This window comes from Streptomyces sp. NPDC110618, from assembly GCF_055657065.1.
On the sequence record NZ_JBVKBN010000005.1, the window covers coordinates 338957 to 452104 of the forward strand.

The following is a 113148-nucleotide window of genomic DNA, read 5'->3' on the forward strand; positions in this document are numbered from 1 at the left end:
CCGAACACTGATCGGCAAGCGCTTCACCGAGAACGGAGAAACAGTCATGGCCCAAGCCGCAGCCGTGGCGAAACCACCCGCGCCACCGAGGCGGCGCCGTGCCTCCGCCACCCCACGCAGGCTGCCGTACCTGCTGATCGCCCCGGCCGCCCTGCTCATGCTGGGCTTCATCGCCTACCCGGTGATCAGCGTCTTCTACTACAGCCTGCAGAACTACAACCCCACCAAACCCTGGCGCAACGGCTTCGCGGGCTTCGACAACTTCGTCCACGCCTTCACCGACGACCCGCTGTTCTGGGACACCCTGGTCTTCAGCGCCAAGTGGGTGGTCGTCGAGGTCGGACTCCAGCTGCTGTTCGGACTCGCGCTGGCCCTCATCGTCAACCAGACCTTCGTCGGGCGGGGGCTCGGCCGGGCGCTGGTGTTCTCACCGTGGGCCGTCTCCGGCGTACTGACCTCCGCGATCTGGGTGCTGCTCTACAACTCCCAGACCGGAATCACCCGTTACCTCGCGGACATGGGCATCGGCTCCTACGGCACCAGCTGGCTGTCGGACACCTCCACCGTCTTCCCGGCGGCCGTCGTCGCCGACCTGTGGCGCGGGGTGCCCTTCTTCGCGATCCTCATCCTCGCCGACCTCCAGTCCGTCTCCAAGGACCTCTACGAGGCCGCCGAGGTCGACGGGGCCAGCCGGTTCAAGCAGTTCTGGCACATCACGCTGCCCCACCTGAAGGACGCCATCATCCTGTCCACGCTGCTGCGCGCGGTGTGGGAGTTCAACAACGTCGACCTGCTCTACACCCTCACCGGCGGCGGACCCGCGGGCGAGACGACGACCCTCCCGCTGTACATCGCCAACACCAGCGTCGACGCCCACAACTTCGGCTACGCGTCGGCCCTGACCACCGTCGCGTTCGTGATCCTGCTCTTCTGCTCGATGGTCTATCTGCGGCTGAGCAAGTTCGGAGGCGAGAGCAAGTGAGCATCAAGGAAGCCGCCCCCGCCGTGCCCACCGTGCGCACGTCCCCGCCACCGCCCCGGCCCGCCAAGGGCCACCGCGCCTGGGACGAGGTCCCGCGCTGGCAGATCTACCTGCCGCTCGGCATCTACCTGCTGTTCACCCTGATCCCCTTCTACTGGATCCTGCTCTTCGCGCTCCGCCCGGCCGGCTCGACCTCGCTGGTGCCCTGGCCGATGACCTTCGAGCACTTCGACAAGGTGTGGAACGAACGGAGCTTCGGCACCTACTTCCAGAACAGCGTCCTGGTCGGCCTGGCCACCCTGGTGATGACCACCGTCGTCGCCCTGGCCGGCGGCTACGCGCTCGCCCGGTTCGACTTCAAGGTCAAGCGGGCCTTCATGCTGGCCCTGCTGTGCTCGCAGTTCGTGCCCGGCGCGCTGCTGCTGGTGCCGCTGTTCGAGATCTTCGCCGAACTGCGGATGATCAACTCGCTGGGCAGCGTCATCCTCGCCGAGACCGTCTTCCAACTGCCGCTGTCGATGATCCTGATCAGCAACTTCATCAAGAACGTGCCGTACTCCCTGGAGGAGGCCGCCTGGGTGGACGGCTGCGGACGGATGCGGGCCTTCCGGGTGGTCGTACTGCCGCTGCTGCGGCCCGGTCTGATCGCCGTCGGCTCCTTCGCCTTCGTGCACTCCTGGAACCACTTCCTGTTCGCCCTGATGTTCCTCAACAACCAGGAGAAGCAGACCGTCCCGGTCGGCCTCAACACCCTGATGAGCGCGGACAGCGTCGACCTCGGCGCCCTCGCGGCGGGCGGCATCATCGCCGCCGTTCCCGTGGTCATCGTGTTCGCCTTCATCCAGAAGTGGCTGATCACCGGGTTCAGCGCGGGGGCGGTGAAGGGATGACCACCTCCACGACGGACACGGCCACCCCGGTGGTGCTGGCCGGTGCGCGCGGGCACGGCCGCTGGCACCTGGACAACATCCGCCGCCTCCAGCGCCTCGGGATCGTCCGGCTGGCCGGCATCTGCGAACTCACGCCGCTCACCCCCAAGGAGATCCCCGACGGGCTCGGCACCCCGGAGCAGTCCGCCGACTTCGGGGCGCTGCTGGACGCCACCGGCGCCCGCATCGCGGTGATCTGCACCCCGATCCCGACCCACACCGACCTCGCCCTCAAAGCCGCCGACCGGGGCGTGCACCTGCTGCTGGAGAAGCCGCCCGCCCCCTCCTACGCCGAGTTCCGGCGCATGGCCGACGGGGTCGCCGCGGCGGGCGTCGCCTGCCAGATCGGCTTCCAGTCGCTCGGCTCGCACGCGGTGCCCGCGATCCGCCGGATGATCGCCGACGGCACCATCGGCGCCCTCGTCGGCATCGGCGGCGCCGGCGCCTGGGCCCGCCCCGAGTCGTACTACCGGCGCGCCCCCTGGGCCGGAAAGCGGCGCCTGCACGGCGTCGACGTGATCGACGGGGCGCTCACCAACCCGCTCGCGCACGCCGTCGCCACCGCCCTCGCGCTCGGCGGCACCGACCGTGCCGACCACGTCACCGGCGTGGAGACCGAGCTGCTGCGCGCCAACGACATCGAGTCCGACGACACCTCCTGCGTCCGGATCTCCACCACCCACGGCCACCCGGTCACCGTCGCCGCCACCCTGTGCGCCGAGCACCCCGACGAGCCGTACGTCGTGGTGCACGGCAGCAGTGGCCGCATCACCTTCTGGTACAAGCAGGACCGGGTCCTGCTCCAGCGCGCCGACCACGGCCCGCAGGAGTTCGAGTACGGCCGCACCGACCTGCTGGAGAACCTGGTCCGGCATCTCACCGACGGCACCGACCTGGTGGTCACGCCCGAGCGGACCGGCGCCTTCATGAAGGTCGTCGAGGCGATCCGGCTCTCCCCCGACCCCGCCCCGCTGCCCGCCGGGTCCTGGCATCTGCGCGCCGACGAGCAGCGCCGGGTCGTGCCCGGCGTCGACGGCCTGGTCGCTGCCGCGGCCGACACCCTCGCCCTCTACTCCGAGCTGGGCGCCCCCTGGGCGCTGCCCCACGCCCTGCGCAAAGAGGTGAGCACATGATGACCACCGGAGACACCCCGGTACTGCGCGTCGCGGGCCGCCCGGTCGCCCGCTACGTCACGCGGCCCGAACTGCCCGCCCGGCTCTGCCCGCGCCCCTATCTGCACCCGGTCACCACCCTGGCCGGCACGCCGGTCACCGAACTCCGGCCCGCCGACCACGCACACCACCTCGGCGTCGGTGTCGCCGTTCCCGACGTCGAGGGGCACAACTTCTGGGGCGGCCGCACCTTCGTCCGCGACCAGGGTCCCACCGAGCTGGACAACCACGGCGCCCAGCACCACCTGGGTTTCCAGCTGCGCGACCCCGACGGGTTCGTGGAGGAGCTGCGCTGGACGGCCGCCGGAACCGAGCTGCTGCGCGAGCGCCGCACTGTCGCCGCCACCGAACTCACCGACTCCGCCTGGGCGCTGGACTTCACCTTCTCCCTCACCAACGTCACCGCGGGCACGCTGTCCATCGGCAGCCCCGCCACCAACGGCCGCCCCGGCGCCGCCTACGGCGGATTCTTCTGGCGGGCGCGGAAGGAGGACACGTCCCCCGACGTGCTCGTCCCGGACGCGGAACCGGGTACCGAAGGCGAGGAGCGGGCGCACGGCAGCCGCGCCGACTGGGTCGCCCTCGTCGGCTCCACCTGGACGCTGGTCTTCGCGGGCGCCACCGAACGCACCCGTGAGGACCCGTGGTTCGTGCGCGCCGGGGAGTACCCGGGCGTCGGCTCCTCGCTCGCCCACACCGAGCGGCTGACCGTACCGCCCGGCGAGACCGTGGTCCGGCGGATCGTCACCGTCGTCGCCGACGGCCGCCTCGACCACGCGGCGGCCGGGGCGCTGGTCCGCAAGGCGGTGAGCGCGTGAACACCTACATCCCCGGCACGTACACCAACCCCGTCCTCAACGCCGACTGGTCCGACCCGGACGTGATACGCGTCGGGGACGACTTCTACCTCACCGCCTCCAGCTTCGGCCGCGTACCGGGCCTGCCGCTGCTGCACTCCCGCGACCTGGTCAACTGGACCCTGGTCGGCCATGCCTTGCAACGCCTGGAACCGGAGGCCGAGTTCCGCGTCCCACGACACGACTGCGGCGTCTGGGCCCCGTCCCTGCGCCACCACGCCGACCGGTTCTGGATCTTCTGGGGCGACCCCGACCAGGGCATCTACCAGGTCAACGCCCCCGAGATCCGCGGCCCCTGGACCCGGCCGCACCTGGTCAAGGCGGGCAAGGGTCTGATCGACCCGTGCCCGCTGTGGGACGAGGAGACCGGCGAGGCGTACCTGGTGCACGCCTGGGCCAAGTCCCGCTCCGGGATCAAGAACCGGCTCACCGGGCACCGGATGCGTCCCGACGGCACCGAACTCCTGGACGCGGGCAAGGTGATCGTCGACGGCGACCGCATCCCCGGCTGGTTCACCTTGGAGGGCCCCAAGCTCTACCGGCACGACGGCTGGTTCTGGATCCTCGCCCCGGCCGGGGGAGTGGAGACCGGCTGGCAGGGCGCCTTCCGCTCGCGCGGCTTCTTCGGCCCGTACGAGGAACGGATCGTGCTCGAACAGGGGGACACCGACATCAACGGCCCCCACCAGGGCGGCTGGGTGCGCACCGGGGTCGGCGAGGACTGGTTCGTCCACTTCCAGCAGCGCGGCGCCTACGGCAGGGTCGTGCACCTCCAGCCGATGCGCTGGGGCGCGGACGGCTGGCCGGTCATCGGCGCCGACGGCGCCCCCGTCGCCGTACACCGCAGGCCCGCCCTGCCGCCGCAGCCGCCCGCCGCGCCCGCCACCGACGACGACTTCCCCGGCGGACGGTACGGCAGGCAGTGGCAGTGGACGGCCAACCCGCGCGACGGCTGGTCCACCCAGCACTCGGCGGACGGCCTGCGGCTCACCTGTGTCCGCACCGACGACCCGCACGACCTGCGGAAACTGCCCAACATCCTCACCCAGCGGCTGCCCGGCACCCCGGCCGCCGTCGAGGTGGGGCTGCGCCTGCACAGCGAGCAGCCGGGAGCACGGGCCGGACTGGCGGTGCTCGGCGACGCGTATGGCTGGATCGGGCTCCAGCGCGAGAGCGACGGCTCGGTCCGCCTGGTCCACCGTTTCGCGGAGACCGTCGCCGAGCGCGAACGCGACGCCGCCCACCCCGTGCCCGCCCCCGACGGCACCGTCCGGCTCCGCATCGACATCGCGGCCGGCGCCCGCTGCCGGTTCCACTACGACACCGGCGACGGCTGGACGCCCTCCGGTCCCGTCCTCGCCGCCACCCCCTGGCGCTGGGTCGGAGCCCTGCTCGGCCTGTTCGCGCTCGCGCCCGCCGGTCAGGGACACGCCGGCGCGGCAACCTTCACGCACTTCACGGTCACCAACTCCTAGCAGCCGTACGCCCGTCGGGAGCCGCAAAGACGCATCTCCGTGGCAAGCGCTTGCCGAAGGTGGGCGAAACATCCCGCCGAGGCAGGTGGAACCACAGCCGAGACGGCGGAAGCACCGCCACCACCGCCCCCCACAACTCCATAACTCGCAGCATCCAGAAGAAGAGAGCCGACCAATGAAGATCAGCATCCGTAGAAGCAGGCGCGCCGCCATCGCCGTCGCCCTGGGTTCCGTCCTCGCCCTCACCGCCACCGCCTGCGGCGACGACGGCAGCGGTGGTGGAGGGGACAAGGGGGCCGAGGGTTCCGGCAAGGGCGAGATCGTCTTCTGGGACAACAACGGCGGTGTCCGCACCGACATCTGGAAGGAGATCATCGCCGACTTCGAGAAGGCGAACCCGGACATCAAGGTCCAGTACGTGCCCATCGCCGCCACCGAGGTGCAGTCCAAGTACGACACCGCCATCCAGGGCGGCGGGCTCCCGGACGTCGGCGGTGTCGGTGCCGCGATGCTCTCCGGGATCGCGGCGCAGGACGCGCTGGAGCCGGTGGAGGACCGCCTCGCCAAGTCCTCCCTGAACGGCAGGCTCAACGAGGACATGGTCACGTCCGTCAAGGTGGCCGGCGGCTCCGACGAGCACATGTACTCGATCCCCACCTCCGCCAACAACGGCGTCCTGTACTACCGCACCGACCTGTTCAAGAAGGCGGGCCTGGAGGAGCCGACGACCTGGGACGCCTTCTACGAGGCGGCCGAGAAGCTCACCAACTCCGGCAAGAACGAGTTCGGTTACACCATCCGCGGCGGCGCGGGCTCCATCGCGCAGGCCCTGGACGCGATGTACGGGCAGAGCGGGATCACCGAGTTCTGGGACGGCGACAAAACCACCCTCAACGACCCGAAGAACGTCGAGGCGCTGGAGAAGTACGCGGCGCTCTACAAGAAGGTCACCCCGGCCGCCGACCTCAACAACGACTTCACCAAGATGGTCGCCCAGTGGGACTCCGGCACCATCGGCATGCTCAACCACAACCTGGGCTCCTACCAGGACCATGTGAAGGCGCTCGGGGTCGAGAAGTTCCGGGGCATCCCGCAGCCCATCGGCCCCTCCGGCAAGCGGGTCCAGGTCTCCAACCCCGTCGACGGGCTCGGCCTGTTCAAGAGCTCCAAGAACAAGGACGCCGCCTGGAAGTTCATCGAGTTCGCCGCCTCGCACGAGTCGAACTCGAAGTGGAACGAGTCGGCGGGCGCCATCCCCTCCAACACCGAGGCGGCGAAGGACGCGTGGATCAATGAGGCCGAGCCCACCAAGCTCGCCGCCGCCGCGCTGAACGACGGCTCCACCACCATCGTCCAGCTCCCGTACTACCTGCCGGACTGGAACACCATCTCCAAGGCCGACAACGAGCCGAACTTCCAGAAGGTCCTGCTCGGGAAGATGAGCGCGAAGGACTTCCTCGACACGGTCGCCGAGCAGCTGAACGAGGCGCAGGCCGAGTGGAACGAGCAGAAGAAGTCCTGACGGCCCGGGGGTTGTCGCTCGTGGGGGACTGCACGCGCAGGCCCCCACACCCCCGGCCCACCATCGAAAGGCAGCCTCATGTCGCTGACCCGCAGACAGGTGGCCGGTGCCGCGCTCACCGCCGCCGCCGTACCCCTGACCTTCGGTACCGCCCACGCCGGTGAGCACCGCCGGCGGACCGTCTTCATCGCCGGTGACTCCACCGCCGCCCAGAAGTACGCCGACGCCGCACCCGAGACCGGGTGGGGCATGGCCCTCCCCTTCTTCCTGCACAGGCAGCTCGACGTCGCCAACCACGCGGTCAACGGCCGCAGTTCGAAGAGCTTCGTCGCCGAGGGGCGGCTGGACGCCCTGCTCGCGGCCGTACGGCCCGGGGACCTGGTGCTGATCCAGTTCGCGCACAACGACGAGAAGGCCGAGGACCCCACCCGCTACACCGAGCCCTGGACCACGTACCAGGACCACCTGCGCCTGTACATCGAGGGCGCCCGTTCCCGCGGTGCCCGGCCGGTGCTGGCCACCGCCGTGGAACGGCGGCGCTTCGACGCCGAGGGCAACGCCCGCCCCAGCCACGGCGAGTACCCGGCGGCGATGCGCGCCCTCGCCGAACAGGAGCGGGTCGCCCTGCTCGACATCCAGGCACTGTCACTAAAGCTGTGGCAGTCGCTCGGCGTCGAGGAGACCAAGAAGTACTTCAACTGGACCGCCACCGAGCAGGACAACACGCACTTCAACCCGCCCGGCGCCATCGAGGTGGCGCGGCTCGTGGCGCGCGAGCTGCTGCGCACCCGCGTGCTGCGCGTGCGGGACGTACGACGGCTGGGCGAGGCGATCCCGGAGTCCTGGATCAGCTGGCCCGACGCCGTGGCCTGAGCACCGACCCAATTCCCACCGCTCAAGAAGAGAGAGCCGCACTCATGCACACACAGATATGGCATGCGCATGCCATAAAGAGAGCCGTCGTAGTCGCCGGCTGTGTCTCGCTCGTCCTCGGGATCACCGGCGCCCAAGCCGCCCAGGCCCGGCCCCACCAGCACGACCTGGCGCGGGGCGTGCTCCCCGCCGGGGACGGCTGGGCGTCCGAGGGCGCCGGGACCACCGGCGGCTCGGCCGCCACCGCGGACCGGATCCACACCGTCTCCACCTGGGCGGAGTTCAAGGCCGCCCTCGCCCAGGAGGGCACCGCGCCCCGCATCATCAAGGTCAAGGGCATGATCGACGCCGTCTCCGAGGGCTGCGACGCGCTGGCCGCCGAGGGCTACGACTTCCAGCGGTACCTCGCCGACTACGACCCCGCCGTCTGGGGCCACGACACCCCGGTCAGCGGTGAGCAGGAGGACCTGCGGGCCGCGTCCGCCGCCAACCAGGACAGGATGATCAAGGCCGAGGTGCCCGCCAACACCACGATCGTGGGCGTGGGCCGTGACTCCGGGATCCGCGGCGGCAGCCTCCAGATCAAGGGCGTCGACAATGTGATCGTCCGGAACCTCACCATCGAGGCCCCCGTCGACTGCTTCCCGCAGTGGGACCCCACCGACGACAACAAGACCGGCGCCTGGAACTCCGAGTACGACGGTGTCGTCGTCTACGGCTCCACCCATGTGTGGATCGACCACAACACGCTCACCGACGGCCGCTATCCCGACAGCTCCCTGCCCGAGTACTTCGGCAAGGTCTACCAGCAGCACGACGGACTGCTGGACGTGGTCCGGGGCGCCGACTACGTGACGGTGTCCTGGAACTCCTTCAACGACCACGACAAGACCATGCTGATCGGCAACAGCGACGGCGCGGGCGCCACCGACACCGGCAAGCTCAAGGTCACCCTCCACCACAACCGCTTCGAGGGCATCGTGGAGCGGGCGCCGCGGGTCCGCTTCGGCCAGGTCGACTCGTACAACAACCACTTCGTCGTCACCAAGAGCCAGAAGTTCGGCTACGTCTTCGGCATCGGCGCCAACTCCCAGCTCCACGCCAGCCACAACGCCCTCACGCTGGCGCCCGGCGTCAGCGTCGGCAAGGTGCTGAAGAAGTGGAGCGAGGCGCCGCTGACCGCCGAGCACAACTACGTCAACGGCAGGCTCACCGACCTGATCGCCGTCCACAACGCGGAGATCCCCGCCGAGACCCTCCAGTCCGGCGCGGGCTGGACGCCCACCCTGCGCACCAAGGTCGACCACCCGAAGGCCGTCCCCGGCATCGTCGACCACCGCGCGGGCGCCGGCCGCGTCCGCTGACCCCCGCCACGGCCGGGGCGCGCCGCCGCCCCGGCCGTACCCGGAAGGAGCGCACCGCATGCACCTCCCCCTGTCCAGACGGGGCTTCCTGCTGGCGAGCACCGGAGCGGCCGCCGCCCTCGCCGCACCGCCCGCCCAGGCCGCCCCGCGCCCCCGCCCGTTCGGCCGCTACGGCTCACCCGCCGCCCGCCTCACCCCGGGCACCCTCTATGTCGACCCGCACGGCCGCGGCGACCACACCACCGTCCAGGCCGCCGTCACCGCCGCCACCGGAACCGGCCGCACCCTGGTCCTGGCCCCCGGCACCTACCGCGAGACGGTCAGTGTCGACGCCACCCGCACCGACATGACCTGGCTCGGCGCCGGGGACGACCCGCGGGACGTCGTCATCGTGTACGACAACGCCGCCGGCACCCCCAAGCCCGACGGCTCCGGCACCTACGGCACCTCCGGCTCGGCCACCACCACCGTGCGCGCCGACGGATTCACCGCCCACCGGATCACCTTCGCCAACGACTGGCTGCGCGCCGACCACCCCGGCGTGACCGGCACCCAGGCCGTCGCGCTCAAGGTCATGGGCGACCGCTCGGCCTTCCACCACTGCCGCTTCCTCGGCCACCAGGACACCCTGTACGCCGACACCACCGCGCTCTCCGTCTTCGCCCGCCAGTACTTCGCGCACTGCTATGCCGAGGGCGACGTCGACTTCGTCTTCGGCCGGGCCACGGCCGTCTTCGAGCACTGCCACTTCCACACCCTGACCCGCACCGACCTCACCTCACCGCCGTACGGTTTCGTCTTCGCGCCCTCCACAGCGGGCGCCAACCCGCGCGGCTACCTGGTGACCAAGGGCCGGGTGACCAGCGAGGCCCCGGACGGCTCCTACAAGCTCGCCCGCCCGTGGGTGCCCAGCTCCGACACCACGGCCCGCCCGATGCTCACCGTCCGGGACACCTGGCTCGGCCCCGGCATCGACGCGGTCGCGCCCTACGCCAACATGTCCAGCTCCTTCCCGTGGCAGGAGCAGCGGTTCGCCGAGTACCGCAACACCGGCCCCGGGGCGCGGATCACCGCCCCGGAGAACCGCCCCCAGCTCACCGCGGACCAGGCCGCGTCGGCGAACCGCGCGGCCTGGCTCGGGGGTTGGGAGCCCTGGAAGGAGGACTGCTAGCGCGCCGGCCGGACCGACTCCAGCGTCGGCACCACCGGGACGATCGTGCCGTCCGGGGCGAACCGCAGCCGGTCGACGGTCGTCTCGCGGTGGGTGCCGTCGCCGCCGGGGCGGCCGGGGCCGTTCAGGGCGAAGCGGTGGTAGACGATGTACCAGTCGTCCGTGCCCGGCCGGTTGACCACCGAGTGGTGGCCGGTGCCCTTGATGCCGTACTCGGGCCGCTTCGCCAGGATCGTGCCCCGCTCGGTCCACGGGCCCAGCGGGGACGGGCCGGTGGCGTAGGCGACGTGGTAGTTCTCGCTGCGGGTGTCGTCCTCGGACCACATGAAGTAGTAGGTGCCCTGCCGCTTCACCACGAAGGAGCCCTCCCGGAAGTCCGTCGGCGTGATGTCGCGGACCTGGGCCGGGTCGAAGGACACCATGTCGTCGGCGAGCGGCACCACATAGCCCCGGCCGTTGCCCCAGTACAGGTACGACGTGCCGTCGTCGTCCGTGAACACCGCCGGGTCGATCATCTGCCCGCTCCAGGCACCCCCCTTGGCCACCAAGGGCTTGCCCAGCGCGTCCTTGAAGGGACCCGCGGGTGAGTCGGCCACGGCCACGCCGATCTGCTGCTCGGCGCAGAAGTAGAAGTAGTACCGGCCGTCCTTCTCGGCGATGGCGGGCGCCCACGCGTACGTGTCCGCCCAGGTGACGTCCGGGCCCAGGTCGAGGACGACCCCGTGGTCCTTCCAGTGGACCAGGTCCTTGGAGGAGTACGCCTTGAACCGGGTGCCGCCCCAGCCGCGGAAGCCGTCGGTGGTCGGGTAGATCCAGTACTCGCCGTTCATGTACCGCACATCGGGGTCGGCGTTGAGGCCGGGCAGGACCGGGCTGCGGGTCGGCACCGCCTCGACGGTCCAGGTACGGGTGGTGCCGTCGGCCGCGGTGACGGTGTACGTCCGGGGCTCGCGGAAGTCCCGGCGAGTGCCGGACCTCGGGCTGAGCGTGGCACCCTCGCCGACCCACAACTCCGGTGCGAGACGCCGCAGATCGGCGCCGGGCTCCATCGGCAGGACGACCTTGTTCGCCGACTCGGTGACGACGGCGTACCCCTTCTGCCCCGGCGCCGTGGCGTCCACGACCGAGGTGGGGCTCTCCGGGTAGGCGGCGAGCAGCCGGTCGTACTCCGCCCGCGTCACCGGGATCACCGTGCCGTGCCGGGGGCTCGCCGGGAGCTGGTAGTCGGTGGACGGGGTCCACCGGCCGGAGTCGAGATCGGTGGTCTCGAAGGGCAGATAGCCCCGCCCGCCGTACTCGTCGATGAACAGGTACCACTTCTCCTCGGTGTTGGACTTGAACACCGTCGGCCCCTCACCCCGGTCCATCGCCCCGCTGCCGATGCAGTCGGCGACGAACTCGTACCGCGTCGAGGTGAGCGAGGCCGCCTTCTCCCCGGTGATGAACTTCGAGCAGGGGCTGGAGGAACTGGGGTCCCGCTCGTCTTTGGTGTAGCGGTAGTAGGTGCCGTCGTGCTCCACGACCGTGGAGTCGATCACCGAATAGCCGGGGTCGTTCCACACCTTGGGCTCGCTGAAGGTGCGGAAGTCCTTCGTCGTCGCGTACAGCATCTTGTTGTACGTCGAGCCGGTGTGCTCCGGGTCGTCCTCGGCGTACAGCTTCGACGCCCAGAAGACGACGTACGCGTCCAGGCTCTCGTCCCAGTACGCCTCCGGGGCCCAGGTGTTGCCCGCGGTGTCGGGGGAGACCCGCACCAGGCGCTGGTCGGTCCAGTGGACCAGGTCGGTGGACTCCCAGACCATGATCGACTTGCTGCCGTGCCGCTGGACCTGGTCCCAACTGCCGCTGGAGTTGCGGTACATGCGCAGATCCGTGGCGATCATGAAGAACCTGTTGCCCTCGGGGGAGCGGATCACGAAGGGGTCGCGCAGGCCCTTCTCGCCGGTCGTGGACGTCAGCACCGGCTTGCCCGCGTTCAGCTCGCGCCAGTGCAGGGGGTCGTTGCCGCGGCTGAGGGCGTAGCGGATCTGCTCGCCGTCGGCGGTGCCCTCGCCGGTGAAGTAGGCGAAGAGATAACCGGCGTACTTCGGGTGCTTCACGGGCGGTGCTCCTGAGTGGGCGGTGCCGGGCGGGGCGGTGAGCAGGGCCAGGAGGAGTGTGAGACAGGCGACGAGCAGCAGACGAGGGCGCATGTCGGTCCAGTCCTGTGTGGGGGTGGTGGATTCTGTTGGAAGGTGCGCGCCTTGGGAGTCTCACCAGCGGGAAACAACACGTCAATCGGGAGTGACGGGATCTCGGGGAGCGAAAGTTTCGGGTGTTTTCGGTGCGGTGCGGCAACCTCCCCGGGGGCCGGTGACCACTGCTGGGCGTCCTCATTCCCCAGGAAAGGAACGCCCCGTGCGGCACAGCACCGGACGCCACCGCAGGACCCGCACGCTCTCCGTCGCCGCCGCCGTGGCCGTCTCCGCCGGGGCGGGCGGCGTCCACCTCGGCCTGAGCGAAGGCGGCGCCCGGGCCGCCGGCGCGACGGTCACCGTCTCCACCACCGCACAGCTGCAGTCGGCCGTCGCACACGCGGTCGCCGGGACGACGATCGAGGTCCGCGGCGGCATCTACACCCCGGCCGCCCCCCTCAGGTCCACGGCGAACGGCACCGCCTCGGCCCGCATCACCCTGAGGGCCGCGCCCGGTGAGAAGGTGCGCATCGACGGCTCCCGGCTGCCCGCCGGGTCCTGGCTGGCGGACATCCGGGGCGACTACTGGACGGTGCAGAACCTCACCTTCCGGAACTCCCCGGCCCAGGGCTTCGTCGCGACCTCGTCGGCCGGCGGGATCTTCGAGAATCTCGTCACCGCGAACAACGGCGGCACCGGCTTCACCCTGCGCGGCGACGGCACCACGGACAACCTCGTGCGGAACCTGCGCAGTCACGGCAACAACAAGGGCCGCCCCGCCGAGCTGGGGCCGTCGACGGTGTCGGAGGCGAACAGCTGGGACTGAAGGGACCGGGGACAGAAGGGCGCCCCCGCCGGTCGTCACCGGCGGGGGCGCTTCATCTGCTGACCGAGGGGGGCTCTGGCCAGCAGGTCCGGGAAACTCAGTCGTACGTCAGATCAGACGCTGAGAAAAGGCACGACGTTGCGTCCGGACCCACACCGATCTGCTTGGGCTCGGCACCGGTGTTGTTGCCCTGGAAACGGACGCAGGTCTTGATCTTCTTGCCGCTGTCGCCGTGGATACGGACCTTGCGCAGCGCGGCGGTGTCCCCGTAGTTGGAGTTGATGCCGACGATCGAGTTCATCGGCGCGGTGACATCCACGTCGTTGATGATGATCGTGCGCTTGTACTGCGTGGAGCAGTTGCCGCAGGAGCGCACCAGCTTGCCCGAGTTGGCCACCTGGAACTTGCTCACGACCAGCTTGCCCGCGCCGTTGAACTGCAGGACCTTGTCCGAGCCGTTCTTCGCGCCGCCGCCGTAGACGGTGTACACGGACGAGGCGGACTTGCCCTTGAAGGTCGCCGCGTCCTCGCCGACGTCCAGCCACCACACGTTCTGCAGCGTGCACGAGCCCGTGCAGTGCACCCCGTCGGCGGCCGGGGTACCGATGATCACGTTCTTCAGGACCGCGCCGTCGGCCAGCTTGAACACCGGGTCCTGGCCCTCGTCCTGGCTGTCGCCGCCGAGCGCGCCGGTGCCGTAGAACTTCTTGTAGCCGCCGTCGAAGGTGCCCGAGACATTGATCGTGCTGCTCACGGCCTGGCTGCCCTTGGCGGTGGGCCAGGAGGACGCGGCGCCCGCGGAGGACAGCATCGTCGTGGTGACGAGCGCCGCGCCGGTGAGACCGAGCGCCGAGGCCCCGGCGATCACGGCCCGCCGCCGGGTGGTCCTGCGGCGGTGACGGACGCGCTGTTCGGCTGGTGCAGTCATGCCCATTCCTTGCGTGGGGAGGTGTTCCTTGCGCTACCTGGTTGCCGCAGGCGCGGAATGGGTTGCCGCGTTCCGGAAAATTTCTGAGCCGGTCACGAGTTGTCGTCGGATTCCTCGCCGTCGTTCTCGTGCCGGGCGAAGTCGCCCGCCACGGACAGCACTTCGTCACCGGCGCGGGCGGTCGCCGTGTACCCGTCGGCGCCCGCGTCCCGGCCGCCGCGCTCGTGGTCGTACTGCCCCGCGAACACCCACTCGCCTGCCGGGACCGTACGGCCCTTCTTCAGGGTCCAGGTGTAGACGAGGAAGCCGTCCCGCTCGCCGACCGTCAGCTCAAAGTCGTCCTCGGGCAGCGAGCGCCAGGCGCCGGTGGAGGTCACCCCGCCGGTCTGCGCCACCTTCAGCTCGACGGTCAGCCCGGTCAGTTTCTCCCCGGTCTTCAGGGTCACATTGCTCTGCGCCCAGAAGTCGTTGCTGTGCGGGTCGACCGAGCCGTCCGACCACAGCGGCCCGTCCTCCTCGCCCGCGGCCGGCGGCTTCGCGGTGTGCGTCGGGGGCGCCGTGGTGGCGGGCGGAGTCGGCTCGCCGGACTCCTTCGAGGACTGCCGCGTCGGATCGGGCGTGGGGTCCGGCGGGAGGGGCGCGCGGCTGGTGGCGTCCGGGGACGGGGTGGGCGTGGGGGAGGTGGCCACTGTCGGCGGGGGCTCTTCCCGCACGACCGACGCCACGGCGTAGCCGCCCACCGCGAGGACTCCGGCGACCGCGGCCGTGGCCCCGGCCACCCGCAGCCAGCCGAGCGCCGGGGGCCTGGTCGCCCGGTGGTCGGGGCGGGCCTCCTCGGACATGCCGCGCTCGATGCGGGCCAGCATCCGCTCGCGGTTCGGCTCGTGCGCCGCGGCCGCCTCCTGCAGCCGGGCGCGCAGTTCGTCGTGCACGTCCCGCCGCATCGTCATCGGTCCCTTCCCGCGGTGTCGCCGGAGCGCGCCATCGCCGCCTGCATCCTGAGCGGCGCGGCCTGCGGGCCGAGCAGTCGCTGCAGTTCCGCCATTCCCTTCGAGGTCTGGCTCTTCACCGTACCCACCGAGACGCCGAGGGCCAGCGCGGTGTCCTTCTCGGAGAGGTCGAAGGCGTGCCGCAGCACCACACAGGCGCGTTTGCGGAACGGCAGTCTACGCAGCGCGTCCTGCACATCGACGACGCCCGCGACATCGGGGTTCTCGGTCCGCTCCTCGCGGTGCGACCAGAACAGGGCGATCCGGCGCCGCTCGCGCACCGCGCTGCGGATCCGGGTGCGGGCCAGGTTGGCGACCACGCCGCGGGCGTAGGCGACGGGGTGGTCGGCCGCGCGGACCCGGTCCCAGCGGTGCCACAGCGCCAGCAGGGCGTCCGCCGCCAGATCGTCGGCGGCGTCCGCCTCCCCGGTCAACAGGTGGGCCAGGCGGGAGAGTTCGGCGTAGTGCCGTTCGAAGAAGGCATGGAACTCCGCGGAGGCTGCGTCGTCGACGACTGTGCCCACGGGCGACACTCCTGCCTGTGAGTCGGTGCCAAGGACCGGCGTGTGGAGGACCTGTGACCGTCCGGCGATCTTCCGGTCGAGATTGCGGAAGCGTAGCAGTAAGCGCGTACTTCGTTCGTACGGGGCTTCGAACGGCGGCTGGTTCGGCCTTGCTTGAACTGCGCTGATTCCGTAACACGGGGAAAACCTGAACCCGGTTCCACAGGGGAACAATCCAGCCAGCATCCGCGCACCGATCATTCCGCTACGGGAGCCACAGCCATGTCCGAGAGCCAGCAGACCGCCGACAAGCCAAGTGGTCCAACCCCGGCCACCAGTGGCCTCGACCGCTACTTCAGGATCTCCGAACGAGGGTCCACCTACGGCCGTGAGATACGCGGCGGCTTCGCCACGTTCTTCACCATGGCCTACATCCTCGTCCTGAACCCCATCATCCTGGGCAGCGCGAAGGACAAGTTCGGCGACACCCTCGATCCGGTCCAACTCACCACGGTCACCGCCTTGGTGGCCGCGGTGATGACGGTCATCATGGGCGTCGGCGGCAACCTGCCGCTCGCGCTGGCCGCGGGCCTCGGCATCAACGCCGTCGTCGCCTTCCAGATCGCCCCGCTGATGAGCTGGGACGACGCGATGGGCCTGGTCGTCCTCGAAGGCCTGCTGATCTGCGTCCTGGTGGTCACCGGGCTGCGCGAGGCCGTCATGCACGCCATTCCGCAGCAGCTCAAGCAGGCCATCAGCGTCGGCATCGGTCTGTTCATCGCCTTCATCGGCTTCGTCGACGCCGGATTCGTCACCCGCATCCCGGACGCGGCGAACACCACCGTCCCGGTGCAGCTCGGCGGCACCGGCAGCCTCTCGGGCTGGCCGATCCTCGTGTTCTGCCTCGGAGTTCTGCTGACCATCGGGCTGCTCGCCCGCAAGGTCAAGGGCGCCATCCTGATCAGCATCGTCGTGATGACCGTCGTCGCCCTGATCATCAACGCGATCGCCGACATCAAGAGCTGGGGCCTGACCACCCCGGAGTGGCCCGACAAGATCGTCGACACCCCCGACTTCGGACTGCTCGGCGAGTTCAGCCTGTTCGGCGCGTTCGGCGAGACCACGGTCATCACCGTCGTCCTGCTGGTCTTCACCCTGGTGCTCTCCGACTTCTTCGACACCATGGGCACGGTCGTCGGCGTCAGCGCCGAGGCCGGACTCCTGGACGAGCAGGGCAAGGTCCCGCACCTGGGCCGGGTGCTGCTCATCGACGGCGCCGCGGCCGTCGCGGGCGGCGCCGCCTCCTCGTCCTCGGCGACCTCCTACATCGAGTCGGCGGCCGGCGTCGGCGAGGGCGCCCGCACCGGCTTCGCCAACCTGGTCACCGGCGGCCTGTTCGCCCTCGCGCTGTTCTTCACCCCGCTGCTCACCATCGTCCCGCTGCAGGCCGCCGCGCCCGCCCTGGTCGCCGTCGGCTTCCTGATGATGACCCAGGTCAAGTACATCGACTGGGACAAGTACGAGATCGCCATCCCGGCCTTCCTGACGATCGCCGTGATGCCGTTCACGTACTCCATCACCAACGGCATCGGCGCGGGCTTCGTCGCCTACGTCCTGATCAAGACGGTGCTGGGCAAGGCCAAGGAGGTCCACTGGCTGCTGTGGGGGGCCTCGGCGCTGTTCCTGGTCTACTTCGCCATCGACCCCATCGAGCAGATCCTCGGCGTCAAGTAGCCCGCGGGGGGCGGCCCCTCACTTGTCGAGGGCCGCCTCCATCATCGCCTTCGCCACCGGCGCCGCCAGACCGTTGCCGCTGACCTCGGAGCGGGCGGCGTCGGACTCCTCCACGATCACCGCGACGGCGACCTGCTGGTCCCCGGACTGCGCGTAGGAGGTGAACCAGGCGTACGGCGTCTTGCTGTTGTTCTCGCCGTGCTGGGCCGTACCCGTCTTGCCGCCCACCGTCGCCCCGTCGATCCGCGCGTTGGTGCCGGTGCCCTCGGAGACCACCGTCTCCATCGCGGACCGCAGCTCCTCGGCCGTGTCCGAGCTGACGATGCGCTCCGTGTCCGCGTCGTCGTAGTCCCGCAGCACATCGCCGCCGCCGTCGGTCACCTGCGACACCATGTGCGGCGACACCAGCTCACCGCCGTTGGCGATCGCCGCCGACACCATCGCCATCTGCAACGGCGTCGCCGTCACGTCGAACTGCCCGATCCCGGTCAGCGCGGTCTGCGCGTCGTCCATGCCGGACGGGTACACGCTTGCGTACGCGCGCACCGGCACGTCCTGCTCGTCGTCGTTGAAGCCGAACTTCTCGGCCATCGCCTTCACCTTGTCCTGGCCCAGGTCGTAGGCGATCTTCGCGAAGACGTTGTTGCAGGAGTACTGCAGCGCCACCCGGATCGAGGCGTTCTCGCAGGGGGCGGACTTGTTCTCGTTCTCCAGGACCGTGGTCGTGCCCGGCAGGGTGTACGGGTCGGGGCTCTCGGTCTTCTCGTCCACCGAGTCGTACAGCCCGTCTTCCAGCGCCGCCGCGGCGACGACCAGCTTGAACGTGGAGCCCGGCGCGACCGGCTGCCGCAGCGCGCGGTTGACCAGCGGCTTGTCGGGGTCGGCGTTCAGCTCCTTCCAGGCGGTCCCGGCCGTATTGGCGTCCGTCAGCGCGGACGGGTCGTACGACGGGGTCGACGCGACCGCCAGGATCTTCCCGGTCTTCGGGTCGATGGCGACGGCGGCGCCCTTCTTGTCGCCGAGCGCCTTGTACGCGGCCTTCTGCACGGCCGGGTCGATCGTGGTGATCACATTGCCCGGGTCGGCCCGCTTGTCGGTCACCGTGTCCATCACGGTCTTCAGCTGAGAGTCCGTGCCGTTGAGGAGGTCCCGGTAGATGCCCTCCAGCTGGGTCGGCGCGTACGCCTGCGAGGCGTAGCCCGTCACCGCCGCGTACAGCTCGCCGTCGGTGTAGGTGCGCTTGTATGCGAGATCGCTGCCCTTCGTCCGTGCCGAGCCGGTGATCGCCTCACCGGCCACGACGATGTTCCCCAGCGGTGCCGCGTACGTCTCGATCGCGTTGCGCCGGTTGTTGTTGTCGTCCGCCAGCGCCCCGGCTTCGTAGAACTGCACCCAGGTGACCCTGACCAGCAGGGCCAACACCATGAGCAGCGTGAAGACGGAAGCGCGCCTGATCGTCTTGTTCATCCCATGGGAGGGACGGGCTGCCGGGGAGAAACGTTCCGCTTGGGTGGCTTTCTCATCGAGTGTTCATGAACCCCGCCTCGTACGCGGCGATCACCGCCTGGGTGCGGTCCCGGCTGCCGGTCTTCGCCAGGACGGCCGCCACGTGGGACTTCACGGTGGTCGGACCGACCTCCATGCGCTCGGCGATCTCCGCGTTGGTCAGCCCGGCGGCCATCAGCCGCAGCACCTCGCTCTCCCGCCCGGTGAGCCGGGCCACCCAGGCCGGCGGCGCGGGGTGCGCCCGCGCGTGCTCGGCCGCGAGGGCGCGCACGGCCGCCGGGAACAGCAGGGTGTCGCTGCGCGCGACCAGCCGCACGGCCTGCACGAGGGCGTCGGCGTCGGCGCGCTTCAGCAGGAACCCGGCGGCTCCCACGCGCAGGGCGTCGTAGACGTAGGAGTCGTTCTCGAACGTGGTCACGACCACGATCCGGGGCGGCTCGTCGAGCGTGCCGAGGATCTGCTCGGTGGCCCGGATGCCGTCGATCTCCGGCATCCGCACGTCCATGAGCACGACGTCCGGCGCCCGCTCCCTGACCACGGCCACCGCCTCGGCCCCGGTGGCCGCCTCCCCGACGACCTCCATGTCCGCCTCGGCGGAGAGGATGGCGCGCAGCGCGGTGCGGACCATGAGCTCGTCGTCGGCCAGGACGACCCGGATGGGCGGGCGGGGGGTCATAACGGTCCTTTCGCGGGGTCTACGGGGTTCGGTGCAGCGGCAGGCGCACCCGCAGCCGCCAGATGCCGTCGGCGGCGCCCGCCTCGGCCCTACCGCCCAGCAGCCGGGCCCGGTCCGTGATGCCACGCAGGCCGTGGCCACCGCCCGGGCGGCACGGGGAGGCGGAGCCGAGGGGGTTCTCCAGGGTGATGCCCAGGCACCCGTCCGCGACCTCGATCCGCAGGTCCACGGTGACCCGGTCGCCCCCGTGCCTGAGCGCGTTGCTCAGGCCCTCCTGGACGATGCGGTAGGCCTCCCGGGACACCACCGGGGGCAGTGCTTCCGTGTCGGTGTCCACCCGGGCCGTCACACGCAGGCCGCCCGCCCGCGTACGGCGCAGGAGTCCGTCCAGGTCGGCCGCCAGGGTCGGCGCGGGCGCCTTGCCGGGGGCGTCGTCCTCCCGCAACACCCCCAGTACGGCGTCCAGTTCACCGACCGTGCGCCGCGTGGTCTCCTCGATCGCGGCCAGCGCCTCCCGGACGAACTCCGGGTCGCTGTCCAGGAGCCGGCGGGCCGCGCTCGCCTGGAGGGTCACCGCGCTCAGGGCGTGGCCCACGGAGTCGTGCAGCTCGCGTGCCAGGCGGTTGCGTACGGCCAGGTCGGCGGCGCGTTCCTCGGCCGCCGCGAGCCGGTCCGCCGGGGTGGGCCCGAGCAGCGCCGGGGCCCAGCGGGCGAGCAGGGTCCCCGCGACGGCCGCACAGGCGGCCAGGGCCACCAGGCACGCCGCGCCGCCCACCGGCGCCAGCGCCAGCAGCCACGCCGGATCGTCCGGGCCGCCGATCATGTACGGTCCGAACAGCGCGACCACGGGCAGCAGGATCAGCACGACCGCGAACGGCGGCACCGCCAGCGTCATCCCCGCGATGATCCCGCCGAGCCCGAGATGCAGGGTGAACCAGGCCGCTGTACGCCCCCTCGCCGTCCGGCCGCGCGCGGGGTCGTGGGCGAGCCGGTCCGCCGCCACCCCGCACAGTGCCCGTACCGCCCCGGCTTCCAGCGAGCGGGTCAGCGGGAACAGCGCCGCGGTGAGGGTGGCGAGCGGCAGCCCCACCGCGAACGACAGGAGCTGGGCGCGGATGTCGTAGAAGAGGTACCGGGCGTCCAGGGCGGGTCCGACGATCACCTGGCCGACCAGCACGTACGGCATGGCGAGCGCGCCGCCGAGGATCAGATGGATCCAGCGCCGGCGCGTCGTCCGTCCGAACAGGAACCGGACGGCCCGTCTCACGCGGACCGCCGCCCGAGGAAGTGGACTCCTACGGCGGCCACCAGACTTCCGGTGATCATCTGGCCAGCGTAGGCGAGGTACCGCGACCCCGTGGCGTCATCGGCGGTGACGACCGAGGCCACCGTCAGCCACGCCCCCCAACAGGCCGCCGCACCCGACCCGACCCAGGCGAGCGCCAGCGGCACCCGCACGGGCAGCACCGGGACCCGCCGGAAGGCGAGCACCACGGCGCCGGCCACGCCCGCGAGGAGGAAGAGCACGTCCAGGGCGCGCAGCCACTCACCGTCGTAGGCGGAGCGCAGATGGACGGCGAGGGGGACCACCGAGACCGCGGCGGCGGACAGAGCGGCTGTGCGCGGCCAGGTGCCGAGGCACGCGCCCGGCACCTCCCACATCCGGCCCCGCCACAGATGGCTCCAGCGGTCCCGCGCGTACAGCACGAACAGCGTGCCGAGCGCCAGCCCCTGCACGATGAAACCGCCGTACACCACGCCGAACACCCAGTCGTGGAGGAAGGGTTCGGGGTCGCTGTCCTCGCCCGAGCCGAGGAGGAGCTGGAGCGGGTACCCGGTCATGATCGGCGCGAGCAGCCCCGTGGCGACCCAGACCGGCCCCGCCGGCAGCCACGCCGGCACCCGCAGCCCCCACGGCCGGGTCAGCAGCAGCGCGAGCACGATGACGCAGGCGTCCATCAGCAGCGTGACGGCATTGGCGACGGCCACCGCGCCCCGGTGCTCCAGCAGCACGCTCCCCTCGGGGATCCCGATCCGGCTGCCCGCCAGCCAGGCGGTCTTCAGCCCGAGATACGGCAGACAGGAGACGATCGCGACGGCGCGCAGCGGCACCCGCGGCGGGGTGAGAAGCGGCGAGGTCATGCCCCTACGCTCCCGCGCGGTCCGCCCCCGGCACGTCCCGCCCGCCGACGATCCCCCTCCGCCGCACGGGGGAGAGGAAGATCGCCCTCAGAGACGGCGCGTGGCCAGCGTCAGCCGGTCCCGCGCGTCGAACAGGGCGTCCTTCACGAGCTGTTCGTGCGCCGGGGTCAGCCGCGCCACCGGGATCGAGCAGCTGATCGCGTCACGGGCCGGGGTGCGGTACGGGATCGCCACGCCGAAGCAGCGCAGGCCCAGCGTGTTCTCCTCGCGGTCCACGGCGAAGCCCTGCTCGCGGACCTGGTGCAGCTCCTCGATCAGCTTCTCGCGGTCGGTGATGGTGTTCTCGGTCAGTGCCGCAAGCGTCTCCGGGAGCAGCTTGCGGACCTGCTCGTCGGTGTACGTGCTCAGCAGCGCCTTGCCGAGGGACGTCGAGTGCGCGGGCAGCCGGCGGCCGACCCGGGTGAAGGGGCGCAGGTAGTGCTGGGACTGGCGGGTGGCCAGGTAGACCACGTTGGTGCCGTCCAGGCGGGCCAGGTGGATGGTCTCGGTGGTGTCGTCCGACAGCCGGTCCAGCGTGGGCCGCGCCGCCGCCACCACCTCGTCGCCGTCGATGTAGGAGGTGCCGACCAGCAGCGCCCGCACCCCGATGCCGTACCGCGTGCCGGTCGCGTCGGTCTCCACCCAGCCCAGCTCCACCAGCGTGCGCAGCAGCATGTACAGGCTGGACTTGGGGTAGCCGACGGCCTCCTGGACCGCCGCGAGGGAGTGCATACCGGGGCGGCCGGCGAAGTATTCGAGCAGTTCGACCGTCCGTACCGCGGACTTGACCTGCGCGCCGCCCCCCGTCTCGCCTGCCGACATCGCGCTTGACCCCTTCGTTCGACGGGAAATAGTCTCACCAGCGTATTCACCATGAAAGACAGCGTTCAGTATATCGAACAACCCTGGTGAATGACCCAGTACTGCGGCAATACAGTGTGGAGGGACCCGCGGTGGCAGCAGCACCAGTCTGGAGTGTCGACCCCCGAACCGGGAAGCAGCGCGAACAGGTTGCGGTGGAGGCCACAGCCCAGGAGGTGGACGCCGCCGTCCGCGCCGCCGACCAGGCACGCGGCGCCCTCACCGACCGCGCCGTCCGGGCCGCCTTCCTGCGCACCGCGGCCGAGCGCCTGGAGGCCGCCAGGGACCAGCTCGTCGAGGCCGCCGACGCCGAGACCGCGCTCGGCCCGGTCCGGCTGACCGGGGAACTCGCCCGCACCTGCTACCAGCTGCGCGCCTTCGCGGACATCGTTGACGAGGGCGCCTTCCTCGACGTCGTCATCAACCACCCCGACGACACCGCCACCCCGCCCGTCCCCGACCTGCGCCGCTACAAGGTGCCGCTCGGCGTGGTCGCCGTCTACTCCGCCTCCAACTTCCCCTTCGCCTTCTCCGTCGCGGGCGGCGACACCGCGAGCGCGCTCGCCGCGGGCTGCCCCGTGGTCGTCAAGGCCCACCCCGACCACCCGGCCCTGTCCGAACTGGTCGCCAAGGTGCTGCGCACCGCCGCCGAGGCGCACGGCGTCCCGGCCGGTGTCGTCGGCCTGGTCCACGGCTTCCAGGCGGGCATCGCCCTCATCGAGCACCCGCTGGTCTCCGCGGCCGGCTTCACCGGCTCGGTACGCGGCGGCCGTGCCCTCTTCGACGCGGCGGCGGCCCGGCCGGTCCCGATCCCCTTCCACGGCGAGCTGGGCTCCCTGAACCCCGTGCTGATCACCGAGGCCGCCGCCGCCGAGCGCGCCGAGGCCATCGGCGCCGGACTCGCGGGCTCCATGACGCTCGGCGTCGGACAGTTCTGTGTGAAGCCCGGCCTGGTCCTGGCGCCCGCCGGAGCCTCCGGGGACCGCCTGGTCAAGTCCCTCACCGACGCCGTCAGCGACACCGACCCCGGAGTCCTGCTCGACCACCGGATGCGCGACAACTTCCTCGCCGGGGTCGCCGAGCGCACCGAACTGCCCGAGGTCGACTCCCCGGTCACCCCGGGCGCCGGCGGCGAGCACACGGTCAGCGCGGGCTTCCTGACCGTCCCGGCGGAGAAGCTGACCCAGGACGGCGCGTACGACCTGCTGCTGGAGGAGTGCTTCGGCCCGGTCACCGTCGTCGCCCGCTACGAGGACGAGACCGAGGCCAAGGCAGTGCTCTCCCGGCTCCCCGGCAACCTCACCGCGACCGTCCACCTGTCCACCGAGGAGGCCGCGGGCCAGGGACGCGGCCCCGAACTGCTCGCCGAGCTGACCCCGCTGGCCGGACGCGTCCTGGTCAACGGCTGGCCGACCGGTGTCGCCGTGGCCCCCGCCCAGCACCACGGCGGCCCGTACCCGGCGACCACCTCCACCTCCACCTCCGTCGGCGGCACCGCCATCGAGCGCTGGCTGCGGCCCGTGGTCTACCAGGGCGCCCCCGAGGCGCTGCTGCCGCCGGAACTGAGGGACGACAATCCGCTCGGACTTCCGCGCAGGTACAACGGCCGTCTGGAACGCTGACCGGATGGACCTGGAACTCCCCGAACTCCCCTTCCTCCTGCGCACCTACGGCCCCGACGGCCACTGGTCCTACGAGGACGGCGTACTCACCGGATGGGCGGGCGCCCGGACCGACCGGTTCGTCCCGCCCACCGGCGAGGCCCTGGACCCCGCCACTGACGCGCCCCGGCTGCTCGGCTCGCCCGAGGGCGACTTCCAGCTGATCGCCCGGGTCACCGTCGGCTTCGCCGGGGCCTTCGACGCCGGGGTGCTCTACGTGCATGTCGCCGAGCGGGCCTGGGCCAAGCTGTGCCTGGAGTACTCCCCGGACGTGCCCACCGTCTGCACGGTGGTCACCCGGGGACACTCCGACGACGCCAACTCCTTCACCGTCGAGGGCAGTTCGGTGTGGCTGCGGGTCAGCCGCACCGGGCGGGCGTTCGCCTTCCACGCCTCCCGGGACGGCAAGGGGTGGACGTTCATCCGGCTGTTCACGCTCGGTGACGAGAAGGCGACGGGTGCGGCGCTGGTCGGCTTCATGACGCAGTCACCGCTGGGGGAGGGGTGTGTCGTGACCTACGACCACCTGGAGTTCCGGGACAGCTGGCCGAGTGAGCTGCGGGACGGGAGCTGACGGTTTTGGGGCTGACGGTTCCGGGGTTGCCGGTTCCGGGCCGCCGGTTCCGGGCTGCCGGTTCCGGGGCCGCGGGAATGAACCCGGCCGCTTGAATGTTCACCTACCTTTGCGGAGGGAGTCTCCGTATACGGACGTTCGAGCGGAGAGCCGAGAAGAATGCGCGTCGAGATCTGGACGGACATCGCCTGTCCCTGGTGCTACGTGGGAAAGGCCCGCTTCGAGAAGGCGCTCGCGGCCTTCCCGCACCAGGAGCAGGTCGAGGTCGTGCACCGCTCCTTCGAGCTGGATCCGGGCCGGGCCAAGGACGACACCGCCCCGGTGATCGCGATGCTCGCCAAGAAGTACGGCATGAGCGAGGCGCAGGCCCAGGCCGCCGAGGACAACGTCGGCGCCCAGGCCGCCGCCGAGGGCCTCACCTACCGCACCCGGGGCCGTGACCACGGCAACACCTTCGACATGCACCGGCTGCTGCACTTCGCCAAGGAGCACGGCCGCCAGGGCGAGCTGATCCAGGCCCTGTACGAGGCGAACTTCGCCGAGGAGGAGTCCGTCTTCGGCGACGACGAGCGGCTGGTGAAGCTGGCCGTGGGCGCGGGCCTGGACGAGACCGCCGCCCGTGCGGTGCTCGCCGACCCCACCGCCTACGCCGACGACGTCCGCGCCGACGAGCGCGAGGCGGCCCAGCTCGGCGCGAACGGCGTGCCGTTCTTCGTCGTCGACCGCAAGTACGGCGTCTCCGGCGCCCAGCCCTCGAACGTGTTCACGCAGGTACTCACCAAGGCGTGGGACGAGCGGTCCCCGCTCACGCTCATCGACCCGAGCCAGGGCGAGGCGTGCGGTCCCGACGGGTGCGCCGTGCCGCAGAAGTGACGGCGGCGGGCCGGGGCGGCTCCGGAAAGCCGCAGGTCGGGGCGTATCTATAAGAAGCGCTTAGCGAAACCCCGTAAAAATTCGCAATGGACGGGGAGTTCTCCGGCCTCCAGAGTGGTCCCATGGAGACCTTCGAGAGCCTCGTCCGTGCCGAGTTCGCCCCGGAGAACACCTTCCTCAACACCGCGAGCAACGGCCTCCTGCCGGCCCGCACCGTCGACGCCGTACAGGCCGCCGTGCGGTTGCGGGCCGAGGGACGGCCGCTCGGGTCCCTCTACGAGGACGTGGAGGAGGTCCGCGCCGCCTTCGCCCGGCTCTCCGGTGTGCCCACCGAGCGGGTGGCGCTCGGGACCTCGGTCGCCGAGTACGGCGCGCTGATCGCCGCCGCACTGCCCGCCGGGGCCGAAGTCCTCACCGCCGAGGCCGACTTCGCCTCCCTGGTGAACCCCTTCCACATGCGCGGCGACCTGAAGGTGCGGGCCGTGCCGCTGGAGCGGCTCGCCGAGTCGGTGCGCCCGGAGACCGCGCTGGTCGCGGTCAGCGCCGTGCAGTCCGCCGACGGGCGGCTCGCGGATCTGGCGGCGGTGCGCGAGGCGGCCCGCGCCCACGGGGCCCGTACCTACGTCGACGCCTCCCAGTCGGTGGGCTGGCTGCCGCTGGACGCCGGCGCGCACGACTTCGTCGCCGCCGTCGGCTTCAAGTGGGTCCTGGGACCGCACGGCAGCTCCTTCTTCGTCGCGCCCGAGGACTTCGGCGAGCTGACGCCGCTGCTGGCGGGCTGGGTCGCGGGCGAGGTCCCGTGGGACAGCTGCTACGGCCCGGTCCAGGAACTCGCCCACTCGGTGCGGCGGTTCGACGTCAGCCCCGCCCTGTTCACCTACGCGGGCCTGCGCGCGTCGCTCTCTCTGATCGAGGAGCTGGGCATCGACGCGATCCACACCCACGACGTGGGCCTCGCCGACCGCTTCCGCACCGGCCTGGCCTCCCTCGGCCACACCCCCGTCCCGTCCCCCGGCTCGGCCGTCGTCTCCGTCCCGGGTCTGGGCCACCGCCAGCCCGAGCTGAGCGAGGCGGGCATCGAGGTGTCCAACCGGGCGGGCAACCTGCGTGCCGCGTTCCACCTGTACAACACGGCCGCCGACGTGGACCGGCTGCTGGACGCCCTGTCCTCCTGAGCCCTGGGCGGGGACGTTCCGCCTGCGACACACGGGCACCGACGTGACCGGCCCCTGACCGCCTGTCGTCCTGAACCACTGGCGCGGCCCCGGCCGGGACGCTAGGAAAGGGGAGTGGAGTCCACGGGCGAAATGCCGTCGAACCCGGCCGCCGACGAGGAGCTGCACCGGCGGCTGGTGTACGGCGACGAGTCCGCGCTGGCCGAGGTGTACGCGGCGTACGTACCGCTGGTGCGCCGGATCGCGGTGCGGGTGACCCGTACCCCGGGCGCCGCCGAGGACGTGGCGCAGGAGGTCTTCGCCCACCTGTGGAGCAGGCCGTACGCCTTCGACCCGCGCCGTGGCTCGCTGCGCACCTGGCTGTCTCTGCTCGCGCACCGGCGGGCCGTGGACTGGGTGCGCGGCGAGGCCCGGCACCGCAAGCACGCCCACGCCGACGACGACGCCCTGCGCGCGGTCCCGGAACCCGGGCCCGGACCGGACGAGACGGTCGTGGACCGGGAGCGCACCCTGCTCCTGCACAGCGCGCTCGCCGAACTTCCCGAGCCGCAGCGTCAGGTGGTGCACCTCGCCTATTTCGCGGGCCGCACCTACCGGCAGGCCGCCGTGGAGCTGGGCATTCCCGAGGGCACCGCCAAGTCCAGGCTGCGCACCGCACTGCGCTCGCTGGCCGAAACGCTGGCCGACCCACCCGACCCCGCGCGGGCAAGAGGCGCATGATGGCAGTAGGTGTCCGTGCTCCACGGGAAGGAGGCGTTCGGTGACCGAGCACGAGGACGTACGCGAACTGCTGGCCGCCTGGGCCTTCGGCGCCCTGGACGCGGCCGACGCCGACCGGGTCCGGCCGCACCTGGCGGGCTGCGAGAGCTGCGCGGCGGAGGCGGAACGGCTGCGTGAGACGGTACGACTGCTGGACGGCCCGCCCATCGGCGGACTGCCCGCCCGCCCCGCCACCGGACTCCCGCCCGCGTTGCTCGCCCGCCGCCCCACCGCGCCTCGCACCGCCGCCCACGCCGCGCCCTACGCCGCCGCCGTCCAGGCGCTACGGGCACTGCTCCCCGAGGCGGAGGGCCGCTGGACCACGCCGGTCGTGCACGACTGGGACGTCCACGCCACCGTCGCCCACCTGATGGCCGCCGACGAGGCACTGGCCGGCCGCCTCGGCATCCCCGCGCGGGTCCCGGAGACCGTGCTCCCGCAGGACATGCGCTGGGAGGACGCCTGGGACCGCCGCACCGCCGACGTAATCGCCCACGAGCACGCCCGTACGCCCGGGGAGACGGTCGCGTCCTGGTCCGGGCAGGCGGACGCGCTCCTTGCCACCCCCGAGGCCCGCGACCCCGAACTGGCCGCGCGCGCCGAGCTGTTGATGGGCCTGCGCCTCCCGGTCGCCGACCACTTCGCGGTCCGGGCCTTCGAGACGTGGATCCACACGGACGACATCGGCCGCGCCCTGGGCCTGGTGGTTCCCCCGCCCCCCGAGCCCCACCTGGACCAGCTGGTCCGCCTGGCGGTTCGGGTCCTGGGCCTCGCCCTCGGCCCCGAAGCACCCCCGGTGCTCTTCTCCGTCACCGGCGGCGAGGAGTGGGTCCTGGGCTCGTCGGCCGAGCCCGTCGCCGCCGAACTCACCCTGGACCCGGTCGACTTCTGCCTCCTCATGGGCGGCCGAACGGCCCCCGAGGAGGTCCCGCGCGGCGCCACGGGCGACGCGACCGCCGTCCGGAACGTACTGGAGACGGCCGCGTCGCTGGCGTGGCTGTAGCGGGCCAGTGGACCGGTGTGAAGTCCCCGGACCCCGGCTGTGGGGTGCTCACCGCACCGGAGTGAAGTCCCTCGCCCCGATGAACTCCGGACGCCGGACCGGGGCCGCGAACGGCTCGACCGCCTTGTTCTCCACGCTGTTGAAGACGATGAAGACGTTGCTGCGCGGGAACGGGGTGATGTTGTCGCCCGAGCCGTGCATGCAGTTGCAGTCGAACCAGGTGGCCGAGCCGGCCCGGCCGGTGAAGAGGCGGATGCCGTGCTCGGAGGCCATCCTGGTGAGGGCCTCGTCGGACGGGGTGCCCGCGTCCTGCATCTGGAGGGACTTCTTGTAGTTGTCCTTCGGAGTGGCACCCGCGCAGCCCAGGAACGTCCGGTGCGAGCCCGGCATGATCATCAGGCCGCCGTTGGTGTCGTAGTTCTCGGTCAGCGCGATCGAGACGGACACCGTGCGCATGTTCGGCAGGCCGTCCTCGGCGTGCCAGGTCTCGAAGTCCGAGTGCCAGTAGAAGCCGCTGGCGCCGAACCCGGGCTTGACGTTGATCCGGGACTGGTGGACGTACACGTCGGAGCCGAGGAGCTGCCGGGCGCGCCCGACGACCCGCTCGTCGCGCACCAGCCGCGCGAACACCTCACTGATCCGGTGCACTTCGAACACCGACCGGATCTCCTTGGACTTCGGCTCGATGATCGAGCGCTCGTCGGCGCGGATCTCCGGGTCGGTGACCAGCCGCTCCAACTCGCCGCGGTACACGGCCACTTCGTCGTCGGTGATCAGCTGCTCCACAGGGAGGAAGCCGTCACGCTCGTACGCCTGGAGCTCCGGGCCGGAGATCGGGCCCGGCGTGCCGGGCGCGGACCACACCACCGGGTCCTGGCGCGGGAGCGTCACCTCGGTGGCGCCTCGGCTGGGGTACAGATCGGTCATCGTCATGATGCGTCACACCTCCTCGGGTTCGGTGAGCAGCGGATACACGCCGTTCTCGTCGTGGTCCTCCCGGCCGGTCACCGGCGGGTTGAAGACACAGATGCAGCGGAAGTCCTCCTTCACCCGCAGCGTGTGCCTCTCGTGGCCGTCCAGCAGGTACATGGTCCCGGGCGTGATCGAGTGGGTCAGCCCGGACTCGTGATCGGTCAGTTCGGCCTCGCCCTCGACACAGACGACCGCCTCGATGTGGTTCGCGTACCACATCGACGTCTCCGTACCCGCGTACAGAATCGTCTCGTGCAGGGAGAACCCGACCCGCTCCTTGGCGAGGACGATGCGTTTGCTCTCCCAGGTGCCGGACGCCGCCTTCACATGCCGGTCGGTGCCTTCGATGTCCTTGAACGAACGGACGATCACAGTTTCGGACGCCTCCTGATCAGATGGTTTCTCGGACGGCACGGGCGAGCACGCTCAGGCCCGCGTCGAGTTCCTCGGGGGTGATGGTCAGCGCGGGCAGCAGCTTCACGACCTCGCCCTCCGGGCCGGACGTCTCGATCAGCAGCCCGAGTTCGAAGGCGCGCCGCGCGATCCGGTCGGCCCGGTCCTTGGCGTGGAACTCCAGCCCCCACACCAGCCCGCGGCCCCGGTACTCCTTCACATCGGCGAGGTTCTCCTCCGTGATGGAGATCAGCGCCTGCTCGACCTGCTCACCGCGGGCCCGGGTCTGCTTCTCCATCGCGCTGCCGTCGGCCCAGTACGTCTGCAGCGCGGCGGTCGCGGTGACGAAGGCGGGGTTGTTGCCGCGGAACGTGCCGTTGTGCTCGCCCGGCTCCCAGATGTCCAGCTCCGGCCGGAACAGGCACAGGGACATGGGCAGCCCGTAGCCGCTGATGGACTTGGACACGGTGACGATGTCCGGGGTGATGCCCGCCTCCTCGAAGGAGAAGAAGGCGCCGGTACGGCCGCAGCCCATCTGGATGTCGTCGACGATCAGCAGCATGTCCTGCCGCTCGCACAACTCCTTGAGCGCGCGCAGCCATTCGGGCCGGGCGACGTTGATGCCGCCCTCGCCCTGCACGGTCTCCACGATCACCGCGGCGGGCTTGTTCAGCCCGGACCCCTGGTCCTCCAGCAGCCGCTCGAACCACAGGAAGTCCGGGACGGTGCCGTCGAAGTAGTTGTCGAACGGCATGGGCGTGCCGTGAACCAGCGGAATCCCGGCCCCGGCCCGCTTGAAGGCGTTGCCGGTGACGGCGAGGGAACCCAGCGACATCCCGTGAAAGGCATTGGTGAACGAGACAATGGCCTCGCGCCCCTTGACCTTCCGGGCGAGCTTCAGCGCGGACTCGACGGCATTCGTTCCCGTCGGCCCCGGGAACATGACCTTGTACGGCAGGTCCCGCGGCCGCAGCACCAGGTCCTGGAAGGTCTGCAGGAACGCCCGCTTCGCACTGGTCGACATGTCGAGCCCGTGCGTGACGCCGTCCCGCTCCAGATAGTCGATCAACGCCCGTTTCAGGACCGGGTTGTTGTGCCCGTAGTTCAGTGAGCCGGCCCCGGCGAAGAAGTCCAGGTACTCGTGGCCGTCCTCGTCGTACATGCGGCTGCCCCGCGCACGGTCGAAGACGGTGGGCCAGCCTCGGCAGTAGCTGCGCACCTCGGACTCCAGGGTCTGGAAGACGCTGAGGTCGGGCTGGGTGATGGTCACGACGAATCGCTCCTCGTTGCGTGGGGAGGTCAGTGGGGGAGGGGACCGATGCGGTAGAGGACCTCGGGGTCGTGCGGCCCGTCGGGGAACAGGCCCGCCTCGAACAGCACCTCGCGCTCCAGAGCGGCGCCGTGCCGCTCGGCGAAGGAGGTGAACAGCCGCTCGGAGGCGGTGTTTCCGGGCGTGATGGTGGTCTCCACGCCGGTGACGCCGTACGCGCTGCCGACCCGTGCGACGAGCCCGTCGAGCAGCGCGGCGGCGATGCCGCGGCCGCGATGGGCGTCGTCCACCGCGACCTGCCAGACCAGCAGGGTCCGGGGCCGGGCGGGCCGGATGTATCCGGTGACGAAGCCGACCGGCCGCCCGTCCTCGTCGCGGGCGACCGCCGAGGTGCCGGCGAAGTCCCGGCACCACAGCAGATAGCTGTAGGACGAGTTCAGATCGAGCGTCCTGGAGTCCTTGGCGATACGCCACAGCGCGGCGCCGTCGGTCACCGTCGGCCGGTCGATTTGCAGGTCTGCTTGTGCGGCAGTCATGCGAATTGAACTTACCGAGCAGAATTCAAAATTGCATGGCGGGGAGGGGTTACGCGAGCAGGGCGGATGTGTTATCCGCGCGAGGGTCGTACTGTCCCGATATGCACCGTGCGATTGGTGCGAACCGGACGTGATGTTGAACGCGTCACAGTCATGTAATCTCGCCGAATCGTGCCCGAATTAGGCCCGCTTCGGCGCGCACAAAATCTGTGCGTTTACGCTCGCGGAAACCGGGAAGAAGAGAACAGGAAGCTGCTCTGATAAAGAATTCAAGAATTATCGCGGAGCGTAAATTCAGGTACCGGTCGTGCCGTCGATGCGCTCGCGCAGGATGTCGGCGTGCCCGGCATGGCGGGCGTACTCCTCGATCATGTGCAGATACACCCACCGCAGACTGACCTCGGCCCCACCGAAGGGCCCGCCCCCGGGGATGCGCCCGACCTCGTCGAGCCCCCGCCCACCGCACACGGCCCGCCCCAACTCGATCTCCCGCCGCCACACGGCGAGCGCCTCCTCCAGCCCCCGCTCCTCGCTCAGCGCATACCCGGTCTCGTCCCCGAATACGGTCTCCGCCCCGACGTCCCCGAACGCCCGCCGGAACCAGTTCCGTTCCACCTCGGCCATGTGCTGCACAAGCCCAGCAGCGTCAGCGCGGACGGCTCCGCGGAGGCTTCCCGAACCTGCGCGTCATCCAACCCGGCGCACTTGACCTCAAGGGTGCCCCGATGAAAGTCCAACCACCCTTCGAGCATGGCCCGTTCGTCCCCGAGACGAGGAGGCACGACACGTCCGTCGGGGAGGGTGGCGGGGGTGCGTTCGTCAGTGGTCATGGTCCCACCATGGCCGATACGGCAGCGCTCCGGTACGCCAACACCGGACACATCCGCCCGCTACCGCCCCCGCACCGCCCGCCGAGCCCCCTCCAAGTCAACCCGCACCCCGAACTCCCCAAGAGCCGCGCCAAGGGCGGCCAGGCAGGACTCCACCACGTCCAGGCGGGCGGCCGGGCCGTAGTGGTTCACGCGGATCATCTCGCCGGACAGGGCGCCTCCGCCCGCCGCGAGCGGCAACTCGGGGTTCAGGCTCAGGGCCTTGGCCACCACCGCCGAGGCGTCGACGCCGGACGGGGTGCGCAGGGTCGTCGCGACCGGGGCTGCCTCCGTCGCCTCGTACACGTACGGCTCCAGACCGCCGCCCAGGGCGACCGCTCCCGCCCGCGTCGCCGCCGCGGCCGAGGCGTGGCGGGTCATCAGCGACTCCAGGCCCTCCTCCTCGATGCGGGCCAGGCAGGCCTCCAGGGCGAGCATCTCCAGCTGTGCCGGAGCGTGCAGCAGGGCGCGGCGGCCGCTGTCGATCCAGCGTTCCTTCCAGTCCAGGAGGGAGAGGTAGGAGCGGCGCGGTGCCCTCGGGTTGGCGGTCATACGGGCCCACGCCCGTTCGCTCACCGATACCGCCGACACCCCGGCTGGGCCGCCCATCGCCTTCTGGGCGCCGATCACGCACAGGTCCACGCCCCACGCGTCCGGCAGCACAGGCTCCGCGCCGATCGAGGCCACCGCGTCCAGGTAGAACAGCGCCCCGTGCCGCCGTACCACCTCGCCGATCTCCGCCACCGGGTTGGTGTTGCCCGTCGCCGCCTCCGCGTGGACCAGGGAGACGAAGTCGATCTCCGGGTGCTCGGCGAAGGCGTCGGCGATCTGGGCGGCCGTGACCGCCGTGTGGAAGGGCACCGCCAGGTCGATCACCTCGGCGCCGCAGTCCCGCAGCCAGTCGCCGAAGGTCTGGCCGTAGGGGCCGGTGATCACGTTCAGGGCTGTCGTGCCGGGGGCCGCCGTGCCGCGGATCGCGCCCTCCAGGGGCAGGAGTGCCTCGCCCTGCATGATCACGACGTCCTGTCGTGTGTCCAGCAGCCGGGCCACCCGCTCCTCGATCGACGCGAACCGCTCCGCGCTCAGGGGGGCGAGGTCCAGGAAGGGGTGGGTCACGGCGGTGCTCTCTCTGCTCGGCCTGCGATCGACGACGTCGTCGAGCGTAATGCCCGCCCGCGCCCCCTACGACTGCCGCTCGCCGGCCCCTCCGGTTGCGAGTTCTTAGGCCAAACGCCTCCCTAACCATCGGTTTGATTTGAGAGACTCAAACTTCTCCTTATAATCGGAACGCACAGTTCCCCCACAGGAGGCTCCTCCGTGAAGACGACCCTCGGGCGCCGGACCCGCATTCTGGCCGCAACCACCGCGACGGCCGGGCTGGTGTTCGTGGTCGGCTGTTCCTCGGACGACGACGGGGGCAGCGGCTCCAAGACCGCCGCCGGTGGCGTCGAACTCGTCAAGGCGGGGCAGCTCACCACCTGCACGCACCTGCCCTACCCGCCCTTCCAGTCGGAGATCGACGGCAAGGTGCAGGGCTTCGACGTCTCCCTCATCGACCTCGTCGCCGAGGACCTGGGCGTCAAGCAGGCCATCCTCGACACCCCCTTCGAGAACTTCAAGACGGGCGCGTTCCTCAACTCCGGTGAGTGCGACCTCGCCGCCGCCGGTATGACCATCACCGAGGAGCGGAAGAAGAACGTCGACTTCTCCGACCCGTACTTCGAGGCCACGCAGGCCGTGCTGGCCGACAAGGACGCCGGGATCACGTCCTTCGCCGACCTGAAGGGCAAGAAGGTCGGCGCCCAGGCGCAGACCACCGGTGAGGACTACGCCAAGAGCCAGGGCCTCGACCCCGTCTCCTTCGAGTCATCCGACGCCGTCCTCAACGGACTGCGCACCGGCCAGGTCGACGCCGTCGTCATCGACTACCCGGTCGTCCAGGGCTGGCTGAAGGACAAGGCCAACGCCGACGCCTTCGTGGTCGCCGAGCAGATCAACACCGGTGAGCAGTACGGCTTCACGGTGAAGAAGGGCAACGCCAAGCTCCTCGCCGCCATCAACAAGGCGATCGCCGGCGCCAAGGCCGACGGCACCTACAAGGAGATCTACGAGAAGTGGATCGGCCCGTACGACGAGTCCGCCGCCTCGCCGTCCGCGTCGGCATCCTGACCCCATGGCCGACACCGACGTACCGATCCAGCCGAAGAAGAAGGGACTGACCCGGCGCCAGAAGCGCCGGCTGTCCCGCGGCATCCAGTACACGGTCTTCGTCGCGGCCCTGATCGCGCTCGCGGTCACGGCCGACTGGGACCGCCTCCAGAACCAGTTCGCCCAGGCGGACATCGCCGAGCAGATGTTCCCGGACATCATCACGCTCGCGCTGAAGAACACCGTGCTGTACACCGTGTCCGGCTTTGTCTTCGGGCTGGTCCTCGGCATGGTGATCGCGCTGATGCGGCTGTCCTCCGTGGGCCCGTACCGCTGGTTCGCCGGGATCTACATCGAGATCTTCCGCGGTCTGCCCGCCCTGCTGATCTTCATCTTCATCGGCGTGGCCATCCCGCTCGCCTTCCCCGGCACGGAGATCCCCGGCGGAACCTACGGAAAGGTCGCCCTCGCGCTCGGCCTGGTCGCCGCCGCGTACATGGCCGAGACCATCCGCGCGGGCATCCAGGCCGTACCCAAGGGACAGCTGGAGGCGGCGCGCTCGCTGGGCTTCTCGCCCGCCCGCGCGATGGTGTCGATCATCATCCCGCAGGCGTTCCGGATCATCCTCCCGCCGCTGACCAACGAACTCGTCCTGCTCTTCAAGGACTCCTCGCTGGTCCTCTTCCTCGGTGTCACCCTGGAGGAGCGCGAACTGTCCAAGTACGGCCGTGACCTGGCCAGCACCACCGCCAACTCCACGCCGATCCTCGTCGCCGGCCTGTGCTACCTGCTGGTCACGATCCCGCTCGGCTTCGTCGTGCGCCGTATGGAGGCCAAGGCCCAGGAGGCCGTGAAGTGACGACCCGACCCGAGATCCGCGTCAAGGACCTGCACAAGTCCTTCGGCGCCAACGAGGTCCTCAAGGGCATCGACCTGGAGATCCGGCAGGGCGAGGTGGTCTGTGTCATCGGCCCCTCCGGCTCCGGCAAGTCGACCCTGCTGCGCTGTGTGAACCTGCTGGAGGAGCCCACCCGGGGCCAGGTCTTCGTCGGCGGTACGGAACTGACCGACCCGGACGTCGACATCGACGCCGTGCGCCGCCGCATCGGCATGGTGTTCCAGCAGTTCAACCTCTTCCCGCACCTGACGGTGACCGAGAACCTCACCCTGCCGCAGCGCCGGGTCCTCAAGCGGGGCAAGGCCGAGGCGGCGAAGGTGGCCGCCGAGAACCTGGAGCGGGTCGGCCTCGCCGAGAAGGCCGCCGCCTACCCCGCCTCCCTGTCCGGCGGTCAGCAGCAGCGCGTCGCCATCGCCCGCGCCCTCGCCATGGGCCCCGAGGTGATGCTCTTCGACGAGCCGACCTCCGCGCTCGACCCCGAGCTGGTCGGCGACGTCCTCGCGGTCATGCGCATGCTGGCCGACGAGGGCATGACGATGATGGTCGTCACCCACGAGATGACCTTCGCCCGCGAGGTCGCCGACCGGGTCGTCTTCATGGACGGCGGCGTCATCGTCGAGGACGGCAGCCCCGAACAGGTCATCGGCAGCCCCGGCCACGAGCGCACCCGCCACTTCCTCTCCCGCCTCCTCGACCCCGCGATGGCCGAGGTGGAGGAGGGGACCGGCGACCAGGTGGGGAAGTCCGACTGACGGCTGGCTAAGGTGCCGTGCATGAGCGATCGCGCGGTGCTGCACGTGAAGGGCAGGGTCCTGGTCGGGCCCGACGACGTCCGGGACGAGCTGTGGGTCGTCGGCGGCCGGATCACCTACGACCGGCCCACGGCCGCCCAGGACGTCCGTACCGTCGAGGGCTGGGCCCTGCCCGGCCTGGTCGACGCGCACTGCCACGTCGGGCTCGGCGCCCACGGCCCCGTCGACCGGGACACGGCCGAGAAGCAGGCCCTCACCGACCGCGAGGCCGGCACCCTGCTGATCCGTGACGCGGGCTCGCCCTCCGACACCCGCTGGGCCGACGACCGCGACGACCTGCCGAAGATCATCCGCGCGGGCCGCCACATCGCCCGCACCCGCCGCTACATCCGCGGCTACGCCCACGAGATCGAGCCGGCCGACCTCGTCACCTACGTCGCCCAGGAGGCCCGCCGCGGCGACGGCTGGGTGAAGCTGGTCGGCGACTGGATCGACCGCGACCTAGGCGATCTCGCCCCGAGCTGGCCGCGCGCCGAGGTCGAGGCCGCCATCGCCGAAGCGCACCGCCTGGGCGCCCGCGTCACCGCGCACTGCTTCGCCGAGAACTCCCTCCGCGACCTGGTGGAGGCGGGCATCGACTGCATCGAGCACGCCACCGGCCTCACCGACGACCTCGTCCCGCTCTTCGCCGAACGCGGCGTCGCCATCGTGCCCACCCTGGTCAACATCGCCACCTTCCCCAAGCTCGCCAAGGGCGGCGAGGAGAAGTTCCCGCGCTGGTCGGCGCACATGCGCCGGCTGTACGAACGCCGCTACGACACCGTCCGCAACGCCTACGACGCCGGCATCCCCGTCTTCGTCGGCACCGACGCGGGCGGCACCCTCCCGCACGGTCTGGTCGCCGCCGAGGTCGAGGAACTCGTCACCGCCGGACTCCCGGCCGATCAGGCGCTCTCGGCCACCACATGGGGCGCACGGCGCTGGCTCGGGCGCCCCGGACTCGACGAGGGCGCGCCGGCGGACCTGGTGGTCTACGAGACGGACCCGAGGGCCGACGTACGTGTACTGGCGGCGCCGCGCAGGGTCGTACTGAACGGCCGTGTCATGAGTTGACCGGGTGGCTGTGGAGAACGTGCGTGCCCAGGGATTCGAAGACCTGCACGGAAGAGTCACGTTGGAGTGAACCCTCGTCAGTTCGCTGACGGCCCCCTGTTCGCGCGACATTCTTACGGGGTCCCGAGCACTCTCTCTGGGGGTCCCCACCTTGAACGGCAACAACTTCCGCCTGCCCGCACGCCGTTTCGCGACCGTCGCGGCGGCCACGGCCCTCGCCGCCGGACCAGCAGCACTGGCCGGAGCGGGCACCGCGCACGCGACCGGCGAGCAGGGCCGCGCGAGCGCGGTGGTGCTGCGCACCGGGCTCGACGTCTCCCTGCTCAACAAGACCGTGAACGCGCCGCTCGCGGTCTCCCTCAACGAGGTCCAGGCACCGCAGAGCGCCGAGAAGACCGCGCTGACGGCCCAGTTGGACGGCGTGGACGGCGGCAAGCCGTTCACCGTGCTGGGCGCCGAGGTCGCCTCGGCGAAGGCGACGGTGACCGACACCAAGGCCGAGGGCAGCACCAACCTGACGCACGCCAAGGTCCACGTCCCGGGCCTGCCCCTGCTGTCCCTGATCGAACTGCAGGCGGTCACCTCCAAGGCGACCTGCGAGGCGGGCAAGGCCCCGACCGCCAACTCCGACCTGGTCGGCCCGGTGACGGTCCTCGGCAAGAAGGTCACCGTCACGGCCGGCGGCCCGACCGACGTCAAGGTGCCCGGCGTCGGCGAGGTCCGCCTGGACCTGTCCAAGACGGAGACCACAAGCCGTACGGCCGCCGCCACCGCGCTCGAACTGACCGTCTCGGTCAACCCGTTGAAGCTGAACGTGGCCGAGGTCACCGGCACCGTCACGCTGGCGAAGGCGACCTGCGAGGCCCCGCCCGAGGTGGTCACGGAGGCCGAGCCGGCCCCCGCCGTCGAACCCCAGGGCAGCAGCGAACCCGTCCAGGAGGCGGGCCTCGCCGAGACCGGCGGCAGCTCCCTGACCCCGTACCTCGCGGGCGGCGCGGCCGTGCTGCTCGCGGCGGGCGGGGGAGCGGTGGCCATGGCCCGCCGCGGCAAGAGCTGACCGGCGCCCTCCGGTCGGCGGTGACTCCACCACCGCCGACCGGATCAGCCGGTCAGCGCCCGTTCCAGTGCCCCGAGGAACGCGTCCGCTGTCCCCCGGTCCCGCACCGCCAGCCGCAGCCACCGTTCGTCGAGGCCGGGGAAGGTGTCCCCGCGCCGCACGGCGAAGCCCAGCTCGCGCAGCCGCCGCCGTACCGCGGCAGCCTCCGGCAGGCGTACGAGGACGAAGGGGCCCTCCGCAGGTTCCGTCACCCGCACCCCGCGTGACGCGAACTCCCGGAGCCCGGCGACGAGATGGGCCCGGTCGGCGGCGATGCGGTGGGCCGCGTGCCCGGCCTCGGCCAGCGCCCGCGGTTCCACGCACGCCTCGGCCGCGGCCAGCGCCGGCGTGGACACCGGCCACAGCGGCTGGGCCCGCTCCAGTTCCGCGACGGTCTCCGGGTCGGCCAGGACGTACCCGATGCGCAGTCCCGCGAGCCCCCACGTCTTGGTGAGGCTGCGCAGAACGACCAGGCCGGGCACATCCGTACGCCCCGCGAGGGCCTCCCGCTCACCCGGCACCGCGTCCATGAACGCCTCGTCCACCACCAACGTCCGCCCGGGACGCGCGAGTCGGACAAGGGAAGCGGCCGGGTGCAGGACCGAGGTCGGGTTCGTCGGGTTTCCGACGACCACCAGGTCCGCCTCCTCCGGCACCGCCGCCGGATCGAGCCGGAAGCCGTCCTCCTCCCGCAGCAGCACCCGGTCCACGGTGTGTCCCGCGTCCCGCAGCGCCGCCTCCGGCTCCGTGAACTGCGGGTGCACGACCACCGGTTGACGCACCTTCAGCGCCCGCGCCAGCAGCACGAACGCCTCCGCCGCGCCCGCCGTGAGCAGCACCCGCTCCACCGGCAGCCCGTGCCGCGCCGCCACCGCCGCCCGCGCCGCCCGCCCGTCCGGGTAGACGGCCAGCGAGCCGAGCGAGGCCGCGATCCGCTCCCGCAGCCACGGCGGCGGGGTGTCCGCGCGGACGTTCACGGCCAGATCCACCAGCGCCGAACCGTCGTCACGGACCTCCGCGTCCCCGTGGTGCCGCAGATCATGCCCCTCAGTGCGCATGCGAGTGCGCCCCATGCGCCCCGTGGTGGTGGCCGTGGTGGTGATGGTGGCCGTCGTCGTCCGGGTGGAAGTGCGGCTGCTGCGGCAGCCCCACCTTGTCCTCGAACCCGGGCAGCGCGATCCGGTACACGCACGAGTCGCAGTTCATCCGCAGATCGCCCTTGACGGCCTCCTCGTACCGCTCCATCACCAGATCCAGCAGCTCCGGCTCCGGACCGATCACCTCGGCCGAGGCGACCTCGACCTCCGGATGCGCGGACGCCCACTCCTCGGTCTGCGCCTTGACCCGGTCCGGCAGGATCCCCGTGAACAGGAAGTACGGCAGCACCACGACCTTCCGCGCGCCCAGCTTCGCGCACCGGTCCAGGCCGCTCGGCACGTCCGGCGCGGCCAGCGACACGAACGCCGTCTCCACACCCGCGTACCCGCGCCCCTCCCACAGCAGCCGGGCCGCCTTGTGCACCTCGGCGTTGGCGTCCGGGTCCGTCGACCCGCGCCCCACCAGCAGCACGGTCACGTCGGCGCGGTCCCAGTCGCCGAGCACCGCCTCAAGCCGCCGCTCCAGCACGTTCAGCAGCGACGGGTGCGGGCCCAGCGGGCGGCCGTAGGTGTACGAGATACCGGGGTGGCGCTCCTTCTCGCGGGCCAGCGCCGCCGGAATGTCGCCCTTGGCGTGCCCGGCGGAGACCAGCATCAGCGGCACCGCCGCGAACCGGCGCACCCCCCGCTGAACCAGCTCGGTGACCGCGTCGCCGAGCGGCGGCGGGGACAGCTCGATGAAACCGCCCGCCACCGGCAGGTCGGGGTGGCGGCGGCCCAGTTCCCGGACGAAGTCGCGGAACGCCTCGGCTCCGGCGTCGTCCCGGGTGCCATGGCCGGCGATGAGCAGCGCGGGCGGGGTGGTCACGATGTCTCCTCAAGGGAAGTGGGGTGGTACAGCAGGGCGTTGAGGGCGGCCGAGGCGACCGCCGAACCGCCCTTCTCGGACACGTTGCTCACGGCGGGCAGCCCGCTCTCGCGCAGCGCGGCCTTGGACTCGACGGCGCCGACGAAACCGACCGGCAGCCCGATCACCAGGGCCGGTTCGGCGTCCAGGGTCAGCAGTTCCTCCAGCGCGGTCGGCGCGTTGCCGATCACCCACAGGGCGCCGGGCCCCACCTGCTCGTAGGCGAGCCGGATCGCGTGCGCGGAGCGGGTGAGCCCGGGTCCGGCGACCGCGTCGCGCAGTCGGCAGACGGTCTCGCGCCGGGTGATCCCGGCCGCGACCATCTCCACGTCCACGACGACCGGCGCCCCGGCGTGCAGCGCGGCGTGCGCCTTCTCCAGCTTGCCCTCGTCCATGACGAGGTCGTCGGCGTAGTCCAGGTCGGCGGCGGAGTGGATGACCCGCTCCACGACCGCGCGGGTCAGCGGCGGGAAGTGCGAGGTGTCCAGACGGGCGCGCAGCCGCCGGTAGGACTCCTCTTCGATGGGGTGGACGACTCGTTTCACTTCGCCTCCTCCTGCGAGGCCTGCCAGCGGTAGCCGCGCGGTGTGACCATGCGCCCGGCGATGGCGCGGGTCGCGGTGTTGCCGACGGTCACGACGGTCATCATGTCCACCCACGCCGGGTCGAGTTCACCGAGCGTGGTGAGTCGGCTGGATTCGTCCGGCCGGGAGGCGTTGCGGACGACACCGACCGGCGTCGAGGGCTCCCGGTGCTCGGACAGCACGGCGAGCGCCTTCGGCAACTGCCAGTCCCGGCCCCGCGAACGGGGGTTGTAGAAGGTCACCACCAGGTCCGACTCGGCCGCCGCCCGCACCCGCCGCTCGATGACCTCCCACGGCGTGTGCAGATCGGACAGGCTGATGGAGACGTGGTCGTGGCCCAGCGGCGCCCCGAGGATCGCCCCGGCCGCGAGCGCCGCGGTCACCCCGGGCACCCCGACCACCTCGATGTCGTCGCTCGCCTCCGCCAGCGCGGGCGAGGCCATCGCGTACACCCCGGCGTCCCCGCTGCCGATCAGCGCCACGGCATGCCCCGCGCGGGCCTCGGCCACCGCGGTACGGGCCCGCTCCTCCTCGGCTCCGAGCCCGGACTCCAGCACCCGGGTGCCGGGGCGCAGCAGATCGCGGATCTGGTCGACGTACTGGTCCAGGCCCACCAGCACCGAGGCGCGCCGCAGTTCGGCCTTCGCACGCGGGGTGAGCAGATCGCGGGCGCCCGGACCGAGGCCGACCACGGCGAGCCGACCGCGCGCGGGACGCCGTACGACCGCACACGTGGCCATCGCCGACTTCCGCTTGGGGACAAGGAGTTCACCGCCCCCGTACAGCGCCGAGGCCTCCGCGACCGACGGGGTGCCGACGGCGGTGAGGGGGTGCTCGGAGGGGTTGGGCACGTCGATCCGGGCCAGCTCCTCGGCCGGATACGTCACCAGCGGCACCCCGAGCCGTTCGGCCGCCGCGACGATGCCGGGCTCCTCGGCCTTGGCGTCCACGGTGGCCAGATACGCCACCGAGAGCACGGAAAGCCCGTCCAGCGACGCGTGGATCAGCTCCAGGATCTCCTCGACCGGAGCCCCCTTCGAGGCGCCGACCCCCACCACCAGCGACGGCGGACGCAGGACGGCCTCCCGCTCGGCGGGCTCCACGGCACGGTCGGTCACCCGCAGCGTGTACGCGCCCTCCCCGCCGGTCCGCAGCGCGGGCAGCGGCCACGCCAACTCGGCGCGCAGGGCCACCTGTTCGCCGTCCAGCAGGGCCCGCGACACGGCGGCGACATCGCCCTCCACCGGGAGGCCGAGGGTGTCCAGACCGGGCAGCCCGACGGCGTCCGTCGCCGTCGTCACCACCGGCTGCGCCCCCAGCACCTCGGCGACCTCACCGGCCAGCTCATTGGCGCCCCCACCGTGCCCGCCGACCAGCGACACGGCGAACCGCCCGCCCTCGTCGACGCAGACCACACCCGGGTCGGTCCGCTTGTCCCCGAGCAGCGGCGCCACCAGGCGCACCACCGCCCCGGTCGCCAGGAAGCACACGAGCTGCTCGCACTCCGCGAAGGCGGCCCGTACGGCGTCCGCCACCGGACCCTCGTACACGCGCGTCCGCTCCGGCCAGGCCGCGGCCAGCCGGTCCCGGGCAGCCGCCCCCGCCGCGGTGGCGGAAATCAGGCCGATCACTGAGCAACTCCTTCGTCGACAAGGGGAGTTCGCACACCCCAGAGCAGGAAAACGGGATTGGTCGCCGCCAGCCGGGACACATCCCCCGGCAGCGGCGAGAGCCGCGAGGACTGCAACAGCACGCCGTCGCAGTCGAACCCGGCCCAGGCGAGCGCGTCCCGCGCGGCCGGAACCCGGTCCAGCGCCGCCATCGCCACGACCACCGTCCGCCGGGTGCGCCGCGCGCACGCCGACACGATCTCCGGCAGCTCGGCACCACCACCGCCGACGAACACGGCGTCCGGGTCGTCCAGTTCGGCGAGCGCGGCGGGGGCGGCACCGTGCACGGTGTGCACGTCGACCCCGTGCGCGGCGGCGTTGGCGCGGATCCGCCCGACACCGTCCAAGGTCTTCTCCACGGCGACGACGGCGGCGCCGAGCCGCGCGCACTCCACCGCCACCGAGCCCGAGCCCGCGCCCACGTCCCACACCAGGTCGCCGAGCCGGGGCCCGAGCCGGGCCAGCGCCAGCGCCCGCACCTCGAACTTGGTGATCATCGAGTCCCGGTGCGCGAACTCCGCCTCGGCCAGCGCCCATCCGTCAGGCCCGGCCGGCGGCCCCGCGACCGTGCGCACCGGCCCCAGCAGCCGCGCCTCGTCCAGACACAGCACCACACTCACCGCCGCACCCCAGTCCCGGTCCGCCGCCTCGGCGGGCGTGACCCGCTCCACGCGCTCCTCGGCCGTACCGAGCGCGGACGCGACCAGCAGCACCCGACCCGAGTCCCGCAGCGCCGCGCCCAGTTCCGCCGGACCGGCCCCCGGCCCGGTCAGCACCGCCACCTTCGGCCGCGCCCGGCACACGTTCACGGCCGTACGAGGGTCCCGCCCGTGCGCGCTGACCACGACCGCGTCGTCCCACGGCACCCCGGCCCGCGCGAACGCGGCGGCCACGGAGGACACCCCCGGCCGCACGTCCAGCGCACCGGACCCGAACCGCTCCGCCAGCACCCGCACGATCCCGAAGAACCCCGGGTCACCGGAGGCCAGCACGACCACCCTGTGCGCCTTGTCCAGATGCCGCTCGATCACGTCCAGGGCCGGGGCGAGCGGACCGAGCACGACCCGCTCGGCGTCCGCCGGAACCGGCGCCGCGTCCAGGTGCCGCCGCCCGCCCACGACGAGCCGCGCCCCGGCCAGCGTCCCGGCGTCGAGCGGCGCCCCCGTCCCGGTACCGACGACCGTGATCATGTTCCCGCCCCGCTCGCCCCGCGCTCGCGCAGCGCCCGCCGGGCCTCGGGGTCGGCCTTGCGGAACCCGTGGAAGTGACCGGGGTGGTACAGGTGCGAACGGGTCCCGTGCGCGGACAGCGCCGGACCGACCAGGAACAGTGTGTGCTTCCAGAGCTTGTGCTCCTTGACCGTCTCCTCCAGCGTGCCGACCGTGCACCGCACGATCAGCTCCTCCGGCCAGGTCGCCTGATACGCCACCACGACCGGCGTGTCCGTGGGATAGCCGCCCTCCAGCAGCTCCCGCACCAGCTGCCCGCTCCGGGCCGCCGACAGGAAGATCGCCATCGTGGTCCCGTGCCGGGCGAACTCCCGCACCTCCTCACCCGGCGGCATCGGCGTCTTGCCCCCGCCCAGCCGGGTCAGCACCACCGACTGCGCGACCTCGGGAATCGTCAGCTCCCGCTGCGCGAGCGCCGCCACCGCCGAGAACGCCGACACCCCGGGTACCACCTCGGTCGCGATCCCGATCTCCGCACACCGGTCGAGCTGCTCCTGCGTACCGCCCCACAGGGCCGGGTCACCGGAGTGAATACGGGCCACGCGCAGCCCCTCCACCCGCGCCCGCTCGTACACGGCCACGACGTCCTCCAGGGACATGGCCGCCGAGTCCAGGATCTCGGCGTCCTCCCGCGCGTGCTGGAGGACCTCCGCCTGCACCAGGCTGGCCGCCCAGATCACCACATCGGCCTCGGCGATGGCACGCGCGGCCCGGAACGTCAGCAGATCGGCGGCGCCGGGACCGGCACCGACGAAGGTCACCTTGCCGGTGGGGGCATCGGCCATGGGGAGGGTCCTCTCGTACGGGTGGTGCTTCGTAGGGGGGTGCGAACAACTTCAGTGGATGCGCGGGCGTCGGATTCGCCCCCGAGTGCCCGAATCCGATAGCAAAGCCCTATGGCGGTCTTCGTCGCGCTCGGCGCGTTCCTGATGACGCTGGCCGGCGGCTGGACGGCGCAACGCGTGACGGACCGCCGCCACCTCGTGCTGGGCCTGGCCGGCGGACTGATGCTCGGCGTGGTCGGCCTCGACCTGCTGCCCGAGGCGCTTCGGGCGGCGGGGGAGGAGATCCACGGCGTGCCCGCCGCGCTGCTGCTGTTCGTGGCCGGGTTCCTCCTGGCCCACCTGGTGGAACGCCTGCTGGCCGTCCGCCAGGCCGCGCACGGCGGCGAGGAACACAACGGCCGCACCCCCGAGGTGGGCCTCACGGCCGCCGCCGCGATGGTCGGCCACAGCGCCATGGACGGCGTTGCCATCGGCGCCGCCTTCCAGGTCGGCGGCGGCATGGGCGCGGCCGTCGCGCTCGCTGTCATCGCCCATGACTTCGCGGACGGCTTCAACACGTACACGATCACCAGCCTGTACGGGAACGCCCGCCGCCGGGCCCAGCTCATGCTGTTCGCCGACGCGCTGGCCCCCGTGGTGGGCGCGGCCTGTACAACGTTCGTGACGATCCCCGAGGCCGTACTCGGCGGCTACCTCGGCCTCTTCGGCGGCGCGCTGCTCTACCTCGCCGCGGCGGAGATCCTCCCCGAGGCCCACCACGAACACCCCGCCCGCTCCACCGTCCTGTGCACGATCGCCGGGGCGGCGTTCATCTGGCTGGTGGTGGGCGTGGCCGAGTGAGGACGGACGCGGGCGGCTCACAACTTCCCACCCCGCCCGCCGTCGCGCCGCGCGGGCGCGATCAGCGTCGAGAGATACGGCAAGGGGGACCCGTCCAGCTCGTCGGCGGGCCGGATCGACTCCTCCGGCAGCCCCAGCGCGGCACCCCACACCGCGTCCCTGATCCGCCCGGTCTCCCGCAGGGCCTCGGCCACCTCGGCGGCCTGCCGCCCGAACTTGTACGCCACCACGGTCCCGGGCCCCGCCAGGGCGTCCTTCAGCACGGCGGCTCCGGCGGTCACCGGCACCAGCGTCAACGGCTCTGTCCCCTCGGTGAGCACGGCACCGGACCGGGCGGCGAGATCCTGCATCGCGGTGATCCCGGGCACGGTCTCCACGACGGTCTCCGGCACCAGCTCCCCGATGGTGTGGGCGAGGTAGGTGAACGTGGAGTACACGTTCGGGTCACCGATGGTGGCGAAGGCGACGACGGAATGCTCCCGCAGCAACGCGGCGACCCGAGCCCCGGCGGCGTCCCAGGCATCCTCCCGCCGCCGCCGATCGGTCCGCTCGTTCAGCGCGAACACCACCCGTACGACCTTGTCCTCGCCGACATAGTGCAGAACGGTGGCCTCGGCCCGCCCCCGCTCCCCGGTGTCCATCACCGGTACGACGACCACGTCCGCGTCCTGGAGCGCGCGGACACCCTTGACGGTCACCAGCTCCGGATCGCCGGGACCGACCCCGACTCCGATCAACCTGCTGCTGCTCATGACGTCCGGCACCTCTCCACGAACCGACGGGCGACACCGGGCGCCGCGGCCCAGTGCGTGTGCAGATAACTCGCGTGCACACCACGCTGAACAAAACCCTCGACCCGCCGCGCCGGCGAGAGCACACCCCAGGCGGGCGCATCCCCGGCCCCCGGCTCCACGACGGTCCGATGAAACTCGTGCCCCCGCATCCGCGTCCCCGCGACAGCAAGCGAACTGTCCCCCACGGCAACGGCCTCCCGATACCCCAGCGTCAGCCGCTCGCTCATCCGCGCCTCTGCCTCCAGCACCCCGCACATGGGCAGCCCGTCCAGCTCCCGGCACAGATACAGCAACCCGGCACACTCGGCGGCAACGGGAGCCCCGGAGCACGCCAGCTCGGCAACGGCCTTGCGCAGCGGCTCATTGGCGGACAGCTCGGAGGCATAGACCTCGGGGAAACCGCCGCCGATGACGAGACCCCGGGTGCCTTCGGGCAGTTGCTCATCGCGGAGGGGATCGAACGTCACCACTTCGGCCCCGGCAGCGGCGAGCAACTCGGCGTGCTCGGCGTAGGAGAAGGTGAAGGCGGGCCCACCGGCGACGGCGACTATGGGAGATCGTCCAGCGCTTTCAGCCCGTCCAGCGCTTTCAGCCCGTCCGGCGCTTGAGGACGAGGCCCGTTCAGGGCCGACAGGCGGGGGCCCGGGGGCGGCAGCCCCCGGGGACGGGACGGGAAGGGGCGGCGGGGGCGAAGAACCCAAGGCATCAGCCGCAGCCCAAGCCGCACCCGCAACCGCCCCCGCACTACGCGCCAGCGAAAGCAACCCCTCCAGATCACACCCCGCCGCGACCTGCGCCCCCATCGCAGCCACAGCCGAAACCGCCGCAGCCCGCCGCTCCGCAACCGGCACCAACCCCAGATGCCGAGAAGGCGTATCCACCTGAACCGCCCGCCGCAGCACCCCGAGCACCGGCACCCCGACCGACTCCAACGCCTCCCGCAACAACTCCTCATGCCGATCGGAGCCGACCTTGTTCAGGATCACCCCACCGACCCGAACCTCCGGATCGAACGAGACGAACCCATGCACAAGCGCGGCCACCGACCGAGCCTGCGAAGACGCGTCGACGACAAGAACCACCGGCGCCCGCAGCAACTTCGCGACATGAGCCGTGGACGCCAGCTCCCCGCCGCCCGCGACCCCGTCGTACAGCCCCATCACACCCTCGACGACGGCCACGTCACACCGCCGCGCCCCGTGCAGGAACAACGGCCCCACCAACTCGGGCCCGCACAGATACGCGTCGAGGTTCCGACCCACACGCCCGCAGGCGAGCGCGTGATACCCGGGATCGATGTAGTCCGGCCCCACCTTGTGCGGGGACACGGCGAGCCCCCGCGCGGCGAGCGCGGCCATCAACCCCGTGGCAACCGTGGTCTTGCCACTGCCGGAGGCCGGCGCGGCGATGACCAGCCGGGGAACGGACGAGGACATCACCACTCGATGCCCCTCTGCCCCTTCTGACCGGCGTCCATCGGATGCTTCACCTTGGACATGTCGGTCACAAGATCGGCGAAGTCGACAAGCTTCTCGGGCGCGTTACGCCCGGTGATCACGACATGCTGCGTGCCCGGCCGCTCCCGCAGCACGGAGATCACCTCATCGGTGTCCACCCACCCCCAGTGCATGGGGTACGCGAACTCGTCGAGCACGTACAGCTTGTACGTCTCGGCCGCCAGGTCCCGCTTGACCTGCTCCCAGCCCTCGCGGGCCTTCTCCTCGTTGTCCATCTGCTGATCGCGCTGCACCCACGACCAGCCCTCACCCATCTTGTGCCAGTCGACGGACCCGCCCTCCCCGGACGCCCCCAGCACCCGCAGCGCGTTCTCCTCGCCGACCTTCCACTTCGCCGACTTGACGAACTGGAACACCCCGATCGGCCACCCCTGGTTCCAGGCCCGCAGCGCGAGCCCGAACGCGGCGGTGGACTTGCCCTTGCCGATCCCGGTGTGCACCACGACCAGCGGCCGGTTGCGCCGCTGTCGTGTGGTCAGTCCGTCGTCCGGCACCACACTCGGCTGTCCCTTGGGCATTACGCGGCCCTCCTGCTTGTCCCCTGCACGTCCCTGACCAGCCCGGCGATCGAGTCGGCCCGCAACTCGTCCAGCGTCACCGCAGTACCGCCCAGCTCCCCGGCCAACTGGCCCGCGAGCCCCAGCCGCACCGGCCCCGACTCACAGTCGACGACCACCGAGGCAACCCCCTCGGCCGCGAACAGCCGAGCCGCCCGCCCCGCGAGCGCGACCGGCTCCGGACCACCCGTGGCCCGCCCGTCGGTCACCACGACCACGAGCGCCCGCCGCGCGGGGTCCCGCAACCGCTCGACCCGCAGCACCTCATGGGCGCGCAGCAGTCCGGCGGCGAGCGGCGTACGCCCACCGGTGGGCAGCGACTCCAGCCGGACGGCGGCCGCGTCGACGGACGACGTCGGCGGCAGAGCGACCTCCGCCGCAGCCCCCCGGAACGTCACCAACCCCACCTTGTCCCGCCGCTGGTAGGCATCCAGCAGCAGCGACAGCACAGCCCCCTTCACGGCACTCATCCGCTGCCGCGCCGCCATCGACCCGGAGGCGTCCACGACGAACAGCACGAGGTTGCCCTCACGCCCCTCCTTCGTCGCCTGCCGCAGATCGTCCCGCCGTACGACAAGACCCGGCCCGGACCGGCCCCGAGCCCGCTGATGCGGTGCCGCCGCCTGCACGGTGGCGGCCAGATGCAGCTTGGTCAGCGCCCCCCGGGGCCGACGCGCCCCGGTCGTCCGCCCGTGCTCGGTCCGTGCCCGCGAACGCCGCCCGGCGGCACCCTCCCCGATGCCCGGCACACTCAGCACCTTCGTACGGAACGGCTCGGCGGCCCGTACGGCCGACTGCTCACCGGCACCGGACGGCTGCGGCTGCCCGCCCTCGCCCTCCTCGGGGCGCGCCCCGGTGTCCCCGCCCTGCGGCCCGGCATCGGGTGCGGGCTGACCACCGCTACCGGGACCACCGCCGTCACCGTCCGGGTCCGGGTCGGGGTCCTCGTCGGTGAACTGCTCCAGCGTCTCGTCCAGCTTGTCCTCGTCAAGCCCCGGCGCGTCGAAGGGATTACGCCGCCGCCGATGCGGCAGCGCGAGCAGCGCCGCCTGCCGCACGTCCTCCGCGAGTACGTCGGTACGCCCGGCCCAGGCCGCCAGTGCGGTCGCCGTACGCGCCATCACGATGTCGGCACGCATCCCGTCCACCTCGAAGGCGGCACAGGTCGCCGCGATCTGCCGCAGCGCCCCGTCCCCGAGCCGGACCTGCGGCAACAACTCCCGCGCCACGACGATCCGTTGCCGTACGGCGGCTTCCTCGTCGGCCCAACGCGCCGCGAACCCCGCCGGATCGTCGTCGTACGCCAGCCGCCGCCGCACGACCTCCACCCGCTGGTCGGGCTCCCGGGAAGCGGCCACCTCGACGGTCAGCCCGAACCGGTCCAGCAACTGCGGCCGCAGCTCACCCTCTTCGGGATTCATGGTCCCGACCAGCAGGAACCGCGCGGCATGCCGTACGGAGACGCCTTCGCGCTCGACGTAGGAGGCGCCCATCGCGGCGGCGTCCAGCAAGAGGTCGACCAGATGGTCGTGGAGGAGGTTCACCTCGTCGACGTAGAGGATGCCCCGGTGCGCGTCGGCCAGCAGACCCGGCTCGAAGGCCTTCACGCCCTCGGCGAGCGCCCGCTCGATGTCCAGCGCGCCGACCAGCCGGTCCTCGGAGGCGCCGACGGGCAGCTCGACCATGCGCGAGGGCCGCGAGGTCCCGGCACCCGCCTCGTGCGGCCCGTCCGGGCAGGCCGGGTCGGGGGAGGCGGGGTCGCAGGAGAACCGGCACCCGGGAACGACGTCCACCTCGGGCAGCAGCGCCGAGAGCGCGCGTACGGCCGTCGACTTGGCGGTGCCTTTCTCACCGCGCACCAGCACACCGCCGACCGCGGGCGAGACCGCGTTCAGCAGCAGAGCGAGCCGCAGGTCGTCCTGACCGACGACGGCCGTGAACGGAAACGGGGTGGTCACTTGTCGTCGCCCTCCAGATCGCCTTCCAGCTCCAGATAGGTGGCCCGCAGCCGCTCCAGCGTCTCCGCGTCCGGCTCCGCCCACAGTCCGCGGTCCGCCGCCTCCAGCAGCCGTTCCGTGATGCCCCTCAGTGCCCACGGGTTGGACTTCCGCATGAACTCCTGGTTCTCAGGCGAGAACACGTACTCGGACGCCAACTTCTCGTACATCCAGTCGTCGACCACGCCCGCCGTGGCGTCGTACCCGAACAGGTAGTCCACGGTCGCGGCCATCTCGAAGGCGCCCTTGTAGCCGTGCCTGCGCATGGCGGCCATCCACCTGGGATTCACCACCCGCGCCCGGAACACCCGGTGCGTCTCCTCGCCCAGCGTCCGCGTCTTCACCTGATCCGGCGTCGCCGAATCCCCCACGTACGCCTCGGGGGAGGCCCCCGTCAGGTGCCGCACCATGGCGACCATGCCGCCGTGGTACTGGAAGTAGTCGTCGGCGTCGACGAGATCGTGCTCCCTGGTGTCCACATTCTTCGCCGCCACCGCGATCCGCTTGAACGCCGTCTCCATGTCCCCGCGCGCCGCCCGCCCGTCGAGCCCGCGCCCGTAGGCGTAGCCGCCCCACACCGCGTACACCTCGGCGAGGTCCGCGTCGGAACGCCAGTTGCGAGCGTCGATCAGCGGCAGCAGACCGGCACCGTACGCCCCCGGCTTGGACCCGAAGACACGGGCCGTGGCCCGCCGCCGGTCGCCGTGCTCGGCCACGTCCTCCTCGACATGGGCCCGCACGAAATTGGACGACACGGGCTCGTCCAGTTCCGCCACCGCCCGTACCGCGTCGTCGATCAGGCCGACCACATGCGGGAACGCGTCCCGGAAGAACCCGGAGATACGGACCGTGACGTCGATGCGCGGGCGCCCCAGTTCCTCCAGAGCTACCACCTCGAACCCGGTGACCCGGCGCGAGGCGTCGTCCCACACCGGACGGCATCCGAGCAGCGCCAGGATCTCGGCGATGTCGTCGCCCTGGGTGCGCATGGCAGAGGTGCCCCACACCGTCAGGCCGACGGACTTGGGGTACTCACCCGTGTCCTGCAGGTACCGCTGCACCAGCGAGTCGGCCAGCGACTGCCCGACCTCCCAGCTCAGCCGGGACGGGATTGCCTTGGGGTCGACGGAGTAGAAGTTCCGGCCGGTCGGCAGGACGTTGACCAGACCGCGCGTCGGCGAGCCGGACGGACCGGCGGGCACGTAACCGCCGTTCAGCGCGCGCAGGATGTGCCCGATCTCGTCCGTCGTACGGGCCAGACGCGGCACGACCTCCGTGCAGGCGAACTCCAACACCGCGACCGCGTCCGGCAGTTCGACGCCGAGCACGTCCCGGACCAGCGCCGGCACCTCGGCGGACCGCCACTCCCGCTCCTCCATGCCCTCCGCGACCCGGCGGCACAGCTGCTCCAGCAGGTCGATGGCGTCGGCGGCGGTCCGGGACGGCCCGTCGACCAGGTCCGTCAGCTCCACCGGCACCTTCACGGGTGCGCCCGGCTCGGCCAGCAACTCCTTCTCGACCAGCCCGAAGTGGGCGGCGAGGGCGGACCGCAGCCCCGGCAGGGCGTTCGCCTGGCCGCCCCACACCTGTGAGGCCCGCAGTACCGCCAGCACGAGGTTGACCCGTGCCTCGCCCACCGGACCACCGCCCAGGATGTGCAGGCCGTCGCGGATCTGCACGTCCTTGATCTCGCACAGGTAGCCGTCGATGTGCATGACGAACTCGTCGAACTCGGCGTCGTCCGGCTGCTCGTCGACATGCAGGTCGTGGTGCAGCTCGGCGGCCTTCACGAGCGTCCAGATCTGCGCCCGCACGGCCGGTGCCTTGGTCGGGTCGAGGTCGGAGACCAGGGCGTACTCGTCGAGGAGCTGCTCCAGCTTGGCCAGGTCGCCGTAGGTGTCGGCGCGGGCCATCGGCGGGACCAGGTGGTCGACGACCGTGGCGTGGCCGCGCCGCTTGGCCTGGGTGCCCTCGCCGGGGTCGTTGACGATGAACGGGTAGATCAGCGGGAGTTCACCGAGCACCGCGTCCGGCGCGCAGCCCCGGCTGAGACCGAGGCCCTTGCCGGGCAGCCACTCCATGGTGCCGTGCTTGCCCATGTGCACGATGGCGTCGGCGCCGAAACTGTTCTCCAGCCAGCGGTAGGCGGCCATGTAGTGGTGCGAGGGCGGCATGTCGGGGTCGTGGTAGATGGCGATGGGGTTCTCGCCGAAGCCGCGCGGCGGCTGGATCATCACGACGACGTTCCCGAACTGGAGGGAGGCGAGCACGATGTCGTCGCCGTCCACGTACAGCGAGCCCGGCGGCTCGCCCCACGCCTCCAGCATGGCGTCGCGCAGCTCCTCGTCGAGCTTGTCGAACCACGCCCGGTAGTCCGCGAGCGGCACCCGCGCGGGCGCGGCGGCGAGCTGTTCCTCGGTCAGCCACTCCACGTCGTGGCCGCCGGCCTCGATGAGCCGGTGGATCAACTCGTCGCCGCCGGAGGGGTATTCGGTCAGCTCGTACCCGGCGTCCTTGAGCGCGTCGAGCACACGGACCGCCGAGGCGGGGGTGTCGAGGCCGACCGCGTTGCCTACGCGGGAGTGCTTGGTCGGGTAGGCGGTGAAGACGAGGGCCAGCTTCTTCTCCGCGTTCGGCTTGTGCTTCAGCCGCGCGTGCCGTACGGCGATTCCGGCGACGCGCGCGGCGCGCTCGGGGTCGGCGACGTACACCGGGACCTCGTCCGGTCCCTGCTCCTTGAAGGAGAACGGCACGGTGATCAGCCGTCCGTCGAACTCCGGGATGGCGACCTGCATCGCCGCGTCCATGGGGGAGAGTGCGGCGTCGGACTCGTCCCAGGCCGCGCGGGAGGAGGTGAGGCAGAGCCCTTGCAGCACGGGGATGTCGAGGTCGGCGAGGGCGCCGATGTCCCAGGCCTCCTCGTCGCCGCCCGCCGACGCCTGCGAGGCGTGGGTGCCGCCCGCTGCGAGGACGGTGGCGACGAGTGCGTCCGCCTTGCCGAGGATCTCGTACAGCCCCGCGTCCGCGCCGCGCAGCGAACCGCAGTACACGGGAAGGGCGTTGGCGCCGCGCGCCTCGATGGCATCGCAGAGGGTGTCGACGAAGGCGGTGTTGCCGCTGAGTTCGTGGGCCCGGTAGAAGAGCACGCCGACCGTGGGGCGGCCGTCCTCCCATGCCGGGGTGCCGTGGACGCCGTACTCGGGCATCTTCTGCGGCTCGACGAAGCCCTCGCCGGTGAGCAGCACGGTGTCGGAGAGGAACCGGGCGAGTTCGGTGAGGTTGGCGGGGCCGCCCTCGACCAGGTACTTCAGTGCCTCGGCGACGACTCCGGCGGGCACCGAGGACTCGGCCATCAGCTCGGCGTCCGGGACGCTCTCCCCGCCCAGCAGCACGGTCGGAATGCCGGACGCCTTGAGCTCGGCGAGCCCGTCCTCCCAGGCCCGCTTCCCGCCGAGCAGGCGTACGACGGCGATGTCCGCGCCCTCGATGAGAGCGGGCAGGTCCTGCTCGACGTCCACGCGGGTCGGGTTGCCGATCCGGTAGGAGGCGCCGGTCGCGGCCCTGGCCGCCAGCAGGTCCGTGTCGGCGGTCGACAACAACAACACTGTGCTCATGCGGGCGCTCCCGGTGGAATGAAAGGCAGTCCTGTCGGCGCGCCCGACTCGATGAGCCGCCAGAGCGCGTCGGTGTCCGCGTGCTGTTCGATCAGGTCGCCGAGCCGGTCGAGCTGCTCCTCGCGCAGCGCGGCGAAGGAGGTGTCGGCGGCCGGGACGAAACGCCGGCCGGCGGCGGCCGCCACCTCGCGCAGGAAGGCGCGCCGGAAGCCGTCCGACTCCAGCGAGCCGTGCCAGTGGGTGCCCCAGGTCTGCCCGACCCGGCAGCCGTCCAGGAAGGGCTCGCCGCCGGCGACTTCGGCGACCCCGTGGTGGATCTCGTACCCCTCGACGGTCTCCCCGAGGGCTTCGCCGACGGGCCGGGTGAGGGTCTTCTCGCGGGCGAACCGCACCCGTACGGGCAGGATGCCGAGCCCGTCGACCTGTCCCCGGCGGCTCTCCACGTCGTCCTCGATGTGCTCGCCGAGCACCTGGAAGCCACCGCAGATGCCGAGGACGGGCCGTTGTTCGGCGGCCCGGCGCACCAGGGCGTCGGCCAGCCCCCGCGCGCGCAGCCACTCCAGCGCCTTGACGGTGCCGCGGGTGCCGGGGACGACGACGAGGTCGGCGTCGGCCAGCTCCTCGGGCCGGTCCACGAACCGCACCACGACGCCGGGTTCGGCGGCGAGCGCGTCCACGTCGGTGAAGTTGGACATCAGCGGCACGGCGCACACGGCCACGCGCAGCACGTCCTCGCCGACGGGGGAGGAGACCTCGGACTCGCGCACGGCACCGCGCAGGGAGACCCGCAGCCCGTCCTCCTCGTCGATGCCGAGCCCGTGCTGGAAGGGCAGTACGCCGTAGGTGTGCCGTCCGGTCAGGCCGTGCAGCATGTCCAGGCCGGGCTCCAGCAGCGAGACGTCGCCGCGGAACTTGTTGACCAGGAACCCGGCGATCAGCCGCTGGTCCTCGGGCGACAGTAGCGCCACCGTCCCGAAGAAGGAGGCGAAGACACCGCCCCGGTCGATGTCACCGACCACCACCACCGGCAGATCGGCATTGCGGGCGATGCCCATGTTGACGATGTCGGTGCGCCGCAGATTGATCTCGGCCGGGCTGCCCGCCCCCTCACAGATCACCGCGTCATACGTGCCCCGCAACTCGGCGAGGCAGTCGAGCACCGTCCCCAGCAACTGCTGCTGCCGTCCGCCGTGGTAGCCACGCGCGCTCAGCTCGCCCACCGGCTTGCCCATGAGCACGACCTGGCTGCTCTGATCGCCGCCCGGCTTGAGCAGCACGGGGTTCATCAGCGCGGTCGGCTCCACCCGGCAGGCCTGCGCCTGCATGGCCTGCGCCCGCCCGATCTCGGCGCCCTCGCGGGTGACGAAGGAGTTCAGCGACATGTTCTGCGCCTTGAACGGCGCGACCTTGACGCCCTGCCGGACCAGCCAGCGGCAGATCCCGGCGGTCACCACGCTCTTGCCCGCGTCGGAGGTCGTCCCGGCGACGAGCAGCCCCCCGCCGCTCATGACCGCCTCCCCCGCACCACGCGGCGCGCGGCGGCACTGACCCCCAGCGTCAGCCAGCTCACCCGCCGCGACAGCCGTACGGCACGCTCGATGTCGGCGACTTCCACGGCCCGTCCCTCCGGGTTCAGCACCGGCCGGTGCTCCACACGCCCGCCGTACGACAGGGTCCCGCCGAGCCGCACTCCGAGCGCCCCGGCGAACGACGCCTCCACCGGCCCGGCGTTGGGGCTCGGGTGCCTGTCCGCGTCGGCACGCCAGGCCCGTACCGCACCCCGCGGATCGCCCCCGGCGACGGCGGCGAGTACGGCGGTCAGCCGCGCCCCCGGCCAGCCGGCGACGTCGTCGAGGCGGGCCGAGGCCCAGCCGTAGCGCAGGTAGCGGGGCGACTTGTGGCCGACCATGGCGTCGAGCGTGTTCACGGCCCGGAAGCCGAGCAGCCCCGGCACCCCGCCCACGGCGCCCCACACGAGCGCGCCCACAACGGCGTCGGAGGTGTTCTCGGCGACGGACTCCACCACGGCCCGCGCGATGCCGTCGGCGTCCAGCGCCTGCGGGTCCCGCCCGCACAGATGCGGCAGCCGGGATCGCGCCGCCTCGATGTCCCCCGCCTCAAGGGCCCGCCCGACGGTCCGGGCCTCGCGGGAGAGCGAAGTCCCGCCGACAACAGCCCAAGTGGCGACCCCGGTCAACGCGACGGACGCGATCGGGGACCGGCGCACGGCACGCGACGCAAGCACCCCCAGCGCCACGGCGCCACCGGCGCACACGCCCGCGTGCACCACGCCCCGGCCGCGGTCGTCCCGCCACAACAGCCGTTCCACGGCGCCCGCGGCCCGCCCGAACACGGCGACCGGATGCCCCCGGCGCGGATCGCCGAGCAGCAGGTCGCCCAGGAGGCCGGCGGCGGTGCCGTACGCGAAGACGCGATCGGCCCGCATCGGCTCAGCCGATCGTGGAGTCAGAAAGGGTTCTGGTGCTGGATGTCGATCGGCATGCGGGCATCGCGATATGTCCTCACTCAGGGTGTCCACGCCCTGGCTCGACGAGACCGGCGGTGAGAGTTCCTGGCTCCCGGGGGTTACTACCCCGGTGACAGTGGCGGGACCGCGCCGGATTCGCACCGGCTTCCTCTCCTGCCGCCGTAATTGGCTCGGGCAGTCCACCACGCCCCCGAATGAGCCGTCAACTTGCCGTTGACCTGCGAGGGGAGAGTGTGCTGAGGCCCACACCGGGTCTGTGGGGGCGACGATGCCTCAGGTGTTTCACCCACATGAGCTGACTACGGGGAATCACCTTGCGGCTGCGTGAGGTGACGAACTGGAATACCTGAACCGACCGAGCACAGCCGAGGGGGAGGCCGGGTCCGTGGCGTACGTGGGCGAAATGGTGCTGGACGACGGGCAGATCGTGCTGCTGGAGGTGGCGGGCGACGGACCGGCCGGGGTGCAGCGCGTCTCGCGCGGCGGCCAGGTCGCGGGCGCGGCGGAAACCCTCCAACAGGCGCTCGCCCGGGTCCGCCCGGCGCTGGGAGCGGTCCTGGACAACGCCCGCGCCCTGCCCAGATCGCCCGACTCGGTCACGGTCGAATTCGGCATCACGCTGAGCGCGGAGGCGGGCGTGGTCGTCGCCCGGGGCTCCACCGAGGCGCACTTCACGGTCACCATGAACTGGGCGAACGCCCCCGAACTGCCCACCCAGCGCGACACCGATGCCGGCCCCTGACGACGAACTCCCCCTCGGCATCGCCCGCTTCTGGAGAACGGACGGCCAGGTCACCGGCACGGGTTTCCTGATCGCCGAGAACACGCTGTGCACGTGCGCGCATGTGGTGGCGAACGCGCTGGGGGTGCCCGACACGGAGCCGGTGCCGCCTGGCGAGCCGGTGGCGGTCGACTTCCCCTTGCTGACCGTCCCCTCCGCCCGCGTACCGGCGCGGGTCACGCACTGGCGCCCCGTGGCGTCGGACGGCGGCGGCGACATCGCGCTGCTGAGCCTGGACCCGGTGCCGGGGACGAGGGCCGTACGCCTGGCGGGCGGTACGTCGGTCTGGGACCACCCGTTCCGAGTCCTGGGCTTCCCCCTGCGCACCGACGACCACGGAGTCTGGGTGGACGGCCGCCTCCGAGCCCCGGTGGGCAAGGGCTGGACGTCGATGGAGCCGAGGGAACGAACGATCGGCCGGGGCTTCTCGGGCGGCCCGGTCTGGGACACGGAACAGGGCGGGGTCGTCGGCATGACGGTGGCCGCGGACACGGGGGCGGGCGCGAGCACGGCGTACCTCATCCCGGCCGCGTACCTGTTGGGCCTGGACCCTGCCCTGTGCCCGTCCCCCTTCCGGGGCCTGGAGGCCTTCCGGGAACAGGACGCGGCGGTGTTCTTCGCCCGCCAGGCGGACAGCCGGCGCATCGCGCAGGCGCTGCGCGAGCACCCGTTCGTGCCGGTGGCGGGGGCGTCGGGGGTGGGGAAGTCCTCGCTGGTACGAGCCGGGGTACTGCCCCTGCTCCGCGCGGCGGGCTATTCGGTGACGGACTTCGCGGGCCAGCCGGACGTGGACCCGGTACGGACGCTGGGGGAGGCGCTGAGGGGTCAGTTCCCGTCGGTACGGGACCTGGCGCGTGACCTGGGCCGGGACCGCGAGACGGCGACGCTGCTGGGCGCGGCCGTGCTGAGGGAGTCGGGCCCGGCCGGACACGTGGTGTTGCTGGACCAGTTCGAGGAGACGGTAGGGGCGCGCCCGGCGGACGCGCGTGCGCTGCTCGACGTACTGCTGCCCATGGCCCGGGCCACGCACCCGGAGCGCCGCCGCCTGCGCGTGCTGGCGACGCTGCGCTCGGCGTCTCTGGAGGAACTGGTCACGGGCGGCCGCGCGGAGGCGTTGAGCGGCACGGTCCAGATGGTGGCCCCCATGACCCCGGCCCAGCTGGACGAGGTGGTCCGCCGCCCGGTCGACGCGATTCCGGGGGTGGAATTCGAACCGGGCCTGCCGGAACTGCTGGTGGCGGAGGCGGGGGGCGAGCCGGGGGCGCTCCCGCTGGTCGAGTTCGCGTTGGCGGAGCTGTGGGACCGCAGGGAGCACGGCCGCCTGACGCACGCCGCGTACCGGGGAATCGGAGGCGTGGAGGGAGCGCTGTCCCGGTACGCGGACCATCAACTCACCCAGGTCTGCAAGTCCTCGGACGGTCCCGACGAGGCGACGGCACGCCGTCTCTTCGAGCGGCTGGCGCGTCCGGTGCGGGGCAAGGAGTACGCCCGGGTCGCGCGGTCCTTCGACCAACTGCCGGCTGAATTGCGCGTGGCCGCACAGGCGTTGGCGGGGACTCGGCTGCTGGTCATCTCACGGGACAGCTCGGGGCGGGAGACGGTGGCGCTGGCGCACGAGGCACTGGTCCGGCAATGGCCCACCCTGCGGGGGTGGCTGGACGAGTCCCGTGACTTCCTGGCCTGGCACGAGAAGCTCCGGGGGCGGGTCCGGGAGTGGGAGGAGAGCGGGCGGCACGAGGATCTGCTGCTGCGGGGGCAGGAGTTGGGGGCGGCTCGGGGGCGGGCGGGGGTGCGGGCCGGGGAACTGTCGTCCGTGGAAACCGAGTTCATTCGCCTGAGCAGGCAGTACCAGCGTCGGTCGGTGCGGCGGGGGCGGACCGCGGTGGCCCTGGTGGCGGTGCTGGCTGTGGTTGCGGCGAGCTTGACGTACTTCATCACGCAGGCGGGGCGGGACGCGGAGCACAAGGACCGGGTGGCGGCGGCGAATGAGCTGGCGACGCTGTCGATGGAGCGGCTCGACGAGGATCCCGTCGAGGGAGCCGCACTGGCGGTGCTCGCTCATCGGACGGAGCCGACCGAGGAGTCGTACAAGGCGCTCCTCAATGCCTACCCCGGCATGTCGATGGCTCGGAGCGTCCGTGAGGGGTTCCTGGAGGGGCGGGTCATGGCACTGGCTTCCTCGGCGGACGGGAGCAGGGTGGCTGTGCTGGAGGAGGGCGTCCGAGGTGGGGTGCGGGGGTGGGTCATCACCGGGCTGCCTTCCGGCATGCCGCGCAAGCACCGCCTGCCCGGTGTGCCCGAGGGCGTCGACTCGGTCGCGGTGAGCGATGACGGTGCGCGGGTGGCGGCAGCGGGACCTGAGGGGCAGGGGAGAGTGTGGCGGTCCCGCGATGGCGGGGTCGTGGACGAGTGGGAGGCACGTCCGGGGTGGATGGGGGCGACGGGCGTCGCGCTGGACTTCTCGGGGGACGGCAGGGTGGTGTTGTACATGGCAGCTGAGGCGGAGGAGGAGTACGAGGGGGCAGGCACGTGCCTCAGCGGCTGGGCTCGGGACCGGTTGCGGGTGTATCTGCGCGACACGGACCGCAGGCGTAGGAGCGAGGCGCCGCCCGGCGTGCCGGCGGCGAACACATGCCTGATGGATGCCGCCCTGGTCGATGGCCAGGACAAGGAGGAGACACTGGTTGTCCTCCGTGAGGAGGCACCCACGGGGGATGCCAGGGAGCCCGAGACCGTGCGTGCGCACGTGCTGGGTTCCGGTTCGCGGCGGTGGACGGACGGGCCGTTCGACGCGGCACTGATCGGAGCGGGCGGCCGGACGCTGGGGGCCGCTGGGGTGCGGGAGCTCGACGGGAGCTATCGGAACCCGGCCACCGGCAACCGGATCCGGGTGGCGGGGAGGTATCGGGCACAGACGGTCTCGGATGCGACGGGCCGTTTCGTCGGCGGTGACGTGACACGTGATGCCGTCTGGCACGACACCGCGACCGGTGCGGACTACCTGACCTCGCGGCCCATCGCCTACGTGCAGCCCCGGGAGCGATGCCGCGACGGCACGCGCGACGTCATCACCTCGCGGCGCGGAGGCGACCCGATCCTGTACGTCCTGTGCGACCGGGATCTCGTGTCCTTCCGGCTGACTCCGGTTCACCGCCTGCCGAAGCAGGACTGGAAGGAGTCGGCCGCCTTCGCTCGGCACGGCAGGCAGTGGGCCATGGTCGGCACCGCCCGGGCCTCGGCGCTGCCGGAGGCCCGCTTGCTGATCTCGGTACGCGCAGGCAAGCACCAGCGGGAACTTCACGTCACGGGAACCGACTTCAGTGAGGGCGCCGACAGCGTCGTCTTCAGCAGGAGCGGACGCTTCCTGGTGATCTTCGGGGACACGGGATGGGCGCTCTACGAGCGCAGGCCCACAGAACTGCGTCTGGTCAGGGAAGCGAAGGGCGCGCCCTCGGTACGGGACATTCGCTCGCTGGGCGACGACGACTTCCTTGTGCTCGGCACGGACCGCGTCCAGCGGCTGGACAGCCGGGGTGATCTCACCTCGGCCCACGCGCCCGACTGCGACGACGGGGGGAGGCGGGCGCCTTGTCTGGCGATCGAGGTCTCGCCCAAGGACGGGACGGCCTGGGTGCTCCGGCAGGACGGGACGGTCACCTTCTGGGATCCCGAGGACGCCGAGGGACGCAGGACCACATGGCGTGTGGGGCCGCTCATGGACGCGTCTCACCGGCTGGGCCTGCGTTTCCGGGACGACGGAGAACGTTTGGCGGTGATGCTCCGCGACGGGTTGGCCCTGCTGGATCCCGGCACGGGGCAGGAGCGTCGGCGGCTTCCCGTCAGACAGAAGCCCGTGATTGCTGCTTACGGGTCCGACGGGCGCATCGTGCTGGCATCCGGCTACAACTCGGGATCTGGGGTCGAACTGTGGTCCGAGGACCGCGAGAAGCCGGAGGGCCTTCTGGACGGCCTGGCGGAAGAGGGCGCCTGGCGCATCCACAACAACGTCCTGCACTACGGCACGGAGTGGGGCACCTGGCAGATCCCCCTGAACCCAGACGCCCTCGTCAAGGCCCTCTGCGTCCCCCTCACCGGCTACGACCCACCCACCCTCCGCAAGGACCTCCCCCCGGCGTCCTACGAAAAAGCGCCCTGCCCCGCCAAGCCCCGCTAAGGGGCAGCGCGGAACAGGGCGCGTCAGAGCCGGTCAGGCCACGATCAAATAGATCCCGTACCCCACAGCCGCCGCACAAGCCGCGAAGCACGCGTACGCACCGGTCACAGCCCCCGCCGCGGACCCGCCCTGCTCCGTCGCCCGCTCGCGGCGCGCGAGGCCCGCGATGCCGAGGGTGAACAGGGCCACGAGGGCCACGGTGACCACGAGGCTGACGCCGAAGACGGAGCCGAGAGCCGCCCAGTCGATCTTCATGGTGGTGTTTCCTTCGCCGGGTGGGGGGTCAGACGGTGGTGGCCGGCGACGGGGCCGGGGCCGGGGACGGAGCCGGTTCGGTCACCGGGGCCGCGATCGTGGCCGTGAGGTCCTCGGTCACCGCGGCCGCCGTGGGAGGCGGAGCGACCGCCGCGACCGCCGTGGTCACGACACCCGCGGGCTCCTCGGGCTCGGGCTCGTTGACGTTGGTGTGGTCGACGACCTCGCGCCGCGAGATCTTCCAGATCGCCGCGCTGGAGGCGACCAGGAACGCCGCGACCAGACCGGTGCCCCAGCTGCCGAAGCCGGTGACCCACTCCGCGATCGCGCCGACCAGGGCGGCGGCCGGCAGGGTCAGACCCCAGGCGACGAACATCCGCGTGGCCGTCGACCAGCGGACGACACCGCCCTTGCGGCCGAGACCCGCGCCCATCACCGAGCCGGAGACGGAGTGCGTGGTGGAGAGGGAGAAGCCGAGGTGGGAGGAGGCCAGGATGACCGTCGCCGCGCTGGTCTGGGCGGCGAAGCCCTGCTGCGGCTGGAGGTCGGTCAGGCCCTTGCCCATGGTGCGGATGATGCGCCAGCCGCCGAGGTAGGTGCCGAGCGCGATGGCGAGGCCCGCCGAGAGGATGACCCAGACGGGCGGGTCGGAGTCGGGGGCGACGGCGCCGCCCGCGACCAGGGCGAGGGTGATGATGCCCATGGTCTTCTGGGCGTCGTTGGTGCCGTGGGCGAGGGAGACCAGGCCGGCCGAGGCGATCTGCCCGGCGCGGTAGCCCTTCTCGGAGGCCTTGGACCCTTCGGCCTTCTTGCCGAAGGAGTACGTCAGCCGGGTGGCGAACATCGCCGCGACGCCCGCGACGATCGGGGCCGCGACGGCCGGGAGCAGGACCTTGGTGACGAGCACGTCGCCGTGGACCGCGCCGACGCCCGCCGAGGCGATGGTGGCGCCGATCAGGCCGCCCATGAGGGCGTGCGAGGAACTGGAGGGCAGGCCCACCAGCCACGTCAGGAGGTTCCAGAGGATCGCGCCGACCAACGCGGCGAAGATGACCTCGGGGCGGATGCCGGTCTCGTCGACGAGACCTTTGGAGATCGTGTTGGCGACCTCGACGGAGAGGAAGGCGCCGACAAGGTTGAGCGCGGCGGACATGGCCACCGCGACCTTGGGCTTGAGCGCGCCGGTCGAGATGGTGGTGGCCATCGCGTTGGCGGTGTCGTGGAAACCGTTCGTGAAATCGAACGCGAGTGCGGTTACCACCACAATCGCGAGGATCAGCGAGAAGCTTTCCATTTACCCAGGCAATCGTTCGAAGTCATCGGTCGGCTGACCGTAGGAAACCTGAGTGAACGGAAGGTGAACTGGGGCGGGCCGCGCGGTGTCGGAACACGGGGTCTTGGCATTCCGCTTTCACCGTGCGGCTCCGCTTGGTGACGTACGGCAGGATCAGGCGCCCCGGGCGAGCTTTTTGAGCTGATTCAGGGAGCCGTTGAAGAGATTCTGATCACCCGGAAGGGTGCCGCCGTTGTCGTACTGCCAGAAGGTCCATATCGACCACCCGGCGGGCAGCGTGCCTGCGCCGGAGGAGTTGTAGCGGGCCACCCACAGCGCGTGATCGGCGGCGAGATCGCGGTTACCGCCGGTGCAGGTGTTCCACCAGTGAGTGGTCGTGTAGATCACCGGGCGGCGCCCGGTGAGCCGCTTCACCTCACCGCTGAACGCCTTGATCCAACCGACCATCCGGGACCGGGTCAGGCCGTAGCACTTGTGGTCCTTGTCGTACGGGTTGTATTCGATGTCCAGCGCGGGCGGCAGGGTCCAGCCGTCCGCCGTCCAGCCGCCGCCGTTGCGCACGAAATGGGCGGCCTGCTTCTTGCCGGAGGACTTGTCCGGGAGTGCGAAATGGTAGGCGCCGCGGATGAGGCCGGCGCCGCGGGAGCCGGTGTACTGCTGGTTGAAGTAGGGGTTGCGGTAGGTGTGGGACTCGGTCGCCTTGACGTAGACGAACCGGGCGCCCTTCACCCGCGCCCGCTGCCAGTCGACGTTCTTCTGGTGCGACGAGACGTCGTGTCCCTTGGGTCTGCTCGCCGCGGCGGCCGGAGACTCGGCCAGCGCGGTTCCCCCCACGGCCAGTGCGGCCACGGACGCCGCGAGGACGCGGGCGCGGTGCCGGGACGGTGTGCGATCACGAGCCATGTTTCCCCCCGGAATGGCGACGTGCACAACAAATCAGCCAGAGAGTAGGAGAAGGGGCAAGAATGCCCGGTGCTCCCCGGCCAAGTACGGATAGCGACTGCTTTATTCGCCTATGCCCTCTTCCGGAGGTTGGGCTTCCGGCCTAAAGTGCCCCGGCTCCACGGTGTCCGGGGACCGGACTGGCAGGATCGCGGCATGGCTGAGCGGCGAGGTGAGCAGCGGGACGTGGGGGAGCGGTGGCCGGAACGTGTGGGTCCCGAGGAGGCGCGGGCCTGGGGGGAGTTGGTCACGACGGCCCGGCGGACGGTGACCGAAGGGCTCGTCGTCGGGACTTCGGGCAATGTCTCGGTGCGCGTCGGCGACACGGTGCTGGTCACGCCGACGGGAGTGCCGTACGACAGGCTCGGACCGGCCGACGTGACGGGCGTGGACCTCTCCGGCCGCCAGGTGCTCGGCACGCTCCGCCCGACCAGTGAGCTACCGATGCACCTCTCGGTGTACGCCGCGACCGACGCGCGCGCCGTCGTGCACACCCACGCGGTCCACGCCACGGCCGTCTCGACGCTGGTCCGGGAGGTCCCGGCGATCCACTACATCACCGCGGACCTCGGCGGCCCCGTCCGGGTTGCCCCGTATGCGACGTACGGCAGCGAGGAGTTGGCCGAGAACATGCTCCGGGCGCTGACCGACCGCACGGCCTGCCTCCTGCAGAACCACGGCACGCTGGCCTACGGCACGACCCTGGCCCAGGCCTACGACCGCACCTCCCAACTGGAGTGGATGTGCCGGGTCTGGCTCACCGCGTCGTCGGTACCGGGCCTGACCCCGTCGCTGCTGACCCCCGGCCAACTGTCGGAGGTGGCGGAAAAGCTGAAGGGCTACGGGCAGCAGGGCTGACGCCGAAATCAGCACCACGGCCTTCCCGACCGCCGCCCCGCCCATCACCCCCACGGCTTCCCGGCCGCCGCCTTGCCTCACCCGCTCTGGCCTTTCCGGCTGGCGCCCCCGCTCCACACCCCTACGGCCTTCCCGACCGCCGCCCCGCCCATCACCCCCACGGCTTCCCGGCCGCCGCCTTGCCCCACCGGCTAGTGGCCTGTCCGTCCGGCGCCTTGCCTCACCTGCTACGGCCTTCCGGCCGCCGCCTTGCCTCACCCGCTCTGGCCTTTCCGTCCGGCGCCCCGCGCCACCCCTTACGGCCTTTCCAGTCGGCGCCCCGCCCCGTCACCCCCACGCCCCTCCCACTGGCCCCCCGAGCCGTCCGCCAGGACACTGGTGGGGTGCGCACTGTCACAGCGACGGCCGCTGCCGTCACCATGGCCCTGGCCGCCGGGGCGGCGAGCGTGGCCGCCGGCCGGCTGGCCAGCGATGCCGCGCTGAAGGCGCCCTCGGGCAGGCCACTGCCCACCGAACCCCGGCTCACGGTGCACGGCACGGCGGCCGGGCAGATCACGCTCACCCGGGATCTGGCCTCGCTGCGGCCCGGTACGTACGGGCTCGCCGGTGACGGCTCGCACGCCGTCGTCGGCGATGTGCTCGGCGCCGCGAGCCAGACCGCCGACACCGTCGTCCGCAGGCTGGAGCGGGTCACCCACGGCAGCCTCGCCCCCGGCGACAAGGTCTGGCTGACCCCGAACCTCCACGTCGGCGACCCGGCCTCCGCCCTCGGCCTCGACCACGCCGACGTCGAGATCCCCGGCGAACTCGGCATCCTGCCCGCCTGGTTCGTCCCCGCCAGCCGCGGCACCTGGGTCATCGCGGTGCACGGACTGGGCACCACCCGCGAAGTCGCCATGAACGTCATGGAGTTCCTGCACGCCCGCCACTTCCCGGTCCTCGCCCTCGCCTACCGCGGCGACCTCGGCGCACCCCGCGCCCCGGACGGCCTGAACCACCTCGGCGAGACCGAGTGGCGCGACCTGGACGCGGCGATCCGCTACGCCGTGAGCCACGGCGCCGAACAGGTCGTCCTGCTCGGCTGGTCCACCGGCGCCACCATGGCCCTGCGCGCCGCCGCCCGCTCCGGGCTGCGCGACCGCGTCTCCGGCCTCGTCCTGGACTCCCCGGTGCTCGACTGGGAGGCCACCCTGCGCGCCCTCGCCTCCGCCCGCCGCACCCCGGGCGCCCTGCTCCCGCTCGCCGTCCGCGCCGCCCAGGGCCGTACGGGCCTGTACGGCGACCACGCCGGCCCCGAGCACACCCCGGACACGCTCACCGTGCCGACCCTGATCTTCCACGGCCCCGACGACCAGGTCGCCCCCTGGAACCGCTCCCGGCGCCTCGCGGACGCCCGCCCGAACCTGGTGGCGCTCCAGACGGTCAGGCAGGCGCCCCACGGCGCCATGTGGAACGCCGACCCCACGGCGTACGAGGAATCCCTGCGCCGCTTCCTGACCCCGCTGATGTAGCACCTCCGCGGGGCCCGGTCGCACTCGTTCCGTTTAACCCTGTACGGGTGGCCGGATCGCGGCGCCCCACCGCCCGCCGGACCCCGTGCGTTGGCCATCCCCGTCGCCCCTCGTGACATTCCGTTTGGGTTTTCGGACCGTCAACCGGAAGACTGCCCCCGTGACGTCCCGTATCCCGCGCGACTCCAGGCTTCGACTCGTCCGCCCGCGACCCCTGGCCGCCGCCCCCAGAGCCGTGAACCAGCGGCGCCCACGCCGCGCCGCACCGCGCCCGCCGGAAGGCACCCCGGCCCCCGCGGAACTGGCCGGAATGGCGCGTTCCCTCCTGGCCCCGGCGGCCCGTGTCGCCCGCTGGGCGGACGCCGCCCTGCGCCCCGGCCGCGACGGCGCCCCCTCCGACGGCAAGGGCACCCTCTCCGACGCGACCGCCGAAAGGGCCGCCGCCGATCTGGGGCTGACCGTCGCTCAGGTCCGCGCCGACTGGGACACCGCCCGCCTCGCCGGTCTGGTCGAGGTGCACGGCGACAGCGCCCGCCCCGGCTGGCGGCTGCGTGCCTGGAATCGCGACGACAGCGCCGTACTGCGCGGCTGGGTCGCCCTCTTCGACGCCTGGTCGCTCGCCTACCCGGAGCCCGTCGACCACGCGCCCGCCGCCGTCGCCGAGGTCGTCTCGGCCATGCCGCAGGTGCTCTCCTTCCTCCAGCTCTCCGCCGGGCCCGTGCCGGTCGCCCAGCTGCTGGACCTCCTGGAGCAGCGCGTCACCGAACTGCGCACCGAGCGCTGCGAGATCCCCTACGGCCCGCAGCCGCTGCCCGACCCCGAGGCCCTAGGCGACTCCGTCGCCGACACCCCGCTCGACCCCCTCCTCGACTGGGCCCTCACCGCTCTCGCCTCCGTCGACGCCCTCACCTACGGCGACGGCCAGGCCACCCTGACCCCGCTGGGCAGCTGGGCGGTCTGGGTCAAGCTGGAGCAGATCTGCGTCGCCGCGCAGAGCCCCGCCGGGAACATCGAGCAGTCCGCCGAGGACATGCTCCGCGGCTGCGCCCAGCTCCGCCCCAACGCCGCCCGCGCCGAGTACCGCGCCTGGCTCGCCGCCCGCCCCGTCGGCAGCGCCGTCACCGAGCTGATCCACGCCGCCCGCGGCGAGGACGCCCTGACGCGCGGCCTCGCCTTCGAGGCGCTGCGCGTGGTCGGCGCTCCCGCCGAGCCCGACGTACGGGCCGTGGTCGACGAGCCCGCGCTGCGCCCGTACGCCCTGCTGTGGCTGGCCGAGCACGACGGGGTCGACCCCGAGGACGCCCACGAGGTCCTCACCCGGGAAGAGGCCACGTGGCTCTGGGTCGACACCGCCGCGGCGGTCGCCGACCACGGTGAGGCCCCCATGCTGGTGCGCCATCTGGAGTCGGCGGTCCAGCCCACGGTCCCCGCCCTCCTGGAGGAGGTCCGCGCCGTCGGCCACCCCCGCACGGTCCAGGTCCTCGTGGCCCTCGCCGCCGCCCACCCCGACCCGGCCCTGGCCAAGGCGGTCCGCCGCGCGGCCTTCCAGGTCCACACGGGCGGCAACTAGCCCACACCGCCCGGCCGGGACGGCCCGACGGCACACGGCTGCCCCTCCCGAACGGCCGGAGCCGACCCGGGCACTCGGGCAACCGCCACCGCCCGGCCGGTCCAGCCCACGGGCCGGTGACACACCGCGGCCCCGGGCCGTCCGGCCGGGTCGGCCCACGGGCCGGTGGCAAACGGCTGTCCCTCCCGAACGGCCGGAGCCGACCCGGGCACTCGGGCGACCGCCACGGCCCGGCCGGTCCTGCCCGCCGTCCGGCCGGTCCTGCCCACGGGCCGGTGGCAATCCGCAGCCCCGGGACGGTTCACACGGGCGTCCGCCAGGACCTGCCGCCCGCCTCGGGCCCGGCCCAGCCTCCGGTCCGATGGCGCGGCGCGTGGATACAGGGGGCGATGGCGGTGTCTCCCGCGCGGGCGGGGCTGAGTCCGGGCAGCCGTGGACCGTCACATCGCCCGGTCGGCGCCCGCCGAGCCCCGGCCCACCCGGCCCACGGGCCGACGGCACACCGCGGCCCTTCCGAACGGGGGCCGAGTCCGCCCGCCCGGCGACTGTCACCGCTCGGCCGGGCCCGACGCCCCTACCCCCGCCCGCCGACCGCCGGAGCGTACGTGCCGAAGCTCCACACGTTGCCCTCCGTGTCCCGGGCCAGGTAGTCGCGGGAGCCGTAGTCCTGGTCCGTCGGGGGGAGCAGGATCTCCACGCCGTGTTCCACCGCGTGCCGGTGGTGGGCGTCGACGTCGTCGACCACGACGTACACCCCCACCGGCCCCGCGCCCCGCAGCGCCGAGTCGAAGACGCCGCCGCGGCCCTTCGAGCCGATCATGACCGCGCCGTTGCCCTGGGCCAGCTCGGCGTGGATCACCGAGCCGTCCTCGCCCTCGTACACCGTCAGCTCGGTGAAGCCGAGGCCCTCGGTGAGCTGGCGGATCGCGGCGCGGGCGTCCGCGTAGAGGACCGTCGGGAAGATGCTCGGACGCATGAGAGCCGTCACTCCTCAGCGGAAGGTGTCGCAGCGGGCCATGTCCCCGCTCTCGTACCCCCGGTAGAACCACTCCTGCCGCTGCTGGGCCGAGCCGTGCGTCCAGGTCTCCGGGGTCACCCGGCCCTGGAACCGCTCCTGGATCCGGTCGTCGCCCACGGCCGCCGCCGCGTCGAGCCCGTCCCGGATGTCCGCGTCGGTCAGCTCGGTGATCAGCGGGCGCCCGGTCGACTCGTCCGGGGTCGTCGTGGCGTGGTGCGCCCACACCCCCGCGTAGCAGTCGGCCTGGAGTTCCGTTCGTACCGCGTTGCTGCCCGCCCCGGTCCGCCCGTCCTGGGACCGGCCCAGCGTGCCGGTCAAGTTCTGCACATGGTGCCCGTACTCGTGGGCCACCACGTACGCCTGCCCGAACGGCCCGCCCTGGGCGCCGAACGTCGTGCGCAGGTCCTCGAAGAAGCCCAGGTCCAGATAGACCTTGCGGTCGCCCGGACAGTAGAACGGCCCCACCGCGCTGGTCGCCGACCCGCACGCCGTACCGACTCGTTCGCTGAAGAACACCGTCGGCGAGCGCCGGTACGTGCCGCCCCGGCGGGCGAACTCCCCGTCCCAGAAGTCCTGCACGCTGTTGACGACGGCCACCATGCGGCAGTCGTCCCGGGCGTTGGCGTCCTGCCCTGTCAGACACGCCTGCTGGACCTGCGCGAGACCCGACGCCGAGGCCGCGGGCTGCTCGCTGCCCTCGGTCAGCCCCAACTGGTCCGTCCCGACCCCGAACAGCAGCGCGAGCACCAGCGCCAGCAGCCCGGCCAGACCGCCGCCGACGGTGGCCCGGCCACCGGGGATCCGGCTGCCGCGCACGTCCTGCACCTCGGAGGTGTCCAGCCTCGCGTCGTCGTCGAACTGCATGGGGCCTCCGCGCGCTCCGTGCCCCCCGCGGCCATCCTCACCCCCCGCCCCGCCCCGGTCGCGGACAGGCCGCCGAACGGGGGACCGGGCCGGAAGCCGGGCGTGCCGTACGTCACGTGCGGGCCCGAGGCCGGAAAACCGCTTGCACGTCCCCGTTAGACTGGCCGCATGGCCATTCTCCTCGCGCATTAGACGGCGGGAAACGTCCTCAGCCACCCACCCCGCCAATCCAAACCGCCCTGGAGTCTGACCGTGATCTCCGCCACCGGCATCGAGCTGCGCGCCGGCGCCCGCGTTCTCATCGAATCCGCAACCTTCCGTGTCGCCAAGGGCGACCGCATCGGTCTGGTCGGCCGCAACGGCGCCGGCAAGACCACCCTCACCAAGTGCCTGGCCGGACAGAGCATCCCGGCCGCCGGCACCATCACCCGTTCCGGGGAGGTGGGCTACCTCCCGCAGGACCCGCGTACCGGCGACCTCGACGTACTCGCTCGCGACCGCATCCTGTCCGCGCGCGGCCTGGACGTCCTGATCCGCAAGATGCGCGAGAACGAGGAGCGCATCGCCAACGGCAAGGGCGCCACCCGCGAGAAGGCGCTCAAGCAGTACGAGCGCCAGGAGACGGAGTTCCTCACCAAGGGCGGGTACTCCGCCGAGGCCGAGGCCGCCACCATCGCCGCCGCGCTGAACCTGCCCGACCGGGTGCTCGGCCAGCCGCTGCACACCCTCTCCGGTGGTCAGCGCCGCCGTATCGAGCTGGCCCGGATCCTGTTCTCGGACGCCGACACCCTGCTGCTCGACGAGCCGACCAACCACCTCGACGCCGACTCGATCATCTGGCTGCGCGACTACCTCAAGACCTACCGCGGCGGCTTCATCGTGATCTCCCACGACGTCGACCTGGTCGACACGGTGGTCAACAAGGTGTTCTACCTGGACGCCAACCGCGCCACGATCGACATCTACAACATGGGCTGGAAGCTGTACCAGCAGCAGCGCGAGGCCGACGAGAAGCGCCGCAAGCGCGAGCGGCAGAACGCCGAGAAGAAGGCCGCCGCGCTCAACGCCCAGGCCGACAAGATGCGCGCCAAGGCCACCAAGACGGTCGCCGCGCAGAACATGGCCCGCCGCGCGGAGCGGCTGCTGTCCGGCCTCGAAGAGGTCCGCCAGTCCGACAAGGTCGCCAAGCTGCGCTTCCCCGAGCCCGCGCCCTGCGGCAAGACCCCGCTGACGGCCGAGGGCCTGTCGAAGTCGTACGGCTCGCTGGAGATCTTCACCGATGTCGACCTGGCCATCGACAAGGGCTCCAGGGTGGTCATCCTCGGGCTGAACGGCGCGGGCAAGACGACCCTGCTGCGGCTCCTCGCGGGCGTGGAGCAGCCGGACACCGGCGCCGTCATCCCCGGTCACGGCCTCAAGATCGGCTACTACGCCCAGGAGCACGAGACCCTGGACGCGGACCGCACGGTGCTGGAGAACATGCGCTCGGCCGCGCCCGACATGGACCTCGTCGAGGTCCGCAAGGTGCTCGGCTCGTTCCTGTTCTCCGGCGACGACGTCGACAAGCCGGCCGGGGTGCTCTCCGGCGGGGAGAAGACCCGGCTGGCGCTGGCCACCCTGGTGGTCAGCTCGGCCAACGTGCTGCTGCTCGACGAGCCCACCAACAACCTCGACCCGGCCAGCCGCGAGGAGATCCTCGGCGCGCTGCGCACCTACAAGGGCGCGGTCGTGCTGGTCACCCACGACGAGGGCGCCGTCGAGGCGCTCCAGCCGGAGCGGATCATCCTGCTGCCGGACGGCGTGGAAGACCTGTGGGGCGCCGACTACGCGGATCTCGTCGCCCTCGCTTGATCGAAAGCGTGATCCACAGCGTATGGATCATTCGGCCGATCCGTGATCCATCATCTGTGTGAGATCTCCTCGTACCGAGGTGTGTCCTCCATTCCTTGCGCGGCCGGGCCCTTTGTTCCCAAGGGCCCGGCCGCGGTGCGTCCGTGACCTGGCACTTTCCGGAACAACCCATTCGGCGGTACGGAGACAGCTTCTCGGAATTGTCGATTCCACTTGTGTGGACCCACTCCTGTCGTCAAATCCGTGTCTCACGGACCTTGCCGAATGGGTGGCCATCAGGCCCGGGAGGGGTGATCATGAGGAGACCAGAGCGCACTTCCCATGAGGAGGCACGGGTGGCCGAGACTCTGAAGAAGGGCAGCCGGGTGACCGGCGCCGCGCGCGACAAGCTCGCGGCAGACCTGAAGAAGAAGTACGACTCCGGTGCGAGCATCCGAGCGCTGGCCGAAGAGACCGGTCGCTCGTATGGCTTCGTACACCGGATGCTCAGTGAGTCGGGCGTCACGCTGCGTGGGCGTGGCGGGGCGACGCGCGGCAAGAAAGCCGCCGGCTGACCTCGGGCGGCCCCTGCGGCTTCGATGGTGGCCACCCGGTCGTTCGGCTGACCGGCCGGGTGGTTACTGTGCAGTCACTTAGCTGACCGCACCCCATCGGAGGCGCCCCATGGCTTCGCTCGACCCGGTTCTCGACAAGGACGGCGTACGACTCACCGTCGACGACGCAGTCGCCACGGTGACGCTGGCCAACCCCGCGAAGCGCAACGCGCAGAGCCCCGCTCTGTGGCGGGCGCTCACCGAGGCCGGTCGGCTGCTGCCCGGATCCGTCCGGGTCGTCGTGCTGCGGGCCGAGGGCAAGTCGTTCTCGGCCGGCCTCGACCGGCAGGCGTTCACGCCGGAGGGCTTCGACGGCGAGCCGTCGTTCATCGATCTCGCACGCGGCAGCGATGCCGAGCTCGACGCGACCATCGCCGAGTACCAGGAGGCTTTCACCTGGTGGCGCCGGAGCGACATCGTCTCCATCGCCGCTGTCCAGGGACATGCCATCGGGGCGGGCTTCCAGCTCGCTCTCGCCTGCGATCTGCGCGTCGTCGCCGACGACGTGCAGTTCGCCATGCGCGAGACCAGCCTCGGCCTGGTCCCCGACCTGACGGGCACCCACCCCCTGGTGGGCCTCGTCGGCTACGCCCGCGCGCTGGAGATCTGCGCCACGGGCCGCTTCGTCACGGCCGAGGAGTCCGTCAGCACGGGCCTGGCCAACGTCGCCGTGCCCCTGGACCAGCTCGACGGCGCCGTACGCGACCTCACCGCCGCCCTGCTCGCGGCCCCCCGCGACGCGGTCATCGAGACCAAGGCCCTGCTGCGCGGCGCCACGGAGCGCACGTACGAGGACCAGCGCAAGGCGGAGCGGGCCGCTCAGGCGCGCCGACTGCGGGACCTGGCCGGGATCGGCGAGTAGGCGGTCACCAGGTCACCACGCCACCAAGTCGCCAGGTCACCCGGTGATGTCCGTGACCAGCACGGCCACCGTCGGATGATCAGTGAGCGCCGCCGAGACCGCGGCACGCACCTCGCGGGCCACGTCCACGGCCCGGTAGGCCCGGAACACCGCGATCTCCACACGGACGTGGCGGGCCGGGAGGGCCGTGTCGGCGGGGCGTTCCTCGATGTGCACCGGGCGGCCGAGGGCGGCCAGGGTCGCGGTCAGGGCCGTGACGCCCGGTACCGCGAGCGCGGCCTCGGCGGCCCGGGTCTCGTCGCCGGGGGCCGGGTCCCTGGTGGGCGGTGGGTCCTGCCGGGGTTGCTCGTCGTGCGCCGGGGCCTCCTCCAGCAGCGCCGTCACCCGTAGGTCCACCTCGGTGACCCTCAGGCCCAGGCGCCGGTCCGCCGCCTCGGCGAGCGTGGCGCGCAGGGCGTCCGCCACCGTGGGCAGCGGCTCGGCCGCCGTCGTCGCGAACTCCGCCGACACCCGCAGGGCGCCCGGCCACAGCGCGCTCGGCGGGGGCGGTACGGCCGGCTCCGCCGCATGCTCCGGATCCACCGGCGCGATCCGCAGCGCGCCGAGGCGTACCCCCGGCATGTCGCGCGCCGCGCGCTCCAGCACCGCCACGGCCGCCTGTTCCACGATCCACGCGCCGTCCCGCGCTCCGCCGAGCGGCAGCAGCCTGCCCAGTCCCAGTTGCCGCCGCACCGCTCGCGTCCATCCGTCCGCCGTCATTACTCCAGCCTGCCCCATCCCCGGGGCGCGACGGCGCAACCGCACTTACGGTGGTCGAAGGAGGACGAACCGGAAGGGACGTACTGCCATGAGCGAGACGACACCAAAGCCACAGGCCGAGCAGGAGTCGCCCGTACAGACCCGCAAGACCGTCAGGCGCGGCGGCGGAGACCCGTCCACCCGGGGACGCACCACCATCGCCGACGGCGTCGTCGAGAAGATCGCGGGGCTCGCCGCGCGTGACGTCGTCGGCGTGCACGCGATGGGCAGCGGGCTCAGCCGTACTTTCGGCGCGGTGCGCGACCGTGTGCCCGGAGGCGGCTCCAAGTCCGTCACCCGCGGAGTGAAGGCCGAGGTCGGCGAGGTGCAGACCGCGCTCGACCTGGAGATCGTCGTCGACTACGGCGTGTCCATCGCCGATGTCGCCCGCGCGGTGCGGGAGAACGTGGTCGCCGCGGTGGAGCGCATGACCGGCCTGGAAGTCGTCGAGGTCAACATCGCGGTGAGCGATGTGAAGCTGCCCGACGAAGAGGAAGAGGAGCTGGAGCCCAGGATCCAGTGACCCGGACCGGACGCAGCACCGCTGAGGGGAGCGCACCATGAGCATGGCCGTGGTCGGCATGATCGCCGGCATGGCGCTGGGTTTCGCCGGGTACTTCGGCGGGTTCGGTGCCTTCCTGCTGGTGGCCGCCCTGGGCGCCATCGGTTTCGTCGCCGGGCGGTTCCTCGAAGGGGACCTGGAACTCGGTGACTTCTTCCGCAGCCGCGACGACCGACGCGACCGGCGGTGACGGCCGGCCCCGGTGAGGTCCGCGTCCCGCGGGCCGCCGTGCCGCCCGGTGAGCGCGGCGCCACCCGGATCGCCGACCGGGTCGTGGCCAAGGTCGCCTCCCAGGCCGCCCGCGAGGCGCTCGGCGCGCTGCCCAAGGACGCGTCCCCGCCGTACGCCGGGGTCACCGTGCACCACGACATCGCCCATGTCCGGATCCACCTCGAACTCGACTACCCCACCGACATCGGCGCCCGCTGCGCCGCCGTGCGTCGCCATGTCGCCGAGCGGGTAGGCGCGTTGGTGGGCATGGAGGTGCCGGAGGTCGCCGTCCAGGTGGAGCGGCTGCACGCGGCACACGGCGCGGAGGTGAGGACGCGATGAGCGATTCCCAGGGCTCCGAGGGCACCACCCGACCTCTTCCGGTCGTCGAGAAGGACACCGGCGCCCTCGACGCCGGCACCCTCGACCAGAACGCCTCCGCCGCCGGCTACGACGCCCCGCCGCCGGTCCTCGACGACGACGGCGCGAACGGCCGCTTCTGGTCCGCCCGCCGGGTCCCGGCCGCCGTGGTCGCGGTGCTCCTGCTGCTCCTGACCGGCGTGTTCCTGTACGACATCGCCGCCGTGCGCGCCGACCGGAACGCCATGGCCTGGCGCCGCGAACTGGCCGATCAGCTCGCCGAACGGCCGCTGGACGACACCTGGGTCCTGGTCGGCGCGGGCGTGGCCGCGGCGCTCGGCCTGTGGCTGCTCCTGCTGGCCACGACCCCCGGCCTGCGCGCCCTGCTGCCGATGCGCCGCACCCACCCCGACATCCGCGCCGGACTCGACCGCGACGCCGCCGCACTGGTCCTGCGCGACCGGGCGATGGAGGTCGCGGGCGTGCAGTCGGTACGGGTCCGGGTGCGTCGCAAGCACGCCGACGTACGCGCGCTCTCCCACTTCCGCGACCTGGACGACGTACGCGGCGACCTGGACCAGATCCTCGCCGAGGCGCTCCGGGGCCTCGGCCTGTCCCGGCCGCCCGCGCTGTCGGTGCACGTACGACGGCCCGGACGGAAGGGGTGAGCGCCGTGCTCAAGACCGTCAACCGCGTCGTACTCGCGGTCCTGGGAGTCCTCCTGATCCTGCTCGGCGGCTCCGTGCTGGCCGTCGGCCTGGGCCTGGACCCGCCGTCCTGGTGGATCCACGGCAGCGAGCACGACGTCCTGCTCAGCGACTCCGAGCGCACCCGCTGGCGGGACGAGGGCTGGTGGTGGCCGGTCGTCATCGCGGTGCTCGCGGTCCTGCTGCTGCTCGTCCTGTGGTGGCTGACCGCCAACCTGCGGCGCCGCCGCCTCACCGAGGTCCTGGTCGACACCGGCGACGGCGAGGGCGCCCTGCTGCGTGGCCGCGCCCTGGAACACGTACTGACCGAGGAGGCGGGCCTGATGGAGGGCGTCCACCGGGCCCACACCCACCTGACGGGCCGCAGAAACGCCCCCGAGGCCCGCGTACGCCTCCTCCTGGAACCCCACGTGGACCCCGGCACGGCCCTCACCGACCTCACGGCCGGCGCCCTGACCCACGCCCGCGACTCCGCCGGCCTGGAGTCGCTGCCGACGGAGCTAAGACTGCGGGCGGCCAAGCACCGCGCGGAACGCGTGAACTGACACCTCGGAACCCGCACCCCCACGCCGACCGGGTGCCGGCACGATCGGGGTCCTGCCCGCGCGCAGTCCGTGCCGCCTCCCGGCGGACCGGGCACTGGGCTGGGCGGGCCGGAGTCATGCCGTACCGCGGACTCCGCGCGGGCCGGCAGGGGCTCGGCGCACGCAGAACGTGCCGCCGAGCCACCGGGCGGTGCCGGTCGGGGGCGCCGGGTCTCAGAAGCCGCGTCGTGCCCCGCCGTCCACCGGGAGCATTACGCCCGTGAGGTAGGACGCCGCCGGGGAGAGCAGGAAGGCTCCGGCGCGGCCGAACTCCTCCGGGGTGCCGTAGCGGCGCAGCGGGATGCGGGATTCCGCCGCCGCCCTCGTGGACTCCGGGTCCGCCGAGAGGGCGTCCAGTTCGCGTACCCGGTCGGTGTCGATGCGGCCCGGGAGGAGGCCGACCACACGGATGCCGCGCGGGCCCAGCTCGTCCGCCAGGGACTTGGCGAACCCGGCGAGGCCGGGGCGCAGGCCGTTGGAGATGGTCAGGCCCGGGATCGGTTCGTGGACCGAGCCGGAGAGCACGAAGCCGATGACGCCGCCCGTTTCCAGTTCCGCCGCCGCCGCGCGGGCGAGGCGTACCGCGCCGAGGAACACCGACTCGAACGCCGCCTGCCACTGTTCGTCGGTGTTGTCGGCGACGAAGCCGGGCGCCGGGCCGCCGACGCTGACCAGCACGCCGTCGAAGCCGCCGAAGTGCTCGCGCGCGGCGGCGATCAGCCGCGCGGGTGTCTCCGGGTCGGCGTTGCCCGCGGCCACCCCGACCGCGTTCGGGCCCAGCGCCGCCGCGGCCTCGGTGACGGTCTTCTCCTCCCGCCCCGAAATGATCACTTTGGCGCCCTCGGCGACCAGCTCACGCGCGGTGGCGTTGCCCAGCCCGCGCGTGGCGCCCGTGACGACGAACACCCGGTCCTTCAGTCCAAGATCCATGGCCCCTATCCTGCATCGTCCGCCCCGAACAGGGCGAGAGCGGTGTTCACCAGACCGATGTGACTGAACGCCTGCGGGAAGTTGCCGAGCTGCTGCCCTGCCACCGGGTCGTACTCCTCCGCCAGCAGCCCGACGTCGTTGGCGAGCCCCACCAGCCGTTCGAACAGCTCCCGCGCCTCCTTCTCCCGGCCCGTCATGTACAGCGCGTCCGCGAGCCAGAACGAGCACACCAGGAAGGTGCCCTCCCCGCCCGGCAGCCCGTCCACGGCCGTCTTCTCGGCGCTGTAGCGGCGCAGGAAGCCGTCGTGGCCCAGCTCCTCGCGGACGGCGTCCACGGTGCCGATCACCCGCGGGTCGTCCGGCGACAGGAAGCCCACGCGCGGGATCAGCAGCAGCGAGGCGTCCAGCTCGCGCGAGCCGTAGTACTGCGTGAAGGTGTTCCGCCCGGGGTCGTAGCCCCGCTCGCACACCTCCCGGTGCACCTCGTCGCGCATCGCGCGCCAGGCGTCCACGTCGCCCTCCAGCTCCGGGTACTTCTCCACCGCCCGCACCGCGCGGTCCGCGGCCACCCACACCATCACCTTGGAGTGCACGAACTGCCTGCGCCCGCCGCGCACCTCCCACAGCCCCTCGTCCGGCTGCCGCCACGCCGTGCACAAGAAGTCCATCAGCGCGACCTGCAGCGCCCACATGTTCGGATCGGACGGCAGATCCGAACCGCGGGCCAGCGACAGCGAGTCCATGACCTCGCCGTACACATCGAGCTGGAGCTGGTTGACCGCCTCGTTCCCGATCCGGACCGGACTGCTGCCGGCGAAGCCGGACAGCCAGGGCAGGGTCATCTCGGGCAGCCGCCGCTCGCCCGCCACCCCGTACATGATCTGCAGGTCCGCCGGGTCGCCCGCGACCGCGCGCAGCAGCCAGTTCCGCCACGCCTCGGCCTCCTCGTGGTACCCGACGGCCAGCAGCGCGTTCAGGGTGAGCGTGGAGTCGCGCAGCCAGCAGTAGCGGTAGTCCCAGTTGCGCACCCCGCCCAGCTCCTCGGGCAGCGAGGTCGTGGCGGCGGCGACGATGCCGCCGGTGGGTGCGTAGGTGAGCGCCTTGAGCGTGATCAGGGAGCGGACCACGGCGTCCCGGTAGGGGCCGGTGTAGCGGCAGCGGGCCGACCACGCCTGCCAGTCGGCGACGCTGGAGCGCAGCGAGAGCTCGGGGTGGACCAGCGGCGGGCGGGGTTCGTGGGAGGGGTGCCAGGTCAGGACGAACGCCACCGACTCGCCCTCGGCGACGGTGAACTCCGAGACGGTGCGGTGGTCCTCGCCCCAGGTGCGCACCTCCGGCTCGCTGCGCAGCCACACCGAGTCCGGGCCCGCCACCGCGACCCGGTGGCCGTCGGCGCGGCGCATCCACGGGGTGATGGAGCCGTAGTCGAAGCGCAGCCGGAGCGTGCTGCGCACGGTCACCTCGCCGCGCAGGCCCTCGACGATCCGGACGACGTCCGGGGCGCGGTCCCGCTGCGGCATCAGATCGGTGACCCGGACCGCCCCTTCGTCGGTCTCCCACTCGGTGTCCAGGACGAGGGTGTCCGGCCGGTAGGCGCGCCGGGCGCACCGCTCGGCGCCGACGGGGGCGATTCTCCAGTGGCCGTTGTTCTCGTCCCCGAGCAGCCGGGCGAAACAGGCGGCGGAGTCGAAGCGGGGCAGGCACAGCCAGTCGATGGAGCCGTCCGTGCCGATCAGTGCGGCGGTCTGCTCGTCGCCGATGAGCGCGTAGTCCTCGATTCGGGGGTGCACGGGGTGCGGGTTCCCTGGAGGGGGCCACGACAATCCGGCCGCCGCGGCAATCCGGCCGTACGGCTCACATACCGACCGGAGTCGCGGGTGCCGTCGCTCACACCGCCGCGGGTGCCGCCTCCGCCGCGGACTCCTCGGCCGCCTGCTCGCGCCGGTCGCGCACCTCGCGGCGGACCAGGATCACCCAGCCGACCGGGACACCGAGGGCGAACAGCCACCACTGGACGGCGTACGCGTAGTTCAGTGCGGCGTTCTCGTCGCCGGGCTCGCCGAGCTGCTCCGGGGTGTCGCCCTTCGGCGCGGGCGCGGTCTGCGCGATGTAGCCGCCGAGTACCTCGGCGCCCAGGCGCTCGGCCTCCAGCTCGCTGTTGATCAGCATGATCTGCCGGTCGGGCAGGCCTTCGAGGTTCTTGATGCCGCTGGCCTCGGTCGTCTCGTCCGGCATCAGCCGGCCCTTGACCGTGACCTCGCCGCGCGGCGGGGCCGGGACCTTCGGGAACTCCGTCTGGCTGACACCGTCGGCCGGGATCCAGCCCCGGTTGACCAGCAGCACCCTGCCGTCCTTCAGCACGAACGGGGTCAGGACGTGGTAGCCGACCTTGTCGTCGGAGTTGGTGCGGCGGCGGACGACGACTTCGTCGTCGGTGTCGAAGCGGCCCTCGGCGGTGACCGTGCGGTACCGCTCCTTGGTGGTCACGGTGTGCCCGGGGGCGGTGAGCTCCTGCACGGGAACCGGCTTCGCGGACAGCGCGTCGGCGACCAGCTGATTGCGGGCCGAGCGCTCGTCGTAGCGGTGCATCTGCCAGATGCCCAGCCTGATCATCGTGGGGATGAGCAGCAGGGCGACCAGCGTCAGGATCACCCACTGCCGGGACAACAGGAAGCGGTACACCCCACGACCGTACAACTCGGTCGTGGGGTGCCTTCACGCGGGTACCGGGTCACACCTTGTCGACGATTCCCACCTTTCCCTCCGCGCGGGCGCAGTGGCCGCCGCAGTACCAGTGGCCCTCGACCTCCACGCCCTGCCCGATGATCTGGACGCGGCAGTGCTCGCAGATGGGGGCCATGCGGTGGATCGCGCAGGAGAAGCAGTCAAAGACATGTACGGCGCCCTGGGCGTGCACCTCGAAGGACATCCCGTAGTCATTTCCGCAGACTTCGCATCTCGCCATGCGCCACAGGGTGAGCCGTCGGTGCGGTACGGGCGAGCGGGTGACGGGCGAGTCGCCCGGCAATCACCCGTACGGTCACCCTTCGGACGCGGGTTCCACATCGGCGAGGAGCTGCCCGAACGCGGCCTCGTCGACGACCGGGGTGCCGTACTGCTTGGCCTTGACCACCTTGGAGGTGCCCGAGTCCGGGTCGTTGGTGACCAGCAGGCTGGTCAGCCGGGAGATGCTGGTCGCCACATGCAGCCCGGCCTCGATCGCCCGGTCCTCCAGCAGGTCCCGCTCCACGGAGGTGTCACCGGAGAAGGCGATCCGCATGCCCTGCTTGAGCCTTTTGCCTGCTTCGTACCGGCCCGGGTTGGGATACGGGCACGCGGGCCGCTTGCGGGAGGGGCGCCAACTGGTCGGCCGGTAGCCGCCGTACCCCGACGACTGGCGGGGCACCGCCCGGTCCGTCCACTCCGTCAGCGGACGGCACTCGTGCAGCGGCAGGCGTACGCCGCCCTCGGCCGCGGCGCGCAGGCTCGGCCGGAACGCCTCCGCCAGCACGCGCGCGTCGTCCAGCGCGTGGTGCGCCCGCTGCTGGACCACCCCGAAGTGCGCGGCCAGTGACTCCAGCTTGTGGTTGGGCAGCGGCAGGCCCAGCTCCTTGGAGAGCGCGATGGTGCACAGCCGCTGGCGCACCGGCGCCTCGCGCTGGGCGCGCGCGTACTCGCGGGCGATCATCTGCCAGTCGAAGACGGCGTTGTGCGCGACCAGCACCCGGTCGGCCAGCCGCGCCGAGAACTCCTCGGCGATGTCCGGGAAGAGGGGCGCGCCCTTCAGCATCTCGCTCGTCAGACCGTGGATCCACACCGGGCCCGGATCGCGCTCCGGATTGACCAGCGTGTACCAGTGGTCCTCGACCTCGCCGCGCGCGTCCAGCCGGTAGACGGCCGCTGAGATTATCCGGTCGTCCCGGGCCAGTCCGGTGGTCTCCACGTCAACGACCGCGTATCCCTTCGGATACGCGGTCGGCCACTCCGGGCGCGAGGACGCTGCGGTCGTACGGTCTTCGAGCATGGTCATTGAGAATACGGGCCGGGACTGACAGCGACGGCCCGAGCCCCCGGATCGGCACCCCGTCAGGTGGCCTGCCACGCCCGCCCGTTCGAGTGTCGGTCCGGGATGCGGGTCAAGTCCCCTCTCGCGCGGGGCTGTCCGGAATGTCATCCTCCGGGGTGTGACGGAAGCAGCGCGCGACGAGGCCGACGAGGGCTCGCTCGGAGTACGGCTGAACTGGCTGCGGGCCGCGGTGCTCGGCGCCAACGACGGCATCGTGTCCACCGCCGGGCTCGTGATGGGCGTCGCGGGCGCCACCGAGGACCGCTCGGCCCTGCTGACGGCGGGTCTGGCGGGGCTGCTGGCCGGGTCGCTGTCGATGGCGGCGGGGGAGTACGTCTCGGTCTCCACCCAGCGCGACTCCGAACGGGCCGCACTCGCCGCGGAGAGACGGCAGTTGCGCGAACGCCCCGAGGAGGAGCTGGCGGAGCTCGCGGACCTGCTGCGCCGGCGCGGACTGTCGGAGGACGTCGCCGAGGAGGCGGCCGAACAGCTCACCGAGCGGGACGCGCTGCGGGCGCACGCGCGCGTGGAGCTCGGTATCAACCCCGACGAGCTGGCCAACCCCTGGCACGCGGCCTGGGCGAGCTTCCTGGCCTTCACCGTGGGCGCCCTGCTCCCGCTGCTCGCCATCGTCCTGCCCCCGTCCGGCGCCCGCGTCCCGGTCACCGTCGCCTCGGTCCTGGCCGCCCTGGTCCTCACCGGCTGGACCAGTGCCCGCCTGGGCGCGGCACCCCCCGGCCGGGCGGTGGCGCGCAACGTCACGGGCGGTGCCCTCGCCATGGGCGTCACCTACGCGGTGGGCAGTCTGCTGGGCGCGGCCGGGGTCTAGGCGTGCCGGCCGGCCGATCCGCACGAAAGGCCCCAGTCGGACATTCCTCCACCACCGGGGGGCCAGTTGGAAGAGATCGCCAACAAGTAAGCGCGTACCCCCGGTAATACTTGTGAGTAACAACCCCTAGCCGTGGCCGACCGGCGGTTCTACGGTGCCCCCATGCCGAACCTGCCCGATGTCGTGCTGTGGTCGATACCCGCCTTCGTCCTGCTCACCGTGATCGAGATGATCAGCGTCCGCATCCATCCGGACGAGGACGCCGCCGGCTACGAGACGAAGGACGCCGCGACCAGCCTGAGCATGGGGCTCGGCAGCCTGTTCTTCGACTTCCTGTGGAAGATCCCGATCGTCGCGATCTACACCGCGATCTACGAGCTGACCCCGCTGCGCGTCCCCGTCCTGTGGTGGACGGTGCTGCTGATGCTGCTCGCCCAGGACTTCTTCTACTACTGGTCCCACCGCGGCCACCACGTCATCCGCATCCTGTGGGCCTGCCACGTCGTGCACCACTCCAGCCGCAGGTTCAACCTCACCACCGCGCTGCGCCAGCCCTGGACCTCGCTGACCGTCTGGCCGTTCTACGTCCCCCTCATCGCCTGCGGTGTGCACCCGGCCGCGCTCGCCTTCTGCTCCTCGGCGAACCTCGTCTACCAGTTCTGGATCCACACCGAGCGCATCGACAAGATGCCCCGCTGGTTCGAGTTCGTCTTCAACACGCCCTCCCACCACCGCGTCCACCACGCCTCCCAGGGCGGCTACCTGGACCGCAACTTCGGCGGCATCCTCATCGTCTGGGACCGCCTCTTCGGCTCCTTCGTCGCCGAGACCGAGCGCCCCGTGTTCGGGCTGACCAAGAACATCGACACCTACAACCCGGTCAAGGTCGCCACCCACGAGTACGTCTCCATCGCCAAGGACCTGAAGGCGGCGCGCAGTTGGCGCGACCGGGCCGGGCACCTCTTCCGCGGCCCCGGCTGGCAGCCCGCCGCGCGGCAGACCCCGGCGCCGGAGAGCGTGTCGACGTGACCCGCAAGCACCTGCTGCTGTCCGCCTTCGCCCTCGCCGCCGCCGTCGACCTCGGCTCCCTCGCGGCCGGGTTCGACCCCGGGCACACCCTCGCCAAGCCCCTGCTGATGCCGCTGCTCGCCGGGTACGCCGCCCTGTCCGGGGCGCCCCGGCTGCTGGTGGCCGCCCTGCTGTTCGGCTGGGGCGGCGATGTGTTCCTGCTGTCGGACGCCGATGCCGCCTTCCTCGCCGGGATGGGCTCCTTCGCCGCCGGGCACGTCTGCTACCTGCTGCTGTTCCGCGGCGGTACCCAGCGCCCGCTCCTGCTCGCCGGGTACGGCCTGGCCCTGACCGCCACGGTCGTCGCCCTCTGGCCCGACCTGCCCGCCGAACTGCGCATCCCGGTCGCCGGGTACAGCCTGCTGCTCACCGCCATGGCCTACCGGGCCGGCAGTCGGTTCGGACTGCTCGCCGGGCTCGGCGGGGCGCTGTTCATGCTCTCCGACACCCTCATCGCCACCGGCGTCGCCGAATGGCCGCAGCCGCTCCGCCCCGACCTGTGGATCATGCTCACCTACATCGCGGCCCAGTACCTGCTGACCACCGGCACCCTGCGCGCCCTCGAAGCGCGCCCGGGCCCGGCGGCGACGTACGGTGAGGTGCGCTCAACCACCCCCTGAGCGCACCTCACCACCTCGCGGCCCTCACCATCTGATCGGGATCGGAAGCGCCGTCAGCAGTCCCGACACCGCCATCACCACGCCCAGCCCGACGACCTCCGCGCGCGCGGGGACACAGGCGCTGAGCGGGTCGGCCGCCCGGCTCAGCCGGATCCGCGCCCACAGGGCCAGCGCGGCGACGGCCGCCACCAGCAGCACCTTGGCGAGCAGCACCCGCCCGTACGCCGTCTCCGTCAGCTGGTCGAGGATCGTCTCCGACGGCATGCGCCGCAGCGAGGAGCACACCCCGGTCGCCGTGACGGCGGCGAGCGCGACGGCCGCCACGCGCGCGTAGAGCCCGAGCAGCGCCGCGCCCGCCGCCGTGCGGTCGCCGCGCAGCGTGCGCAGGGCGTGCAGCAGACCGCCCGTCCACAGCGCCGCGGCCGTCAGGTGCACCAGCGTCAGCCCGGTGCCGATCATCGGGGAGTGCTCGGTCGTCGGGTGGGCGCGCAGCGCCTCCGCCACGACGATCGCGGCCAGCGGCCAGACCTGGATGCCCGGACGCCGGGACAGCGCGCACATCCAGGCCACGGCGAAGGCGTTCACCTCCAGCAGCGCCAGCTTGCCGTCGCGGGTCGCGTACAGGCCGCCCAGGTCCAGGTCGGAGGGGCTGCTCGGGACCAGGTTGCCGGAGGAGACGACCGAGGCGAGCCCCAGCGCGGCGACGAAACCGGCGGCCGCCGCGTACACCGCCCAACTGCGCGGCGGGGCCGGGGGAGTGCCGGGCACCGCCCGGGCCAGCCGGTTGATCAGCAGCTCGCCCACCGGGACGGACAGCGCCAGGAACAGCACCGTCCGCAGCAGCGCGATGCCGCCGTCGCCGGGGGCGTCGGCCTCGCCGGTGCCGTGCAGCGCCACATTCGGCCCGAGCAGCGGGATCAGCGCCCCGAGCAGCACCAGGGCCAGGACGGCGACGGCCCGGCCGGTACCGGGACGCCGCACGGGCTCGTTCGCGTCGGCCCTCTCCGACGTGGGTCTTATCAAGGTCACCTCATGATCTTCACCAGTCGTCCCAGAACCGGGCAAGCGCGGGGAAACAACTGGCGGTACGAATTCCGTCCATGGGTACGTATCGGGCGCCCGGCCGTTCAGACAGGGTGCCACCGCGCGGGGTCACTGCCCCAGACCCCGGGCGGCCGGGACCAGTCCACCGGCCCGCCGGCGAAGGACACCGGCGACCGCGCGTACCGCAGCCGCCCGAGCGCGCTGTCCGTCTCGGCAAGCCACGGCCCGGGCCCCTCGTACGCCGGTCCGTCCGCCGCCCCCGCCTCGATCTCGTGCGTCAGCCAGCGCGCGGTCCGCGCCAGCGCCAGCCGTACGACCCGGCCGTACCCCTCCGTGAGCCGCCCGGTCAGCGCCCGCAGGATCTCCGCGGCCAGCAGGTACCCGGTGCCGTGGTCGAGGGCCTGCGCGGGAAGTGCCCCCGGCTGCTCGGGCGACCCCTCCAGCAGGGAGACGCCGGTGGCCGCCTGCACCAGGCTGTCGAAGCCGCGCCGCCCGCCCCAGGGCCCGTACGCGCCCCACGCCGACAACTGGCCCACGATCAGCCCCGGCCGCCGCTCCACCAGCGCCTCGGGGCCGAGCCCGAACCGGTCCAGGGCGCCCGGCCGGTAGCCGGTGACGACCACGTCGGCCTCGCGCAGCAGCTCCTCGAAGGCCGCGCGGTCCCGGGTCAGGTCCAGGGTCGCCGAGCGTTTCCCGAAGCCTGTGTCGGCGTGCTGGTCGGGGAGTTCGGGGATGCCCGGCGGGTCGACACGCAGGACGTCGGCGCCCAGCAGGGCGAGGGTGCGGGTGGCGACCGGTCCGGCGAGGACCCGGGTCAGGTCCAGGACCCGTACTCCGGCCGCGGGCAGCAGGGGAGCGGGCGGTGGGGGCAGGGGCGGCAGGGCACGCGCGCGTGCCGTGTCCAGGCGCTCGCGCTCGACCAGGGGCCGCCGCGCCACCTCGGCCGCCTGGGGATGCGCCGCCCACTCCTCGGGCGTGCGTACGGCCACGGCGAGCCCTCCGGCCGCGTACACGGCCTCCTCGACCTCATGTGCCGACCGCTCGGCCAGCGCGCGTTCCACGCCCTCCGCGGGCACGCCCAGGGCGCTCAGCAGCCGCTCACGGTGGTGGGGGTAGTTGGCGTGGGTGCGCACCCAGCCGTCCGCCGTGCGCCAGAACCGCGACAGCGGGGCGAAGGTGACCGGGGCCCGGCCATTGATCAACAGATGCCGTTCGCTCACGAACGCCGTGGCGACGGCACCGTCGTCCACCAGGACCTCCGGCACCTCCCGCAACCCGGCCCGCACCGCCCCCAGTTCGGCGCCGGCCAGCGCACACGCGCGCACGCACGCGCGTGCCAGCTCCCGCGCGGGAAGGCGCGCCGGGAGAGCGCCTTCCCGCATCACCATCTTGATGTCGGTCATGACTGCACTATGCATGATTGACCGAATCAATATATGGCGGGAGCCCGTGCTTCCTACTTGGTGCTCTTTACTTGGTTGCCTTTTACTTGGTCACCGCGTCCAGAGCGTCCGCGACTCCCCAGCCGTAGAACCCGTTCCGGTTCTTCGACCCCTCGCACACGGCGTCGATCTCACCGTCGCCGTCGATGTCGTAGGGGTCCCCGCACGCCTTGGCGTCGGCCTGCGCGTACAGCAGGGCCTTCACCGCAGTCGGCGGGAGATACGGACGCGTGGACTTGATCAGCGCGGCGACACCCGCGACATGCGGCGACGCCATCGACGTACCGGCCATGTAGCCCCAGCGGCCGCCGGGCAGAGTGCCCAGGATCAGTCCGCTGGTGGCCGGCGGTTCCGGGGTCTGGAAGCGGGTCGAGTCACCGCCGGGCGCGGCGATGTCGACCACTCCCAGGCCGTGGTTGGAGAAGGACGACTTCAGGCCCTTCGCCCCGGTCGCGGCGACCGTCACGACACCCGGCAACTGGGTCGGGATGTCCAGGCACTTCGACGGGTCCACGACCCGCTCGACGGGCGTGCCGTCGTTCGGCGAGACCGGGTCGGTGATCTCGTCGGCCGCGAGGTCGTAGTTCTCGTTGCCCGCCGCCGCGACGTTGACCGTGCCCCTCTTCTCCGCGTAGCGAGCGGCCCGGGAGACGGCCTCGACGAGGGCCGTCTGGTCCGGGTCGTTCTTGCAGTTGAAGTACCAGGGGTCGGTGTAATAGCTGTTGTTCGTCACGTCGACGCCGTGCTCGGCCGCCCACACGAAGCCGCAGACCACGGCCTCCGTGTAGAAGTAGCCCTCGGTCGTCGACACCTTGATGCCGGAGACCTTCACGCCCGGCGCCACACCGGTCATGCCGATGCCGTTCTTGGCCGCCGCGATCTCACCGGCCACATGGGTGCCGTGCGGGCTCTCCGTCGGCCCCGGACGCCAGGCGCCCTCGGTGGTGTCCGGCTTGCCCGTCACACAGTTGACCGAAGCGTCCCGGTCGAAGTTGGGCGCGAGGTCGGGGTGGGTGTCGTCGACGCCGGTGTCGATCACCGCGACCGTCACCTTGGAGCTGCCCAGCGACTTCTCATGGGCCCGGTCCGCCTTGATGGCGGGCAGGTCCCACTGGAGCGGCTGCAGGGGGTCCTGCCCCTCGGCCTCCGCCACGGCCGCGACCTCGGCGGCGCTGAGCACCTTCGGGGTGCCGACGTCCGTGGTCGACTGCGCGGGCAGCGGGGCGTTGCGGGTGTTGCCCGCCGAGGACACCCCGGGCACCTTGCGCAGCACCTTGGCGAAGTCCGGGTTCGCCGAGTGGACCACGATCACGCCGATCCGGTCGTACGACGTCACGACGGTGCCGCCGGCCTTGGCGATGGCCCGCTCCACCCGGGCCGAAGGGCCGTGTCCGGGCTGGACGTTGACGACATAGCTGAGCTGGATCGCCTCCGCCTCGGCCGCCGTCGACACGCCCGGCAGCAGGGCGATGGCGGTCGCCAGGGCCGTTCCGGCGCCGACGGCCAGAGCGCGACGGGAGCGCGGGAAGTGCGCTGTCATGGTGTCAGTCTCTCCCGTCCGCCGGTCACTTGACCGCGCGCAGCGCGTTGACGATGCCGAAGCCGTAGAAGCCGTTCACGCGCTTGCCGCCCTCGCACACCGCGTCCTGCGTGCCGTCACCGTTCTGGTCGTAGGACTCCGGGCAGCCCGGGTTGTCCGCCTGCGCCTTGAGCAGCGCCTGGAGCTGCGCCGGGGACGCCCACGGGTGCTTCGACTTCAGCAGCGCGGCCACACCGGCGGCGTGCGGCGAGGCCATCGAGGTGCCCTGCAGCCAGGCGTACTCCCCGTTCGGCATGGTGGACAGGATGCGGCCGTTCTTGGAGGGCGTGTCGGGTATCTGGTACAGCCGGTCGCCGCCCGGCGCGGCGATGTCCACGACGCGGTAACCGTAGGTGGAGTAGTACGACTTGAGGTTCTGCACGCCCGTCGCGCTGACCGTGACGATGCCGGGCAGCTGGGTCGGGACGTCGAAGCACTCGTGCGGGTCGATGGTCCGCTCGACCGGGGTGGTGTCGTTCGGGCTGCTGGCGTCGACGATGGCGTCCGAGGCCAGGTCGTGGTTGGAGTTGCCCGCCGAGGAGACGTGCAGGGTGCCCTTCTTCTGGGCGTACAGCTGGGCCCGGTTGACCGCGTCGACGATCGCCCGCTGGTCGGGGTCGTCCATGCAGTTGTACAGCCACGGGTCCACGTAGTAGCTGTTGTTGGTGATCTCCACGCTGTGCTCGGCGGCGAACATGAACGCGCAGACGACGTTCTCCGGGTAGAAGAGGCCGTTGGTCGGGTCGCTCACCTTGATGCCGGCGACCTTCACCCCGGGGGCCACACCCGCGACACCGATGCCGTTGCGGGCGGCGGCGATCTCACCGGCCACGTGCGTGCCGTGGTAGTCGTCCGCGGTGTAGGGCCGCCAGGCGCCGTCGCTGGTGTCCGCGACACCGCCGACGCAGTTGGCGGACTGGGACTTGGAGAAGTTCGGCGCGAGGTCCGGGTGGGTGTCGTCGACGCCGGTGTCGATGACGGCGACGGTCACCTTCTTGGAGCCCGGGTTGATCTTCGCGGCCTTGTCGGCGCCGATCGCGCGCAGGTCCCACTGGTCGGCTTCGAGGGGCTCGCTGCCGGGGGCGGCGGCCTTCGCGGCCTGGGCCGCCTGAGCCGCCGTCAGGTACTCGGCGGCGCCCTGGTCGGTGGTGCCGGCGGCGGTCAGCGGCGCGGTGCGCGTGGCGCCCGCCGACTGGACCCCGCGCACCTTGCGCATGGTCTTGCCGAAGTCCGGGTTGTCCGAGTGAGCGACGATCACGCCGATCTTCTCGTACGTCGTCACGACGGACCCGCCCGCCGCGACAACGGCCTTCTCCACCGACCTGATGGTGCGCCGGTCCGTCTTGGTGTTGACGACGTACGCCAGCTTCGTGGCGTCCGCGGACTGCGCCACGGTCTCCGCGGGGGGAGCGGCCGTGGCGGCGGTCGGCAGGAAGCCGAGCGAGGCGGTCAGCGACAGCACGACGGGAACGGCCAGCGCGAGCCGGCGTCTGGAAGGCAGATGAGCCATGGGATCTCCACATCATCCGGTAAACGAGACCTGCCCGAGACACAGGTGGTGCTCGGGCAGGTACATGACGGGTGTGCAGGGTGAAGCTATCTCCCCGCGTAGCGCCCAGCAATGACCTTCCGGAAGTCAGTGGGGAAAGAACCAAGCCACGTTGAACCGGTTCTCGCGTGGCGCCGTGGACGTTGAACAGGGGGCGTGAGCACGATCGATCCCCCCATCAATGCGAGGTCTGCCCCGATATGTCCGCCGTGCCGAACCCATCTCCGAACCCCGAACCGTCCCCGTCCACTGTCGTCACCACACCCGCAACGCGAGGAGAGTCCGTGGCCACCGATGCACCGCCCCCCGCGACAGAACAACACCGGCTTCCCACCACCGAGGAGTTCACCGAGGTGCAGGACAGCGCGGAGTTCGGTGAACTGCGCCGCTCCTACCGCTCCTTCGCCTTCCCGCTCACCGTCGGCTTCATCGTCTGGTACCTGCTCTACGTGATGCTGTCGATCTACGCCGGCGGCTTCATGGGCATCGAGCTGTTCGGCAACATCAACATGGCCCTCGCCCTGGGCATCGCCCAGTTCCTCACCACGTTCCTCATCGCCTGGTGGTACGCGCGGCACGCCGCCGCCAAGCTCGACCCCAAGGCCGAGGCGATCAAGTCCCGGATGGAGGGCGGCGCATGAGCCCCGCACACACGATCCTCGCGGCCGACGCGGCGAGCGAGCACCGCACGCTGATCATCAGCCTCTTCGCCGTCTTCGTCCTCGCGACCCTGGTCATCACCGTGTGGGCGGGCCGCCAGACCAAGAACGCGGCCGACTTCTACGCGGGCGGCCGCCAGTTCACCGGCTTCCAGAACGGTCTCGCCGTCTCCGGCGACTACATGTCCGCCGCGTCCTTCCTCGGCATCGCGGGCGCCATCGCCCTGTTCGGCTACGACGGTTTCCTCTACTCCATCGGCTTCCTGGTCGCCTGGCTCGTCGCCCTGCTGCTGGTCGCCGAGCCGCTGCGCAACTCCGGCCGCTACACGATGGGCGACGTCCTCGCCTACCGGATGCGCCAGCGCCCGGTCCGCACGGCGGCCGGTACCTCCACGATCGTCGTGTCGATCTTCTACCTGCTGGCCCAGATGGCGGGCGCCGGTGTCCTGGTCTCGCTGCTGCTCGGCATCTCCAGCGACGCCGGGAAGGTCGGCATCGTCGCCCTGGTCGGCGTCCTGATGATCATGTACGTCAGCATCGGCGGCATGAAGGGCACGACCTGGGTGCAGATGGTCAAGGCCGTGCTGCTGATGACCGGCGCCCTGCTGCTGACCTTCCTGGTCCTGCTGAAGTTCGACTTCAACATCTCCGACCTGCTCGGCTCCGCTGCCGACCAGAGTGGCAAGGGCGCCGCCTTCCTGGAGCCCGGTCTGAAGTACGGCGTCAGCGGCACCACCAAGCTGGACTTCATCTCGCTCGGCATCGCCCTGATCCTGGGCACCGCCGGTCTGCCGCACATCCTGATCCGCTTCTACACCGTGCCCACCGCCAAGGCCGCCCGTAAGTCCGTGATCTGGGCGATCGGCCTGATCGGCGCCTTCTACCTGATGACGCTGGCCCTCGGCTTCGGCGCCGCCGCGCTCATCACCCCGGAGGAGATCACCGGCTCCAACAAGGCCGGAAACACCGCGGCCCCGCTGCTCGCACTGCATCTGGGCGGCGTGGAATCCAGCTGGGGCGCCATCCTGCTGGCCACCATCTCAGCGGTCGCCTTCGCGACGATCCTCGCCGTGGTCGCCGGTCTGACCCTGGCGTCCTCCTCGTCCTTCGCGCACGACATCTACGCCAACGTCATCAAGAAGGGCCAGGCCAGCGAGCAGGAGGAGGTCCGCGCCGCCCGCTGGGCGACCGTCGGCATCGGCATCGTCTCCATCGCGCTCGGCGCCCTGGCCCGCGACCTGAACGTGGCCGGTCTGGTCGCGCTCGCCTTCGCGGTCGCCGCCTCCGCCAACCTGCCGACGATCCTCTACAGCCTCTTCTGGAAGCGCTTCACCACCCAGGGAGCCCTGTGGTCGATCTACGGCGGTCTGACCGCCGCCGTCGGCCTGGTGCTGTTCTCGCCGGTCGTCTCCGGCAAGCCCAGCTCGATGTTCCCCGACGTCGACTTCCACTGGTTCCCGCTGGAGAACCCCGGCATCATCTCGATCCCGGTCGGCTTCCTGCTGGGCATCATCGGCACCTACCTCTCCAAGGAGGAGCCGGACAAGGGCAAGTACGCCGAGCTGGAGGTCCGGTCCCTGACCGGCACCGGTGCCCACTGAGCCTGAGCGCACCCCCGAGCGGCCGCGTCGTAGGTCCCTACGACGCGGCCGTGCCGTTCCTGGTGGGATCGGGCACTGTCGTTGTCAGTGCGGTCACGTAGGCTCGCAGGTGACGGAAGACGAGTGCTCCACCACGAGGGAGGGGGCCACGTGCTCATCGACACCTACGGCCGGGTGGCCACCGACCTGCGCGTCTCGCTCACGGACCGGTGCAACCTGCGGTGCACGTACTGCATGCCCGAGGAGGGCCTGCAGTGGCTGGCCAAGCCCGACCTCCTCACGGACGACGAGATCGTCCGCCTGATAGACATCGCGGTCACCACCCTCGGGATCACCGAAGTCCGCTTCACCGGCGGCGAGCCCCTGCTCCGTCCCGGCCTGGTCGGCATCGTCGAGCGCGTCGCCGCCCTCACTCCCCGCCCCCAGATGTCCCTGACCACTAACGGCATCGGTCTCAAACGCACCGCGCCCGCCCTGAAGGCCGCGGGCCTGGACCGGGTCAACGTCTCCCTGGACACCCTGCGCCCGGACGTCTTCAAGGCCCTCACCCGCCGTGACCGCCACAAGGACGTCATCGAGGGCCTGGAAGCGGCCCGCGACGCCGGCCTCACCCCGGTCAAGGTCAACTCCGTGCTGATGCCGGGCCTCAACGAGGACGAGGCCCCCGACCTGCTCTCCTGGGCCGTCGAGCACGACTACGAACTGCGCTTCATCGAGCAGATGCCGCTCGACGCCCAGCACGGCTGGAAGCGCGACGGCATGATCACGGCCGGGGACATCCTGGCCTCCCTGCGCACCCGCTTCGAGCTGACCCCCGAGGGCTCCGAGGAGCGCGGCTCGGCACCCGCCGAGCGCTGGCTGGTGGACGGCGGACCGCACCGCGTCGGCGTCATCGCCTCCGTCACCCGGCCGTTCTGCTCCGCCTGCGACCGCACCCGGCTCACCGCCGACGGCCAGGTCCGCACCTGTCTGTTCGCCCGCGAGGAGACCGACCTGCGGGCCGCCCTGCGCTCTGGCGCCCCCGACGAGGAGATCGCCCGCATCTGGCGGCTGGCCATGTGGGGCAAGAAGGCCGGAGCGGGCCTGGACGACCCGAGCTTCGTCCAGCCGGACCGCCCGATGTCCGCGATCGGCGGCTGAAAACCTACGGTCCAACCTCCCGGCTACGATGCGGTCGGTTCCTCCCAGTCCGCGAATTTCACGACGTCCTTGAGGAACCCCCGTACGCCCAGGAACTGGGAGAGATGCTCCCGGTGCTCCTCGCAGGCGAGCCAGGTCTTGCGCCGCTCCGGCGTATGGATTTTGGGGTTGTTCCAGGCCAGCACCCACTCGGCGGCGGCCCGGCAGCCCTTGGCGGAACAGATCGGCGTCTCGTCACTCACGGATTCGTCTCACTAAGGTCCACAAAAGGCGACGCCGAGCAGCCACGGGGGGAGCTGCCCGGCGTCGGTCCGTCGCTCCGACGGGGGATGCGGAGCGCCTACGAAGTATGTCATGGGTCACCCGCCGCCCGGCACCGGAACAACACTATTGATCTGAGCTTTTCTTGAGCTTGGTTGCGGAGGATGATTCCGCTTCCGGGTCACCGCTCGCCCGACGCCAAGGTCATTTCCGGTCATGTGTTTCGCCGCCCGCATCCGGTGCCGGACCGGGGGCGACGTCTTCCGGGACGGATTCCGCGAAGGGCCCGTCCACCGTCGGTCCGGAGAGCATCGGAGGGGCCGGCGCGGTGACGAACGTGGAGGGGAGCGACGGGGCGTTCTCCCGCCCGGCGTTGGCGATCACCACCGCGATGTACGGCAGGATCGCGCCGAGCACCAACGCCACCACGGCCACGTGCCGTTCGACGTTCCACAGGGTCGCGGCGAGGATCACCGACAGCGTACGGACCGACATGGAGATGATGTAGCGGCGCTGCCGCCCGCGCACGTCCTCCTGGAGGCCCGCCCGGGCTCCGGTGATCCGGAACACCTGGGCATTGCCGCCGTGCAGCTTCCGCATCAGATTCCACCATCCGCCCGCATCGGACTCTCCCCTGCCCGCACCCGATCCGTCCCGGCCCGGGGGAGCCGGTCACGGACACCCTCCACGTTACGCCCGGCCTGCGCCCCCTACGAGACCGGGGCACCTCCCACCGGGGTGACCGTGCTCGGCCGTCCCGCGTACGGCCGCCCCCGACATGCGACGTAGGGAAACCGCGTCGAGACTGGGCGTAATGCTCACGTCGAGCCGTACAAGGAGGCAGCCATGGGCTGGTTGTGGGCGATCATCGTGGGATTCGTGCTCGGTCTCATCGCCAAGGCGATCCTGCCGGGCAAGCAGCACAGTCCCCTCTGGCTGACCACCATCTTCGGCATGCTCGGCGCCATCGTCGGCAACGCCATCGCACGCGCCGCCGGTGTCGAGGAGACCTCCGGCATCGACTGGAGCCGGCACATCTTCCAGCTCATCGCGGCGATCATCATCGTGGCCGTAGGCGACATGGCCTACATGGCCACCCTGGGCAAGCGGAAACAGCAGACCTGAGCGCCCGTACGACGAAGGGGGCGGCCCTCCGGGTGGAGAGCCGCCCCCTTCGGCGCGCTTGCCCGTGTCAGCCGGTGACCTCGACCGCCGCCAGGTTCTTCTTGCCCCGGCGCAGCACCAGCCAGCGGCCGTGCAGCAGATCCTCCGCGGACGGGACGTGGTCCTCGGCGGTCACCTTCACGTTGTTCACGTAGGCCCCGCCCTCCTTCACCGTCCGCCGCGCCGCCGACTTGCTCGGCACCAGCTCGACCTCGGCGAACAGATCCACGACCGGCGCCAGCTCGGCGACCTTGGCGTGCGGCACCTCGGACAGCGCCGCGGCCAGGGTGTCCGCGTCCAGCTCGGCCAGCTCGCCCTGACCGAACAGCGCCTTGGACGCGGCGATCACGGCGGCCGTCTGGTCGGCACCGTGCACCAGCGTCGTCAGCTCCTCGGCCAGCGCCCGCTGCGCGGCCCGCGCCTGCGGCCGCTCCTGGGTCTGCTTCTCCAGCTCCTCAAGCTCCTCGCGGGACTTGAAGGACAGGATCCGCATGTAGGTCGAGATGTCCCGGTCGTCCGCGTTCAGCCAGAACTGGTAGAACGCGTACGGCGTCGTCATCTCCGGGTCCAGCCAGACGGCGCCGCCCTCGGTCTTGCCGAACTTGGTGCCGTCCGCCTTGGTCATCAGCGGGGTGGCCAGCGCGTGCACCTGGGCGTGCGGCTCCAGCCGGTGGATCAGGTCCAGACCCGCCGTGAGGTTGCCCCACTGGTCGCTGCCGCCCTGCTGGAGCGTGCAGCCGTGCCGCCGGTACAGCTCCAGGAAGTCCATGCCCTGCAGCAGCTGGTAGCTGAACTCCGTGTAGCTGATGCCCTCTTCGGACTGCAGGCGGCGGGCGACCGAGTCCTTGGTGAGCATCTTGTTGACGCGGAAGTGCTTGCCGATGTCCCGCAGGAACTCGATGGCCGACATGCCGGCCGTCCAGTCCAGGTTGTTCACCATCACCGCGGCGTTCGGGCCCTCGAAGGACAGGAACGGCTCGATCTGCGCGCGCAGCCGGTTCACCCAGTTCGCGACCGTCTCCGGGTCGTTCAGCGTGCGCTCGGCGGTCGGGCGGGGGTCACCGATCTGGCCGGTGGCCCCGCCGACCAGGGCGATCGGGCGCAGCCCGGCCTGCTGGAGCCGGCGCATGGTGAGGACCTGCACCAGGTGACCGACGTGCAGGCTGGCCGCGGTCGGGTCGAAACCGCAATAGAACGTGACGGGACCGTCCGCGAGCGCCTTGCGCAAAGCGTCCTCGTCAGTGGACAGGGCGATCACGCCACGCCACTTCAGCTCGTCGACGATGTCCGTCACGATTCTCGTATCTCCTTGGGAGTGCTCCGGGTCAGGTACGAGGTTATACGCCCTGACTGACCGAGCTCATATTGAAGTCCGGCACCCTCAGCGCCGGCATGGCAGCCCTAGTGAACCAGTCGCTCCACTCCCTCGGCAGCGTCTTTTCCGTGCGCCCGGCCTCGGTGGCCCGGCCCAGCAGGTCCACCGGCGACTCGTTGAACCGGAAGTTGTTCACCTCGCCGGTCACCTCGCCGTTCTCCACCAGGTACACCCCGTCCCGGGTCAGACCGGTCAGCAGCAGCGTCGCCGGGTCCACCTCGCGGATGTACCACAGGCAGGTCAGCAGCAGCCCGCGCTCGGTGTCCGCGACCATCTCGTCCAGCGAGCGGTCGCCGCCGCCGTCCAGCACCAGGTTGTCGATGCCGGGCGCCACCGGCAGGCCGGTCAGACCGGCGCTGTGCCTGCTGGTCAGCAGGTGCCGCAGCTCGCCCTCGCGGATCCACTCGGTGGCCGTCAGCGGCAGACCGTTGTCGAAGACGGAGGCGTCGCCCCCCGAGGAGTGCGCCAGCACGAACGGCGCCGACTCCAGACCCGGCTCGTTCGGATCGCTGCGCAGGGTCAGCGGCAGCTCGGACAGCCGGTCGCCGATCCGGGTGCCGCCGCCCGGCTTGGAGAACACCGTGCGGCCCTCGGCCGCGTCCCGGCCCGAGGCCGACCACATCTGGTAGATCAGCAGGTCCGCCACGGCGGTCGGCGGCAGCAGCGTCTCGTACCGTCCGGCGGGCAGCGCCACCTTCCGCTCGGCCCAGCCGAGGCGCACGGCCAGTTCGGCGTCCAGGGCCGCCGGGTCGACGTCCTTGAAGTCCCGCGTGGAACGCCCGGCCCAGGCCGAGCGCGTACGGTCCGGGGACTTGGCGTTCAGCTCCAGCGTTCCGTTCGGCTGGTCGTGGCGCAGCCGCAGACCCGTGGACGTACCGACGTAGGACGAGACCAGCTCGTGGTTGGCGAACCCGTACAGCTCCCGTCCGCCCGCACGCGCGCGTGCGAACGCCTCGCCCAGCGCCGGGGCGAAGTCGGCGAACACCGCGGAGGACGTCTCGGCCGGGGCGTCGGTGAAGTCCGGCGACGCCGGTACGCCCGTCACCAGCGGCTGCGCGTCCTCGGCGGGCCCGGCACCGCGCGCGGCCGCCTCGGCGGCCCGCACCAGGGGCTCCAGCTCGTCCTCGGTCACCGCGGAACGCGACACCACACCGGAGGCGGTGCCCTCCTTGCCGTCCACGGTGGCGATGACGGTGAGCGTGCGCCCGCGCGTGACGCCGTTCGTGGTCAGGGCGTTGCCCGCCCAGCGCAGGTTGGCGGTGGACCGCTCGTCGGCGATGACGACACAGCCGTCCGCACGGGACAGCTCAAGGGCCCGCTCGACGATCTCGTACGGCTTGCTCATCGACCGGCCTCCTGGGTCGTGTTAAGGATGTTGACGCTGCGGAACAGGGCGGACGGGCAGCCGTGCGAGACCGCCGCGACCTGGCCCGGCTGGGCCTTGCCGCAGTTGAAGGCGCCGCCCAGGACGTACGTCTGCGGGCCGCCGACGGCCGCCATGGAGCCCCAGAAGTCGGTGGTGGTCGCCTGGTAGGCGACGTCCCGCAGCTGCCCGGCGAGCCGGCCGTTCTCGATCCGGAAGAACCGCTGACCGGTGAACTGGAAGTTGTAGCGCTGCATGTCGATCGACCAGGAGCGGTCCCCGACGACATAGATCCCGCGCTCGACGCCCCCGATGAGGTCCTCCGTGGACATCCCGGCCGGGTCCGGCTGGAGGGAGACGTTCGCCATCCGCTGCACCGGCACGTGCTCGGGGGAGTCGGCGAACGCGCAGCCGTTGGAGCGCTCGAAGCCGGTCAGGCGGGCGATCCGCCGGTCCAGCTGGTAGCCCACCAGCGTGCCGTCCTTCACCAGGTCCCAGGTCTGCGCCTCGACGCCCTCGTCGTCGTAGCCGATGGTCGCCAGGCCGTGCTCGGCGGTGCGGTCACCGGTGACGTTCATCAGCTCGGAGCCGTACCTGAGCTTGCCGAGCTGGTCGAAGGTGGCGAAGGAGGTGCCCGCGTAGGCGGCCTCGTAGCCGAGCGCCCGGTCCAGTTCGGTGGCGTGCCCGATGGACTCGTGGATCGTCAGCCACAGGTTGGAGGGGTCGACGACCAGGTCGTACACGCCCGCCTCGACGCTCGGCGCGCGCATCTTCTCGGCGAGCAGTTCCGGGATCTGCGCAAGCTCCTCGTCCCAGTCCCAGCCGGTGCCCGTCAGGTACTCCCAGCCCCGGCCGACCGGCGGCGCGATGGTGCGCATGGAGTCGAACTCACCCGTGGACTCGTCCACCGACACCGCCGTCAGCTGCGGGTGCAGCCGGACGCGCTGCTGGGTGGTGACGGTGCCCGCGGTGTCCGCGTAGAACTTGTTCTCGTGGACGGTGAGCAGCGAGGCGTCCACATGGTTCACCCCGTCCGCCGCCAGCAGCCGCGCGCTCCAGTCCGCCAGCAGCGCCGACTTCTCCTCGTCGGGCACGGTGAACGGATCGATCTCGTACGAGGACACCCAGGTCTTCTCCGCGTGCACCGGCTCGTCGGCCAGCTCCACCCGTTCGTCGGACCCCGCAGCCCGGATGACCTGCGCGGACAGCTTCGCCATCGCCACGGCCTGCGAGGCGACCCTGGCCGCCGCGTCCATGGTCAGATCGACGCCCGAGGCGAAACCCCAGGTGCCGCCGTGCACGACCCGCACCGCGTACCCGAGGTCGGTGGTGTCCGACGAACCGGACGGCTTGGCGTCACGCAGCCGCCAGGAGGCGCTGCGCACCCGCTCGAACCGGAAATCCGCGTGCTCCGCGCCGAGGGCACGCGCGCGTGCCAGGGCGGCGTCGGCCAGCGCGCGCAGTGGGAGTGCCGTGAAGGACTCGTCGATGGTATGAGGCACCTGGATCTCTTCCTGTCGCCGTTACCGTGGTCGCTCCGATCATGTCGCGGGGGGCGGGCCGGGGACCACACGTTTGCGCGCCGTGCCCGGAGCTGTTCTGTAGGGACCCGACAGTGACTCCCGCGAGCCACTGTCGGTGCCCGCTTCTCCGCGGGCACGCCCGGCCCGATAGGTTTTCGGTGAAGCCGCCTGTCATCCAGGTGTTCGGGCGGGTGTTCAGACCGCTATCGAAAGGGTGATCCGTTGAGCCGCTCGGTTCTCGTCACCGGAGGCAACCGGGGCATCGGCCTCGCCATCGCCCGCGCATTCGCCGACGCCGGCGACAAGGTCGCCATCACATACCGCTCGGGAGAGCCGCCGGCCGGTTTCCTCGCCGTCAAGTGCGACATCACCGACACCGAACAGGTGGAGCAGGCATACAAAGAGATCGAGGCCCAGCACGGCCCGGTCGAGGTCCTCGTCGCCAACGCCGGCGTCACCAAGGACCAGCTCCTGATGCGCATGACCGAGGAGGACTTCACCTCAGTCGTCGACACCAACCTCACCGGCACCTTCCGGGTGGTCAAGCGCGCCAACCGCGGCATGCTGCGCGCCAAGAAGGGCCGCGTCGTGCTGATCTCCTCGGTGGTCGGGCTCGCGGGCTCCGCGGGGCAGGCCAACTACGCCGCCTCCAAGGCCGCCATGGTCGGCTTCGCGCGCTCCCTCGCCCGTGAGCTGGGGTCGCGCAACATCACCTTCAACGTCGTCGCGCCCGGCTTCGTCGACACCGACATGACCAAGGTGCTCACCGACGAGCAGCGCGCGGCCATCGTGTCGCAGGTCCCGCTCGGCCGTTACGCGCAGCCGGAGGAGATCGCCGCGACGGTGCGGTTCCTCGCCTCGGACGACGCCTCGTACATCACTGGAGCCGTCATTCCCGTTGACGGCGGACTGGGAATGGGTCACTGATCACATGAGCGGAATTCTTGAGGGCAAGCGCGTCCTGATCACCGGTGTGCTGATGGAGTCCTCCATCGCCTTCCACACCGCCAAGCTGGCCCAGGAGCAGGGCGCGGAGATCATCCTCACCGCCTTCCCGCGGCCCACGCTGACCGAGCGCATCGCCAAGAAGCTCCCCAAGCCCACCAAGGTCATCGAGCTGGACGTCACCAACGACGAGCACCTCGGCCGCCTCGCCGACATCGTCGGCGAGGAGCTGGGCGGCCTGGACGGCGTCGTGCACTCCATCGGCTTCGCGCCCCAGGACGCCCTCGGCGGCAACTTCCTGAACACCCCGTTCGAGTCGGTCGCCACCGCCATGCACGTCTCGGCGTACTCCCTGAAGTCGCTGACCATGGCCTGCCTGCCGCTGATGCAGAACGGCGGCGCGGTCGTCGGCCTCACCTTCGACGCCCAGTTCGCCTGGCCGCAGTACGACTGGATGGGCCCGGCCAAGGCGGCCCTGGAGGCCACCAACCGCTACCTGGCGCGTGACCTGGGCAAGCAGAACATCCGCTGCAACCTCATCTCCGCCGGTCCGATCGGCTCGATGGCCGCCAAGTCCATCCCGGGCTTCGCCGAGCTGGCCTCCGTGTGGGACAGCCGCTCCCCGCTGGAGTGGGACCTGAAGGACCCGGAGCCGGCCGGCCGCGGTGTCGTCGCCCTGCTGAGCGACTGGTTCCCGAAGACCACCGGCGAGATCGTCCACGTCGACGGCGGTCTGCACGCCATCGGCGCCTGACCTCGCATCACCCGAAAGGGCCCGTGTCCGCCGACGGACGCGGGCCCTTCGCGCGTCCCGCGCGCGTGTCCCCCGTTCGGCGTAACCGGCCGGGCGCGGAGCGGGCCGGTCCGGGCACCCTGGACACAGGCGTTCACCACGCCTTTTCCCTCCCCAGCACGGCCGAGGAGGTCCCCTTGTGCGTCTGCCCCGCAGCCTCGCCCCAGTGACCGTCGCCGTCGCTCTCACCCTGTGTCTGCCGTACGAGGCGACACCGCACGCGCGCGTGGCGGAGCCGTTCGGCTCCGAGTGCCGTACGCGCGTGCAGGGCTCCCACGTGGTCGCCCACTGCCACAACCCCTATGCCGACATGGACCGCGTCCGCCTGCACATCGAGTGCGCCCGGTGGTGGGACCTCGACACCGACAGCGCCCCCGTGGACACCGGACCGGCGGTGACCGTACGGCTCACCGGGCGGTGCTGGAAGGAGGTCCGCTCGGTGTGGGTGAGCCATCAGCGGGCGTGACCTTGTGCGTCGGCCGTCAGCCGTCAGCCGTCAGCCGTTGGCCGTCAGCGGGCGTGAACCGTCCCGTCAGCCCTTGAAGCTCCCCGGGCGGCACTGGAAGGGATAGCTCGCGGCCTCCTCGGCGGCCGTCGCCGCGTCGCCCGCGCGGATGGCGTCGACCAGCCGGGCGTGGTCCATGTACGTCTCCGGCGTCAGCTCCTCGCCCACGTCCTCGCGCAGCCAGTCCCGCAGCACCTCGCCCAGGTCCGCGTACATCGCCGTCATGGCCTGGTTGTGGGAGGCGGCCACCACCGCCATGTGGAAGGTGGCGTCGGCCGTCACGAACGCCTCCTTGTCGCCGGAGGCCCATGCCTCCTCCCGGCGGACCAGGAGCGCGTCGAGCTGTTTGAGGTCCTTCTCGGTGCGCCGTTCGGCGGCCAGCTTCGCGGCGCCCGACTCCAGCGTGGAGCGCAGTTCGGCGATGTGCCGGGGGTCGGCGTCGGCGAAGCGGCGGTGCATCACTCCGGCCAGCTCACTCGTGGCCACGACGTACGTGCCCGAGCCCTGGCGGATGTCCAGCAGGCCGTTGTGGGCGAGCGCGCGGACGGCCTCGCGGATCGTGTTGCGGGCCACGCCCAGCTGCTCGACCAGCTCCGGCTCGGTGGGGATGCGCGAGCCGACCGGCCACTCGCCGGAGGTGATCTGGTTCCGTAGCGCGGCGATGACCTGCTCGGACAGTGCCGCACGGCGTTGCGGGCTCAGGGGCATGGCACACCTTCGCACGGGACGGGCCGCCCGGCGAAGCCGGGGCATGGACAAGCATTCATCCCATGATTCTATGATGGGGTCCATGGCATGCGAAGAGACCACGACGGAGGCGACCCGGACGGCCGACGACACCCGCCCCGCGGCGGCACCCGCCCGGGCCACGACGGCCGACGGATCCCGCACGTCCGGCACGCGCGCGTGGCGGACGCGGCTGCTCGTCCTCGGCATCGTGCTGGCGGCGCTGAACCTGCGCCCCGCCATCACCAGCCTCGGCGCCCTCCTGGAAGAGGTCCGCACCGGCCTCGGCATGAGCGGCAGCGTCGCCGGGGTGCTCACCTCCGTGCCGCCGCTGTGCTTCGCCGTCTTCGGCGTCATGGCACCCCGGCTCGCCCGCCGCTTCGGCCCCGGCGCGGTCGTCTGCGCGGGCATGGCCGCCATCACCGCCGGGCTGCTGATCCGCCCCTACGCGGGCAGTACGCCCGCCTTCCTGGCCGCCACCGCCCTCGCCCTGATGGGCATCGCGGTCAGCAACGTGCTGATGCCGGTCATCGTCAAGCGCTGGTTCCCCGACCGCGTCGGCTCCATGACCGGCCTGTACTCGATGGCCCTGGCCCTCGGCACCTCGACCGCGGCGGCGGTCACCGTGCCGGTCACGGACGCGCTCGGCGGGAACTGGCAGACCGGGCTCGCGGTGTGGGCGGCCCTGGCCGCGGCGGCCGTACTGCCGTGGCTGCCCTTCGTACGGGACCGGCGGGCGGAGCCCTCCGAGCGGCCCGCGCGGGAGCGGGGGGAGCCGCGGGAGACGGGGCACGCGCGTGAGGCGGCGCCCGCGCTGCGGATCACCCGGAGCCGTACCGCCTGGGCGCTCGCCGTGTTCTTCGGGCTCCAGGCCACCGGCGCCTACATCGCCATGGGCTGGATGGCGCAGATCTTCCGGGACGCGGGCGTGCCCGCGGGCACCGCCGGAGTGCTGCTGGCCGTGACCATGGTGATGGGAGTGCCGCTCGCCTTCGTCATCCCGCGCGTGGCCACCCGCCTGCCCCGGCAGGGCCCCATCGTCCTCGTGCTCGGCGCCTGCGGCCTGATCGGCTACGCGGGCCTGTACTTCGCGCCCGCCGCCGGAGCCTGGGCCTGGGCGGTCCTGCTCGGCGTCTCCAACTGCGCCTTCCCGCTGGCCCTGACCATGGTCGGAATGCGGGCCAGGACCGGCGCCGGGGTCGCCCAGCTGTCCGCGTTCGCGCAGAGCACCGGGTATCTGATCTCCATCCCCGGCCCGCTCCTGGTGGGCGTGCTCTACCAGCACAGCGGCGGCTGGGGGCTGCCGATCGCCCTGATGACGGCGCTGATGATCCCGCAGATGGCGGTGGGGGTGCTGGCGGGGCGCGACCGGACGGTGGAGGAAGAGGCGGCGCGGTAGACGGCGCCTTCGGCGGGGCACGGGCAGCCGTCACCCCGGCGGGCCGCCCGGCGGCGCGGGGTGCGAGACTGGCTCCATGCCCGTGCTCGACCCGAACCCCCAGAACGGCCAGAAGAAGCTGCTGCTCGTCTTCGGCGCGTTCCTCACCATCTTCGTGATCATCGGCGTCATCGCGACGATCGCGTCGCCCTGACCGCCGTCTGCCGTTCACTGACAGCCGTCTGCCGTTCACTGACAGCCGTCTGCCGTTCACTGACAGCCGTCTGCCATCTGCCGACAGCGGCCTCCTGTCTGCCCACGTCCGGCCGATGGTGGGGCTAGCACCACCATCCCCTAGGGGGTGAGGCTCAGGGTCAACTGGGTGGATCACCGGATGGGTTGGGGCTCGCCGAGTCCGTACCTTCGAGTCATGGCCGCGATCGCGGACCACCGGCCCACTCGAAGACGCGGAGGCACCCATGTCGGCCCCTACGCACACCCCGCCTTCCTCGGCACCCCGGGGCGGCGTCGACATCCGGCTGCCGTGGTGGGCGTTCGCCCTGCCGGTGCTCGCCTTCGTCACCCTCCTGGTGCTGATACTGGAGCCGGGTGAGGCCCATGCCGCCGGGGCCGACCCGGCGATCACCGAGGTGCTGGAGCGCGTACAGCGGCTGATGGCGCGCTGAGCAGCCGTGCGGCCGCTGGTCAACTACCTGCGCCCCGTGGCCTGTTTCATGCGAAGCTGGGAGGCATGAGCGTCGCAGAACCCCGCAGGATTGTCCTCTTCCGGCATGCGAAAGCCGACTGGCCCCAGGTGTCCGACCATGAGCGGCCGCTCGCCGAACGGGGGCGCATGGACGCCGCTGTCGCCGGCCGCAGGATCGCCGACACCGGAATCTCCTTCGACCTGGCACTGTGTTCCACCGCGACCCGAACCCGAGAGACCTGGAAGCTCGCCGTCCACGAGTTTCCGCACCGGCCGAAAACCGTCTACGAGGAGCGGATCTACGAGGCCTCGCCCGGCGAGCTGATCGCCGTGCTCAACGAGACCCCCGACGACGTCCACGACCTCGTGCTGATCGGTCACAACCCCGGCATCCACGGCCTCACCGACATCCTCTCCGGCGAGTCCGAGAGCGACGCGCGGGAGCGGCTCAACCGCCGTGGCTTCCCCGCCGCCGCCTTCGCTCTGCTGACCCACGAGGGCTCCTGGAAGTCCCTGGAGCCCGGAGTGGCCAGGCTGGTCGACTACTGGGCTCCCTCGGAGTGACCCCCGCATGTGAAACGTGACAGCTCAAAGGGGCCCGGCGCGCTGCCGGGCCCCTTCTCCGTCCGCATTCACCGTGCACGTTCTCCGTGCGCGCGGGATCAGCTCTCGTCGTGGGTGTCCGCGGCCTCGACCTCTTCGCGGGTGACGCCCAGCAGATACAGGACCGTGTCGAGGAAGGGCACGTTCACCGCGGTGTGCGCGGCCTCCCGGACCACCGGCTTCGCGTTGAAGGCGACACCGAGACCGGCCGCGTTCAGCATGTCCAGGTCGTTGGCGCCGTCGCCGATCGCCACCGTCTGCGACAGCGGGACACCCGCCTCGGCGGCGAACCGGCGCAGCAGCCGCGCCTTGCCCGCGCGGTCCACGATCTCGCCGGTGACCCGGCCGGTGAGCCTGCCGTCGACGATCTCCAGGGTGTTGGCCTGGGCGAAGTCGAGCCCCAGCCGCTCCTGGAGGTCATCGGTGACCTGCGTGAACCCGCCCGAGACGACACCCACTTGATACCCGAGCCGCTTCAGCGTACGGATCAGGGTCCGCGCGCCCGGGGTCAGCCGGACCTCGCTGCGCACCTTGTCCACGACGGAGGCGTCCAGGCCCTTGAGGAGCGCCACGCGCGCGTGCAGCGACTGCTCGAAGTCCAGCTCCCCGCGCATCGCCGCGGTGGTCACCTCGGCGACCTTGTCCTCGCACCCGGCGTGCGCGGCGAACAGCTCGATGACTTCGTCCTGGATAAGCGTGGAGTCCACGTCCATGACGACCAGGCGCTGGGCCCGCCGGTGCAGACCGGCCGCGACGACCGCGACATCGACACCGAGCTTCGCGGCGTCCGTCACCAGCGCCGTGCGCAGGGGCTCGGTCTCCACACCGGAGACCGCGAACTCGACGGCGGTCACCGGGTACTTCGCAAGCCGGAAGATACGGTCGATGTTGGCGCCCGCGTTGGTGATCTTCGCGGCGATGGCGGCGGTGGCCTCCGCGGTGAGCGGATGCCCGAGCACCGTGACCAGCGAACGGCCGAGGCCGCGCGGACGGTTGTCGCCCAGGCCGGAGATGATCTCGGCCTGCATCTTCATCGACTCCGCCCAACTGTGGACGGTGGCCCGCAGATCCCCTTCCGTCCCGCGCGGCGGCTCGGTCACCAACGCGCACAGCACGATCCGGCCACGGGTGACGACCTGCTCGATGTCGACCACGTCGACGGAGTAGGCGGCAAGGGTGTCGAACAGCCCGGCCGTGATGCCCGGCCTGTCCTTCCCGAAGATCTTGACGAGAAGCGTGGGAACGTCAGAGGTCTGCAAAGCGCTCATGGTGCCTCCACCGTATCCGGCACCCCGTGCCTACCGCGCCCGCGGTCCGCCTGACGGACATCACCCCGGCGCACCTCGCCCCGTCCGAGGGCCGTATACGTGGCGCCTCAAGCCCCGGTGGCAGGAGCACGGGTCGTCTCGCAGCCGACGGGCGGGAGCAGCGGTGCGGCCCGTCCACCGGGGCCTGAGGGCGCGCGTGGCGCGCGGGAGACATCGGCCCTTCCGTCCGATGCCCGTTCGGCGAGCCGCGACCGCGCGGTCGGGAGGCGCGGTTGGCGGCGATGGGCGGGCGGGCGACGGCACTGGGTGCCGGCCCGGCGATGCAGCGTGCCGCACCGCCGGACCCCGGCCGAAGGTCCCGCCTGTGCGGTTACGGCCCTTTGTCCCCTCCGACGCGCCACGCCCCGACGACCCGCGGGCTGCCGCGATAACCGGGGCCCCCAGTGGGCAGGCCTTGCCGCGATCCCCTCCGGGATCTGCACTCCGTAGCCGCCGCCCCGCTCGCCCTTCCGGCGAGCCGGGGCCGGTGTCCGTAGCCCTGTGGGACGTCGCCGCCCGCACGGGCCGGGAGCCGTGCGTCCTGCCCTTCAGCCCGGCCCGCTGGGACCGAGTGGGCGGGCTTTGTCGTGGTCCGCTCCGGGGTCTGCGTTTCGTGGCCGCAGTCCCGCTCGCCCTTCCGGCGAGCCGCGCCCCGACGTGCCGCGGGCTGCCGCGATGGCGGGGGTCCCGGTGGGCGGGCTTTGCCGTGATCGCAGCCGGGATCTGCACTCCGTAGCCGCCGCCCCGCTCGCCCTTCCGATGTGCCGGGACCGGCGCCCGCAGCCCCGCAGGCCGTCGGCGCCCACATGGGCCGGGGAACCTGCGTCCTGCCCCTCAGCCCCGCCCCTTGGGCCCCCGTGGCGCCGCCGGCGGCGGGGGAGGGGGTGGAGGGGGGCCCTCTCCCGGGCCGCTCTTCGGCAGGCCCCGGCCCGGCCGTGGGCGGGGGGAGCGGCGTGGGGGCGGGGTTACGGGTTTGATCATCGTGGGGGCGCCGTAGACGTCGTCGGTGGTCGGCGGGCGGGTGTCCTCCGGCTCGCGCAGGTCCTCCGGGACCTGGAGGTACGGGTTCGTGTCGGGGTTCGGGGGGCGGTACGGCGTACCCGGCGCGTAGGGGCCCGTGGCGACCCGGGGCGGAGGGGCGCCCTCGGGACTGGCAACGGCACCCGGTGCCCGCCGCCCCGCCGCCCCCGTGGCCCGCGCCAGCAGCGCCCCCGCGCCGCCCGCCGCCGCGCCCCACAGGGCCCCCACCAGGAGGGCCATGCCGAGGCGGCCGTGGAGTTCGATGCCGGCGTCGAAGGCGTCGATGCCGAAGACCGCCAGGGAGGCGTCGACCGAGACCTCCGTCAGCCAGGCCAGCAGGGGCAGGGCCAGGGCGGTCACCACGCCCAGGCGCACCGCGCAGCGGCCCACGAAGCCCAAGGTGCCGGTCTCCACCGGGGTGCGTACCGCCGTCAGGACGCCCGCCAGCAGCATCGCCATCGCCGCCGCCACCCCGAGCAGCCACACCCGGCCGTCCAGCTCGGCCAGCCGCCCCAGCGTCAGCGCGCGGTCGGAGTCCACCAGCAGGTCGTCCACCGGGTCGGGCAGGAACTGGGCCAGCGGGCCGCTCGCCTCCCCGTCCCACGGGACGAACAGACCGATCGGGATGCCCAGCCACACCCCGTTCGGCGCCCCCAGCAGCGCCGCGCCCGCGATCCGCTTCGGGTTGTCGTCGCCGATCAGCGCGTACACCGCCGCCGCCCACCCGGCCAGGACCGCCATCAGCAGCACGCCGACGAGCGCGGACACGGCGGGCCGGACCACGTGGCCCAGGGCCGCCCAGTCGGCCGGCAGGGGAGCACGGCGCGAGGCCAGCAGCGCGATCAGCAGGACCCCGGCCGACCAGCACAGACCACCGAGCAGCGTGGCCGCCGTGTCGACGGTGAACCCGACCGCCGCCTCCGCGTCGACCAGATCCCCGATCCGGTCCGGCAGCAGCCCCCCGATGTCCCCGACGTCACCGAGCCCCGGGATCTCGACGCCGCCCCCGCCGCCGGGCAGATCGTCCAGTCCGAGCGCGCCGCCGTCGAAGGTGATCACATCGTGACCCGCCCAGGCGAGCCCGCCGAGCATCGCCACGAACAGCGCCACCACCGCGCCCGCCCGCGCGAGGAGTTCGGACGGGCTGATCGCAACACCGGCCGCGCGCAGGGAGCGTAGGAAGAACCACGACAGCAGCAGGGCGCCGACCAGGCTCACGCCCAGTGGCGTGATCTCGATGGCGGTCGTCGCCTCCGCCCCTGTCAGCCCGAACGCGGAGACATCGCCGGAAGGTGTGACGGAACCACCCGCCCCGAGCGCCACAACAGCCGCAGTCATCGGGCCCAGTGAGCCGGCCGCGTCCGCCTCCAGCAGATGCAGACCCAGCGCGGCGGTACCCGCCATACCGATCAGGGCCCAGCTCACCGCGGCGACCGCGGACAGCACAACGTCCGCCCACGGCACCCTCGTACGCTCGACGCTCCCGGACGCACTCATCGGCAGACCCCCCGATCCGCAAGGCGGCGACTGGCCGCGCATGTCCCCCTCGCGTGGATTACCACTCTCCGGGCCGGTTTCAACCCCGTCAACGGAACCAGTCGACGCGTGTGCGCGTGGTCTTTACAAGGCCCGACTTTCGGTCAGGGGGGCGAGCCTGAAATAGTTCCCGACGATGTTCGACATCCCTAGACTCCCTGTGATGGGGCGTTACTCGGGGGACTACTCAGTGGGGCATGGAGTGCCGGAACTCGTACTGGAATTGAATGGACAAACCTGGACGCTCGACCCGTCCAGGACATACACCCTCGGTCGTGATCCGCAGGGTGACATCGTGCTGGACGACGCCAGGGTCTCCTGGCGGCACGCCACGATCAGCTGGAGCGGCCGGAGTTGGTCCATCGAGGACCACGGCTCCACCAACGGCACGTTCGCGGCGGGGCAGCGCATCCACCACCTGGAGCTCGGCCCCGGCTCGACCGTGCACCTGGGCAACGCGACCGACGGACCACGGCTGACCCTGTCCGGCTCGGCGGCCCCGGTCGCCCAGCCCCAGCAGCAGCCGTACGCCGCGCAGGGCGCGAACCCGGGCTGGGGCCAGCCCGCACCGCAGCAGCAGGCCCCGCAGCCCGGCTGGCAGCAGCCCCAGCCGCAGCAGGCCGCGCCCGGTATCCCGCAGCAGCAGGGCCCCGGCGTCGGCGCGGGGGCGCCGCCGGTCTACGGCGACCGCAGCCCGACCACGTTCCACCAGTTCTCCGTCGGCCGCGTGATGCGCATCGGCCGTGCCCTGGAGAACGACCTCGTGGTCTCCGACCTCCAGGTCTCCCGGCACCACGCCGAGTTCCACTCGACGCCCGACGGCCGCATGGAGATCCGCGACCTCGGCTCGCACAACGGCACGTACGTCAACGGCCAGCCGATCCCCAAGGGCGGCGCGCAGCTGCTCGGCCCCACCGACATCGTCGGCGTCGGTCACTCCACGTTCCGGATCGTCGGCGACCGCCTTGAGGAGTTCGTCGACACCGGTGAGGTCTCCTTCTCGGCCCGCCACCTGACCGTCACGGTCGACGGCGGCAAGCAGATCCTCAAGGACGTCTCCTTCGGCGTCCCGGAGAAGTCCCTGGTCGCGGTCATCGGCCCGTCCGGCTCCGGCAAGTCGACCCTGCTCAAGGCGCTCACCGGCTACCGCCCCGCCAACCAGGGCGACGTCCTCTACGACAACCGCAACCTCTACAAGCAGTTCGCCGAGCTGCGCCAGCGCATCGGTCTGGTCCCGCAGGACGACATCCTGCACAAGGAGCTGACCGTCAAGAAGGCCCTCAAGTACGCGGCCAAGCTGCGCTTCCCCGCCGACACCACGGCGGCCGAGCGCGAGGCGCGCATAGACGAGGTGCTGCGCGAGCTGAAGCTGGACATCCACAAGGAGAAGAAGGTCACCTCCCTCTCCGGCGGCCAGCGCAAGCGCGTCTCGGTGGCCCTGGAGCTGCTCACCAAGCCGTCGCTGATCTTCCTGGACGAGCCGACCTCCGGCCTCGACCCGGGCATGGACCGCGATGTCATGCAGCTGCTGCGCGGCCTCGCCGACGACGGCCGCACGGTCCTGGTCGTCACCCACTCGGTGGCCGAGCTGGCGCTGTGCGACAAGCTCCTGGTGATGGCGCCCGGCGGCGCGGTGGCCTACTTCGGACCCCCGGAGGAGGCGCTGAACTTCTTCGGCTACGACACCTGGGCCGATGTCTTCTCCGCCTTCGAGAACTACCGCGACTACGACTGGGCCGGCCGCTGGAAGGGCTCGCAGCACTACCAGATGTACGCCGCGGACATCGACGCGATCGCCCCGCAGTCCGTACAGATGCCGCCGATGCAGGCGATGCGCCCGCCCAAGCCGCAGGGCTGGGGCTCGCAGCTGATGACCCTGATCCGGCGCTATGTGTCGGTGATCGCCTCCGACAAGGGCTTCCTGGCGCTCACGGTGATCCTGCCGGCCGTGCTCGGCGCGGTCAGCCTGCTGATCGACCCGGACAAGGACCTGCTGGTCCGCCCGGTGAACCCGCAGACGGGCCTGCCGGTGCCGAACGGCACGGCGACCACGGTCCTGCTGATCCTCGCGGTCGGCGCCTGTTTCGCGGGCGCGGCGAACTCCGTCCGTGAGCTGATCAAGGAACGGGTGATCTACGAACGGGAGCGGGCCACCGGCTTGTCCCGCTCGGCGTACCTGATGTCCAAGGTGATCGTGCTCGGCGCCATCACCGTGCTCCAGGGCCTGATGGTCGGCGTCATCGGCTTCTCCAGCCGGACCATCCCGGACGAGGCGCTGCTCCTCGGCGAGGGCAAGACCGCGGTACTGCTGGAGATGTCCATCCCGATCATGGGCCTGGGCTTCACCTCGATGATGTTCGGCCTGGTCATCTCCTCGCTGGTGAAGACCGCCGAGAAGACCATGCCGCTGCTGGTGATGTTCGCGATCGTCCAGGTCGTCTTCACCGGCTGCCTGTTCATCCTGCACGGCAACATCGGCGTCAACGAGTTCTCGTACCTGATGCCGTCCCGCTGGGCGGTGGCCGCCGCGGGCGCCACGCTGGACTTCAACAACATCAGCCCGCCCAAGGAGAAGGGCGACACCGACCCGCTGTGGGAGCACACGGTCGGCGCCTACAGCATGGACATGATCGCCCTGATCGCGATCGGCGTGCTCTGCGGGTTCCTGGTGGCCCGCTTCCTGCGCCGGCACGAGCCGGAGGTCATGCGCAAGTAAGGCCCGTACGACCCCGAAGGGCGGCACCCGTCAGGAGGTGCCGCCCTTCGGCGTTCGTACGAGGTCCGCGCCGACCTCAGTACGCGCTGTTGACGTTGTCGATCGAGCCGTACCGGTCGGCCGCGTAGTTGGCGGCGGCGGTCAGGTTGGCGACCGGGTCGTACTGGCTCCAGGCGGTGCCGGGGACGTGGTACGCGTCGAAGGTGGGCTTGATGACCTGGAGCAGGCCGATGGACGGAACGCCGTTCTGGGCGTTGATGTCCCAGTTGTTGATGGCGTTGGGGTTGCCCGAGGACTCACGGATGATGTTCCGGTACAGACCGTTGTAGGTGCCCGGAATGTTGTGCTTGTCCATGATGTCGAGGGCTTCCTTGATCCAGCCGTCGAGGTTGTTCGCGTAGCTCTTCTTCACGACCGGCTTGGCCGCGGGGCGGGCGGCGGAGCGGCTCGCGGCCGCCTTCGCCTTGCGCGCGGCCTCGGCCTTCTTCTTGGCGGCGGCCTGGGCCGCGGCCTTCTTCGCGGCCTCGGCCTTCTTCTTCGCGGCGGCCTTCGCGGCGGCCTCGGCGGCGGCCTTCTTCTTGGCCGCGACGGCCTCGGCCTTGAGGCTGGCGCTCGCGAGCTGGTCGGTGACGCTCGCCTTGACGTCCTTGATCTGCTCGGTGCTGTAGGCGACCTTGGCGGCGGCGGGCTCGGCGGTGGTCGTGGTCTGCGCATTGCCCGGAACCGCCGAGAAGGCGATGGCGGCGGCGCCGAGCGCTGCGACACCGGAGATCGCGATCTTGTGCTGCTTGGTCAGCGAACGGCGACCAGCGGTGAAGGTGTTCTTGGGCATGGCAGGGGGACCTCTTCGAATAGCGCGGAGGTCGCTCGCTGTCCGGCGGGGGACACGGGTGCTTCCGGCACAAACGCCGCGGGGGGAACCCGCGGCGCTGAGCGACGAGAGCAATTCTTAGCGGCCGCAAAATGCCCAGGCAAAGGTGTGATGTACGACCCCCGGTAGTAGTGCAGGAGAGGGCAAATCGGGACAGACAGGAAGGTCTTTCCCGCTCACATAGGGGTTCTTTATCTCCTATGTCCGTTCGTACGTGATGTGGACCCTATGCGCGGCCTCACATCGACACCCCTGCCGTCTCACCTTCAGTTGCTGGAGCAATGCGCTGTGTGAGGGTTGTCCGCCGGGAGGAGGAGATGCAGATCCCCGAACTCGTGCCACAGGTACCGCCCGCGTACGGCCTCCTCGTACCCACGGCTGACGGCCGCCCGCCCCGCCACCGCCTCCAGCATCAGCAGATGCGAGGCCTCCGGCTCGTGCAGCCCGGTCAGCAGCCCGTCCACGACCCGCACCCCTCGCTCGGGGGTCACCACGAGATCCGTCCACCCCGCACACGCCCGTACGACGCCGTCCGCGCCGACGGCCGACTCCACGGCCCGCACGGCGGTCGTGCCCACGGCGATCACCCGCCCGTCCCCGGCGCGCACCGCATTGATCACCCGCGCGGAGACCTCCGGCACCGCGAACCGCTCCGCATACGGCGCCTCGTGCGCCTCCCCGGAAGCCACCCCCGTATGCAAGGTGACCGGCGCGAACTGCACCCCCCGACTCACCAGCTCCGCGACCACGCGCCCGGTGAAGGGCCGAGCCGCACTCGGCATCTCCGCACTCCCCGCCCCGTCGGGCGTATCCAGCGCGAACACGGTCTGATACGCGGCCAGGGCCTGGTCCCGCTCGGTATAGGAGTACCGAATGGCCCGCCCGTGCCCACGCAGCATCCGGACTACGGGGTCGGCACCGTGCGGGGAGGACGGCGCCGACCCGGCCAGCCGCCCCGGCCTGTCCGTCTGTTTCGGTCCGTCCGTCTGTCCCGGCCTGTCCGCCTGCTCCGGCTCGTCCGACTGTCCTGGCCCGTTCGTCCGCCCCGGCCCGGGCAGCCGACCCGCTCCCGGCGCGCCGGCTCCGGGCATCGGGTACGCCTCCCCCGGACCGCTGCTCGGGCCGCTGCCTGGACCGCTGC

General features: G+C 71.7%; 101 protein-coding genes, 3 pseudogenes and 1 riboswitch. Of the genes and pseudogenes, 51 read left to right on the forward strand and 53 right to left on the reverse strand.

Going from position 1 to position 113148, the window contains the following annotated elements:
• Nucleotides 1–46 precede the first annotated feature (46 nt).
• The 9 genes from ACZ7L7_RS12660 (at nt 47) to ACZ7L7_RS12700 (ending at nt 10345) form a co-directional block, all read left to right on the forward strand.
• Nucleotides 47–982 carry a carbohydrate ABC transporter permease gene (locus ACZ7L7_RS12660; RefSeq protein ID WP_285515439.1) on the forward strand — a complete coding sequence of 312 codons (936 nt, stop codon included), beginning with the start codon at nt 47–49 and terminating at the stop codon, nt 980–982.
• The gene (locus ACZ7L7_RS12665) at nt 979–1872 is read left to right on the forward strand and encodes a carbohydrate ABC transporter permease (protein ID WP_453607854.1); all 894 of its coding nucleotides are present in this window, start codon (nt 979–981) and stop codon (nt 1870–1872) included. Before ACZ7L7_RS12660 ends, ACZ7L7_RS12665 begins: the two co-directional genes overlap by 4 nt.
• A complete protein-coding gene (locus ACZ7L7_RS12670; protein ID WP_472075777.1) occupies nt 1869–3044 on the forward strand; it encodes a Gfo/Idh/MocA family protein in 1176 nt (391 codons plus the stop codon). The genes ACZ7L7_RS12665 and ACZ7L7_RS12670 overlap by 4 nt, the downstream gene beginning before the upstream one ends.
• Nucleotides 3044–3901 carry a DUF6807 domain-containing protein gene (locus tag ACZ7L7_RS12675; RefSeq protein ID WP_472075813.1) on the forward strand — a complete coding sequence of 286 codons (858 nt, stop codon included), beginning with the start codon at nt 3044–3046 and terminating at the stop codon, nt 3899–3901. Before ACZ7L7_RS12670 ends, ACZ7L7_RS12675 begins: the two co-directional genes overlap by 1 nt.
• The gene (locus tag ACZ7L7_RS12680; RefSeq protein WP_472075779.1) at nt 3898–5415 is read left to right on the forward strand and encodes a glycoside hydrolase family 43 protein; all 1518 of its coding nucleotides are present in this window, start codon (nt 3898–3900) and stop codon (nt 5413–5415) included. The genes ACZ7L7_RS12675 and ACZ7L7_RS12680 overlap by 4 nt, the downstream gene beginning before the upstream one ends.
• A gap of 175 nt (nt 5416–5590) precedes the next feature.
• A complete protein-coding gene (locus ACZ7L7_RS12685; RefSeq protein ID WP_285515443.1) occupies nt 5591–6937 on the forward strand; it encodes an ABC transporter substrate-binding protein in 1347 nt (448 codons plus the stop codon).
• A gap of 78 nt (nt 6938–7015) precedes the next feature.
• Entirely contained in the window at nt 7016–7810 is a 795-nt protein-coding gene (locus ACZ7L7_RS12690) for a rhamnogalacturonan acetylesterase (protein WP_285515444.1), read from the forward strand.
• A gap of 44 nt (nt 7811–7854) precedes the next feature.
• Nucleotides 7855–9174, forward strand: coding sequence for a pectate lyase family protein (locus tag ACZ7L7_RS12695; RefSeq protein ID WP_285515445.1), 1320 nt, complete (start codon nt 7855–7857; stop codon nt 9172–9174).
• 58 nt (nt 9175–9232) lie between these two features.
• Nucleotides 9233–10345 (forward strand): pectinesterase family protein, encoded by a 1113-nt coding sequence (locus tag ACZ7L7_RS12700; RefSeq protein WP_285515446.1) that lies wholly within the window; start codon nt 9233–9235, stop codon nt 10343–10345.
• Here ACZ7L7_RS12700 and ACZ7L7_RS12705 read toward each other — a convergent pair.
• On the reverse strand, nt 10342–12537 hold the full coding sequence (locus ACZ7L7_RS12705) for a glycoside hydrolase family 43 protein (protein ID WP_472075781.1): 2196 nt from the start codon (nt 12535–12537) through the stop codon (nt 10342–10344). The genes ACZ7L7_RS12700 and ACZ7L7_RS12705 overlap by 4 nt on opposite strands.
• 205 nt (nt 12538–12742) lie before the next feature.
• On the opposite strand from ACZ7L7_RS12705, the pseudogene ACZ7L7_RS12710 reads away from it, so the two are divergent.
• Nucleotides 12743–13282, forward strand: a pseudogene (locus ACZ7L7_RS12710) (right-handed parallel beta-helix repeat-containing protein); the annotation flags it as partial.
• Between the two features lie 160 nt (nt 13283–13442).
• On the opposite strand, the gene ACZ7L7_RS12715 reads toward ACZ7L7_RS12710, so the two are convergent.
• The 3 genes from ACZ7L7_RS12715 to ACZ7L7_RS12725 form a co-directional block, all read right to left on the reverse strand.
• The gene (locus tag ACZ7L7_RS12715) at nt 13443–14273 is read right to left on the reverse strand and encodes a pectate lyase (protein ID WP_285515448.1); all 831 of its coding nucleotides are present in this window, start codon (nt 14271–14273) and stop codon (nt 13443–13445) included.
• Nucleotides 14274–14365: 92 nt separating this feature from the next.
• Complete coding sequence (locus ACZ7L7_RS12720; RefSeq protein ID WP_471428361.1) at nt 14366–15223, reverse strand: hypothetical protein; 858 nt, start codon at nt 15221–15223, stop codon at nt 14366–14368.
• Entirely contained in the window at nt 15220–15786 is a 567-nt protein-coding gene (locus ACZ7L7_RS12725; RefSeq protein WP_285515450.1) for a SigE family RNA polymerase sigma factor, read from the reverse strand. Before ACZ7L7_RS12725 ends, ACZ7L7_RS12720 begins: the two co-directional genes overlap by 4 nt.
• A 261-nt stretch (nt 15787–16047) precedes the next feature.
• On the opposite strand from ACZ7L7_RS12725, the gene ACZ7L7_RS12730 reads away from it, so the two are divergent.
• Complete coding sequence (locus ACZ7L7_RS12730) at nt 16048–17499, forward strand: NCS2 family permease (RefSeq protein WP_285515451.1); 1452 nt, start codon at nt 16048–16050, stop codon at nt 17497–17499.
• An 18-nt stretch (nt 17500–17517) separates the two neighbouring features.
• On the opposite strand, the gene ACZ7L7_RS12735 is transcribed toward ACZ7L7_RS12730, so the two are convergent.
• The 5 genes from ACZ7L7_RS12735 to ACZ7L7_RS12755 all read right to left on the reverse strand — a co-directional run bounded on the left by ACZ7L7_RS12735 (nt 17518) and on the right by ACZ7L7_RS12755 (nt 22684).
• Nucleotides 17518–18966: a peptidoglycan D,D-transpeptidase FtsI family protein gene (locus ACZ7L7_RS12735; RefSeq protein WP_471428364.1), complete on the reverse strand. Its 1449-nt coding sequence runs from the start codon at nt 18964–18966 to the stop codon at nt 17518–17520.
• Nucleotides 18967–19018: 52 nt separating this feature from the next.
• The gene (locus ACZ7L7_RS12740) at nt 19019–19681 is read right to left on the reverse strand and encodes a response regulator transcription factor (RefSeq protein ID WP_471428366.1); all 663 of its coding nucleotides are present in this window, start codon (nt 19679–19681) and stop codon (nt 19019–19021) included.
• A 19-nt stretch (nt 19682–19700) separates the two neighbouring features.
• The gene (locus ACZ7L7_RS12745; protein WP_472075783.1) at nt 19701–20948 is read right to left on the reverse strand and encodes a sensor histidine kinase; all 1248 of its coding nucleotides are present in this window, start codon (nt 20946–20948) and stop codon (nt 19701–19703) included.
• Nucleotides 20945–21823 (reverse strand): hypothetical protein, encoded by an 879-nt coding sequence (locus ACZ7L7_RS12750; RefSeq protein WP_472075785.1) that lies wholly within the window; start codon nt 21821–21823, stop codon nt 20945–20947. Before ACZ7L7_RS12750 ends, ACZ7L7_RS12745 begins: the two co-directional genes overlap by 4 nt.
• An 87-nt stretch (nt 21824–21910) precedes the next feature.
• Nucleotides 21911–22684, reverse strand: coding sequence for an IclR family transcriptional regulator (locus ACZ7L7_RS12755; RefSeq protein ID WP_285515456.1), 774 nt, complete (start codon nt 22682–22684; stop codon nt 21911–21913).
• 131 nt (nt 22685–22815) lie between these two features.
• Here ACZ7L7_RS12755 and ACZ7L7_RS12760 point away from each other — a divergent pair, with 131 nt between their 5' ends.
• The 6 genes from ACZ7L7_RS12760 (at nt 22816) to ACZ7L7_RS12785 (ending at nt 28768) form a co-directional block, all read left to right on the forward strand.
• Entirely contained in the window at nt 22816–24345 is a 1530-nt protein-coding gene (locus ACZ7L7_RS12760) for an aldehyde dehydrogenase (NADP(+)) (protein WP_472075787.1), read from the forward strand.
• 4 nt (nt 24346–24349) lie between these two features.
• The gene (locus ACZ7L7_RS12765) at nt 24350–24958 is read left to right on the forward strand and encodes a DUF1349 domain-containing protein (protein ID WP_285515458.1); all 609 of its coding nucleotides are present in this window, start codon (nt 24350–24352) and stop codon (nt 24956–24958) included.
• A 159-nt stretch (nt 24959–25117) separates the two neighbouring features.
• On the forward strand, nt 25118–25831 hold the full coding sequence (locus tag ACZ7L7_RS12770) for a DsbA family oxidoreductase (RefSeq protein ID WP_285515459.1): 714 nt from the start codon (nt 25118–25120) through the stop codon (nt 25829–25831).
• 122 nt (nt 25832–25953) lie between these two features.
• Nucleotides 25954–27006, forward strand: a complete 1053-nt coding sequence (locus ACZ7L7_RS12775; protein WP_285515460.1) for an aminotransferase class V-fold PLP-dependent enzyme — start codon at nt 25954–25956, stop codon at nt 27004–27006.
• Nucleotides 27007–27138: 132 nt separating this feature from the next.
• On the forward strand, nt 27139–27726 hold the full coding sequence (locus ACZ7L7_RS12780; protein ID WP_285515461.1) for an RNA polymerase sigma factor: 588 nt from the start codon (nt 27139–27141) through the stop codon (nt 27724–27726).
• 40 nt (nt 27727–27766) lie between these two features.
• On the forward strand, nt 27767–28768 hold the full coding sequence (locus ACZ7L7_RS12785) for a maleylpyruvate isomerase family mycothiol-dependent enzyme (RefSeq protein ID WP_285515462.1): 1002 nt from the start codon (nt 27767–27769) through the stop codon (nt 28766–28768).
• 48 nt (nt 28769–28816) lie between these two features.
• On the opposite strand, the gene thpD is transcribed toward ACZ7L7_RS12785, so the two are convergent.
• The 6 genes and pseudogenes from thpD to ACZ7L7_RS12815 all read right to left on the reverse strand — a co-directional run bounded on the left by thpD (nt 28817) and on the right by ACZ7L7_RS12815 (nt 33924).
• The gene (gene thpD, locus ACZ7L7_RS12790) at nt 28817–29701 is read right to left on the reverse strand and encodes an ectoine hydroxylase (RefSeq protein WP_285515463.1); all 885 of its coding nucleotides are present in this window, start codon (nt 29699–29701) and stop codon (nt 28817–28819) included.
• A gap of 6 nt (nt 29702–29707) precedes the next feature.
• On the reverse strand, nt 29708–30112 hold the full coding sequence (locus ACZ7L7_RS12795; RefSeq protein WP_285515464.1) for an ectoine synthase: 405 nt from the start codon (nt 30110–30112) through the stop codon (nt 29708–29710).
• 19 nt (nt 30113–30131) lie between these two features.
• Nucleotides 30132–31403 (reverse strand): diaminobutyrate--2-oxoglutarate transaminase, encoded by a 1272-nt coding sequence (gene ectB / locus ACZ7L7_RS12800; RefSeq protein ID WP_285515465.1) that lies wholly within the window; start codon nt 31401–31403, stop codon nt 30132–30134.
• 29 nt (nt 31404–31432) lie between these two features.
• Nucleotides 31433–31939: a diaminobutyrate acetyltransferase gene (gene ectA, locus ACZ7L7_RS12805; protein WP_285515466.1), complete on the reverse strand. Its 507-nt coding sequence runs from the start codon at nt 31937–31939 to the stop codon at nt 31433–31435.
• A gap of 294 nt (nt 31940–32233) precedes the next feature.
• A pseudogene (locus ACZ7L7_RS12810) lies at nt 32234–32769 on the reverse strand (DinB family protein).
• Nucleotides 32770–32829: 60 nt separating this feature from the next.
• Complete coding sequence (locus ACZ7L7_RS12815; protein WP_285515468.1) at nt 32830–33924, reverse strand: pyridoxal-phosphate-dependent aminotransferase family protein; 1095 nt, start codon at nt 33922–33924, stop codon at nt 32830–32832.
• A 201-nt stretch (nt 33925–34125) separates the two neighbouring features.
• Between ACZ7L7_RS12815 and ACZ7L7_RS12820 the strand changes: the two genes are divergently transcribed.
• The 5 genes from ACZ7L7_RS12820 (at nt 34126) to ACZ7L7_RS12840 (ending at nt 38776) form a co-directional block, all read left to right on the forward strand.
• Nucleotides 34126–34977: a transporter substrate-binding domain-containing protein gene (locus ACZ7L7_RS12820; protein WP_471428373.1), complete on the forward strand. Its 852-nt coding sequence runs from the start codon at nt 34126–34128 to the stop codon at nt 34975–34977.
• A 4-nt stretch (nt 34978–34981) separates the two neighbouring features.
• The gene (locus tag ACZ7L7_RS12825; protein WP_285515470.1) at nt 34982–35815 is read left to right on the forward strand and encodes an amino acid ABC transporter permease; all 834 of its coding nucleotides are present in this window, start codon (nt 34982–34984) and stop codon (nt 35813–35815) included.
• The gene (locus ACZ7L7_RS12830) at nt 35812–36606 is read left to right on the forward strand and encodes an amino acid ABC transporter ATP-binding protein (RefSeq protein ID WP_285515471.1); all 795 of its coding nucleotides are present in this window, start codon (nt 35812–35814) and stop codon (nt 36604–36606) included. The genes ACZ7L7_RS12825 and ACZ7L7_RS12830 overlap by 4 nt, the downstream gene beginning before the upstream one ends.
• 21 nt (nt 36607–36627) lie before the next feature.
• Nucleotides 36628–37719: an amidohydrolase family protein gene (locus ACZ7L7_RS12835; protein WP_285515472.1), complete on the forward strand. Its 1092-nt coding sequence runs from the start codon at nt 36628–36630 to the stop codon at nt 37717–37719.
• 151 nt (nt 37720–37870) lie between these two features.
• The gene (locus ACZ7L7_RS12840) at nt 37871–38776 is read left to right on the forward strand and encodes an SCO1860 family LAETG-anchored protein (protein WP_285515473.1); all 906 of its coding nucleotides are present in this window, start codon (nt 37871–37873) and stop codon (nt 38774–38776) included.
• Nucleotides 38777–38820: 44 nt separating this feature from the next.
• Here the strand turns inward: ACZ7L7_RS12840 and cobC are convergent, their stop codons facing one another.
• Genes cobC through cobM form a run of 6 tightly spaced genes read right to left on the reverse strand, consistent with a single transcriptional unit; the run spans nt 38821 to nt 45087 of the window.
• Complete coding sequence (gene cobC / locus ACZ7L7_RS12845) at nt 38821–39873, reverse strand: Rv2231c family pyridoxal phosphate-dependent protein CobC (RefSeq protein ID WP_285515474.1); 1053 nt, start codon at nt 39871–39873, stop codon at nt 38821–38823.
• Nucleotides 39863–40783: a sirohydrochlorin chelatase gene (locus ACZ7L7_RS12850; RefSeq protein WP_285515541.1), complete on the reverse strand. Its 921-nt coding sequence runs from the start codon at nt 40781–40783 to the stop codon at nt 39863–39865. The genes cobC and ACZ7L7_RS12850 overlap by 11 nt, the downstream gene beginning before the upstream one ends.
• Nucleotides 40777–41364, reverse strand: coding sequence for a precorrin-8X methylmutase (locus ACZ7L7_RS12855; protein WP_453601133.1), 588 nt, complete (start codon nt 41362–41364; stop codon nt 40777–40779). The genes ACZ7L7_RS12850 and ACZ7L7_RS12855 overlap by 7 nt, the downstream gene beginning before the upstream one ends.
• Entirely contained in the window at nt 41361–43034 is a 1674-nt protein-coding gene (cobJ, locus tag ACZ7L7_RS12860; protein WP_285515476.1) for a precorrin-3B C(17)-methyltransferase, read from the reverse strand. Before cobJ ends, ACZ7L7_RS12855 begins: the two co-directional genes overlap by 4 nt.
• Nucleotides 43031–44263 (reverse strand): precorrin-6y C5,15-methyltransferase (decarboxylating) subunit CbiE, encoded by a 1233-nt coding sequence (cbiE, locus tag ACZ7L7_RS12865; protein WP_471428377.1) that lies wholly within the window; start codon nt 44261–44263, stop codon nt 43031–43033. Before cbiE ends, cobJ begins: the two co-directional genes overlap by 4 nt.
• Nucleotides 44260–45087 carry a precorrin-4 C(11)-methyltransferase gene (cobM, locus tag ACZ7L7_RS12870; RefSeq protein WP_471428379.1) on the reverse strand — a complete coding sequence of 276 codons (828 nt, stop codon included), beginning with the start codon at nt 45085–45087 and terminating at the stop codon, nt 44260–44262. Before cobM ends, cbiE begins: the two co-directional genes overlap by 4 nt.
• 111 nt (nt 45088–45198) lie before the next feature.
• Here cobM and ACZ7L7_RS12875 point away from each other — a divergent pair, with 111 nt between their 5' ends.
• Nucleotides 45199–45927, forward strand: a complete 729-nt coding sequence (locus tag ACZ7L7_RS12875; protein ID WP_471428381.1) for a ZIP family metal transporter — start codon at nt 45199–45201, stop codon at nt 45925–45927.
• 17 nt (nt 45928–45944) lie between these two features.
• Here the strand turns inward: ACZ7L7_RS12875 and cobI are convergent, their stop codons facing one another.
• From cobI to ACZ7L7_RS12910, 7 genes are read right to left on the reverse strand one after another with little or no spacing between them, the layout of a single operon-like run.
• Nucleotides 45945–46691: a precorrin-2 C(20)-methyltransferase gene (cobI, locus tag ACZ7L7_RS12880; protein WP_285515480.1), complete on the reverse strand. Its 747-nt coding sequence runs from the start codon at nt 46689–46691 to the stop codon at nt 45945–45947.
• On the reverse strand, nt 46676–48157 hold the full coding sequence (locus ACZ7L7_RS12885) for a cobyrinate a,c-diamide synthase (RefSeq protein WP_471592454.1): 1482 nt from the start codon (nt 48155–48157) through the stop codon (nt 46676–46678). Before ACZ7L7_RS12885 ends, cobI begins: the two co-directional genes overlap by 16 nt.
• Nucleotides 48157–48756: a cob(I)yrinic acid a,c-diamide adenosyltransferase gene (gene cobO, locus ACZ7L7_RS12890; protein WP_093722441.1), complete on the reverse strand. Its 600-nt coding sequence runs from the start codon at nt 48754–48756 to the stop codon at nt 48157–48159. The genes ACZ7L7_RS12885 and cobO overlap by 1 nt, the downstream gene beginning before the upstream one ends.
• Nucleotides 48756–50753 (reverse strand): putative cobaltochelatase, encoded by a 1998-nt coding sequence (locus ACZ7L7_RS12895; protein ID WP_453601151.1) that lies wholly within the window; start codon nt 50751–50753, stop codon nt 48756–48758. Before ACZ7L7_RS12895 ends, cobO begins: the two co-directional genes overlap by 1 nt.
• The gene (gene cobN, locus ACZ7L7_RS12900; RefSeq protein ID WP_471592437.1) at nt 50750–54406 is read right to left on the reverse strand and encodes a cobaltochelatase subunit CobN; all 3657 of its coding nucleotides are present in this window, start codon (nt 54404–54406) and stop codon (nt 50750–50752) included. The genes ACZ7L7_RS12895 and cobN overlap by 4 nt, the downstream gene beginning before the upstream one ends.
• A complete protein-coding gene (locus tag ACZ7L7_RS12905; protein ID WP_471592438.1) occupies nt 54403–55914 on the reverse strand; it encodes a cobyric acid synthase in 1512 nt (503 codons plus the stop codon). Before ACZ7L7_RS12905 ends, cobN begins: the two co-directional genes overlap by 4 nt.
• Nucleotides 55911–56852, reverse strand: coding sequence for a cobalamin biosynthesis protein (locus tag ACZ7L7_RS12910; RefSeq protein ID WP_453601158.1), 942 nt, complete (start codon nt 56850–56852; stop codon nt 55911–55913). Before ACZ7L7_RS12910 ends, ACZ7L7_RS12905 begins: the two co-directional genes overlap by 4 nt.
• 101 nt (nt 56853–56953) lie before the next feature.
• A riboswitch (cobalamin riboswitch) is annotated at nt 56954–57093 on the reverse strand.
• A 186-nt stretch (nt 57094–57279) separates the two neighbouring features.
• Between ACZ7L7_RS12910 and ACZ7L7_RS12915 the strand changes: the two genes are divergently transcribed.
• Nucleotides 57280–57636, forward strand: a complete 357-nt coding sequence (locus tag ACZ7L7_RS12915) for a CU044_2847 family protein (RefSeq protein WP_285515485.1) — start codon at nt 57280–57282, stop codon at nt 57634–57636.
• Entirely contained in the window at nt 57623–61849 is a 4227-nt protein-coding gene (locus ACZ7L7_RS12920) for an nSTAND1 domain-containing NTPase (RefSeq protein WP_472075793.1), read from the forward strand. The genes ACZ7L7_RS12915 and ACZ7L7_RS12920 overlap by 14 nt, the downstream gene beginning before the upstream one ends.
• 33 nt (nt 61850–61882) lie before the next feature.
• Here ACZ7L7_RS12920 and ACZ7L7_RS12925 read toward each other — a convergent pair whose 3' ends face one another.
• From ACZ7L7_RS12925 to ACZ7L7_RS12935, 3 genes are all read right to left on the reverse strand, one after another.
• Entirely contained in the window at nt 61883–62104 is a 222-nt protein-coding gene (locus ACZ7L7_RS12925) for a hypothetical protein (RefSeq protein ID WP_453601164.1), read from the reverse strand.
• 28 nt (nt 62105–62132) lie between these two features.
• Nucleotides 62133–63398 (reverse strand): inorganic phosphate transporter, encoded by a 1266-nt coding sequence (locus ACZ7L7_RS12930; protein WP_285515488.1) that lies wholly within the window; start codon nt 63396–63398, stop codon nt 62133–62135.
• A 153-nt stretch (nt 63399–63551) separates the two neighbouring features.
• Nucleotides 63552–64301: a lysozyme gene (locus ACZ7L7_RS12935; RefSeq protein WP_453601168.1), complete on the reverse strand. Its 750-nt coding sequence runs from the start codon at nt 64299–64301 to the stop codon at nt 63552–63554.
• A gap of 195 nt (nt 64302–64496) precedes the next feature.
• On the opposite strand from ACZ7L7_RS12935, the gene ACZ7L7_RS12940 reads away from it, so the two are divergent.
• The 3 genes from ACZ7L7_RS12940 to ACZ7L7_RS12950 all read left to right on the forward strand — a co-directional run bounded on the left by ACZ7L7_RS12940 (nt 64497) and on the right by ACZ7L7_RS12950 (nt 68279).
• The gene (locus ACZ7L7_RS12940; protein ID WP_285515490.1) at nt 64497–65198 is read left to right on the forward strand and encodes a class II aldolase/adducin family protein; all 702 of its coding nucleotides are present in this window, start codon (nt 64497–64499) and stop codon (nt 65196–65198) included.
• 383 nt (nt 65199–65581) lie between these two features.
• Nucleotides 65582–66709 carry an alpha/beta hydrolase gene (locus ACZ7L7_RS12945; RefSeq protein WP_285515491.1) on the forward strand — a complete coding sequence of 376 codons (1128 nt, stop codon included), beginning with the start codon at nt 65582–65584 and terminating at the stop codon, nt 66707–66709.
• A 160-nt stretch (nt 66710–66869) separates the two neighbouring features.
• On the forward strand, nt 66870–68279 hold the full coding sequence (locus ACZ7L7_RS12950; protein ID WP_471592440.1) for a hypothetical protein: 1410 nt from the start codon (nt 66870–66872) through the stop codon (nt 68277–68279).
• Nucleotides 68280–68853: 574 nt separating this feature from the next.
• On the opposite strand, the gene ACZ7L7_RS12955 is transcribed toward ACZ7L7_RS12950, so the two are convergent.
• Nucleotides 68854–69255, reverse strand: coding sequence for a VOC family protein (locus tag ACZ7L7_RS12955; RefSeq protein ID WP_285515493.1), 402 nt, complete (start codon nt 69253–69255; stop codon nt 68854–68856).
• A gap of 15 nt (nt 69256–69270) precedes the next feature.
• Nucleotides 69271–70161 (reverse strand): KPN_02809 family neutral zinc metallopeptidase, encoded by an 891-nt coding sequence (gene ypfJ, locus ACZ7L7_RS12960; RefSeq protein WP_285515494.1) that lies wholly within the window; start codon nt 70159–70161, stop codon nt 69271–69273.
• 252 nt (nt 70162–70413) lie between these two features.
• Here ypfJ and abc-f point away from each other — a divergent pair, with 252 nt between their 5' ends.
• The 3 genes from abc-f to ACZ7L7_RS12975 all read left to right on the forward strand — a co-directional run bounded on the left by abc-f (nt 70414) and on the right by ACZ7L7_RS12975 (nt 73467).
• A complete protein-coding gene (gene abc-f / locus ACZ7L7_RS12965; protein WP_285515495.1) occupies nt 70414–72012 on the forward strand; it encodes a ribosomal protection-like ABC-F family protein in 1599 nt (532 codons plus the stop codon).
• 335 nt (nt 72013–72347) lie between these two features.
• A complete protein-coding gene (locus ACZ7L7_RS12970; RefSeq protein ID WP_019758351.1) occupies nt 72348–72566 on the forward strand; it encodes a helix-turn-helix domain-containing protein in 219 nt (72 codons plus the stop codon).
• A gap of 109 nt (nt 72567–72675) precedes the next feature.
• On the forward strand, nt 72676–73467 hold the full coding sequence (locus ACZ7L7_RS12975; protein WP_285515496.1) for an enoyl-CoA hydratase/isomerase family protein: 792 nt from the start codon (nt 72676–72678) through the stop codon (nt 73465–73467).
• A gap of 36 nt (nt 73468–73503) precedes the next feature.
• Here the strand turns inward: ACZ7L7_RS12975 and ACZ7L7_RS12980 are convergent, their stop codons facing one another.
• Nucleotides 73504–74226: a nucleopolyhedrovirus P10 family protein gene (locus tag ACZ7L7_RS12980; protein ID WP_285515497.1), complete on the reverse strand. Its 723-nt coding sequence runs from the start codon at nt 74224–74226 to the stop codon at nt 73504–73506.
• An 88-nt stretch (nt 74227–74314) separates the two neighbouring features.
• On the opposite strand from ACZ7L7_RS12980, the gene ACZ7L7_RS12985 reads away from it, so the two are divergent.
• The 5 genes from ACZ7L7_RS12985 to amaP are packed head-to-tail and all read left to right on the forward strand — an operon-like array spanning nt 74315 to nt 76649.
• Entirely contained in the window at nt 74315–74788 is a 474-nt protein-coding gene (locus ACZ7L7_RS12985) for an Asp23/Gls24 family envelope stress response protein (protein ID WP_285515498.1), read from the forward strand.
• Between the two features lie 37 nt (nt 74789–74825).
• Nucleotides 74826–75017, forward strand: coding sequence for a hypothetical protein (locus ACZ7L7_RS12990; protein ID WP_093722424.1), 192 nt, complete (start codon nt 74826–74828; stop codon nt 75015–75017).
• A complete protein-coding gene (locus ACZ7L7_RS12995) occupies nt 75014–75379 on the forward strand; it encodes an Asp23/Gls24 family envelope stress response protein (protein ID WP_285515499.1) in 366 nt (121 codons plus the stop codon). Before ACZ7L7_RS12990 ends, ACZ7L7_RS12995 begins: the two co-directional genes overlap by 4 nt.
• Nucleotides 75376–76065 (forward strand): DUF6286 domain-containing protein, encoded by a 690-nt coding sequence (locus ACZ7L7_RS13000; protein ID WP_285515500.1) that lies wholly within the window; start codon nt 75376–75378, stop codon nt 76063–76065. The genes ACZ7L7_RS12995 and ACZ7L7_RS13000 overlap by 4 nt, the downstream gene beginning before the upstream one ends.
• Nucleotides 76062–76649, forward strand: coding sequence for an alkaline shock response membrane anchor protein AmaP (gene amaP, locus ACZ7L7_RS13005; RefSeq protein ID WP_285515501.1), 588 nt, complete (start codon nt 76062–76064; stop codon nt 76647–76649). Before ACZ7L7_RS13000 ends, amaP begins: the two co-directional genes overlap by 4 nt.
• 213 nt (nt 76650–76862) lie before the next feature.
• Here amaP and ACZ7L7_RS13010 read toward each other — a convergent pair whose 3' ends face one another.
• The 5 genes from ACZ7L7_RS13010 to ACZ7L7_RS13030 form a co-directional block, all read right to left on the reverse strand.
• Nucleotides 76863–77618 (reverse strand): SDR family oxidoreductase, encoded by a 756-nt coding sequence (locus ACZ7L7_RS13010; RefSeq protein ID WP_472075798.1) that lies wholly within the window; start codon nt 77616–77618, stop codon nt 76863–76865.
• A gap of 5 nt (nt 77619–77623) precedes the next feature.
• Complete coding sequence (locus tag ACZ7L7_RS13015) at nt 77624–79408, reverse strand: glycoside hydrolase family 15 protein (RefSeq protein WP_285515503.1); 1785 nt, start codon at nt 79406–79408, stop codon at nt 77624–77626.
• 97 nt (nt 79409–79505) lie between these two features.
• A complete protein-coding gene (locus ACZ7L7_RS13020) occupies nt 79506–80300 on the reverse strand; it encodes an SURF1 family cytochrome oxidase biogenesis protein (protein WP_285515504.1) in 795 nt (264 codons plus the stop codon).
• A 49-nt stretch (nt 80301–80349) separates the two neighbouring features.
• Nucleotides 80350–80583, reverse strand: a complete 234-nt coding sequence (locus ACZ7L7_RS13025; protein WP_093724102.1) for a hypothetical protein — start codon at nt 80581–80583, stop codon at nt 80350–80352.
• Between the two features lie 75 nt (nt 80584–80658).
• Nucleotides 80659–81642: a DEDDh family exonuclease gene (locus ACZ7L7_RS13030; RefSeq protein ID WP_285515543.1), complete on the reverse strand. Its 984-nt coding sequence runs from the start codon at nt 81640–81642 to the stop codon at nt 80659–80661.
• Between the two features lie 160 nt (nt 81643–81802).
• Between ACZ7L7_RS13030 and ACZ7L7_RS13035 the strand changes: the two genes are divergently transcribed.
• The 3 genes from ACZ7L7_RS13035 to ACZ7L7_RS13045 all read left to right on the forward strand — a co-directional run bounded on the left by ACZ7L7_RS13035 (nt 81803) and on the right by ACZ7L7_RS13045 (nt 84201).
• Nucleotides 81803–82513 (forward strand): VIT1/CCC1 transporter family protein, encoded by a 711-nt coding sequence (locus ACZ7L7_RS13035; RefSeq protein WP_471428398.1) that lies wholly within the window; start codon nt 81803–81805, stop codon nt 82511–82513.
• Between the two features lie 162 nt (nt 82514–82675).
• Entirely contained in the window at nt 82676–83542 is an 867-nt protein-coding gene (locus ACZ7L7_RS13040) for a sterol desaturase family protein (RefSeq protein ID WP_471428399.1), read from the forward strand.
• The gene (locus ACZ7L7_RS13045) at nt 83539–84201 is read left to right on the forward strand and encodes a lysoplasmalogenase (RefSeq protein WP_453601197.1); all 663 of its coding nucleotides are present in this window, start codon (nt 83539–83541) and stop codon (nt 84199–84201) included. The genes ACZ7L7_RS13040 and ACZ7L7_RS13045 overlap by 4 nt, the downstream gene beginning before the upstream one ends.
• Before the next feature lie 24 nt (nt 84202–84225).
• Here the strand turns inward: ACZ7L7_RS13045 and ACZ7L7_RS13050 are convergent, their stop codons facing one another.
• The 4 genes from ACZ7L7_RS13050 to ACZ7L7_RS13065 form a co-directional block, all read right to left on the reverse strand.
• On the reverse strand, nt 84226–85230 hold the full coding sequence (locus tag ACZ7L7_RS13050) for a CopD family protein (RefSeq protein ID WP_285515508.1): 1005 nt from the start codon (nt 85228–85230) through the stop codon (nt 84226–84228).
• A 98-nt stretch (nt 85231–85328) separates the two neighbouring features.
• A complete protein-coding gene (locus ACZ7L7_RS13055; protein ID WP_285515509.1) occupies nt 85329–86648 on the reverse strand; it encodes a CoA transferase in 1320 nt (439 codons plus the stop codon).
• 82 nt (nt 86649–86730) lie between these two features.
• Entirely contained in the window at nt 86731–88227 is a 1497-nt protein-coding gene (locus ACZ7L7_RS13060) for a S8 family peptidase (RefSeq protein WP_285515510.1), read from the reverse strand.
• A 25-nt stretch (nt 88228–88252) separates the two neighbouring features.
• Complete coding sequence (locus tag ACZ7L7_RS13065) at nt 88253–89776, reverse strand: S8 family peptidase (protein ID WP_471592444.1); 1524 nt, start codon at nt 89774–89776, stop codon at nt 88253–88255.
• A 323-nt stretch (nt 89777–90099) separates the two neighbouring features.
• Between ACZ7L7_RS13065 and ACZ7L7_RS13070 the strand changes: the two genes are divergently transcribed.
• The 3 genes from ACZ7L7_RS13070 (at nt 90100) to moaA (ending at nt 93215) form a co-directional block, all read left to right on the forward strand.
• The gene (locus ACZ7L7_RS13070) at nt 90100–90456 is read left to right on the forward strand and encodes a DUF485 domain-containing protein (RefSeq protein WP_285515512.1); all 357 of its coding nucleotides are present in this window, start codon (nt 90100–90102) and stop codon (nt 90454–90456) included.
• Complete coding sequence (locus ACZ7L7_RS13075) at nt 90453–92075, forward strand: solute symporter family protein (protein ID WP_285515513.1); 1623 nt, start codon at nt 90453–90455, stop codon at nt 92073–92075. Before ACZ7L7_RS13070 ends, ACZ7L7_RS13075 begins: the two co-directional genes overlap by 4 nt.
• Nucleotides 92076–92225: 150 nt before the next feature.
• Entirely contained in the window at nt 92226–93215 is a 990-nt protein-coding gene (moaA, locus tag ACZ7L7_RS13080; RefSeq protein ID WP_471428406.1) for a GTP 3',8-cyclase MoaA, read from the forward strand.
• A gap of 23 nt (nt 93216–93238) precedes the next feature.
• On the opposite strand, the gene ACZ7L7_RS13085 is transcribed toward moaA, so the two are convergent.
• Together ACZ7L7_RS13085 and ACZ7L7_RS13090 are read right to left on the reverse strand one after the other, a co-directional pair.
• Entirely contained in the window at nt 93239–93457 is a 219-nt protein-coding gene (locus ACZ7L7_RS13085) for a hypothetical protein (RefSeq protein WP_093724093.1), read from the reverse strand.
• Nucleotides 93458–93680: 223 nt separating this feature from the next.
• A complete protein-coding gene (locus ACZ7L7_RS13090) occupies nt 93681–94076 on the reverse strand; it encodes a DUF3099 domain-containing protein (protein ID WP_285515514.1) in 396 nt (131 codons plus the stop codon).
• A gap of 246 nt (nt 94077–94322) precedes the next feature.
• Between ACZ7L7_RS13090 and ACZ7L7_RS13095 the strand changes: the two genes are divergently transcribed.
• Nucleotides 94323–94601: a GlsB/YeaQ/YmgE family stress response membrane protein gene (locus tag ACZ7L7_RS13095; protein ID WP_285515515.1), complete on the forward strand. Its 279-nt coding sequence runs from the start codon at nt 94323–94325 to the stop codon at nt 94599–94601.
• Between the two features lie 67 nt (nt 94602–94668).
• Here ACZ7L7_RS13095 and tyrS read toward each other — a convergent pair whose 3' ends face one another.
• The 3 genes from tyrS to ACZ7L7_RS13110 are packed head-to-tail and all read right to left on the reverse strand — an operon-like array spanning nt 94669 to nt 98880.
• Nucleotides 94669–95934 carry a tyrosine--tRNA ligase gene (gene tyrS, locus ACZ7L7_RS13100; RefSeq protein WP_285515516.1) on the reverse strand — a complete coding sequence of 422 codons (1266 nt, stop codon included), beginning with the start codon at nt 95932–95934 and terminating at the stop codon, nt 94669–94671.
• Nucleotides 95935–95977: 43 nt separating this feature from the next.
• Nucleotides 95978–97360, reverse strand: a complete 1383-nt coding sequence (locus tag ACZ7L7_RS13105) for a TldD/PmbA family protein (RefSeq protein WP_453601213.1) — start codon at nt 97358–97360, stop codon at nt 95978–95980.
• Nucleotides 97357–98880: a TldD/PmbA family protein gene (locus tag ACZ7L7_RS13110; RefSeq protein WP_285515518.1), complete on the reverse strand. Its 1524-nt coding sequence runs from the start codon at nt 98878–98880 to the stop codon at nt 97357–97359. The genes ACZ7L7_RS13105 and ACZ7L7_RS13110 overlap by 4 nt, the downstream gene beginning before the upstream one ends.
• 243 nt (nt 98881–99123) lie before the next feature.
• Between ACZ7L7_RS13110 and fabG the strand changes: the two genes are divergently transcribed.
• From fabG to ACZ7L7_RS13125, 3 genes are all read left to right on the forward strand, one after another.
• Nucleotides 99124–99828, forward strand: a complete 705-nt coding sequence (gene fabG / locus ACZ7L7_RS13115) for a 3-oxoacyl-[acyl-carrier-protein] reductase (protein ID WP_285515519.1) — start codon at nt 99124–99126, stop codon at nt 99826–99828.
• 4 nt (nt 99829–99832) lie between these two features.
• Entirely contained in the window at nt 99833–100600 is a 768-nt protein-coding gene (fabI, locus tag ACZ7L7_RS13120; protein WP_093724086.1) for an enoyl-ACP reductase FabI, read from the forward strand.
• A 178-nt stretch (nt 100601–100778) separates the two neighbouring features.
• Nucleotides 100779–101105 carry a hypothetical protein gene (locus tag ACZ7L7_RS13125; protein ID WP_285515520.1) on the forward strand — a complete coding sequence of 109 codons (327 nt, stop codon included), beginning with the start codon at nt 100779–100781 and terminating at the stop codon, nt 101103–101105.
• 66 nt (nt 101106–101171) lie between these two features.
• On the opposite strand, the gene ACZ7L7_RS13130 is transcribed toward ACZ7L7_RS13125, so the two are convergent.
• A complete protein-coding gene (locus ACZ7L7_RS13130) occupies nt 101172–101852 on the reverse strand; it encodes a FadR/GntR family transcriptional regulator (RefSeq protein ID WP_285515521.1) in 681 nt (226 codons plus the stop codon).
• Nucleotides 101853–101934: 82 nt separating this feature from the next.
• On the opposite strand from ACZ7L7_RS13130, the gene ACZ7L7_RS13135 reads away from it, so the two are divergent.
• From ACZ7L7_RS13135 to ACZ7L7_RS13150, 4 genes are all read left to right on the forward strand, one after another.
• Nucleotides 101935–103269 (forward strand): CynX/NimT family MFS transporter, encoded by a 1335-nt coding sequence (locus ACZ7L7_RS13135; protein ID WP_453601224.1) that lies wholly within the window; start codon nt 101935–101937, stop codon nt 103267–103269.
• Between the two features lie 76 nt (nt 103270–103345).
• Complete coding sequence (locus ACZ7L7_RS13140) at nt 103346–103462, forward strand: SGM_5486 family transporter-associated protein (protein ID WP_471428411.1); 117 nt, start codon at nt 103346–103348, stop codon at nt 103460–103462.
• 265 nt (nt 103463–103727) lie between these two features.
• The gene (locus tag ACZ7L7_RS13145; RefSeq protein WP_285515523.1) at nt 103728–103934 is read left to right on the forward strand and encodes a hypothetical protein; all 207 of its coding nucleotides are present in this window, start codon (nt 103728–103730) and stop codon (nt 103932–103934) included.
• A 65-nt stretch (nt 103935–103999) separates the two neighbouring features.
• On the forward strand, nt 104000–104518 hold the full coding sequence (locus ACZ7L7_RS13150; RefSeq protein WP_285515524.1) for a SixA phosphatase family protein: 519 nt from the start codon (nt 104000–104002) through the stop codon (nt 104516–104518).
• A gap of 98 nt (nt 104519–104616) precedes the next feature.
• Here ACZ7L7_RS13150 and serB read toward each other — a convergent pair whose 3' ends face one another.
• Nucleotides 104617–105825 (reverse strand): phosphoserine phosphatase SerB, encoded by a 1209-nt coding sequence (gene serB, locus ACZ7L7_RS13155; protein WP_453601231.1) that lies wholly within the window; start codon nt 105823–105825, stop codon nt 104617–104619.
• Nucleotides 105826–106698: 873 nt separating this feature from the next.
• Nucleotides 106699–108381 (reverse strand): streptophobe family protein, encoded by a 1683-nt coding sequence (locus tag ACZ7L7_RS13160; protein WP_472075804.1) that lies wholly within the window; start codon nt 108379–108381, stop codon nt 106699–106701.
• A 241-nt stretch (nt 108382–108622) separates the two neighbouring features.
• Here ACZ7L7_RS13160 and ACZ7L7_RS13165 point away from each other — a divergent pair, with 241 nt between their 5' ends.
• Nucleotides 108623–111136, forward strand: coding sequence for an ABC transporter ATP-binding protein/permease (locus ACZ7L7_RS13165; protein WP_472075816.1), 2514 nt, complete (start codon nt 108623–108625; stop codon nt 111134–111136).
• A 76-nt stretch (nt 111137–111212) separates the two neighbouring features.
• On the opposite strand, the gene ACZ7L7_RS13170 is transcribed toward ACZ7L7_RS13165, so the two are convergent.
• Nucleotides 111213–111968: a transglycosylase SLT domain-containing protein gene (locus ACZ7L7_RS13170; protein ID WP_285515527.1), complete on the reverse strand. Its 756-nt coding sequence runs from the start codon at nt 111966–111968 to the stop codon at nt 111213–111215.
• A 305-nt stretch (nt 111969–112273) separates the two neighbouring features.
• Nucleotides 112274–112915: pseudogene (locus tag ACZ7L7_RS13175) on the reverse strand (S-adenosylmethionine:tRNA ribosyltransferase-isomerase); the annotation flags it as partial.
• Nucleotides 112916–113148: the final 233 nt, after the last annotated feature.

Bases quoted from the DNA above. Each gene is read 5' to 3' on its own strand.
- cbiE (WP_471428377.1), bottom strand. From the start codon at position 44,263: ATGATCACGGTCGTCGGTACCGGGACGGGGGCGCCGCTCGACGCCGGG.
- ACZ7L7_RS13140 (WP_471428411.1), top strand. From the start codon at position 103,346: ATGCCCGTGCTCGACCCGAACCCCCAGAACGGCCAGAAGAAGCTGCTG.
- ACZ7L7_RS12825 (WP_285515470.1), top strand. From the start codon at position 34,982: ATGGCCGACACCGACGTACCGATCCAGCCGAAGAAGAAGGGACTGACC.
- ACZ7L7_RS12905 (WP_471592438.1), bottom strand. From the start codon at position 55,914: ATGAGCGGCGGGGGGCTGCTCGTCGCCGGGACGACCTCCGACGCGGGC.
- ACZ7L7_RS13105 (WP_453601213.1), bottom strand. From the start codon at position 97,360: ATGAGCAAGCCGTACGAGATCGTCGAGCGGGCCCTTGAGCTGTCCCGT.
- ACZ7L7_RS13060 (WP_285515510.1), bottom strand. From the start codon at position 88,227: ATGACAGCGCACTTCCCGCGCTCCCGTCGCGCTCTGGCCGTCGGCGCC.
- serB (WP_453601231.1), bottom strand. From the start codon at position 105,825: ATGAGCGCTTTGCAGACCTCTGACGTTCCCACGCTTCTCGTCAAGATC.
- ACZ7L7_RS13170 (WP_285515527.1), bottom strand. From the start codon at position 111,968: ATGCCCAAGAACACCTTCACCGCTGGTCGCCGTTCGCTGACCAAGCAG.
- ACZ7L7_RS12755 (WP_285515456.1), bottom strand. From the start codon at position 22,684: ATGTCGGCAGGCGAGACGGGGGGCGGCGCGCAGGTCAAGTCCGCGGTA.
- ACZ7L7_RS13145 (WP_285515523.1), top strand. From the start codon at position 103,728: ATGTCGGCCCCTACGCACACCCCGCCTTCCTCGGCACCCCGGGGCGGC.
- ACZ7L7_RS12730 (WP_285515451.1), top strand. From the start codon at position 16,048: ATGTCCGAGAGCCAGCAGACCGCCGACAAGCCAAGTGGTCCAACCCCG.
- ACZ7L7_RS12780 (WP_285515461.1), top strand. From the start codon at position 27,139: ATGCCGTCGAACCCGGCCGCCGACGAGGAGCTGCACCGGCGGCTGGTG.
- thpD (WP_285515463.1), bottom strand. From the start codon at position 29,701: ATGACGATGACCGATCTGTACCCCAGCCGAGGCGCCACCGAGGTGACG.
- ACZ7L7_RS12705 (WP_472075781.1), bottom strand. From the start codon at position 12,537: ATGCGCCCTCGTCTGCTGCTCGTCGCCTGTCTCACACTCCTCCTGGCC.
- ACZ7L7_RS13010 (WP_472075798.1), bottom strand. From the start codon at position 77,618: ATGGATCTTGGACTGAAGGACCGGGTGTTCGTCGTCACGGGCGCCACG.
- ACZ7L7_RS13095 (WP_285515515.1), top strand. From the start codon at position 94,323: ATGGGCTGGTTGTGGGCGATCATCGTGGGATTCGTGCTCGGTCTCATC.
- ACZ7L7_RS12980 (WP_285515497.1), bottom strand. From the start codon at position 74,226: ATGACGGCGGACGGATGGACGCGAGCGGTGCGGCGGCAACTGGGACTG.
- ACZ7L7_RS12675 (WP_472075813.1), top strand. From the start codon at position 3,044: ATGACCACCGGAGACACCCCGGTACTGCGCGTCGCGGGCCGCCCGGTC.
- ACZ7L7_RS13160 (WP_472075804.1), bottom strand. From the start codon at position 108,381: ATGAGTGCGTCCGGGAGCGTCGAGCGTACGAGGGTGCCGTGGGCGGAC.
- ACZ7L7_RS12660 (WP_285515439.1), top strand. From the start codon at position 47: ATGGCCCAAGCCGCAGCCGTGGCGAAACCACCCGCGCCACCGAGGCGG.
- ACZ7L7_RS12975 (WP_285515496.1), top strand. From the start codon at position 72,676: ATGGCTTCGCTCGACCCGGTTCTCGACAAGGACGGCGTACGACTCACC.
- ACZ7L7_RS12875 (WP_471428381.1), top strand. From the start codon at position 45,199: ATGGCGGTCTTCGTCGCGCTCGGCGCGTTCCTGATGACGCTGGCCGGC.
- ACZ7L7_RS13075 (WP_285515513.1), top strand. From the start codon at position 90,453: ATGAGCCCCGCACACACGATCCTCGCGGCCGACGCGGCGAGCGAGCAC.
- fabI (WP_093724086.1), top strand. From the start codon at position 99,833: ATGAGCGGAATTCTTGAGGGCAAGCGCGTCCTGATCACCGGTGTGCTG.
- ACZ7L7_RS12990 (WP_093722424.1), top strand. From the start codon at position 74,826: ATGAGCATGGCCGTGGTCGGCATGATCGCCGGCATGGCGCTGGGTTTC.
- ACZ7L7_RS12695 (WP_285515445.1), top strand. From the start codon at position 7,855: ATGCACACACAGATATGGCATGCGCATGCCATAAAGAGAGCCGTCGTA.
- ACZ7L7_RS13065 (WP_471592444.1), bottom strand. From the start codon at position 89,776: ATGGCTCATCTGCCTTCCAGACGCCGGCTCGCGCTGGCCGTTCCCGTC.
- ACZ7L7_RS12690 (WP_285515444.1), top strand. From the start codon at position 7,016: ATGTCGCTGACCCGCAGACAGGTGGCCGGTGCCGCGCTCACCGCCGCC.
- ACZ7L7_RS13025 (WP_093724102.1), bottom strand. From the start codon at position 80,583: ATGGCGAGATGCGAAGTCTGCGGAAATGACTACGGGATGTCCTTCGAG.
- ACZ7L7_RS12955 (WP_285515493.1), bottom strand. From the start codon at position 69,255: ATGCGTCCGAGCATCTTCCCGACGGTCCTCTACGCGGACGCCCGCGCC.
- ACZ7L7_RS13150 (WP_285515524.1), top strand. From the start codon at position 104,000: ATGAGCGTCGCAGAACCCCGCAGGATTGTCCTCTTCCGGCATGCGAAA.
- ACZ7L7_RS13135 (WP_453601224.1), top strand. From the start codon at position 101,935: ATGGCATGCGAAGAGACCACGACGGAGGCGACCCGGACGGCCGACGAC.
- ACZ7L7_RS12715 (WP_285515448.1), bottom strand. From the start codon at position 14,273: ATGACTGCACCAGCCGAACAGCGCGTCCGTCACCGCCGCAGGACCACC.
- ACZ7L7_RS12750 (WP_472075785.1), bottom strand. From the start codon at position 21,823: ATGACCTCGCCGCTTCTCACCCCGCCGCGGGTGCCGCTGCGCGCCGTC.
- ACZ7L7_RS13055 (WP_285515509.1), bottom strand. From the start codon at position 86,648: ATGACCGACATCAAGATGGTGATGCGGGAAGGCGCTCTCCCGGCGCGC.
- cobO (WP_093722441.1), bottom strand. From the start codon at position 48,756: ATGCCCAAGGGACAGCCGAGTGTGGTGCCGGACGACGGACTGACCACA.
- ACZ7L7_RS13090 (WP_285515514.1), bottom strand. From the start codon at position 94,076: ATGCGGAAGCTGCACGGCGGCAATGCCCAGGTGTTCCGGATCACCGGA.
- ACZ7L7_RS12735 (WP_471428364.1), bottom strand. From the start codon at position 18,966: ATGAACAAGACGATCAGGCGCGCTTCCGTCTTCACGCTGCTCATGGTG.
- ACZ7L7_RS12940 (WP_285515490.1), top strand. From the start codon at position 64,497: ATGGCTGAGCGGCGAGGTGAGCAGCGGGACGTGGGGGAGCGGTGGCCG.
- cobC (WP_285515474.1), bottom strand. From the start codon at position 39,873: ATGCGCACTGAGGGGCATGATCTGCGGCACCACGGGGACGCGGAGGTC.
- ACZ7L7_RS12775 (WP_285515460.1), top strand. From the start codon at position 25,954: ATGGAGACCTTCGAGAGCCTCGTCCGTGCCGAGTTCGCCCCGGAGAAC.
- ACZ7L7_RS12910 (WP_453601158.1), bottom strand. From the start codon at position 56,852: ATGCGGGCCGATCGCGTCTTCGCGTACGGCACCGCCGCCGGCCTCCTG.
- ACZ7L7_RS12770 (WP_285515459.1), top strand. From the start codon at position 25,118: ATGCGCGTCGAGATCTGGACGGACATCGCCTGTCCCTGGTGCTACGTG.
- ypfJ (WP_285515494.1), bottom strand. From the start codon at position 70,161: ATGCAGTTCGACGACGACGCGAGGCTGGACACCTCCGAGGTGCAGGAC.
- ACZ7L7_RS12670 (WP_472075777.1), top strand. From the start codon at position 1,869: ATGACCACCTCCACGACGGACACGGCCACCCCGGTGGTGCTGGCCGGT.
- ACZ7L7_RS12935 (WP_453601168.1), bottom strand. From the start codon at position 64,301: ATGGCTCGTGATCGCACACCGTCCCGGCACCGCGCCCGCGTCCTCGCG.
- ACZ7L7_RS12925 (WP_453601164.1), bottom strand. From the start codon at position 62,104: ATGAAGATCGACTGGGCGGCTCTCGGCTCCGTCTTCGGCGTCAGCCTC.
- ACZ7L7_RS12720 (WP_471428361.1), bottom strand. From the start codon at position 15,223: ATGACGATGCGGCGGGACGTGCACGACGAACTGCGCGCCCGGCTGCAG.
- ACZ7L7_RS12920 (WP_472075793.1), top strand. From the start codon at position 57,623: ATGCCGGCCCCTGACGACGAACTCCCCCTCGGCATCGCCCGCTTCTGG.
- ACZ7L7_RS13040 (WP_471428399.1), top strand. From the start codon at position 82,676: ATGCCGAACCTGCCCGATGTCGTGCTGTGGTCGATACCCGCCTTCGTC.
- cobN (WP_471592437.1), bottom strand. From the start codon at position 54,406: ATGAGCACAGTGTTGTTGTTGTCGACCGCCGACACGGACCTGCTGGCG.
- ACZ7L7_RS12740 (WP_471428366.1), bottom strand. From the start codon at position 19,681: ATGACCCCCCGCCCGCCCATCCGGGTCGTCCTGGCCGACGACGAGCTC.
- ACZ7L7_RS13030 (WP_285515543.1), bottom strand. From the start codon at position 81,642: ATGCTCGAAGACCGTACGACCGCAGCGTCCTCGCGCCCGGAGTGGCCG.
- ectA (WP_285515466.1), bottom strand. From the start codon at position 31,939: ATGACTGCCGCACAAGCAGACCTGCAAATCGACCGGCCGACGGTGACC.
- ACZ7L7_RS13130 (WP_285515521.1), bottom strand. From the start codon at position 101,852: ATGCCCCTGAGCCCGCAACGCCGTGCGGCACTGTCCGAGCAGGTCATC.
- ACZ7L7_RS12885 (WP_471592454.1), bottom strand. From the start codon at position 48,157: ATGTCCTCGTCCGTTCCCCGGCTGGTCATCGCCGCGCCGGCCTCCGGC.
- ACZ7L7_RS12835 (WP_285515472.1), top strand. From the start codon at position 36,628: ATGAGCGATCGCGCGGTGCTGCACGTGAAGGGCAGGGTCCTGGTCGGG.
- cobM (WP_471428379.1), bottom strand. From the start codon at position 45,087: ATGGCCGATGCCCCCACCGGCAAGGTGACCTTCGTCGGTGCCGGTCCC.
- ACZ7L7_RS12985 (WP_285515498.1), top strand. From the start codon at position 74,315: ATGAGCGAGACGACACCAAAGCCACAGGCCGAGCAGGAGTCGCCCGTA.
- ACZ7L7_RS12930 (WP_285515488.1), bottom strand. From the start codon at position 63,398: ATGGAAAGCTTCTCGCTGATCCTCGCGATTGTGGTGGTAACCGCACTC.
- ACZ7L7_RS12765 (WP_285515458.1), top strand. From the start codon at position 24,350: ATGGACCTGGAACTCCCCGAACTCCCCTTCCTCCTGCGCACCTACGGC.
- ACZ7L7_RS12700 (WP_285515446.1), top strand. From the start codon at position 9,233: ATGCACCTCCCCCTGTCCAGACGGGGCTTCCTGCTGGCGAGCACCGGA.
- ACZ7L7_RS12685 (WP_285515443.1), top strand. From the start codon at position 5,591: ATGAAGATCAGCATCCGTAGAAGCAGGCGCGCCGCCATCGCCGTCGCC.
- ACZ7L7_RS13000 (WP_285515500.1), top strand. From the start codon at position 75,376: ATGAGCGATTCCCAGGGCTCCGAGGGCACCACCCGACCTCTTCCGGTC.